The 114373-nt window shown below is 58.8% G+C and carries 109 protein-coding genes and 7 tRNA genes (2 of these 116 only partly in view); 69 read left to right on the top strand and 47 right to left on the bottom strand.

Annotated elements, in window-relative coordinates; genetic code table 11:
- On the top strand, nucleotides 1-141 hold the 3' portion of the coding sequence (locus NET03_RS08855; RefSeq protein ID WP_252128559.1) for a DNA polymerase III subunit alpha. 3360 nt of this gene lie to the left of the window's left edge; the window shows 141 of its 3501 coding nt (coding positions 3361-3501); its start codon lies beyond the left edge, outside the window; its stop codon occupies nucleotides 139-141.
- An 8-nt stretch (nucleotides 142-149) separates the two neighbouring features.
- Here NET03_RS08855 and NET03_RS08860 read toward each other — a convergent pair whose 3' ends face one another.
- Genes NET03_RS08860 through glmS form a run of 4 tightly spaced genes read right to left on the bottom strand, consistent with a single transcriptional unit; the run spans nucleotide 150 to nucleotide 4785 of the window.
- A complete protein-coding gene (locus NET03_RS08860; RefSeq protein WP_252128560.1) occupies nucleotides 150-1466 on the bottom strand; it encodes a Mur ligase family protein in 1317 nt (438 codons plus the stop codon).
- 18 nt (nucleotides 1467-1484) lie between these two features.
- Nucleotides 1485-2123, bottom strand: coding sequence for an RdgB/HAM1 family non-canonical purine NTP pyrophosphatase (rdgB, locus tag NET03_RS08865; RefSeq protein WP_252128561.1), 639 nt, complete (start codon nucleotides 2121-2123; stop codon nucleotides 1485-1487).
- The gene (locus NET03_RS08870) at nucleotides 2120-2962 is read right to left on the bottom strand and encodes a TatD family hydrolase (RefSeq protein ID WP_252128562.1); all 843 of its coding nucleotides are present in this window, start codon (nucleotides 2960-2962) and stop codon (nucleotides 2120-2122) included. Before NET03_RS08870 ends, rdgB begins: the two co-directional genes overlap by 4 nt.
- Nucleotides 2963-2970: 8 nt before the next feature.
- Nucleotides 2971-4785, bottom strand: a complete 1815-nt coding sequence (gene glmS, locus NET03_RS08875; protein ID WP_252128563.1) for a glutamine--fructose-6-phosphate transaminase (isomerizing) — start codon at nucleotides 4783-4785, stop codon at nucleotides 2971-2973.
- Between the two features lie 520 nt (nucleotides 4786-5305).
- Between glmS and purB the strand changes: the two genes are divergently transcribed.
- The 13 genes from purB (at nucleotide 5306) to NET03_RS13905 (ending at nucleotide 19717) form a co-directional block, all read left to right on the top strand.
- The gene (gene purB / locus NET03_RS08880) at nucleotides 5306-6631 is read left to right on the top strand and encodes an adenylosuccinate lyase (protein WP_252128564.1); all 1326 of its coding nucleotides are present in this window, start codon (nucleotides 5306-5308) and stop codon (nucleotides 6629-6631) included.
- Entirely contained in the window at nucleotides 6631-7536 is a 906-nt protein-coding gene (locus NET03_RS08885) for a phosphoribosylaminoimidazolesuccinocarboxamide synthase (RefSeq protein ID WP_252128706.1), read from the top strand. Before purB ends, NET03_RS08885 begins: the two co-directional genes overlap by 1 nt.
- A 10-nt stretch (nucleotides 7537-7546) precedes the next feature.
- Nucleotides 7547-7810 carry a phosphoribosylformylglycinamidine synthase subunit PurS gene (purS, locus tag NET03_RS08890; protein ID WP_252128565.1) on the top strand — a complete coding sequence of 88 codons (264 nt, stop codon included), beginning with the start codon at nucleotides 7547-7549 and terminating at the stop codon, nucleotides 7808-7810.
- A gap of 21 nt (nucleotides 7811-7831) precedes the next feature.
- A complete protein-coding gene (gene purQ / locus NET03_RS08895) occupies nucleotides 7832-8548 on the top strand; it encodes a phosphoribosylformylglycinamidine synthase subunit PurQ (RefSeq protein WP_252128566.1) in 717 nt (238 codons plus the stop codon).
- Nucleotides 8549-8568: 20 nt separating this feature from the next.
- A complete protein-coding gene (gene purL / locus NET03_RS08900) occupies nucleotides 8569-10767 on the top strand; it encodes a phosphoribosylformylglycinamidine synthase subunit PurL (RefSeq protein ID WP_252128567.1) in 2199 nt (732 codons plus the stop codon).
- 70 nt (nucleotides 10768-10837) lie between these two features.
- A complete protein-coding gene (purF, locus tag NET03_RS08905) occupies nucleotides 10838-12268 on the top strand; it encodes an amidophosphoribosyltransferase (protein WP_252128568.1) in 1431 nt (476 codons plus the stop codon).
- 100 nt (nucleotides 12269-12368) lie between these two features.
- Nucleotides 12369-13505, top strand: coding sequence for a glycine cleavage system aminomethyltransferase GcvT (gene gcvT / locus NET03_RS08910; RefSeq protein ID WP_252128569.1), 1137 nt, complete (start codon nucleotides 12369-12371; stop codon nucleotides 13503-13505).
- A gap of 15 nt (nucleotides 13506-13520) precedes the next feature.
- Nucleotides 13521-13919 carry a glycine cleavage system protein GcvH gene (gene gcvH, locus NET03_RS08915; protein ID WP_252128570.1) on the top strand — a complete coding sequence of 133 codons (399 nt, stop codon included), beginning with the start codon at nucleotides 13521-13523 and terminating at the stop codon, nucleotides 13917-13919.
- 30 nt (nucleotides 13920-13949) lie between these two features.
- On the top strand, nucleotides 13950-15296 hold the full coding sequence (gene gcvPA / locus NET03_RS08920) for an aminomethyl-transferring glycine dehydrogenase subunit GcvPA (RefSeq protein ID WP_252128571.1): 1347 nt from the start codon (nucleotides 13950-13952) through the stop codon (nucleotides 15294-15296).
- Nucleotides 15297-15383: 87 nt separating this feature from the next.
- Entirely contained in the window at nucleotides 15384-16760 is a 1377-nt protein-coding gene (gene der / locus NET03_RS08925; RefSeq protein ID WP_252128572.1) for a ribosome biogenesis GTPase Der, read from the top strand.
- Nucleotides 16761-16799: 39 nt separating this feature from the next.
- Nucleotides 16800-18080 carry a serine hydroxymethyltransferase gene (gene glyA, locus NET03_RS08930; RefSeq protein ID WP_252128573.1) on the top strand — a complete coding sequence of 427 codons (1281 nt, stop codon included), beginning with the start codon at nucleotides 16800-16802 and terminating at the stop codon, nucleotides 18078-18080.
- Nucleotides 18081-18106: 26 nt separating this feature from the next.
- On the top strand, nucleotides 18107-19210 hold the full coding sequence (locus NET03_RS08935; RefSeq protein ID WP_252128574.1) for an MraY family glycosyltransferase: 1104 nt from the start codon (nucleotides 18107-18109) through the stop codon (nucleotides 19208-19210).
- Nucleotides 19211-19237: 27 nt separating this feature from the next.
- On the top strand, nucleotides 19238-19717 hold the full coding sequence (locus tag NET03_RS13905; protein WP_503008128.1) for an FmdB family zinc ribbon protein: 480 nt from the start codon (nucleotides 19238-19240) through the stop codon (nucleotides 19715-19717).
- On the opposite strand, the gene NET03_RS08950 is transcribed toward NET03_RS13905, so the two are convergent.
- The gene (locus NET03_RS08950) at nucleotides 19714-21384 is read right to left on the bottom strand and encodes an ABC1 kinase family protein (RefSeq protein ID WP_252128575.1); all 1671 of its coding nucleotides are present in this window, start codon (nucleotides 21382-21384) and stop codon (nucleotides 19714-19716) included. The two genes, NET03_RS13905 and NET03_RS08950, sit on opposite strands and share 4 nt — an antisense overlap.
- A 104-nt stretch (nucleotides 21385-21488) precedes the next feature.
- Between NET03_RS08950 and htpX the strand changes: the two genes are divergently transcribed.
- Together htpX and pspAB are read left to right on the top strand one after the other, a co-directional pair.
- The gene (htpX, locus tag NET03_RS08955) at nucleotides 21489-22388 is read left to right on the top strand and encodes a zinc metalloprotease HtpX (protein ID WP_252128576.1); all 900 of its coding nucleotides are present in this window, start codon (nucleotides 21489-21491) and stop codon (nucleotides 22386-22388) included.
- Nucleotides 22385-22960, top strand: a complete 576-nt coding sequence (gene pspAB / locus NET03_RS08960) for a PspA-associated protein PspAB (RefSeq protein ID WP_252128577.1) — start codon at nucleotides 22385-22387, stop codon at nucleotides 22958-22960. Before htpX ends, pspAB begins: the two co-directional genes overlap by 4 nt.
- A 221-nt stretch (nucleotides 22961-23181) precedes the next feature.
- Here the strand turns inward: pspAB and pspAA are convergent, their stop codons facing one another.
- Both pspAA and NET03_RS08970 read right to left on the bottom strand, forming a co-directional pair.
- Complete coding sequence (pspAA, locus tag NET03_RS08965; protein ID WP_252128578.1) at nucleotides 23182-23460, bottom strand: PspA-associated protein PspAA; 279 nt, start codon at nucleotides 23458-23460, stop codon at nucleotides 23182-23184.
- A complete protein-coding gene (locus NET03_RS08970) occupies nucleotides 23457-24197 on the bottom strand; it encodes a PspA/IM30 family protein (protein WP_252128579.1) in 741 nt (246 codons plus the stop codon). Before NET03_RS08970 ends, pspAA begins: the two co-directional genes overlap by 4 nt.
- Before the next feature lie 96 nt (nucleotides 24198-24293).
- Here NET03_RS08970 and NET03_RS08975 point away from each other — a divergent pair, with 96 nt between their 5' ends.
- The 4 genes from NET03_RS08975 (at nucleotide 24294) to NET03_RS08990 (ending at nucleotide 27268) form a co-directional block, all read left to right on the top strand.
- Complete coding sequence (locus NET03_RS08975; RefSeq protein WP_252128580.1) at nucleotides 24294-25145, top strand: SDH family Clp fold serine proteinase; 852 nt, start codon at nucleotides 24294-24296, stop codon at nucleotides 25143-25145.
- Nucleotides 25146-25464: 319 nt separating this feature from the next.
- A tRNA-Pro gene (locus NET03_RS08980) sits at nucleotides 25465-25537 on the top strand.
- A gap of 4 nt (nucleotides 25538-25541) precedes the next feature.
- Nucleotides 25542-25614: transfer RNA gene (locus tag NET03_RS08985), tRNA-Gly, on the top strand.
- 550 nt (nucleotides 25615-26164) lie between these two features.
- On the top strand, nucleotides 26165-27268 hold the full coding sequence (locus NET03_RS08990; protein ID WP_252128581.1) for a Zn-dependent alcohol dehydrogenase: 1104 nt from the start codon (nucleotides 26165-26167) through the stop codon (nucleotides 27266-27268).
- Between the two features lie 13 nt (nucleotides 27269-27281).
- Here NET03_RS08990 and tyrS read toward each other — a convergent pair whose 3' ends face one another.
- The 8 genes from tyrS to nusA are packed head-to-tail and all read right to left on the bottom strand — an operon-like array spanning nucleotide 27282 to nucleotide 35423.
- Nucleotides 27282-28499 carry a tyrosine--tRNA ligase gene (tyrS, locus tag NET03_RS08995; protein WP_252128582.1) on the bottom strand — a complete coding sequence of 406 codons (1218 nt, stop codon included), beginning with the start codon at nucleotides 28497-28499 and terminating at the stop codon, nucleotides 27282-27284.
- Nucleotides 28477-29487 carry a bifunctional riboflavin kinase/FAD synthetase gene (locus NET03_RS09000; protein ID WP_252128583.1) on the bottom strand — a complete coding sequence of 337 codons (1011 nt, stop codon included), beginning with the start codon at nucleotides 29485-29487 and terminating at the stop codon, nucleotides 28477-28479. The genes tyrS and NET03_RS09000 overlap by 23 nt, the downstream gene beginning before the upstream one ends.
- Before the next feature lie 20 nt (nucleotides 29488-29507).
- A complete protein-coding gene (gene truB, locus NET03_RS09005; RefSeq protein WP_252128584.1) occupies nucleotides 29508-30401 on the bottom strand; it encodes a tRNA pseudouridine(55) synthase TruB in 894 nt (297 codons plus the stop codon).
- A gap of 6 nt (nucleotides 30402-30407) precedes the next feature.
- Entirely contained in the window at nucleotides 30408-31439 is a 1032-nt protein-coding gene (locus NET03_RS09010) for a DHH family phosphoesterase (RefSeq protein WP_252128585.1), read from the bottom strand.
- On the bottom strand, nucleotides 31426-31815 hold the full coding sequence (gene rbfA, locus NET03_RS09015) for a 30S ribosome-binding factor RbfA (RefSeq protein WP_252128586.1): 390 nt from the start codon (nucleotides 31813-31815) through the stop codon (nucleotides 31426-31428). The genes NET03_RS09010 and rbfA overlap by 14 nt, the downstream gene beginning before the upstream one ends.
- A 43-nt stretch (nucleotides 31816-31858) precedes the next feature.
- Nucleotides 31859-33721 (bottom strand): translation initiation factor IF-2, encoded by a 1863-nt coding sequence (infB, locus tag NET03_RS09020; RefSeq protein WP_252128587.1) that lies wholly within the window; start codon nucleotides 33719-33721, stop codon nucleotides 31859-31861.
- On the bottom strand, nucleotides 33718-34077 hold the full coding sequence (rnpM, locus tag NET03_RS09025; protein ID WP_252128588.1) for an RNase P modulator RnpM: 360 nt from the start codon (nucleotides 34075-34077) through the stop codon (nucleotides 33718-33720). Before rnpM ends, infB begins: the two co-directional genes overlap by 4 nt.
- A 26-nt stretch (nucleotides 34078-34103) precedes the next feature.
- A complete protein-coding gene (gene nusA / locus NET03_RS09030) occupies nucleotides 34104-35423 on the bottom strand; it encodes a transcription termination factor NusA (RefSeq protein WP_252128589.1) in 1320 nt (439 codons plus the stop codon).
- Between the two features lie 233 nt (nucleotides 35424-35656).
- On the opposite strand from nusA, the gene NET03_RS09035 reads away from it, so the two are divergent.
- The 7 genes from NET03_RS09035 (at nucleotide 35657) to tatA (NET03_RS09065) (ending at nucleotide 42334) form a co-directional block, all read left to right on the top strand.
- Nucleotides 35657-37039, top strand: coding sequence for a gluconeogenesis factor YvcK family protein (locus NET03_RS09035; protein WP_252128590.1), 1383 nt, complete (start codon nucleotides 35657-35659; stop codon nucleotides 37037-37039).
- A gap of 38 nt (nucleotides 37040-37077) precedes the next feature.
- On the top strand, nucleotides 37078-38100 hold the full coding sequence (gene gap, locus NET03_RS09040) for a type I glyceraldehyde-3-phosphate dehydrogenase (protein WP_252128591.1): 1023 nt from the start codon (nucleotides 37078-37080) through the stop codon (nucleotides 38098-38100).
- Nucleotides 38101-38137: 37 nt separating this feature from the next.
- Nucleotides 38138-39319, top strand: a complete 1182-nt coding sequence (locus tag NET03_RS09045) for a phosphoglycerate kinase (RefSeq protein WP_252128592.1) — start codon at nucleotides 38138-38140, stop codon at nucleotides 39317-39319.
- Nucleotides 39316-40098: a triose-phosphate isomerase gene (gene tpiA / locus NET03_RS09050; RefSeq protein ID WP_252128593.1), complete on the top strand. Its 783-nt coding sequence runs from the start codon at nucleotides 39316-39318 to the stop codon at nucleotides 40096-40098. The genes NET03_RS09045 and tpiA overlap by 4 nt, the downstream gene beginning before the upstream one ends.
- Nucleotides 40099-40112: 14 nt before the next feature.
- Nucleotides 40113-40334, top strand: a complete 222-nt coding sequence (gene secG, locus NET03_RS09055; RefSeq protein WP_252128594.1) for a preprotein translocase subunit SecG — start codon at nucleotides 40113-40115, stop codon at nucleotides 40332-40334.
- 26 nt (nucleotides 40335-40360) lie between these two features.
- Nucleotides 40361-42079, top strand: coding sequence for an ABC transporter substrate-binding protein (locus NET03_RS09060; protein ID WP_252128595.1), 1719 nt, complete (start codon nucleotides 40361-40363; stop codon nucleotides 42077-42079).
- Between the two features lie 66 nt (nucleotides 42080-42145).
- The gene (gene tatA / locus NET03_RS09065) at nucleotides 42146-42334 is read left to right on the top strand and encodes a twin-arginine translocase TatA/TatE family subunit (protein WP_252128596.1); all 189 of its coding nucleotides are present in this window, start codon (nucleotides 42146-42148) and stop codon (nucleotides 42332-42334) included.
- A 12-nt stretch (nucleotides 42335-42346) separates the two neighbouring features.
- Here the strand turns inward: tatA (NET03_RS09065) and NET03_RS09070 are convergent, their stop codons facing one another.
- Together NET03_RS09070 and NET03_RS09075 are read right to left on the bottom strand one after the other, a co-directional pair.
- The gene (locus NET03_RS09070; protein WP_252128597.1) at nucleotides 42347-42613 is read right to left on the bottom strand and encodes a hypothetical protein; all 267 of its coding nucleotides are present in this window, start codon (nucleotides 42611-42613) and stop codon (nucleotides 42347-42349) included.
- Nucleotides 42601-44490: a serine/threonine-protein kinase gene (locus tag NET03_RS09075; RefSeq protein WP_252128598.1), complete on the bottom strand. Its 1890-nt coding sequence runs from the start codon at nucleotides 44488-44490 to the stop codon at nucleotides 42601-42603. The genes NET03_RS09070 and NET03_RS09075 overlap by 13 nt, the downstream gene beginning before the upstream one ends.
- Nucleotides 44491-44615: 125 nt before the next feature.
- Here NET03_RS09075 and lepB point away from each other — a divergent pair, with 125 nt between their 5' ends.
- From lepB to NET03_RS09090, 3 genes are all read left to right on the top strand, one after another.
- Entirely contained in the window at nucleotides 44616-45242 is a 627-nt protein-coding gene (lepB, locus tag NET03_RS09080; RefSeq protein WP_252128599.1) for a signal peptidase I, read from the top strand.
- Nucleotides 45243-45349: 107 nt separating this feature from the next.
- Nucleotides 45350-45895, top strand: a complete 546-nt coding sequence (locus tag NET03_RS09085; RefSeq protein ID WP_252128600.1) for a bifunctional nuclease family protein — start codon at nucleotides 45350-45352, stop codon at nucleotides 45893-45895.
- A 6-nt stretch (nucleotides 45896-45901) separates the two neighbouring features.
- Nucleotides 45902-46240: a hypothetical protein gene (locus NET03_RS09090; RefSeq protein WP_252128601.1), complete on the top strand. Its 339-nt coding sequence runs from the start codon at nucleotides 45902-45904 to the stop codon at nucleotides 46238-46240.
- 8 nt (nucleotides 46241-46248) lie between these two features.
- On the opposite strand, the gene NET03_RS09095 is transcribed toward NET03_RS09090, so the two are convergent.
- Complete coding sequence (locus NET03_RS09095; RefSeq protein WP_252128602.1) at nucleotides 46249-46698, bottom strand: DnaJ family domain-containing protein; 450 nt, start codon at nucleotides 46696-46698, stop codon at nucleotides 46249-46251.
- A gap of 97 nt (nucleotides 46699-46795) precedes the next feature.
- Here NET03_RS09095 and NET03_RS09100 point away from each other — a divergent pair, with 97 nt between their 5' ends.
- Together NET03_RS09100 and NET03_RS09105 are read left to right on the top strand one after the other, a co-directional pair.
- Complete coding sequence (locus NET03_RS09100; RefSeq protein WP_252128603.1) at nucleotides 46796-47338, top strand: NADH-quinone oxidoreductase subunit NuoE family protein; 543 nt, start codon at nucleotides 46796-46798, stop codon at nucleotides 47336-47338.
- Nucleotides 47322-49040 (top strand): complex I 51 kDa subunit family protein, encoded by a 1719-nt coding sequence (locus NET03_RS09105; protein ID WP_252128604.1) that lies wholly within the window; start codon nucleotides 47322-47324, stop codon nucleotides 49038-49040. Before NET03_RS09100 ends, NET03_RS09105 begins: the two co-directional genes overlap by 17 nt.
- A 97-nt stretch (nucleotides 49041-49137) precedes the next feature.
- Here NET03_RS09105 and NET03_RS09110 read toward each other — a convergent pair whose 3' ends face one another.
- Complete coding sequence (locus NET03_RS09110) at nucleotides 49138-50127, bottom strand: ornithine cyclodeaminase family protein (protein WP_252128605.1); 990 nt, start codon at nucleotides 50125-50127, stop codon at nucleotides 49138-49140.
- 300 nt (nucleotides 50128-50427) lie between these two features.
- On the opposite strand from NET03_RS09110, the gene NET03_RS09115 reads away from it, so the two are divergent.
- Nucleotides 50428-50499, top strand: a tRNA-Asn gene (locus tag NET03_RS09115).
- Between the two features lie 474 nt (nucleotides 50500-50973).
- Here NET03_RS09115 and NET03_RS09120 read toward each other — a convergent pair.
- Nucleotides 50974-51156: a hypothetical protein gene (locus tag NET03_RS09120; protein ID WP_252128606.1), complete on the bottom strand. Its 183-nt coding sequence runs from the start codon at nucleotides 51154-51156 to the stop codon at nucleotides 50974-50976.
- Between NET03_RS09120 and NET03_RS09125 the strand changes: the two genes are divergently transcribed.
- Nucleotides 51140-52123, top strand: a complete 984-nt coding sequence (locus NET03_RS09125) for a 2-hydroxyacid dehydrogenase (protein WP_252128607.1) — start codon at nucleotides 51140-51142, stop codon at nucleotides 52121-52123. The genes NET03_RS09120 and NET03_RS09125 overlap by 17 nt on opposite strands.
- Before the next feature lie 4 nt (nucleotides 52124-52127).
- Nucleotides 52128-53369, top strand: coding sequence for a beta-ketoacyl-ACP synthase II (fabF, locus tag NET03_RS09130; protein ID WP_252128608.1), 1242 nt, complete (start codon nucleotides 52128-52130; stop codon nucleotides 53367-53369).
- Here fabF and NET03_RS09135 read toward each other — a convergent pair.
- Together NET03_RS09135 and rpoD are read right to left on the bottom strand one after the other, a co-directional pair.
- The gene (locus NET03_RS09135; RefSeq protein WP_252128609.1) at nucleotides 53357-54022 is read right to left on the bottom strand and encodes a DsbA family oxidoreductase; all 666 of its coding nucleotides are present in this window, start codon (nucleotides 54020-54022) and stop codon (nucleotides 53357-53359) included. The genes fabF and NET03_RS09135 overlap by 13 nt on opposite strands.
- A 90-nt stretch (nucleotides 54023-54112) precedes the next feature.
- Entirely contained in the window at nucleotides 54113-55228 is a 1116-nt protein-coding gene (gene rpoD, locus NET03_RS09140) for an RNA polymerase sigma factor RpoD (protein WP_353655809.1), read from the bottom strand.
- Nucleotides 55229-55512: 284 nt separating this feature from the next.
- Here rpoD and ruvC point away from each other — a divergent pair, with 284 nt between their 5' ends.
- Genes ruvC through larB form a run of 3 tightly spaced genes read left to right on the top strand, consistent with a single transcriptional unit; the run spans nucleotide 55513 to nucleotide 57591 of the window.
- On the top strand, nucleotides 55513-56025 hold the full coding sequence (gene ruvC / locus NET03_RS09145) for a crossover junction endodeoxyribonuclease RuvC (RefSeq protein WP_252128610.1): 513 nt from the start codon (nucleotides 55513-55515) through the stop codon (nucleotides 56023-56025).
- Nucleotides 56000-56797 (top strand): TlyA family RNA methyltransferase, encoded by a 798-nt coding sequence (locus NET03_RS09150; RefSeq protein WP_252128611.1) that lies wholly within the window; start codon nucleotides 56000-56002, stop codon nucleotides 56795-56797. The genes ruvC and NET03_RS09150 overlap by 26 nt, the downstream gene beginning before the upstream one ends.
- Nucleotides 56794-57591 (top strand): nickel pincer cofactor biosynthesis protein LarB, encoded by a 798-nt coding sequence (gene larB, locus NET03_RS09155; protein ID WP_252128612.1) that lies wholly within the window; start codon nucleotides 56794-56796, stop codon nucleotides 57589-57591. Before NET03_RS09150 ends, larB begins: the two co-directional genes overlap by 4 nt.
- On the opposite strand, the gene NET03_RS09160 is transcribed toward larB, so the two are convergent.
- The 5 genes from NET03_RS09160 to NET03_RS09180 all read right to left on the bottom strand — a co-directional run bounded on the left by NET03_RS09160 (nucleotide 57552) and on the right by NET03_RS09180 (nucleotide 61473).
- A complete protein-coding gene (locus tag NET03_RS09160) occupies nucleotides 57552-58517 on the bottom strand; it encodes an ArgK/MeaB family GTPase (RefSeq protein ID WP_252128613.1) in 966 nt (321 codons plus the stop codon). The genes larB and NET03_RS09160 overlap by 40 nt on opposite strands.
- Nucleotides 58518-58524: 7 nt before the next feature.
- Nucleotides 58525-58938: a cobalamin B12-binding domain-containing protein gene (locus NET03_RS09165; RefSeq protein WP_252128614.1), complete on the bottom strand. Its 414-nt coding sequence runs from the start codon at nucleotides 58936-58938 to the stop codon at nucleotides 58525-58527.
- A 17-nt stretch (nucleotides 58939-58955) separates the two neighbouring features.
- Nucleotides 58956-59501, bottom strand: a complete 546-nt coding sequence (locus NET03_RS09170) for a cob(I)yrinic acid a,c-diamide adenosyltransferase (RefSeq protein WP_252128615.1) — start codon at nucleotides 59499-59501, stop codon at nucleotides 58956-58958.
- A gap of 222 nt (nucleotides 59502-59723) precedes the next feature.
- A complete protein-coding gene (gene pth / locus NET03_RS09175; protein WP_252128616.1) occupies nucleotides 59724-60332 on the bottom strand; it encodes an aminoacyl-tRNA hydrolase in 609 nt (202 codons plus the stop codon).
- Complete coding sequence (locus tag NET03_RS09180) at nucleotides 60322-61473, bottom strand: glycosyltransferase family 4 protein (protein WP_252128617.1); 1152 nt, start codon at nucleotides 61471-61473, stop codon at nucleotides 60322-60324. Before NET03_RS09180 ends, pth begins: the two co-directional genes overlap by 11 nt.
- Nucleotides 61474-61591: 118 nt before the next feature.
- On the opposite strand from NET03_RS09180, the gene tatA (NET03_RS09185) reads away from it, so the two are divergent.
- Nucleotides 61592-62089 carry a Sec-independent protein translocase subunit TatA/TatB gene (gene tatA / locus NET03_RS09185; protein ID WP_252128618.1) on the top strand — a complete coding sequence of 166 codons (498 nt, stop codon included), beginning with the start codon at nucleotides 61592-61594 and terminating at the stop codon, nucleotides 62087-62089.
- Here tatA (NET03_RS09185) and NET03_RS09190 read toward each other — a convergent pair.
- Nucleotides 62064-62756 carry a class I SAM-dependent methyltransferase gene (locus NET03_RS09190; protein ID WP_252128619.1) on the bottom strand — a complete coding sequence of 231 codons (693 nt, stop codon included), beginning with the start codon at nucleotides 62754-62756 and terminating at the stop codon, nucleotides 62064-62066. The genes tatA (NET03_RS09185) and NET03_RS09190 overlap by 26 nt on opposite strands.
- 87 nt (nucleotides 62757-62843) lie before the next feature.
- Here NET03_RS09190 and tgt point away from each other — a divergent pair, with 87 nt between their 5' ends.
- From tgt to NET03_RS09220, 6 genes are read left to right on the top strand one after another with little or no spacing between them, the layout of a single operon-like run.
- Nucleotides 62844-64019 (top strand): tRNA guanosine(34) transglycosylase Tgt, encoded by a 1176-nt coding sequence (gene tgt, locus NET03_RS09195; protein ID WP_252128620.1) that lies wholly within the window; start codon nucleotides 62844-62846, stop codon nucleotides 64017-64019.
- Nucleotides 64016-64300 carry an acylphosphatase gene (locus NET03_RS09200; RefSeq protein ID WP_252128621.1) on the top strand — a complete coding sequence of 95 codons (285 nt, stop codon included), beginning with the start codon at nucleotides 64016-64018 and terminating at the stop codon, nucleotides 64298-64300. Before tgt ends, NET03_RS09200 begins: the two co-directional genes overlap by 4 nt.
- Nucleotides 64301-64321: 21 nt before the next feature.
- Nucleotides 64322-65620 carry a UDP-glucose dehydrogenase family protein gene (locus tag NET03_RS09205; RefSeq protein ID WP_252128622.1) on the top strand — a complete coding sequence of 433 codons (1299 nt, stop codon included), beginning with the start codon at nucleotides 64322-64324 and terminating at the stop codon, nucleotides 65618-65620.
- The gene (acpS, locus tag NET03_RS09210; RefSeq protein WP_252128623.1) at nucleotides 65610-66041 is read left to right on the top strand and encodes a holo-ACP synthase; all 432 of its coding nucleotides are present in this window, start codon (nucleotides 65610-65612) and stop codon (nucleotides 66039-66041) included. The genes NET03_RS09205 and acpS overlap by 11 nt, the downstream gene beginning before the upstream one ends.
- 18 nt (nucleotides 66042-66059) lie before the next feature.
- Nucleotides 66060-67724, top strand: a complete 1665-nt coding sequence (locus NET03_RS09215) for an NAD(P)H-hydrate dehydratase (RefSeq protein WP_252128624.1) — start codon at nucleotides 66060-66062, stop codon at nucleotides 67722-67724.
- Between the two features lie 40 nt (nucleotides 67725-67764).
- Nucleotides 67765-68265, top strand: coding sequence for a CBS domain-containing protein (locus NET03_RS09220; RefSeq protein ID WP_252128625.1), 501 nt, complete (start codon nucleotides 67765-67767; stop codon nucleotides 68263-68265).
- 13 nt (nucleotides 68266-68278) lie between these two features.
- Here NET03_RS09220 and NET03_RS09225 read toward each other — a convergent pair whose 3' ends face one another.
- The 7 genes from NET03_RS09225 to fmt form a co-directional block, all read right to left on the bottom strand.
- Nucleotides 68279-68818 (bottom strand): excisionase family DNA-binding protein, encoded by a 540-nt coding sequence (locus NET03_RS09225; protein WP_252128626.1) that lies wholly within the window; start codon nucleotides 68816-68818, stop codon nucleotides 68279-68281.
- 182 nt (nucleotides 68819-69000) lie between these two features.
- Nucleotides 69001-69774, bottom strand: coding sequence for an MBL fold metallo-hydrolase (locus NET03_RS09230; RefSeq protein WP_252128627.1), 774 nt, complete (start codon nucleotides 69772-69774; stop codon nucleotides 69001-69003).
- Between the two features lie 4 nt (nucleotides 69775-69778).
- Nucleotides 69779-70471, bottom strand: coding sequence for a YggS family pyridoxal phosphate-dependent enzyme (locus NET03_RS09235; protein ID WP_252128628.1), 693 nt, complete (start codon nucleotides 70469-70471; stop codon nucleotides 69779-69781).
- 2 nt (nucleotides 70472-70473) lie between these two features.
- Nucleotides 70474-71259: a peptidoglycan editing factor PgeF gene (gene pgeF / locus NET03_RS09240; RefSeq protein WP_252128629.1), complete on the bottom strand. Its 786-nt coding sequence runs from the start codon at nucleotides 71257-71259 to the stop codon at nucleotides 70474-70476.
- On the bottom strand, nucleotides 71256-72866 hold the full coding sequence (locus tag NET03_RS09245) for a thiamine pyrophosphate-binding protein (RefSeq protein ID WP_252128630.1): 1611 nt from the start codon (nucleotides 72864-72866) through the stop codon (nucleotides 71256-71258). Before NET03_RS09245 ends, pgeF begins: the two co-directional genes overlap by 4 nt.
- A 1045-nt stretch (nucleotides 72867-73911) precedes the next feature.
- A complete protein-coding gene (locus NET03_RS09250; protein ID WP_252128631.1) occupies nucleotides 73912-74676 on the bottom strand; it encodes an endonuclease V in 765 nt (254 codons plus the stop codon).
- Nucleotides 74669-75613 carry a methionyl-tRNA formyltransferase gene (gene fmt / locus NET03_RS09255; RefSeq protein ID WP_252128632.1) on the bottom strand — a complete coding sequence of 315 codons (945 nt, stop codon included), beginning with the start codon at nucleotides 75611-75613 and terminating at the stop codon, nucleotides 74669-74671. Before fmt ends, NET03_RS09250 begins: the two co-directional genes overlap by 8 nt.
- A gap of 100 nt (nucleotides 75614-75713) precedes the next feature.
- Here fmt and NET03_RS09260 point away from each other — a divergent pair, with 100 nt between their 5' ends.
- The 7 genes from NET03_RS09260 to NET03_RS09290 all read left to right on the top strand — a co-directional run bounded on the left by NET03_RS09260 (nucleotide 75714) and on the right by NET03_RS09290 (nucleotide 84938).
- Nucleotides 75714-80222 carry a DUF2298 domain-containing protein gene (locus NET03_RS09260; protein WP_252128633.1) on the top strand — a complete coding sequence of 1503 codons (4509 nt, stop codon included), beginning with the start codon at nucleotides 75714-75716 and terminating at the stop codon, nucleotides 80220-80222.
- Between the two features lie 9 nt (nucleotides 80223-80231).
- Nucleotides 80232-82511 (top strand): DUF2298 domain-containing protein, encoded by a 2280-nt coding sequence (locus tag NET03_RS09265; RefSeq protein ID WP_252128634.1) that lies wholly within the window; start codon nucleotides 80232-80234, stop codon nucleotides 82509-82511.
- Nucleotides 82512-82625: 114 nt separating this feature from the next.
- Nucleotides 82626-83165, top strand: coding sequence for a translation initiation factor IF-3 (infC, locus tag NET03_RS09270; RefSeq protein ID WP_252128635.1), 540 nt, complete (start codon nucleotides 82626-82628; stop codon nucleotides 83163-83165).
- A 2-nt stretch (nucleotides 83166-83167) separates the two neighbouring features.
- The gene (gene rpmI / locus NET03_RS09275) at nucleotides 83168-83368 is read left to right on the top strand and encodes a 50S ribosomal protein L35 (protein ID WP_353655808.1); all 201 of its coding nucleotides are present in this window, start codon (nucleotides 83168-83170) and stop codon (nucleotides 83366-83368) included.
- A 28-nt stretch (nucleotides 83369-83396) separates the two neighbouring features.
- Entirely contained in the window at nucleotides 83397-83750 is a 354-nt protein-coding gene (rplT, locus tag NET03_RS09280) for a 50S ribosomal protein L20 (RefSeq protein ID WP_252128636.1), read from the top strand.
- Nucleotides 83747-84562, top strand: a complete 816-nt coding sequence (locus tag NET03_RS09285) for a TrmH family RNA methyltransferase (RefSeq protein ID WP_252128637.1) — start codon at nucleotides 83747-83749, stop codon at nucleotides 84560-84562. The genes rplT and NET03_RS09285 overlap by 4 nt, the downstream gene beginning before the upstream one ends.
- A 97-nt stretch (nucleotides 84563-84659) precedes the next feature.
- Nucleotides 84660-84938 carry an HU family DNA-binding protein gene (locus tag NET03_RS09290; protein ID WP_252128638.1) on the top strand — a complete coding sequence of 93 codons (279 nt, stop codon included), beginning with the start codon at nucleotides 84660-84662 and terminating at the stop codon, nucleotides 84936-84938.
- Nucleotides 84939-84989: 51 nt separating this feature from the next.
- Here NET03_RS09290 and gyrB read toward each other — a convergent pair whose 3' ends face one another.
- The 6 genes from gyrB to mtnP are packed head-to-tail and all read right to left on the bottom strand — an operon-like array spanning nucleotide 84990 to nucleotide 92160.
- Nucleotides 84990-86900 (bottom strand): DNA topoisomerase (ATP-hydrolyzing) subunit B, encoded by a 1911-nt coding sequence (gene gyrB / locus NET03_RS09295; protein WP_252128639.1) that lies wholly within the window; start codon nucleotides 86898-86900, stop codon nucleotides 84990-84992.
- Nucleotides 86900-87886: a hypothetical protein gene (locus tag NET03_RS09300; RefSeq protein ID WP_252128640.1), complete on the bottom strand. Its 987-nt coding sequence runs from the start codon at nucleotides 87884-87886 to the stop codon at nucleotides 86900-86902. Before NET03_RS09300 ends, gyrB begins: the two co-directional genes overlap by 1 nt.
- A 12-nt stretch (nucleotides 87887-87898) precedes the next feature.
- On the bottom strand, nucleotides 87899-88276 hold the full coding sequence (locus tag NET03_RS09305; RefSeq protein WP_252128641.1) for a metallopeptidase family protein: 378 nt from the start codon (nucleotides 88274-88276) through the stop codon (nucleotides 87899-87901).
- A 57-nt stretch (nucleotides 88277-88333) separates the two neighbouring features.
- Nucleotides 88334-89962, bottom strand: a complete 1629-nt coding sequence (locus tag NET03_RS09310) for a penicillin-binding transpeptidase domain-containing protein (RefSeq protein ID WP_252128642.1) — start codon at nucleotides 89960-89962, stop codon at nucleotides 88334-88336.
- 19 nt (nucleotides 89963-89981) lie between these two features.
- Nucleotides 89982-91286, bottom strand: a complete 1305-nt coding sequence (locus tag NET03_RS09315) for an FtsW/RodA/SpoVE family cell cycle protein (RefSeq protein ID WP_252128643.1) — start codon at nucleotides 91284-91286, stop codon at nucleotides 89982-89984.
- Nucleotides 91287-91290: 4 nt separating this feature from the next.
- Entirely contained in the window at nucleotides 91291-92160 is an 870-nt protein-coding gene (gene mtnP / locus NET03_RS09320; RefSeq protein WP_252128644.1) for an S-methyl-5'-thioadenosine phosphorylase, read from the bottom strand.
- An 84-nt stretch (nucleotides 92161-92244) separates the two neighbouring features.
- Here mtnP and NET03_RS09325 point away from each other — a divergent pair, with 84 nt between their 5' ends.
- From NET03_RS09325 to NET03_RS09355, 7 genes are all read left to right on the top strand, one after another.
- Nucleotides 92245-92931, top strand: coding sequence for a hypothetical protein (locus NET03_RS09325; protein ID WP_252128645.1), 687 nt, complete (start codon nucleotides 92245-92247; stop codon nucleotides 92929-92931).
- A gap of 62 nt (nucleotides 92932-92993) precedes the next feature.
- Nucleotides 92994-94358, top strand: coding sequence for an O-antigen ligase family protein (locus NET03_RS13830; RefSeq protein ID WP_252128646.1), 1365 nt, complete (start codon nucleotides 92994-92996; stop codon nucleotides 94356-94358).
- Nucleotides 94343-95296, top strand: coding sequence for a UDP-glucuronic acid decarboxylase family protein (locus NET03_RS09335; RefSeq protein ID WP_252128647.1), 954 nt, complete (start codon nucleotides 94343-94345; stop codon nucleotides 95294-95296). Before NET03_RS13830 ends, NET03_RS09335 begins: the two co-directional genes overlap by 16 nt.
- The gene (locus NET03_RS09340; protein WP_252128648.1) at nucleotides 95289-96797 is read left to right on the top strand and encodes an O-antigen ligase family protein; all 1509 of its coding nucleotides are present in this window, start codon (nucleotides 95289-95291) and stop codon (nucleotides 96795-96797) included. The genes NET03_RS09335 and NET03_RS09340 overlap by 8 nt, the downstream gene beginning before the upstream one ends.
- Nucleotides 96794-97810, top strand: a complete 1017-nt coding sequence (locus NET03_RS09345; RefSeq protein ID WP_252128649.1) for a lysylphosphatidylglycerol synthase transmembrane domain-containing protein — start codon at nucleotides 96794-96796, stop codon at nucleotides 97808-97810. The genes NET03_RS09340 and NET03_RS09345 overlap by 4 nt, the downstream gene beginning before the upstream one ends.
- 1 nt (nucleotide 97811) lies before the next feature.
- Nucleotides 97812-98936: a glycosyltransferase family 4 protein gene (locus NET03_RS09350; protein WP_252128650.1), complete on the top strand. Its 1125-nt coding sequence runs from the start codon at nucleotides 97812-97814 to the stop codon at nucleotides 98934-98936.
- Nucleotides 98937-99027: 91 nt separating this feature from the next.
- A complete protein-coding gene (locus NET03_RS09355; RefSeq protein WP_252128651.1) occupies nucleotides 99028-100608 on the top strand; it encodes a flippase in 1581 nt (526 codons plus the stop codon).
- On the opposite strand, the gene NET03_RS09360 is transcribed toward NET03_RS09355, so the two are convergent.
- A complete protein-coding gene (locus NET03_RS09360) occupies nucleotides 100599-101810 on the bottom strand; it encodes a hypothetical protein (RefSeq protein ID WP_252128652.1) in 1212 nt (403 codons plus the stop codon). The genes NET03_RS09355 and NET03_RS09360 overlap by 10 nt on opposite strands.
- 265 nt (nucleotides 101811-102075) lie before the next feature.
- Nucleotides 102076-102474: a M23 family metallopeptidase gene (locus NET03_RS09365; protein WP_252128653.1), complete on the bottom strand. Its 399-nt coding sequence runs from the start codon at nucleotides 102472-102474 to the stop codon at nucleotides 102076-102078.
- Between the two features lie 71 nt (nucleotides 102475-102545).
- Between NET03_RS09365 and holA the strand changes: the two genes are divergently transcribed.
- Entirely contained in the window at nucleotides 102546-103580 is a 1035-nt protein-coding gene (holA, locus tag NET03_RS09370) for a DNA polymerase III subunit delta (RefSeq protein ID WP_252128654.1), read from the top strand.
- 9 nt (nucleotides 103581-103589) lie between these two features.
- Here holA and rpsT read toward each other — a convergent pair whose 3' ends face one another.
- A complete protein-coding gene (gene rpsT, locus NET03_RS09375; protein WP_252128655.1) occupies nucleotides 103590-103892 on the bottom strand; it encodes a 30S ribosomal protein S20 in 303 nt (100 codons plus the stop codon).
- 150 nt (nucleotides 103893-104042) lie between these two features.
- On the opposite strand from rpsT, the gene murJ reads away from it, so the two are divergent.
- Genes murJ through aspS form a run of 4 tightly spaced genes read left to right on the top strand, consistent with a single transcriptional unit; the run spans nucleotide 104043 to nucleotide 110783 of the window.
- Nucleotides 104043-105653, top strand: coding sequence for a murein biosynthesis integral membrane protein MurJ (gene murJ, locus NET03_RS09380; protein WP_252128656.1), 1611 nt, complete (start codon nucleotides 104043-104045; stop codon nucleotides 105651-105653).
- Nucleotides 105654-105683: 30 nt separating this feature from the next.
- Entirely contained in the window at nucleotides 105684-107507 is a 1824-nt protein-coding gene (lepA, locus tag NET03_RS09385) for a translation elongation factor 4 (RefSeq protein WP_252128657.1), read from the top strand.
- Between the two features lie 4 nt (nucleotides 107508-107511).
- Nucleotides 107512-108888, top strand: a complete 1377-nt coding sequence (locus NET03_RS09390; protein ID WP_252128658.1) for a MazG family protein — start codon at nucleotides 107512-107514, stop codon at nucleotides 108886-108888.
- Nucleotides 108889-108944: 56 nt separating this feature from the next.
- The gene (gene aspS / locus NET03_RS09395) at nucleotides 108945-110783 is read left to right on the top strand and encodes an aspartate--tRNA ligase (protein WP_252128659.1); all 1839 of its coding nucleotides are present in this window, start codon (nucleotides 108945-108947) and stop codon (nucleotides 110781-110783) included.
- A gap of 89 nt (nucleotides 110784-110872) precedes the next feature.
- Here aspS and NET03_RS09400 read toward each other — a convergent pair whose 3' ends face one another.
- Together NET03_RS09400 and NET03_RS09405 are read right to left on the bottom strand one after the other, a co-directional pair.
- Entirely contained in the window at nucleotides 110873-111760 is an 888-nt protein-coding gene (locus NET03_RS09400) for a manganese catalase family protein (RefSeq protein WP_252128660.1), read from the bottom strand.
- Nucleotides 111761-111778: 18 nt separating this feature from the next.
- Complete coding sequence (locus tag NET03_RS09405; protein WP_252128661.1) at nucleotides 111779-112324, bottom strand: Fur family transcriptional regulator; 546 nt, start codon at nucleotides 112322-112324, stop codon at nucleotides 111779-111781.
- 325 nt (nucleotides 112325-112649) lie between these two features.
- Between NET03_RS09405 and NET03_RS09410 the strand changes: the two genes are divergently transcribed.
- From NET03_RS09410 to NET03_RS09420, 3 genes are all read left to right on the top strand, one after another.
- Nucleotides 112650-112736 (top strand) — tRNA-Leu (locus NET03_RS09410).
- 6 nt (nucleotides 112737-112742) lie between these two features.
- Nucleotides 112743-112815 (top strand) — tRNA-Val (locus NET03_RS09415).
- Nucleotides 112816-112837: 22 nt separating this feature from the next.
- Nucleotides 112838-112913: transfer RNA gene (locus NET03_RS09420), tRNA-Phe, on the top strand.
- A gap of 119 nt (nucleotides 112914-113032) precedes the next feature.
- On the opposite strand, the gene NET03_RS09425 is transcribed toward NET03_RS09420, so the two are convergent.
- Complete coding sequence (locus tag NET03_RS09425; protein ID WP_252128662.1) at nucleotides 113033-113953, bottom strand: 2-deoxy-5-keto-D-gluconate 6-phosphate aldolase domain-containing protein; 921 nt, start codon at nucleotides 113951-113953, stop codon at nucleotides 113033-113035.
- 111 nt (nucleotides 113954-114064) lie between these two features.
- Here NET03_RS09425 and NET03_RS09430 point away from each other — a divergent pair.
- Nucleotides 114065-114138, top strand: a tRNA-Gln gene (locus tag NET03_RS09430).
- Nucleotides 114110-114373 carry the start of a GTPase HflX gene (gene hflX / locus NET03_RS09435; RefSeq protein WP_252128663.1) on the top strand. It continues 1188 nt past the right edge of the window, so 264 of the gene's 1452 nt are visible here — the first part of the coding sequence; the start codon lies at nucleotides 114110-114112; its stop codon lies beyond the right edge, outside the window. Before NET03_RS09430 ends, hflX begins: the two co-directional genes overlap by 29 nt.

The following is a 114373-nucleotide window of genomic DNA, read 5'->3' on the forward strand; positions in this document are numbered from 1 at the left end:
GGACATCGTGAGGTCGTCCTGGTGACGCGGCTCCGTGTCGATTGGTGCGAAGATTTTGTGCGGGTCCTCGAGTCTGCGTTAGGCCAGGGCGCGGTTTGGATCGAGGAGACGATTGGGAATCGATGGCGCGATGCGGCGTGATCTCTGTGTTAAGCGATCTCGAATTCGATCCGCTCAAGTGTCGTAATTGCGTCCAGGGCATTGTCTGCGAGGATCAGGCAGAGATCACCGCTGCGCGAGAGACTGAGCGCGTAGCGAAGCGCGTGGGACAGGCTTTGTTGCAGGGCAACGACAGGCGGCATCGGGTTCTGAACGATTCCCTCGCGAAGCGCATGCAGGCGGTCCTCAGATGCCGCGCCATAAACGATGATGAGGCCACGAATCTTCCCGAGGATTCGACCTACCTCGTGCAACTCCTGAGTGGTGAGCCAGGGAAAGTCATGGACGATCACGAACGTGTTCCGGGGATTCCTCTGGCGAATACCCCGAATGAGCGGACGCAGCATCCAAGGGTAGCGTGCGCTGTCGATGAGTACGTCTCGTCCCTGCAACGGAAAGAGGTTGCAGGCCCCTGGTAAGACAGCCGGGTTTGGGAGAAAGGTACGCGCGACCGCACGGATAGTCGTGAGGGGGACGCCGAGTGCGAGCGCCAGCGCAGCGGCGCACATGACGTTCTGAATCTGGAATGTCAGCGTACCACCCAAGGTGCAGGGTGCATCGCGAGCATCCAGAAGCTGAATTTCCGGACCGTTGTCCCATTCCTGGGAATCTACAGGCCGGGCTTCTCCATGGTTTTCAGCTGTGTTGGCTGCAACCAATACCGTGCTCTTTTCGCTCCGAAGCAAACTCTGAGAAGCTGTACGAGCACCGATCTCCCACAGCGCGCGATTCGCGACAATGGCCCCCTCTTGGCACCAGATGGCCGGGGCACCAGTCTCGCGACAACGGCGGATCGCCGGGTTTTCTGGATGAAGGCCAAAGAGGACGATTCGGGCATCGGAGCGCTCTGCGAGTTCGAGGACTGCAGGGTCGTCAGCATTCAGGACGAGGGTGCCCATGGGATGTACTGCTCGAGCCACAATCTCGTGTGCGCGCGCGGCATAGCGCGTCTCCAACGCAAAGAGACAACTGTCGTCGTTGCCACAGAGTGTAGTGATCGCCGCATATCCGTAGCTGGCCTCAGGCAGTCCGACCGAGGCGACGACCGGTGCCTCCAGTTCCTGAATCGCAAGATCGAGCTCACCCGCCACGAGGGCGCGCACGATTGCTGTCCATGGGTGGAGTTCTCCTTCGAGTAGGTGGCCGTTCATGAATACGCCACTCGTGCACCATAGACCAGTGGCGAGTTGGCGTGCCCGTGCCATTTGGTAGAGCAGCCAGGCGACCGTCGACTTGCCACGTGTCCCCGTAATGGCAACGAGGGGGAGCGGACTACGATTGTGATTTAGCTTCCCTGTGTCCTTCATCGTGGGCCCCGTAGATCGTCATGACCTACTTTCATCGCTTCTTGACGATTTCTCGATTGAGCAACTGAACCAGTCCTGTAGGACAAGAAGTGCTCGTTGCAGCGCTTGAGCTCGGTGGCTCCTTTGGTTTTTTTCTTCGGCAGACATTTCGGCGAAGGTGTGCTCGGAGCCGAGGGGCTGGAAGATCGGATCGTATCCGAAGCCGGATTCCCCCCTTGGCTCCTCAATGATGCGACCTTCGACGACCCCCTCAGCGAGTGCTTCCCGGCCGTCTGGTGCCACCAATGCAATGACAGCGCGAAAGCGGGCGGTACGTCGTTCCAGCGGGACTCCACGCAGCTCCTTCAAGAGCCGTTGGATGTTGTCCCGATCAGTAGCTCCTTCGCCGGCATAGTGCGCTGAATGGACTCCCGGCCGGCCGCCGAGTGCATCGACCTCCAGGCCGGAGTCGTCAGCCAGAGCAACGAGTCCACTGGATTGTGCAGCTGCCCGAGCTTTGATAAGCGCGTTTTCGGCGAATGTGTCAGCCGTCTCGGGTGGCAGTTTAATACCGAGTTCCCCAGCGGTGACGGCCTCGAAGCACGAGGGTAGCAGGGCCCGTAACTCACGAATTTTCCCAGGATTTGCAGTCGCGACCACGATGCGGTAAATCGTCATTTGTGGTTCTCCTCACTCCTGGCTTCGGACGCTTTTGCCGTCTTCCCGTCAGCGTCCTGAGGGTACCCTGGAAGCGTAAGTCGAAACAGGTCCTGCGCATTCTGAGTGGTTTGTGCGGCAACGTTTTCTTCGCTCTCGTCGCGTTCTGCGGCGACGGTTGATAAGACGTAACGCAGAAAGGCTGGTTCATTCCGCTGACCACGGTGCGGAACCGGCGCGAGGTAGGGCGAATCGGTTTCGAGTAAGAGTCGTTCGCTGGGTATGTCACGGACTGCTTGCCTGAGAGCGCGTGCGTTGCGAAAGGTCACGATACCACCGATACCAAGGTGGAATCCCAGAGCCACGAAGGCGTGCGCCAATTCTGGCCCACCGGTGAAACAATGCATGACGCCACTGTGCGGCGGTTCGGAGACTTCTAGCAGCATGAGAAGTTCTTGTTCTGCCTCACGTTGGTGCAGGATAACAGGAAGGTCCAGCTCTCGCGCCAGATCGAGTTGGCGACGGAAGACGCTCTGCTGTATCTGAGGATCAACGCTCTTCCAATAATAATCCAGACCGATTTCACCAATCGCACGGACGAGTGGGTGCCTCGCGAGTAGGCGTAGGCGCTGCTCCGTACGATTGTCGAACTGATCTGCTTCGTTCGGGTGAACGCCGAGTGCCACGACCATTCCAGGAGTCGCTTCGGCGAGGGCGAGTGCGCGTTCCCAATACGGGGGCGAAAAACCGATGAGGACGAAGCCTTGAATGCCAACGGCACGGGCGCGCTCGAGTACGGCTGCCCGGTCGTCGTCGAAAACGGGGAGGTCGAGGTGACAGTGCGTATCGACCAGGAGCACGCTGCACCTCACTTGACGGTGACGCTTTTCGCGAGATTGCGTGGCTTGTCCGGATCAAGGCCACGTCGCACAGCGAGTTCGTAGGCGAGGAGTTGTGCTGGGACAATTGCGACGAGGGGGGAGGCATCGCCGACATCGGCGATTGGGATGTGAACGTGAAATGCTTCGTCGGGTTCCGGCGAAATACCGACGACCCAGCCGCCGCGGCTACGGACTTCCATCGCGCCCGAAAGGATATCCGGTCTCGTCTCATCCAGTGGTGAGAAAACGAGGCAAGGGCTCCCGTCCTGGATCAGGGCGATGACACCGTGCTTCAGCTCACCACCAGCAAAGCCTTCGGCGTGAATATACGTCACTTCTTTAATTTTCAGTGCGGCCTCTAAGGCTGTTGGGTACGAGAGGCCGCGCCCGATCACATAACAGTGTTCGGCATTGACCAGCTGCTCAGCAACTGCCCGGATACGATCCAAGGTTGCCGGAGCAAATGCGAGCTCCATACCGTCGATGGCACGCCAGAGCACGTCGATACCAACATGGTCGCTTCCATTGAGGATATGGGCAACGAGAAGGAGGATCGCCAACTTCGCGGTATATGCCTTGGTAGAGAGCACGCTTTGTTCAGGGCCAGCCGAGAGTGGGACGGTGAAGTCAGCAATCCGGGCAACTGTGGAACCGGTGACGTTGACCAGCGCAGCTACTGTTGCGCCGCGCCGCTTGGCTGCTTGAACGGCCTCGATAACGTCAACGGTTTCTCCGCTTTGGGTAAGCGCAATGACGAGCGATCGGTCGGTGAGGAAATGCTCCTGGTACTTGAACTCGGAAGCAATCACTGCGTTGACGTGGCGGCGAGCGATGCGGGAGAAGAGATAACTTCCACACAGTGCTGCATACCCGGCCGTGCCGCAGCCGACGAGGAAGGTTCCATATGAGTGCCGGATCAATTCGGCGAGCTGACGGGCACCATCAAGTCGTTCGCGTAGGATCCGCTCGATGACATGCGGTTGCTCATGGATCTCCTTAATCAGGTAGTGTGGGAACCCACCCAATGACGTATCAGCGGATCGAAGCGTGAGCGGTTCCCACTGCGGTTGACGCAATTCCCCGGTGCACCGATCGAACAAGCGCGGTCCTTGTGGGGAAAGCAGTGCGACTTCGTCGTCGCGCAGGTAATAGATCTGTTCAGCGTGGCCGACGAGTGCCACGGCGTCCGACGAGACAAAGACCCCCTCCGTGCCAATGCCGAGGACAAGCGGCGAGGTGGATTTGACCGCGACAAGTTGGCGAGACGGAAGATGCAAGACGATAAAAGCATTTAATCCTCGAATTTGGGCGAAAGCCTGGCGAACAGCTTCTACCAAGAGACCTGGTGATCCGCTGAACGTACTCTCACTCACTCTGCGAGCACGCTGCAGTGAATCTTCTAAGAGGTGTGCGAAGATTTCACTGTCGGTGCTACTGCGAAAGTGATGACCGGCCTGTTCAAGCGCTTCGCGGAGCGGTCGGTAGTTCTCGATAATGCCGTTGTGAACGATCGCCAGCGTTGCCCTGCAATCAAGATGTGGATGTGCATTGTCGTCTGTGACCCCGCCATGGGTAGCCCAGCGTGTATGACCGAGTGCAATCGGTGAGGTCGGCAGTGGTGGTAGTGTTTGCGGGAGACGACCTGCCTGCTTCAAGACTGCGAGACGTTCGCCAACTGGTTCAGACGTCGCGTAGGCGATGCCCCAAGAGTCGTACCCGCGGTACTCCAGGGTGCGCAACGCGTCGACTACCAGCGCTACTGGTAGTTCGCGAGTCGAGACGAAGCCAAAGATCCCACACATGCGCAGCGAGACCTCCCTCGGACGTGCGCCGAGAAAAGCGCAGCCAATAGCAGGCGGGTGCGGGTTCGATCACCGCATCCGCTCGACCGTCTTGTCATTCGTGAGGCGGATATGCTGTCGATGAGTGGTGTCTATGAGCGGGTGCACCTCGGTGAGCCTTTGTCCCGGCAGTCGCCCGCCGGTTTTGCTCTCACCGTGACGACCGTGCCAGCCGGGAGGCCATCCGCCGAATCTTTCGATCGAGCCTCCACCTCGTCGACTCGCTCCCTCCACCAGCGAGTCCAGGCGCTACTCCTCCGTACCGACACCCCGCTCATTCCGCCTCCCGAACGCGCTGACTGTACCATAGTGGAGTGGCGCGCTGCAAGCCGCACGAATCAGGCCTTCTGCGTGCCGCGGTATACTTTCGATCGGGCGAGTGGAAGCCCGTTACGGACGATACGAAGACCGGACTGGGACCCTCATACTGTTTCACACCTCATGTTTGGGTGTTCCCGCGGTCGAACAGGGAAGCGAGAGGATGATTCCACGATACACGCGACCCGAGATGGGTCGCATTTGGAGTGAAGAACACAAGATCGAGCTGTGGCTGCGGGTCGAAATTGCGGTGGCAGAGGCGTGGGCCGAACAGGGTGTTGTTCCTCCAGAGATGCTGGAGCGCATCCGCGTCGCCCGCTGTGATTTGGCCCGCATGCGGGAGATTGAGGCGGAAGTTGATCACGACGTCATCGCCTTCATTCGGGCGACAGTTGAGTCGATTGGGGAAGAGGCAGGGCGCTACTTCCACCTCGGGTTGACCAGTTCCGACGTGATCGACACTGCACTGGCCCTGCAATTGGTCGAAGCGAGCGATCTGTTGTTAAGAGATTTAGACCAGCTTATCGCGGTCGTCGGTGAGCAGGCTGTTCGGCATCGCCGGACCGTGATGATCGGGCGGACGCACGGCGTCCATGCCGAGCCGATTACCTTCGGATTCAAGCTCGCCGGATGGTATGCCGAGCTGCAACGACAGCGCGAGCGGTTGCAGCGTGCGCGTGAGGAAGTGCGCGTTGGAAAGATTTCCGGTGCAGTGGGCACACATGCACACGTTCCACCCGAGGTCGAGGAGGCAGTACTCGCCCGACTCGGGCTTCGCGTCGATCCTGTATCGACGCAGGTTGTAGGGCGGGATCGGCACGCGGCATTCGTGGCAACGCTCGCGGGGATCGGGGCGACACTGGATCGGTTTGCAACGGAGATTCGTCACCTCCAGCGGACTGAAGTGCGGGAGCTCGAGGAGCCGTTTGATCCGAGCAACATGGGCTCTTCAGCCATGCCGCACAAGCGGAACCCGCACGAGAGCGAGCGGATGACTGGTCTGGCCCGGTTGTTGCGCAGTTACGTGCATGCGGCGTTCGAAAATGTTGTGCTGTGGCACGAGCGGGATATCAGTCATAGCTCGGTCGAGCGGGTAATTCTGCCGGACGCCTGTATCGTGCTCGATTTTCTGCTGGCCTCGATGACCCATCTCGTACGTGATTGGGTTGTGTATCCAGAGCGAATGCAGAGGAATGTGGATGCGACGCACGGTGCGATCTTCTCGCAGCGTGCGATGCTCGCACTTGTCCAGGCTGGGATGGATCGGCAGCGCGCATATCGCCTCGTGCAGCGGTTGGCACGCGAAGCATGGGAGCGCGAGATTTCTCTCCGGGAACTTCTTCTGGCTGATGCCGAGGTGCAAGCGCTCCTTTCCCCGGCGCGCGTCGAGGAAATCTTCAACTTGGAGCCATACCTCCGATATGTTGACGTGGCGTTCCAGCGAGTTGGGTTGCCAGTAGAGCACAAGGTGGGGGCAAAGACAGCGTGATGGAGATGCCGGTCGTTTTGAACGTCGAGCTCCCAGGCATCCCGCTTTTCCGCCGGGGTAAGGTGCGCGAACTGTTCGATCTGGGCGATACGTTGTTGCTGGTCGCAACTGATCGTCTTTCTGCGTTTGACGTTGTGCTCCCAAATGGAATTCCCGGAAAAGGGATCGTGCTGACACAGCTCTCGGCGTTCTGGTTCGAATGGTTCGCTGAACGTGTTCCCTCTCATTACCTGACGACCGAACTACCGGAACAGTTTTCGGCGTATCGTGGGATTCTCCAGGGCCGTTCGATGTTGGTCCGCAAGGCGGAGCGGATACCGGTTGAATGCGTGGCGCGCGGGTATCTTGCTGGCTCGGCGTGGGCGGAGTACCGAACCAGCGGGATGGTTGCTGGTGTTCGTTTGCCGTGTGGGCTGCGGGAAAGCGAGCGGTTGCCTGAGCCGCTGTTTACTCCGGCAGTCAAATCGGACACGGGTCACGATGAGAACATCACGTTCGATGAGCTAGTGAAGCGGGTTGGGGAGGAACTTGCAGAGCGACTGAGGGAGCGAACTCTGGAGATTTACGTTGCGGCCGAGCGGTATGCGCGAGAGCGCGGTGTGATCATTGCTGACACCAAGCTCGAATTCGGCTGGATCGGCGGTGAGCTTGCTGTCATTGACGAACTCTTGACCCCGGACAGCTCGCGCTTCTGGGATGTGGAACAGTACGAGCCGGGTCGCCCACAACCATCGTTCGATAAACAGTTTGTGCGTGACTGGCTCCTGGCGAGCGGCTGGAACAAGCAACCTCCTGCGCCAGCCTTGCCGCCCGACGTAGTGGAAAAGACAGCGGAAAAGTATCGTGAGGCATATCGACGACTTACAGGACGACCGGTACCCTATCTCGACGTACGGGAACGATGAGGGGGATGTGGTGAACGAGACGGCGCGCTGGCGAGCCGAGGTCTTTGTGTCGTTGCGACCAGGCGTCAATGACCCTCAGGGGCTGGCGGTTCGTGATGGATTGCGCAGACTTGGCTACGAGGAAGTCGAAGACGTTCGCGTGGGCCGGTACGTCCAAGTCTGGCTGCGAGCACCAGATGTTGAGACTGCGGAGCGGTGTGTGGCGGCGATGTGCGAGCAGCTCCTTGCGAACCCAGTCGTTGAACACTATCGCTTCAGTATTGAGCCGGCCTAGTCGCACGGAGGGGGCAGCGGGATGCGCTTTGGCATCGTAACATTTCCCGGAAGCAACGGTGACCATGATGCGCTTATGGCTGTGCGACTGGGGCTCGGGCAGCCGGCGGAGCTGGTGTGGCATACCGAGACTGATCTTTCAAACTATGATTGCATTGTTATTCCCGGAGGCTTCTCTTACGGTGACTACTTGCGGGCCGGAGCGATCGCACGCTTTGCGCCGGTCATGCAAGCGGTCGCGCGCGAAGCGGAAGCTGGTAAGCCGGTGCTTGGGATTTGCAACGGATTCCAGATTCTGACTGAGGCGCATCTCCTACCGGGAGCACTGTTGCGCAATGCCTCACTGGAATTCGTCTGCGACTGGGTATGGGTCCGCGTGGAGCAGACGCGCACCCCCTGGACGACTCAGCTTGCGCCAGGAACACTCCTGCGTCTCCCGATTGCACATGGGGAAGGACGGTACTACGTCGACGAGAAAACGCTCGCGGAACTTGAGCGGGCGGGACAGATCGTCTTTCGCTATGTCGATGCAAAGGGAAACGCTACGCCCGAGGCGAATCCGAACGGCTCAGTTGCCAATATCGCAGGAGTATGCAATGTTCGCGGGAACGTGGTAGGACTGATGCCACATCCGGAGCGAGCATTCGACCGCTTGATTGGTGGCGACGATGGCCTACAGATCCTCGCTTCGGTCTTGGCGGTAGGACTCGAGGTTGTGCGGGGGCGAGGAGGCCACTGACAGGAGGTCAGTAGGAAACGATGCCTGTTACACCGGAACTGTTGCGCGAAGTTGCCTTGACCGAGGACGAGTACCGACGAGCTGTCGAGTTACTCGGACGAGAGCCGAACCTCGTCGAGCTCGGTATGATCGGCGCACTCTGGAGCGAGCACTGTGGCTACAAGCACTCTCGCCCGCTTTTGCGGCGGCTCCCGACCAGTGGGCCGCAGGTTGTGCAAGGACCGGGGGAGAATGCAGGCGCGGTGGATCTTGGCGATGGTCTCGTGGTGGTTCTGAAGATTGAGTCCCATAACCATCCGAGCGCGGTAGAACCCTTCCAAGGGGCCGCTACGGGGGTTGGCGGCATTGTTCGGGACATTTTCGCGATGGGGGCCAGGCCGATCGCATTGGCTGATTCTCTCCGTTTCGGCCCACTCGAGGAATCACGACAGCAGTATCTGTACCACGGGGTCGTAGGGGGAATCGGCTGGTACGGGAACTGTTTGGGCATCCCAACCGTCGCCGGGGACGTCTTTTTTCTGCCGGAATACCGTCAGAATCCTCTTGTGAACGCGATGTGCGTGGGAATCGCTGAACGCAGTGCGCTTGTACGGGCACGGGCATCTGGTCCGGGGAATCTGGTTGTCTTGGTTGGGGCGGATACTGGACGAGACGGCATTCACGGCGCGACATTCGCCTCGGTTGAAGATCCCGAGCGTTCACACCGGGGCGTCGTGCAGGTAGGAAATCCGTTTCTGGAAAAGCTTCTGCTTGAGGCGTGCCTGGAAGTGTTGCAGACCGGGGCTGTCGTGGCGATGCAGGATCTGGGGGCCGCCGGTCTCACGAGCGCGAGTGCCGAGCTTGCAGCGCGTGGTGGTACTGGCATCGAGCTGGACGTCGCGGCAGTTCCGCGGCGTGAGACTGGGATGACGCCGTACGAGGTGATGCTCTCGGAAAGCCAAGAGCGGATGCTCCTGGTGGTCCGGCCTGAGGGGCTGGAGCGGGTGTTGGAGATCTTCCGACACTGGGAACTGCCTGCAGTGGTGATCGGGCGCGTGACCGACGGCGGCATGCTTCGTGTATTGGACGCAGGCAGCCTGGTGGCTGAACTTCCGGTGCGTCTGTTGACGGAGGCCTGTCCAACCTATATCCGCGAGGCGATTGAATCGGAGGCCATTCGCGCGCGTCGAGCGTTCGATCTAGAGACAGTACCGGATCTTTCTGCCAACGACGTGCTACGGGCACTGCTTACTTTGCTCCACTCACCCAATATCGCTTCCCGTCGCCCAATCTACCGAACGTACGACCATACGATCCTGACGAATACCGTGCTACTGCCCGGTCAGGGAGACGCGGCGGTGTTGCGCGTGAAAGGGCATCGTTTCGGGATTGCGCTCAAAACCGATTGCAACCCACGCTATTGCCTGCTCGAGCCGCGGCTTGGTGCACAGCATGCTGTCGCGGAAGCAACACGCAACGTCAGTTGCGTCGGTGCTGAACCGCTTGCCATCACGGATTGCCTAAATTTCGGCAATCCGGAACGCCCGGAGGTGTATTACGAGCTCGTGCAGGCGATTGAGGGTATGGCTGAGGCGTGTACTGTCCTCGGGGTACCGGTGGTGAGCGGGAACGTGAGCCTGTACAACGAGACGGAGGGCCGCTCTATCCCACCGACGCCGGTTGTTGGGGTTGTGGGGAAGCTGAACGATGTCCGTCGGCATGTCGGCCTGGGCTTCACTGGAGAGGGGAAGGTCTTCCTGTTGGGACCACAGAATGCGACACTGGGGGCGAGTGAGTATCTTGCTCAACTCCATGGAATCGTTGCCGGCGCGCCACCAGAGCTGGATTTGGAGCTCGAGCGGCGTGTTCAGGCGCTGGTTCGAGAGGCGATCCAACGCGGGATCGCGCTCGCGGCGCACGACTGCAGCGAGGGTGGTCTCGTAGTGGCACTGGCCGAAAGCTGCATCGTAGGCGGGATCGGAGGCAGATTCAGGGTGGACGAGCTCGTCGCGGTAAACGGACGGCTCGACCGGACGCTCTTTGGGGAGGCAGGGTCGCGGATCATTGTCCAAGTTGCTCCTAGTGCGGAAGGTGCGGTACTGACCTTGGCGCACGCCTATGGTGTGCCAATTTGTGAACTCGGGCATACCGGTGGTGACCGGTTCATCGTGGAAGGGATTGTGGACTGTCCCCTCGATGATTTGGCAGCGATCTGGAGAGACGGACTGCGTGCAGAATGAGGAGGAGCGTCCGTCCTCCTCCATGGTAGACTCCAGACGTGAAGGATGCTCGAGATCAGTGAGGTGCTGCGTGGGTGAGATCGGTGGTCCACGCGAAGCCTGTGGAGTGTTCGGTGTCTTCGCACTGGGCGAAGATGTGGCTCGGCTAACCTTTTTTGGTTTGTATGCGTTGCAGCATCGCGGGCAGGAAAGTGCTGGTATCGCGACGAGCGATGGGCGTTCACTCTCCATCCATCGCCGGATGGGTTTGGTCAGTAGCGCCTTTACCGAGGATGACCTGCGGCGCCTGCCTGGACACATCGCGATCGGGCACACCCGTTACTCGACGACGGGAAGTAGTGTCCCGGTGAACGCGGGTCCGTTCTTGGTGAAACAAGGGGATGAGGCAATTGCCGTCTCACACAACGGCAATCTTGTCAACGGCGATGAACTCCGGCAGGAGCTCTTGGCAGCCGGGGTGCAGCTGGAAAGCTCCACGGACACCGAAGCACTGGCATGGGTGATCTTGCGATCTCCTGGTCGTGATTGGGTGGAGCGAATCCGGAATGCGATGAGTCGGATGGTTGGGGCTTACAGCCTCGCTCTTTTGACCCGCGAATCTTTGATCGCGGTGCGTGATCCGCTGGGGATTCGGCCACTTTGTCTTGGACGACTCGATGGAGGGTGGGTGGTTGCCTCGGAGACCTGCGCACTCGCGACTATTGGGGCGGAGTTCGTGCGGGAGATCGAGCCGGGCGAGATAGTAGTCATTGACGAGCGAGGGGTCTCATCTCATCCCGACCCTGCAACACAAGCTGAGCAAGCGATGTGCGTTTTCGAATTCATCTACTTCGCACGGCCGGACAGCGCGATCATGGGTCAGCGTCTGCATGTCGTCCGCCAGCGCATGGGGGCGGAGCTGTGGCGGGAGCATCCTGCGGATGCGGACCTCGTTGTTCCGCTCCCCGATTCAGCGGTTCCGGCGGCGATTGGGTATTCGCTAGCTTCTGATATCCCCTATGCGGAGGCCCTCATCAAGAACCGGTATATTGGGCGTACGTTTATCCAGCCGGATCAGCGGCTCCGCGAACAGGGCGTAAAGCTCAAGTTCAACGCGTTACCGGAGGTCCTGGAAGGCAAGCGCGTCGTCTTGATCGACGATACGATTGTGCGAGGGACAACGAGCCGACCGATTGTGGAGCTGCTCCGGCAGAACGGTGCACGCGAGGTGCATATGCGTGTGCACTCTCCACCCATTCGCTGGCCATGCTACCTCGGAGTAGACATGGCGACACGGGACGAACTCATTGCCGCGCACCTCTCAGTAGAAGAGATCGGACGGGCGATCGGTGCCGACTCGATCGGCTACTTGTCCCTGGACGGGCTCTTCCGCGCAATTGGCCTCCCGCGCGAGCGATTCTGCGCTGCCTGCCTCACCGGGCACTACCCGGTACCTGTTCCTCCTGAACGCCTGTTGCGACGGCGAAACCGGACGCAAGAGCTCGCTGGAGCACGGTCGTAACAATTCGGGGCCTACACGCGCGTGGGAGAGGCTTGACCCGGCTCGCGTGAGACCCATACACTCGGCGCAGTGGTCGCGACGCGAAGGGAGTTGTGGGCCGGTGGCTCCGAAGGTTACCCCTCTGATCGAGCAGCACCGAGCGCTCGGTGCGCGATTTATCGAGTTCGCTGGTTGGCTGATGCCGGTGCAATACGAGGGGATCGTGGCGGAGCACCTCGCGGTACGGAGTCGAGCTGGTTTATTCGATCTGGGACACATGGGACAGCTGGCGGTGCGCGGTCGTGATGCACTCCCGTTTCTCCAGTTTGTTACCCCGAACGACGTCGGCTCCTTAAAACCGGGACGTGCTCAATACTCGATGCTCCTCTACCCGAATGGCGGCGTGGTCGACGACATCATGATCTATTTGCGCCCAGATCGCGAGGAGTATCTGGTAGTTGTCAACGCCGCGAATACCGACAAGGACTTTCAGTGGCTGCTCGAGCGGCGTGCCGATCATCCTGAGTGGGTTGTCGAACTCGAGGATATTTCGGCCACAACGGGTATGTTAGCGATCCAAGGCCCGCGTGCTGAACGGATTTTGCAGCGTGTCACGGAGGGTGACCTGTCGACTATCCGTCCGTTCGACACTGTTCAAACGACGGTCACTGGTGTACCGACGCTGGTTGCGCGAACTGGGTACACCGGTGAGGACGGCTTTGAGCTGTATTTCCCGATCGAAGCGACCGTGAGATTGTGGGATCGTCTACTTGAGATTGGCCGAGCAGATGGCCTGGTTCCGGTCGGCTTAGGAGCTCGTGACACGCTTCGGTTGGAGGCGTGCCTGCCGCTGTACGGAAACGAACTCTCACCCGAGATTACACCACTTGAGGCACAACTCGGCTGGGTCGTTAAGTTCCACAAGGGGTCCTTTATCGGACGCGAGGCGCTGGAGAGGCAGCTGCAAGAAGGCGTTCCGCGAAAGCTGGTCGGGTTCGAGCTTGTCGAACGCAGCGGTATTCCGCGGCACGGGTATGAGGTTCAGCTCGCGGGCAGACGAATTGGGACGGTTACGAGTGGCACAAGTTCGCCCTCACTTGGAAAGGCGATCGGTTTAGCACTGATTGAAAGTTCTGCTGCAGGGATCGGCCGCGAGTTTGATGTGGTCATCCGGGGTAAGCCGGTGCGTGCGCGTCAGGTAAAGACTCCGTTCTATCGCCGTCCACGGCAGAGGATAGGCGAAGGCATTGAGTCCTAAGGAAAGGGGTAATCAATGGCGGACGTACGTGATGGTCTCTGTTACACGCGAACACACGAGTGGGTGCGTGTCGAAGGGGATATTGCGGTAGTCGGGGTTACCGACTTTGCGCAAGCGGAACTGGGAGACATCACCTATCTTGAGTTGCCGGAGCCAGGAACGACAGTCAAGCAGGGCGATTCGATGGGAGTGATCGAATCGGTGAAAGCGGCGTCCGATATCTATGCACCGGTCTCCGGCGAGGTGGTCGAAGCGAACAACGCAGTGGTCAACACACCAGAACTCGTCAACAAAAGCCCGTATGATGATGCATGGCTGGTCAAGATCAGGATGAGCACGCCAGATGAGCTCAAGCAACTGATGGACGCCGAGGAGTACCGGAAGTATCTCGCGGAGACCGCGGCGACGGCATGATCAGTGCTGATCGGTGAGGAGGGCCGGGGGATGGTTTTCTCGCCGCACACTCCCGAAGACCGGGCAATGATGCTGCAGGCAATCGGGGTGGACCGGATCGAGCAACTGTTCGAGGGTATTCCTGCCTCTTACCGTTTCCCAGAGCTCCGATTGCCGCCGCCGGTGGCAGAGGCGGACATCTTTCGGGAACTCCTGGAGCTCTCTCTTCGGAATTGGTCGACCGTGGCAACACCAACATTCCTCGGTGCGGGTTCCTATAACCACTACGTTCCGGCGGTCGTCCACCAGATTTTGTGGCGAGGGGAGTTTTATACCGCCTATACGCCGTATCAACCCGAAGTCTCACAAGGGACGCTGCAGTCGATCTATGAGTTCCAGTCACTGGTGTGCCTTCTCACCGGAATGGATGTCGCCAACGCGTCCATGTACGACGGGGCCACTGCACTTGCCGAGGGGGCCCTACTCTGTGTTTCTCCGTCTCGGGGACGAACGGCAATTGTGGTGGCGGGGACGGTGCACCCGTATTATCGAGGTGTTCTCAGGACGTACACCCGAGGGTTACCGGTCGAAGTTCGGGAGGTTCCTATCCCGGATTCGCTTCGGACAGCGCCACAGGACCTGGAACGTTTCGTAGACGAATCGACTGCCTGTGTCGTCGTACAATATCCGAATTTTTATGGCCGGATTGAGGATCTCGCGGCACTTGCCGAGACAGCCCATGCAGTCGGGGCACGGTTCGTCGTGTCAACCTATCCGATCGCGTTGGGGTTGTTGCGGCCTCCTGGCGAACTCGGTGCCGATGTCGTGACTGGTGAGGGGCAATGCCTGGGGATTCCGCAATCGTTCGGCGGGCCAGGACTTGGACTGCTCGCGGCGCGCATGGAGCTCGTGCGACATCTTCCCGGTCGGCTCATTGGAGCCACTGTCGATCGTGAAGGCAAACGCGGCTTTGTGATGGTGTTGCAGACCCGGGAGCAGCACATTCGCCGCGAGAAGGCGACTTCGAATATCTGCACGAACCAGGGACTGATGGCACTTGCTGCCACGGTTTATCTTTCGGCGCTCGGAAGGCGGGGACTACAGAAAATTGCTGAGCTGTGCTACCACAAGGCGCATTATCTCGCGCAGCGGATCGCCGAGTTGCCCGGTTGGTCGCTAGTCGGTGAAGGGGCCTTCTTCAACGAATTTGTCGTGCGTTGTCCCCAAGATCCGCGTGCGATTAACGAATTTCTGTTGCAGCGAGGTATCATTGGTGGGCTCGCGGTCGGTGAGTTGGTTCCGCAACAAGATGATCTCATGCTCTTGTGTGCGACGGAACTCACGACCAAGGAACACATCGATCGTCTCGTGGAAGCCCTGCGAGACTTGACCCTGTGAGTCGGCACGGAACCCACTGCTGGGGCACAATGGAACCCGGATGCAGGTGAGGTGCATCCGGGTTTTGCGTGCAGGAGAAAGTTTCCAATGGCACTTCCCCAGGTCGCAATTGTCGGTCGTCCAAATGTCGGCAAATCAACGCTGTTCAACCGGCTGCTGCGGCAGCGGCGAGCCGTCGTTGAAGAGGTGCCCGGCACGACGCGTGATCGCATCTACGGTGTTGTTGATTGGAACGGACTCCGTTTCGGGCTCTTCGATACCGGCGGCTTGTTGACCGATGAAGAGATCGCTCGTTCGAGCGAGCGTGAGCTCCTTGAGGCGACCAAGGCCCAGGCAGAGATGGCGGTCAGGGAGGCAGACGTCATCGTTTTCGTCGTTGATGCTGCTGCTGGCCCAACAGCAGGCGATTGGGAAGTGGCTGAGTTCCTTCGCCGTACAGACAAACCGATCGTCCTGGCCGCGAACAAAGCCGAATCACGCGAGCGTGAGCTCAACGCTTTACAGTTCTATGAATTCGGCCTTGGGGAGCCCATCCCAATTTCGGCGCTGCATGGGAAGGGGATTCCTGATCTCCTTGAGGCCATTGCCGAGCGATTGCCCCGTAGAGAAGCGGTGGAGACACTCGAGCCCGAAGCGCCGAAAATCGCTCTTGTTGGACGACCGAACGTTGGGAAATCGGCGCTCCTGAATGCGATCCTCGGTCAGCCGCGACAGATCGTGTCGCCTATCCCAGGAACCACGCGGGATACGGTTGACACGGAGCTCGTGTGGAAAGGTCAACCAATTGTCTTGATCGACACTGCTGGTATTCGGAGACCAGGTCGCATTGAACGTGGTATCGAGCGCTACAGCGTCTTACGTGCGGAGCGAGCGATCGAGCGAGCTGACGTCGCGGTTCTCGTGCTTGACGCAACAGAACCTTTTACGCACCAGGATCAAGCGATCGCGGGACGGGTGATCGACGCGAAAAAGGGGATCGTCGTTGCGGTCAATAAGTGGGATCTGTTCGAGCAGATGGAGGGTGCGCGGGAAGCGTTCGAGGAGGATGCGCATGCGGTCTTCCACTTTATGCCCTGGGCACCGCTAGTCTTTGTTTCTGCACTTACCGGGAAGAATGTGGAGCAGGTCGTCGATTTAGCACTTGTTGTTGTGGCAGAGCGATCGCGGCGGATTCCCACTGCCGAACTGAATCAACTCCTCCGTGAAGCCATAGCGCATCATCCGCCACCGACGAAGCCTGGTAAGTGGGTCAAGTTCTACTATGTGACACAGGCGGCAGTGAATCCACCAACGTTTGTGTTCTTCTGCAATCGCCCGCAGCTGGTGCATTTCTCCTACAAGCGGTATCTAGAGAACCGCATTCGGGAGCGGTATGGCTTCCTTGGGACGCCGATTGAGTTGGTGTTTCGCGCGCGCGAGCGGTCAGCGCCAGCATGGAAACGGGGCGAATCGAGTCGCCAGTAGATGGTTTGGTCGAAGGATCGGGAAGGGGAAGCAACCGGAATGGACAGGCATCTCTGGGATTGGGACCCGGATGTCGCAGAAGCAATCGCCTGTGAGGAGCGTCGGCAGAGTCGAACCATTGAGCTGATTGCGTCCGAAAACTTTGCGAGCCCAGCTGTACTGGCTGCTGTTGGATCGGTTCTCACGAACAAATATGCCGAGGGGTATCCCGGGCGGCGGTACTACGGTGGTTGCGAATGCGTCGATCGGGTTGAGGAGCTGGCGATCGCGCGGGCGAAGCAGCTCTTCGGGGCCGAGCACGTGAACGTCCAACCACACTCAGGGGCGCAGGCCAATATGGCCGCGATGTTCGCAGTGCTTCGTCCCGGTGATCGGATACTTGGGATGAGTCTGCAGCATGGGGGACACCTTTCGCACGGGGCGAAGGTGAACGTTTCTGGGCAGTGGTTTGATGCGTACTTTTACGGGGTGAATCCCGAGACCGAGCGGATCGACTACGATGCCGTGTGGCGGATTGCCCAGGAAGTGAAGCCACGACTGATTATAGCTGGGGCGAGTGCGTACCCACGGATTATCGATTTTGCACGTTTCCGCGAGATTGCGGACGACGTCGGCGCGGTCTTGGTGGCGGATATCGCCCATATCGCCGGGATGGTGGCGGTTGGAATGCATCCGACCCCAGTGGGGGCTGCCCAGGTGGTGACAACGACGACGCACAAGACGCTACGCGGACCCCGCGGAGGCATGATTCTGTGTGATGCAGATTGGGCAGAGGCGATCGACAAGGCGGTTTTCCCCGGAACGCAGGGTGGGCCATTGATGCATGTGATCGCAGGAAAGGCTGTCGCGTTCGGAGAAGCGCTGAAACCGTCTTTTCGGGTCTACATCACGCGCGTCCTCGAGAACGCTCAGGTCCTGGCAGAGACGCTCCAGAAGGAGGGGTTGCGACTCGTTTCTGGAGGGACGGACAATCATCTGCTACTCGTTGATTTGCGGCCTTTGGGGATCAGCGGCCGTAAGGCGGAACGAGCTCTGGACGAGGTGGGGATCACCGTGAATAAGAACGCGATTCCCAACGACCCGAAGCCGCCGACGCAAACGAGTGGTATCCGCATTGGGACGCCGGCAATGACCACGCGTGGCTTTGGTCCGGAGGAGATGCGCTTGACCGGTCAGCTGATCGCGCAGGTGCTTCGAGCTCCAGACGATGTTGAGGTGAAGGAGCGTGTTCGAGCACAGGTCGCGGAGCTCGTGGCGCATTTTCCGGTCCCAGGCGTTACGATAGAGGTGATATCAGCAATTGATGAAGCCGGCCGTTGAGGAACCGGCCGTGACTGAGAGTGACGATGACCTTTGAGCGAGCACTCATCGCGGTCATGACGGCGGGCGTTGCGGCGGTCGTGAGTGCCGCGCTGATACCGCGTGTCATTCACGTCGCTCAGCGCTTTGATCTCCTGGCCTATCCAACCGAAGCGCGGTGGGTGCATACGAAGCCGATACCCCGAATCGGGGGGGTGGCGATTTTTATCGGATTTCTGAGCGGACTTGCCTTAACGTTCGTGCTCCCGGTAGAACGCTTCCCGATCGAGATCGAACGAATTCTCCTCCTGGTGTTCGGTGCAACGCTGATTCTCGCTGCACACCTCTACGACGATCTCCTTGGGCTTTCCCCACTTGCCAAGCTTGCTTGGCAACTCGCAGGTGCTGCCGTCGCAATCCTTCCGCGCTTGCGCGGACCAGAGCATGGTTTGGTGATCGAACAGTTCAATAGTCCCTTTGGCGGTGTCGTCGTGCTACCGCTTGCCATTGCGATTCCATTCACGGTTTTTTGGATTGTGGGCATGATGAACACTGTCAACTTTCTGGATGGGCTGGACGGTTTGGCAGGGTCTGTGACAGTTATCGCTGCACTCGTCATGTTCGTGCATACCTTTTTCCGTCCCGCTGGGAACCCACAGTTCACGATCTCGCTTCTCGCGGCGTCATTAGCCGGTAGTGTTTTGGGATTCCTTCTCTTCAACTGGCATCCGGCACGGATTATGATGGGTGACTCTGGTGCCATGCTCCTCGGCTATACCCTCGCTATCTTGAGCATCATTGGGGGGGCGAAGATCGCTACGGCACTCCTTGTCCTGTGGGTTCCGATTCTCGACGTGGCATGGCTGATCGTCTACCGATTGTGGAATGGGCGCTCACCTCTTGAGGCAGATCGTGGTCATTTGCACCACCGGTTGCTCGACCTTGGTTGGTCTCAGCAGCGGATCGCAGTGGCGTTCGTTGTTATTTCCTTGGTGTTCGGGGGAATGGCGCTATTGATGCCGGCCCCGGTTTACAAGTTCGTGACATTAGTAATCGCGGGGGTCACCGGACTGGTTGTTCTTTCCTGGCTTGCACGGTTGAAACCACTTTCGAGCATGCAACAGGGGAACGAGAAGGTGAAACCATTTTAGCAATTGTAGAGCAAGTGGGGTGAGGGGATGCCACTCTACGAGTACCGATGTCGATCCTGCCGTCGGCGTTTCACCAAGCTCTTCCGGTCTCTCTCCGCCGTAGGGGATCCAGGACCGTGCCCGCACTGCGGAGCACGCGATGCGGAACGGCTGCTTTCGCGCGTTTTCGTGCACCGAACCGTCACGGAACCATCACGGTCCGGGATCGCTGATGGGGATAACGGCATGGAGGACACGTTTGACCGCGCAGAAGAGGCGTGGGAGGACGAAGACGAATCTATTGTCCCTGACTTTCCTGATACAGAAGACCCACGGGAACTTGCGCGTTGGATGCGTGAGATGAGTGCTCAGACAGGCGAGCCACTCGATCCTTCATTGGAGCGCGTAGTCCAGGACCTTGAGCGTGGCGAAGATCCTGAACGTGTTTTGGAGCGGCTCGAGCAAGAAACGCTCCAGACAGACTCGCAAGAGTATCCTGCTGAGTCAACAGACTCGGGGCAGAGCTAACCTCCACGCCAGAACTGCCAGGCAAGGATAACAGTTGCAAGAACGATGCCGACCAGACTGAACGCGAGGAGCGGTCCCGCCCAGCGAACGAACCAGTCAGGGTGCCAGACGTTGAGAAGGAGGCTGAAACTCGTCGCTGCGGCTGCGAGGAGGATGGCGACGATAAGTCGATTCACGAGCGCGCTCAAGCGATGCGTGACATCAGGAAGTTCTGCTAAATGCATCGTGACCTCGAGCTCAGCCTGTTCAATCCGGCGCAAGAGTCGGTCGACGCGACGGGGAAATTCAATCGCTCGGCGTGCGCCATCTTCAAGCATGCGGGCGACTTGCGGGAGCCATGAAGCGGGTAGATAGCGCTCGATGATAAGCCTGCGTACGTACGGTTCGGCAATTTCAAAGGGGCGGAAGCTTGGATCGAGGCGTTGGCCGACGCCCTCATGCATTGAGAGTGTCTTGGCAAGGAGGCTGAGTTCTGGCGGAAGTGTGAGACGCCAGCGACGCATGAAACGGTAGAAGTCGTCGACGATTTCCCCGAACCGATATTCCCCGAGCGAGAGGCCAAAGTAGCGGTCAACGAGGTGCTGAAGTTCCCGGCGCAGAGCTGGGCGGTCGGTCTCGTGGCGCACAATTCCCAATCGACCAAGAGCATCGATGACCGCATCAAGGTCACCACGCAGGACCGCGAGAAGAAGATCGAGCAGCTCTGTGCGATAGGCTGGATCGAGGCGACCGACCATGCCGAAATCGTACACGACGAGACGACCATCAGTGAGAATAGCGAAATTTCCCGGATGTGGATCAGCGTGAAAGAACCCGTGAACGAGCACGCACTCGAGGATGAAGCGTGCTGCGCGAACCGCGAGGGCGGATCGGTCGATTCCAGCACGATCCAGTTCCTCGATCTGGTCTATCGGAATGCCGTCGATGCGGCGCATTGTTAGCACCGTCTCGGTCGTGCGGTGCCAGTAGACACGCGGGATCACGATATCCGGTTGATCCCGCAGCAGCATCCGAAAACGATCGGCGTTCCGTCCCTCACGGCGATAATCGAGTTCGCTGCGAATTGTCCACGCGAACTCATCGACGAGGCCGACGAGGTCGTACTGGCGGGCCAACTGGCTGCGTCGGCTTGCGACCTCAGCAATATCTCGGAGAATGGCGAGATCTTCTTCAATGAGTTCGGCGATACCAGGTTTACGTACCTTGACGATCACTGAGGTGCCGGTCGGGAGCGTTGCAGCATGTACTTGACCGATCGAAGCCGAGGCCAGCGGCACCGGGTCGAAATGTGCATAGAGTTCATTGAGTGGCCGCCCGAAACTGCGCTCAATTTCCGCGATGATCTGTTCGACCGGAACCGGAGGAACGCGATCGCGGAGCAACGCCAGTTGCTCGATGTAAGCGGGAGGCAGGAGATCATCGCGTGTCGAAAGAATTTGTCCGATCTTGATGAAGGTCGGCCCGAGCTCCTCGAGCGCGCGTCTCAGTCGCACCGCTGGCGGAACAGGATGAGCGAGAGTAGCGCGACGTACGCGTGTCTGGAATGGAACTCCGAGCTGGTCAAGGATCCAACCCAACCCATGTTTCGACAGAACACTGGCGATTTCAGTGAGTCGCCGGCGATGGGCGAGCACGCGTCGTGGAATAGAGAGCCGTGATGTGACCAACGTCTCATTCCTCCGTTACGAAGAAACTCAGCCGATGTGCGGCTTCTCAGCAGTATAATCTGCGAGGCTGGCTAGTCGGCAGGAGGCGAGTCGCGGTGTATTCCATGCGTCGAATCGAGCGTTGGGCTCGTGATCCGGGGCTGACTGCGCGAATGGGGCTTGTTCTTTTCGGGCTGGGACTTCTCTACGTTCTGTTTTTGACGGCACTCATTGCGAGCGGTGTTGATGTGGTGACAGTGCTCGTTTTGGCCGTTGTGCTCGCCTTTTTCCAGGTTGTACTGTCCGAACCGTTAGCACTAGCGAGTGTGGGAGCGCGGATTCTGAAGCCTGGGGAGCAACCGCGTTTACAGGAGATGGTGGAACGAGTTGCGGCCTTGGCTGGTATCCCGCGCATTCGCGTCGGCATCATCGAGACGCCGATGCCGAATGCATTCGCGATTGGAAAAGGACTTCGCTCGTCCACCGTGGTGGTCACGCGAGGCTTGTTGGATCTCCTCAATGATGAGGAGCTTGAGGCAGTGATTGCCCATGAAATCGCACATGTACGCAATCGTGATGTCCTTGTGATGACAATCGCGGGCTTTTTCGTCGTCGTAGCCCAGCTTGTTTTCCGCCTCCTCCTCTGGGGCAGTGGAGGGAGCTCTGATCGGAACCGTCGGGGGAGTGGGCTAGCAATCGCGTTCATTGTGTCTCTGCTGGTATGGATCCTTGGGCAGCTGTTGTTGCTGGCGCTCTCCCGATACCGGGAATTCGTGGCAGATCGCATGGCCGGCATCCTCACTGGTCGACCACTGACGCTCGCTTCGGCACTGTTGAAGATCAGTGGTCAGATCAGCCGGATCCCAAGTCGTGATCTCCGAGAAGTCCAGGAGATGGCGGCGTTTTTCATTATTCCCCCGCTCCGGGGCGAGAATCTTCTCGCGCTCTTTTCGACGCATCCTCCCGTGAGTGAGCGTGTACGTCGGCTGGAACAACTGCAACGGCAACTCGAGGGACTTGCGTGAAGCGCCTGTTTGACATTCTGTTCGGGCGGGCAGCTCGGCCGGTACCGCCGCGGGTTGAGGGGCTCATCGCCATCAGTACTGCTGCGATTACGATGGAAGCGCAAGTGGGACTTGTCCCGCGACCGATTGCTGGCCTCGTCTTCAAGCCGATGGAGTCGGTCTATTTCCAACGGGCACAGGAAGAACTGGACGGGGTGCTTCAGATCGCTGTGAAGGAAACGAACAGTAGGTATCGCATTTGGACCGACTCCTATCGGTATCGCTGGGTCATCCTTGAAGATCCTGACTTCGAGGATCTTGTGACAACAATCCAAGGGGCGAGCCAGATCCTGACAGAGCACGGTTTCGGCGAGCAGTTGCTGGCGGCAGTGTTCCGCTTTGATGACCGCGAGGGACGGCCATTCTACTGGATCTACCAGTTCAAGCTCGGGAAGTTTACGCCCTTTGCTCCTCGAGACGGTCGTCGGCGTGACGAGACGCAGGAACTCCGTCTCGTCGCGCTGCTTGAACGTGAGCTCCCGGTGGAACGCCGTCCAGACCATTGGTACGCGCTCTGGGATATTCCCGTGTAAATGGTCACTGCACGAGGGAGGAAGGATCCCAGAGCGGCGATGCCTGTTCATCCACCAATCTCGCCAACTGCGATTGCCGACGAAATGGTCGCGGTCGACTCTGGTAAAAGAACCCGAGCTCAGTGACCAATGCGAACGTCGAGCCACGACACGACACGACAGACCGAGAAAAGTCAGGCGCTACAACCTGCCTTCACTAACACTGTGCAAATAAGCCTCGGTCACCCTGGTAGCAGACCGTCCCCAGCGAAGAGATGGCGAGCCTCTTCCAGTGTGGTGTCCGGGGGTGGTAAGATCACGTCGGACTCAACAAATTCATCGGGTGACACTGGAATGCCGTGACGGCGCACCGTATCGAGCAGTTCTGTCAGTAACGACTGGAAACGGGCTTCGTCACCGGCGGCGACGGCCTCGACGATTGCGTTATCGAGTGCATTCAACTGGTCGTAGAGGCTGCTCTCAACCCGATATTGTCCTTCGGTGAGAATGCGCACGATCACTGCTGTCCTCCCTCGGGCAGCTGCTTGGGTGACGCACCCTGTCCCAACTGTGCGCGCAATGTAGCAAGTTCGGCTTCAACTGACTCAGTCACACTCATTCGGGCCAGCTCGCGTTCGACGACGTCCTGACGAGTTCCGGTAAGATCCTCGAGGGCGCCTGAAGCGAGAAGCTCGTCGATTGCTGATGCCCGTGCCTGCATCTGCTCGGCCTTCTGCTCAGCTCGTTCGATTGCCAGGCCAACATCGGTCATCTCCTCTGAGACACCAGTGATGGCTTCATTAATACGGACTTGAGCTTCAGCAGCGGAGTACTGTGCTTTGATAACTTCCTTCCGTGTTCGGAAAGCCTCTACCTTAGCACGGAGACGCATCTCTGCCTGTTCAAGTTTGGCCTGTTCTTGCTCAAGCGTTTGGATCTGTCGGTCCAGATCGGTAACCTGCTGTTGAGCGATCGCCTTGCGCTCCAACGCGAGACGTGCCAGGTCTTCGCGACCCATACTTAGGGCCTGCCGTGCCTGGTCAGTAAGGCGGTCAAGCGACTCCTGAAGCTTGGCACGTTGGAGTTCTAATCGCCGCTTGGAAGTCGTGACATCGACGATACCTCGGCGAACCTCTTGGAGAAGCTGAAGCTGCCTTTCGTAGGCATAATCGAGCGTCTCGCGAGGGTCCTCAGCACGGTCAAGGAGGCGACTGAGCTTCACTTTGACGAATGTCGTCATACGGGAGATCAGGCCCATCACGTGCTCCTTTCCGAGGTGCGTACCTGCCGCTAGTATAGGTGCGCGACGGTAGCTGGGCAATCGAGGAAGGGTGCCAGGAAACAGGGGATAAGGATGGACGTCACAGGGTTGTTGTTTTGGCTCTTGCTCCTGTTTTCCGTGTTGTCGCCAGCTCTACAACGTCGGCTGCTCGAGACGAACCGCTTGCGGCTAATCAATCGGCTTGAGCAGCGTCGTGGGACGCGAGTGATCACGCTTATTCACCGGCAAGAAGCGGTGTCGTTTCTGGGGATTCCGCTGGCTCGCTACATTGACATTGATGACGCAGAGGCAGTCCTGCGTGCTATTCGGTTGACACCGGATGAGATGCCGATCGACTTCATTATTCATACCCCTGGCGGCCTAGTGCTGGCCGCGGAGCAGATTGCGTCGGCACTCGTGCGCCATCGCGGGAAAGTGACGGTGTTCATCCCGCACTATGCGATGTCGGGTGGAACGCTCATTGCTCTCGCGGCTGACGAGATTGTAATGGACGAGAATGCAGTGCTGGGTCCGGTGGATCCACAGATAGGCCAGTTTCCAGCGGCATCGGTGCTGCGGGTGATCCGCGAGAAGCCGATTGCAGAAATCGAGGATGAAACGCTCATCCTTGCTGATATCAGCGAGAAGGCCATGCGTCAGGTGAACGCAACGGTACGGAACATTCTGAAGGCAAACGGAATGCCAGAAATGGAGGCGCAACGAATCGCAGATTCGCTGACGTGCGGGCAATGGACGCACGATTATCCGATCGATGTGGAGGAAGCCCAGCAGTTGGGCCTTCCGGTAAGAGTCGGTATTCCGGAAGAGGTCTATCAGCTGATGGAGCTGTATCCGCAGGCGATGCAGCGGCGACCGTCCGTGCAATACATTCCCGTGCCGTACGAGACACCACGACAGCGGAATGGCGGTCAGCGGCGCGGGTAGCGCTTGTTCTGTGCAAATCGAGTCTGGTCAATGTCTCGGCATTTCGGTGGCTGCGGTAGCGATGGAGGATTAAGCGACACCAGTGGAAGAGCGCCCCTTCAGAGGATTCGTAATAGAAGATGAAACGCAAGAAAGGGTCAGGGAGCGGTGAGGGTACCATGGGGACCGCTCTGGATGTAAGCGAAGGGGATGTCCGTTTGCGCTTGCTAAGCTGCGAGAGACTGATCGAGGGGAGCGGGTGAGTCTGGGGCGAGGCACGAGAAACAAAGGTGGACAGCAGGGTAAGTGATCGTGCTATACTATGGCACTGGAAACGGATCGGGGTGTGGCGCAGTTGGTAGCGCGCGGCGTTTGGGACGCTGAGGCCGGAGGTTCGAGTCCTCTCACCCCGACCGTGCGGGAGTAACTCAGTTGGTAGAGTGCCGGCCTTCCAAGCCGGTTGTCGCGGGTTCGAGTCCCGTCTCCCGCTCTTTTTTATTGCAGTGTGGATCTTCCCCAGGAATCCGGCTCTTCGCTTGCTCCCTGACTTCTCCACGGTGGTCAGGGAGCTTGTTTTTGCGCGGGAATCGTCGGGAGTTGGCAGTGACCGCGTCTGGGATTCGTTCAACCGCTTCCGAATCAAGAGACTTTTCGATCGCCGGACGAAGACGCAAGAGCTCCAAGCTACTGCACTTTGGAATCTGTCAGTGTTGTCTTTGTCGAACCGGATTTGTCTATTGGAAGGCACCGGGGCGCAGCGGGTCGTCTGAAGGAAATTAACCCCCGAAGGGTTGTGGTGCCCAGTTGGCATCAGCGAGGTGCTGTTTAGGCTGGTAAACTCGTGTATCGAATGCGAAACGAGGCTTTGAATCTCGCGTCACGTAGTCCAGGCGGGTCCGACTGGGCCCAGCGCGCGGCGCCATCCTGGCTTCACCACGGTTTGCGCCATGATTGGTACTCCTTCACGTGACACTGTTGACTCCTCAACACTGTGTGGGGGATACTGCGAGACCAGGATCATACACGGAGGGAGTACCGTGATGCGCGCTCGTGCTGCCGTGCTGACAGAAGTCAAGAAGCCGTTGGAGATCTGGGAGGTGGACATTGATCCACCCCGAGAAGGCGAAGTCTTGGTTCGCGTGGTCGCGGCGGGAGTCTGCCACAGTGACTTGCACTACATTCAAGGTGATCTCGAAGCCGTTCTTCCAGCGGTGCCAGGGCATGAGGGGGCTGGGGTGGTTGAGGCAGTTGGGTCAGGGGTGACGCGCTTCCAGCCCGGCGATCCGGTTCTCTTTGTCTTTCGCGCTTTCTGCGGGCAGTGTTTCTACTGTCTCAACGGTCGTCCGGCCCTCTGCGACTTCAGTAATCCGATCCGGCGAACTGGTCGCATGTTCGATGGGACAACACGCTTCCATCGCGATGGGCAGGATGTTCATCACATTCTCGGAGTATCGTGCTTCGCCGAGTATACGGTCGTACCGGAGCAAGGTCTTCTGAAGTTGCCGGCCGATGTTCCGCTTGATCGGGCCGCGTTGGTGGGGTGTGGTGTAACCACTGGGGTCGGAGCAGTGCTGTTTGCAGCTGGAGTGCGACCCGGAGAAAGTGTCCTGGTCATCGGTTGTGGAGGAGTTGGGCTCAACGTCGTCCAAGGGGCCGCACTCGTCGGTGCTGGACCAATCATCGCCGCCGATATCGTGCCACAGAAACTCGAATGGGCTCGCCAACTCGGGGCGACACACACGGTGAATCCGAAGGAACAAGACCTCCTCGAGGCTGTGCGGTCGTTGACCGAGGGACGCGGCGCGGATTACGCTTTTGAGGTCATCGGTCGAGCAGAGACGATTCAGCAGGCATATGCCGCGACGCGCAAGGGCGGAACGATGGTCGTTGTTGGGTTGACCCCTATGGGGACCGCAATTCCACTTGATCCGCTCGATCTGCTGCGCTCCGAAAAGACGATTAAAGGTACCGTTTACGGTTCTGCGAATTTGCCGCGCGATATCCCGCGGCTAATAGAGCTGTATCGACTCGGGCAACTCAAGCTGGATGAATTGATCTCACGCCGCCTACGTCTCGAGGAGATCAATCAGGGATTCGAAGCGATGCTTGCTGGAAGTGTCGCCCGGAGCATCATCGTGTTGTGAGTCGCAGGGTTGTTCAACCTTTCGGCAACTTGGGTACAAGACGGGCAAAACGTCGCTTGCCCACCTGGAGTACGATCGGTTCACGCAGTTCGAGCACTGCTTCGGGATCGTCGACCCGTTGTCCATCCAGGCGCACGCCGCCTTGGAGGACGAGGCGGCGTGCTTCGTTATTCGTTCGCGCGAAGCCAGCGCGGACGATGTAGTCGATGACGCGAGCTCTCGTTGGGACCGCAATCTCTGGGAGTTCCTCGGGAAGTTCGCGGAGTCGGTGTACTCGATGGAAATAGTCGCGCGCACGAGCAGCGGCTTCGGGTGAGTGCAGATCGCTGACAATGATTGTCGCGAGGCGTTCTTTGACGTCACGTGGATTCAGCGAGCCGGTAGCCATCCGTGCGACCATGTCGTCAATTTCCTCATCCGGGAGATCAGTAAGGAGACGGAGGTAGTCGCCGAGCACATGATCGGGGATTGACATAATTTTGCCGAACATCTCCTCAGGAAGTTCATTGACCGCGATATAATTCCCATAACTCTTACTCATCTTGAGGGTGCCGTCGGTGCCAACGAGCAGGGGAACCGTGAGCACATCTTGCGGCTCAAGCCCGTATTCGCGCATAATGTCACGCCCGACCAAGAGGTTGAATAACTGGTCGGTTCCACCGATCTCGACGTCGGCTTGGATCGCAACAGAGTCGTAGGCCTGCAGAAGCGGGTAAAGGAGCTCGGTGATGCTAATTGCCGATCCCTGCTCGTAGCGTCGCGCGAAGTCCTCTCGGGTCAGGAGCTTGGCGACCGTGTATTTGCTCGCCAATCGGATAACGTCCTCCAGCGTGAATGTCCCAAACCAGGTACTTTGCCAAACGATCTCGGCTCGGCTCACGTCGACGACCTTGAAGAATTGGTCAAGGTACGTCTGTGCGTTGGCAGCAACCTCTTCCGCTGTGAGCATCGGGCGCTGCGCCGAGCGGCCGGAAGGATCCCCAATGCGAGCAGTCCAGTCACCAATGATGACGACGACCTGGTGGCCGAGTGACTGGAATTCTCGGAGCTTGCGGAAACAGACATAATGACCGAGGTGGATGTCGGGGCGTGTGGGGTCGACGCCCAACTTGACGCGAAGCGGCCGATCACCAAGCAGACGGGCACGGAGCCGTTCGCGAACGACGACATCGACAGTACCACGTGTGAGGAGCCGATCGACCAGAACTTCACGTTCGGTCCGATAAACCATAGGTCAAATGAACTCCTTCCAAAGGTGTGTGAAGAGCAGCGACGAGTGGCGGGGGCCAGCTCGACATGATCGATTCTAGTCGTTGGCGAGCTTGCTGCTCATCCTGTTGCATTTGATCGATCAGTTCCTGGACATTGGAGAAGGCACGATCCGGGCGCAGCCGATCGATAAAGTAGATCGTCAAAGTCTCACCCCGGAGATTCGGGACCGACTCCGCAAGCAAGTACGCTTCTACGGCGTAGCCCGCGCCAGGAAAGGTCGGGCGATCTCCAATATACGCCAGTCCTGGATACCAGGTCTGACGTGTCCAAGCCATAGCGGCGTAGATGCCGTGCGCTGGGGGGAGGAGACGATCGAACACCGCGAGATTCGCTGTTGGGAACCCAAGCTGTGACCCCCGTCCAGAACCAGCAACGATCTCGCCAACGAGAGCATGTGGTCGTCCCAGAAGTTCTGCGGCCAGCCGTACATTGCCTTCGGTGATTGCTTGACGGATTCGCGTGGAAGAGATTGGCGTCGACCCATCTTCAACTCTGGTCACGACGGACACGGAGAAACCGAACTCGGAAGCGAGTTCGCGGAGGACGCGCGGATTTCCGCTCCGGCCACGGCCGAAGTGGAAGTCGTCACCGACGATGATTTCGGTGGGATGGGTCGCTGCGACAAGCAAATCGATAAACTCTCGAGGCGTGAGAGAAGCGAACTGGCGATCAAATCGAATCAGCAGGATCCGATCGATCCCGCAGGCCAGAAGGAGTCGCAAACGATGTTCAGTAAGCGTCAGTCGCAGCGGGGCGTGATCGGGAGCAAGCACTTCGGCTGGCAACGGGTCGAAGGTGATGACCAGACTCGCGACACCATGATGGATAGCATGGTTGCGAACCGTCTCGAGGAGATGACGGTGTCCATAGTGAACCCCATCGAAATTTCCAATTGTCACCACGTGTGGTTCAGCCGGGAGGTCGTCCCAATCAGTCACGATGCGCATTGCGCGATTCGTCTCCTCAGTCAGTGTCGTTCGTGATGAACGAGTACGGGACGCCAGCAGGCCTGAACGGCATCGTATCGAGCGACTCCGACCCATGTACCGTCGGGCGCATATGCCCGTGCGAGGGTCTCAGGGAGTGCGGTCTCTGAAGACCGCACCGGTGCGCCATGATACCACGCCGTCATTTGCTGCTCCGGTATGAGCAGAACCGGAAGTGTTGAGACGAGCATGTCAGGATGTTGTGCGAGGAGAGACCAGGTTTCAGGACTAAGGCAGCGCTCCAGCTCCGGGATCGACCAGGCCTCACTCAGTGTGAGCGTGCCGATGCGCGTTCGAACGAGCCCGTGCAGGTATCCTCCCGTGCCGAGGAGTGCTCCCAGGTCGCGTGCCAAGGAACGGACGTAAAAACCCTTGCTGCAATCAATGGAGACAATAACGTCTGGATAGTCGTAGTGGAGGCATTGCAAGTCATGGACAAAGACCGTCCGGGGACGGAGTTCCGTGGGTATCTGTTCCCGAGCTCGACGATATGCCGGGGTGCCTCCGATCTTGACCGCAGAATAGGAAGGGGGACGTTGCTCGAACGAGCCGCGGAACCGCTCTAGAGCAGTATGGAGCTGAGCCAGACTTGGCGGTTGGCTCGCCGGTGAGACCTGAGATGGCTCACCCTCCAGGTCGTCGGTCGTGGTCGAAGCCCCGAGCACAATATGGGCAACGTATGACTTGTCTGCGTCGATCGCATACTGGATGAGCCGCGTCGCGATCCCAACCGCGATAAGGAGGAGTCCCTCGGCAGCGGGATCGAGCGTTCCGCCATGACCGACCCAGCGGGTACGGAGTCGCTTACGAACCCAGTTTACGACGTCGTGTGAAGTCCAACCTCGTGGCTTGTCGACGAGCAAAATACCGTGCACTGCTCCTTACCTCGAGTGTGGCCGGGTTGCCAGGAGTTCCGTGACTATTGCACGAAGGTCGTTGAGGAACACCCGGCGAGCGGCTTCTCCAGGCGGCAAACGACAACCAGCAGCACGGGGATGTCCACCGCCACCGTACCGCTGGCAGAGTTGGGCAACGTCAACTAAGGAGTCAGCGGAGCGCAGACTCACACGCCAACCTTCGGGCTGTTCGTAAAAGAGCAGCGACACCACTGTGCCCTCAGCTCCGCTGAGAAAATTTACGATTCCTTCTCCCTCAAGGGGCCTCGCGCCAGTCTCGCGGAGCATGTCCCGCGTAATTTCGGTCCAAATCAACGGCGGTTCAACACGGATTCGACTCAATGCAGCGCCCCACAAACGAATCGTGGAAACGGGTTTCCGCCGAAAGAGGTTATTGACAATCTCTTCATGACGGGCACCAAGGCGCAGAAGGAGAGCAGCGAGTTCGAGTGCGCGGACGCTGGTGCTTGTTGTCTGAAAACTCAACGTGTCCCCATAGAGCCCCGTAAGCAAACAGGTCGCAATATCGGGCGTGATGGTGACACCAACTGTCAGGAACCATTGCGCTAATATCTCGGTCGTTGAAGCCGCGTTCGGATCGATGAGGTCGACGTGTCCGAAACGAGTATTCGTAATGTGATGGTCGATGTTCACCATTGGTATTTGGCCGTCGAACCAGTTGGAATGCAAGTGAAAGAACGGTCCGAGCCGACTTGGATCGGCGCAATCGAGGAGCGCGATACAGTCGGGTGTCTCGTGCACCGTTGCAGGCTCACGGATCAGTAGGTCGGCCGCTGGGAGAAAAGACAGACTTGAGGGGACTAGGCCATCTCCCGTCAAACAGATCAAGTTAGAGACCACTTCGGCGAGGGCTAAACGGAGAGCCAAGATCGATGCGACCGCGTCGGCATCGGGATTTGCGTGCGTGGCGATCAACACCGTGCGCGCGCTGGCAAGCAGTTGCCAGGCGGCGCGACCCTCGAAACCCGTACTGTGGTTCGGTTCACGAGTGGTCATCGTCTTTACTCGTTCCTGCCATGTCAGTTTGTCGTTCTCGCTCAATCTGATACAGCAGGCGCGCGACCTGCTCCGCGTGTTCGAGCGAACGATCAAGCTTAAAATGCAGTTCAGGAATGTGTCTTGTGTGCAGATGAGGAGCGATCAACCGACGGATGAAGCCGGCGGCACCTTGGAGTGCCTGCAATGCTGCCTCTTGTTCTTCGTGACTGCCGTACACGGAGACAAAAACACGCGCATGACGGAGGTCAGGGCTGAGTTCGACGCGTGTGACGCTGACGAAACCGAGGCGGGGATCGCGGAGTTCACGTTGGATGATGGCACTGATCTCGTCACGCAGGAACTCTGCTAGTCGCGCTTGTCGATAACCGGGCATCGCTTGCCCTCCCTTCCGCGCGGCCGGTTGCGCGGGCGCGTCATCAACGCCCGCGCGGTACCTGTTCGATGTGATAGAACTCGATCTGATCGCCGACGCGGATATCGTTGAAGCCGTCGATGGTCACGCCACACTCGTAGCCCGCGGCGATTTCCCGGACATCTTCTTTGAATCGACGCAACGAGGCGACCGTGCCCTCGTGGATCACCTTGCCGTCCCGGATGACGCGGACGCGAGCATTGCGTAGAGCCTTACCACTCACAACGTAGAGACCGGCTGCGACCGCTCGGTTCGGGAGGCGGAACGTTTCTCGTACTTCGGCGACACCGTCAACGACTTCTCGCGTTTCAGGTGCGAGCAATCCGGTGACGGCACCACGAACTTCCTCCAGCAGGTGGTAGATGACATCGTAGTACCGAATGTCTACACCGGTCGCTTCCGCAGCACGTCGGGCGGCAACGTCAGGACGGACGTTGAAGCCAATGACGATCGCGCCGGTCGTCGCGGCAAGCATGACGTCCGACTCCGAGATGGCACCAGTGGCCGCATGGAGAACAGTGATACCAACACCTTCGAGCTCATCATTGAGCTTTGCCAGAGCGTTTTGGATCGCCTCCAGGCTTCCCTGAACGTCCGCTTTCAGGATGAGGCGCAGTTCGCGCGTCTCGCTAACCTGGAGCCCCTTGTGGAACTCGTCGAGCTTGATGACGCGCGTCTCAGCAAACGCCTCAGCGCGGCGCTTGAGTGCGCGCTGCGCGGCGATTTCCTTGGCGGTACGCTCATCCTCGACGACCTGGAGGTAGTCGCCTGCCTCCGGCACTTCCTCGAGACCGAGAATCTCAACTGGCATGGAGGGTTCGGCGCGACGTACCTTTCGGCCGCGGTCGTCGAACATGGCGCGGACACGTCCCCACGTTGCACCAGCGACCACGATATCGTTGAGTTTGAGGGTGCCCGTCTGGACCAAGACCGTCGCGATGGGGCCCCGCTTCTGATCGATCTTGGCCTCGATGATCACACCGATGGCTGGCCGGTTCGGGTTAGCCTTGAGTTCGTGCAAATCAGCGACTAGCAAAATCATTTCCAACAGATCCTCGATGCCAAGTCGCTGTTTCGCCGACACCTCGACGACAGGCACGTCACCGCCGTACTCCTCCGGGATGACGCCGATTTCTGCCAGCTGCTGCTTGACGCGGGCTGGGTTGGCCGTGGGTAGATCAATCTTGTTGATCGCGACAATGATCGGCACATTCGCCGCACGGGCGTGAGCGACTGCTTCCCGTGTCTGCGGCATCACCCCGTCGTCAGCTGCAACCACCAAGACCGCGATGTCCGTGACCTGGGCACCGCGGGCGCGCATGGCGGTGAAGGCCTCGTGTCCAGGGGTGTCGAGGAAAGTAATCTTGCGGCCCTGGACCTCGACTTGGTACGCACCGATGTGCTGCGTAATCCCGCCAGCCTCACCCTCGGCGACATTTGTGTGCCGAATGGCGTCGAGCAGCTTCGTCTTCCCGTGGTCGACGTGCCCCATGATTGTGACAACAGGAGGACGCGGCACGGCCCCGGGCTCCTGTGCGCTCAGCCGGACGATCTCGGCCAAGCTCTTCTCCTGTTGGACGGCTTCGGGAGTCCGTTCAACGAGCTCGACGCCGAAGTCGGCGGCGACGGCTGCGGCGGTTTCAAAGTCGATCTGCTGGTTAATGCTCGCCATGACGCGTCGCTGCATGAGTGCCTTGATCAATTCGACTGCGCTGACACCAATCGCCTCAGCGAGCTCGCCGACCGTGATGACACTACCGATCTCGATCGGCCCCTTGACTGTGGCGATGCCGCTACCGCTGCGCTGCGTTGCTGGTGTCGGGCGCTCAGGCCTCGTGGGAGCTTGCTTCTTCGCTTTCGTACTCATGGTTGTTCCTCCTGTTCGAGTACTGTCTCGTTGGCGGGCGGCTCCTCGCGGCGAATGTGGAGATCGGCCCAGCGCAAGAGTTCTGCCCGAAATTCCGGTGGTACCGGCACGCGGAGCGCGCGTTCCAGCACGTCCGTCGTGGCAGCGCGCTCCCAACAGCTGAACCGTCGGCAGAGATAGGCACCGCGGCCGCTCCGCTTGCCAGTCGGATCGATGGCGAGCGTCCCGTCCGGTGTCCGGACGATACGAACGAATGTACGCTTCAAGTCACGGGCGCGGCACGCGACACAGGTGCGTACCGGCAGATGCTTGAGGCGCGGTCCACGCCCTTTCGTTCGGTCGGGACGCTCGCTCATCGTCACGATCCCCTGCGAAACGGGTGTCAACGGACATTGGCCGTTTCGTCATCAGTCAATGGTAGCTCACGGCCACTCTCGAAATCGTAGCGGGCGCGGAGTTCACGGTCGTAATAAACGTTCACGACACCGTTGACGATTTCGACATCGACACTCTTCATGATGAGATCGCTGGGCAACGGACCGAACTCCCGCTCGCGGATGCTGAAGGTACCATCGGCTCGGACGAGGCGCGGCTGGCGACCGAGTGCCATGAGGTCAGGAGGGAGCTCGGGCAAGCTCGTCGCAGCGCGGACGAGCAAGGCTTCCTCGCCCTTCAACGAGTCTGGATCCTTAATGTCGATCCGCCAACCAGTCAACTTGTAGGCGAGCCGTGCGTTCTGCCCATCCTTACCAATGGCCTGCGACATCTGCTCGGGCGGGACAACGACCCGTGCGACCTTCTCATCCTCATTCAGGATCACTGTGATCGGCTTCGCGGGGCTGAGTGCGTTCGCGATGAATGTGCGGATGTCCGAGGACCACTCGATCACGTCGATCTTCTCGCCCGAAAGCTCGGTGACGATGCTCTGGATTCGCACGCCACGAACGCCGACACAGGCCCCGACGGGGTCGACCTTGTCCTGCCGAGCAGCCACAGCGACCTTGGAGCGCTGACCCGGCTCGCGGGCGATTGCCATCACCTCAACCGCGCCGCTTGCCACCTCTGGCACCTCCAGCTCGAGCAGGCGCTTAATCAGGTTTGGATGCGTGCGCGAGACCAAGAGCTGTGGTCCCTTGGCGTCCTTGGTAACCTCGACGAGGTACACCTTGAGGCGCTGGCCAGGACGATAGCGTTCACCTGGAATCTGCTCGCGAGCGGGCATGATCGCCTCTGCCTTGCCGAAGCTCAAGATCACGGCGCGCGGATCGACTCGCTGGACAGTACCAGTCAGGACTTCCCCGACTCGGTCGATGAACTCGTTGTAAATCGTTTCGCGCTCAAAGTCGCGGATCCGCTGCAAGATTACCTGCTTCGCCGTTTGTGCTGCGATCCGGCCAAAGTTGGTGGGCTGGCGCTCCACGCGGACAATATCTCCCACAATTGCGCGCGGATCGATCTTGCGTGCCTCCTCGATTGAAATCTCGGTCAGCGGATCGCGTACGGTTTCGACGACACGCTTCGGCGCGAAGATGCGAATCCGACCCGTGTTCACATCAAGTTCGATCTCAACTTCCTCGTCCGAGCCAGTAGCCTTCTTATACACTGTCCGCAGGGCCTGCTGGACGGACTCCATGACCGCTTCGCGCGGAATGCCGCGCTCTGCTGCGATCTGTGCAATAGCAGTGTAGAGATCGCTCTTCATTGTTGATCGCCCCCCTCATTTCGCGCTCCGGGGTCCCGGGCGGTAGGCTGCCGACCGGGGCAAAAATTAAAGTGGGCATTGCCCACTTGTCCGGGGCGCTCCGTTTACCATAGACAGTATAGCAGTCGACTCGCGTTGTTGCAAGACAGAGCCAGGACTTGACGGCCTTCCCGATGAGAGTGACCGCCACTGTTATACTGGGGCGGGGCTGCGGGACGGGAAACGGGGGACCGATGAAGCTCCGGACCTGGTTGCGCCCAGGGATGTTTGTGAAACGGTGGATCGTACTGCTTGCGCTCGGGGTGGTGACGACAAGCCTCGGGCTCGCCATGGGTTTAGCCTGGATCTACCGCAATTATGATTTTCCGCAGCGGGTATCCGGCCTTGTTCAGGCAGTCACGCTCCAATTTATTCCCCACCCCTATCGGGAACTTCTCATGATCACGCTCGGTGGCCTGATGACCGTAGTTGGGTTCTGGCAATTGTCTCGCTCGCTCCTCGCGCCGTTTCTTGATCAGCGTGCCGATCGACGTGGACTCGCTGAGATTATTCACGCGCATCGTTTTGGGCCGGAGGCACCCGAGTTCCGTGTGGTCGCGATTGGTGGTGGCACCGGTCTCTCTACGCTTTTGCGTGGACTGAAAGCGCACAATGTTGCTATCACAGCAATCGTCACCACAGGTGACGACGGCGGAAGTTCTGGCCGACTGCGACAGGACTTCAACATCCCACCACCGGGCGATATTCGGAACTGTCTCGTCGCATTGGCTGACGCGGAACCTCTGATGAGCAACCTGTTTCAGTATCGGTTCCCGGAGGTTGGCTCGTCGTTAGATGGGCACAGCTTCGGCAACTTGTTCATCGCTGCAATGACGCAGGTCACTGGGAGTTTTGAACGAGCAGTTGCCGAATCCTCACGGGTGCTTGCTGTTCGTGGCCAGGTGATGCCGTCCACGCTCGAAAACATCACGGTTTGTGCGGAGTTTAGCGACGGCCGAATCGTCCGAGGCGAATCGGCGATCGCCCAAGCGCGAGGTCGAATCCAGCGGGTCTTCTTGGATCCCGAGCGTCCCGCCGCCTATGAACCAGCGTTGCTGGCCATCCTCTCGGCGGATCTGATTGTTCTGGGGCCTGGAAGCTTGTTCACGTCGGTGATTCCAAATCTCCTGGTTGAAGGGGTTGTCCAGGCAATCCGCTTGTCGTCGGCTCTCAAGGTTTTTGTCTGCAACGTTACGACGCAGCGAGGCGAGACGGATGGTTTTCGGGCGATTGACCACTTGGAGGCATTGCACCGGCATGCTGGTGGGTGTCTGGTGGACTGCCTCCTTGTAAATCAGAACCTCGAGCCGACTCATCGATTAGCGCCGAGTGGGGTTACCGGTGTGAGTTTGGACGGACTCGATCGTGTCAAGGACTCTGTGATGGTCATCTTGCGGGATGTCATCAATCCTGAACAACCTTGGCGTCACGATCCGAGGAAGCTGGCCGATGCACTGCTTGAGTTGGCACGAGCGGCGAAGCGGGGCGAGCTTCCCCTTGGACGAGAGCGTACCGTACAACCAGCCCGAGGAGATTACTCGACGGGATTTCCGGTCGGGATTGCACAGAGGGAGTAAGTGTCGGAGCCGCAGCAGCGGAGAGGGAGGGTAGTCCTGTGGCAGTCCGTGTGGGTATCAACGGTTTCGGTCGTATCGGAAGACAGGTCCTAAAGGCAATTCTCGAAGGTTATGACGATGAGCTCGAGGTGGTTGCGGTCAATGATCTCACGACTCCTGCTACCCTAGCTCATCTTTTCAAGTGGGACTCGACCTATGGCTCGTGGGACGGTGAGGTCATGGCGACCGAGAATTCGATCATCATTGATGGCCATGAGATCCGTGTCTTCGCTGAGCGTGAGCCCCGGAAGATTCCCTGGCGAGAGTTTGAGGTTGAGCTCGTCATCGAATCGACTGGGCTCTTCACAGATGCAGCCAAGGCGCGGGCACACCTTGAGGCTGGTGCCAAGAAAGTGATTATCACCGCCCCGGCGAAGGGAGAGGATATTACGATCGTGCTCGGCGTAAACGAGGATCAGTATGACCCCGCTCAGCATCACATCGTCTCGAATGCATCCTGTACAACGAACTGCCTCGCACCGGTCGCTAAAGTGCTGCACGAGCGCTTCGGCATTGTGCGCGGCCTGATGACGACCGTGCACGCGTATACGAATGATCAGCAGCTGCTTGATGCGCCACATCGCGATCTTCGCCGGGCACGTGCTGCGGCGACCAATATTGTCCCGACGACGACTGGAGCGGCGCGCGCGGTAGCGCTGGTGCTCCCTGAGCTGAAAGGGAAGTTCGATGGTTTTGCTATGCGCGTACCGGTCGCCACGGTGTCAGTGATCGACTTTGTGGTGGAACTGGCCCGTTCGACAACTGCAGAAGAAATCAATGCAGCGTTTCGAGAGGCTGCGGAGAACGAGCTCAGTGGAATTCTGGGCTACACGGAGGAGCCACTCGTCTCAAGTGATTTCCGCGGGGACTCGCGTTCAGCCATCGTGGATGGCTTAAGTACGATGGTGCTGGACGGAAATCTCGCGAAAGTGGTGGCGTGGTACGACAACGAGTGGGGCTACTCGTGCCGCGTGGCCGATCTCGCTTACTACATGATGGTCGGTTGTCTTCTGGAAGAGTAAGTCTGTGGAGGGCTGGTCGACCACAATGGCGAGACGAATGCGGACACTACGCGATCTCGACGTGACTGAACGTCGAGTGCTGGTGCGGGTCGATTACAACGTCCCTCTCGAGAATGGACGGGTTACCGACGATACGCGGATTCGCGCGACCGTCGAGACTATCCGATGGCTCCTCGATCAGCGAGCGCGCATCATTCTCTGCACCCATCTCGGGCGACCAAAGGGGCAAGTGCGGGAAGAACTCCGACTTGCTCCAGTCGCTGCGGCCCTGAGCACGGTATTGGGGCAATCGGTTCGCTATGTCCGCGACATCGTTGGACCAGAGGCGCGGGAAATGGCGCGGCGACTCCAGCCTGGTGAGGTCGGCCTGCTAGAAAATCTGCGGTTCGATCGGCGAGAGGAACAGAACGACCCCGAGTTTGCGGCTGCACTTGCCAGCTTGGCGGAGCGCTACGTGAATGACGCGTTTGGGGCTGCGCATCGTGCCCATGCGTCCGTCGTGGGTGTAGCGAAGCTGTTACCGAGAGCTGCTGGATTTCTCATGGAGCGCGAGGTAGCAGCGCTCGAGCGCGTCCTGCACAGCACCGAGCGGCCCTTTGTGCTCGTACTCGGCGGAGCGAAGGTCTCAGACAAGATCGGTGTGATCGAGAACTTGCTTCCCCGAGCCGATGCATTGTTGCTCGGGGGTGGTATGGCGAATACATTCCTGCGCGCACAGGGGTTCGAGGTCGGCCGATCACTTGTCGAAGAAGACAAGGTCGAAGAGGCGAGGCGATTGTTCGCTCTTGCAGCGCAGCACGGCGTTCGCGTGGAACTCCCGGTGGATGTCGTCGTTGCGCCTTCCCTCAGTGCAGTCGATGCGCGCCAGATTCTTCGCGTAGCGGAGATGTCTGCCGATCAGGCGATCTACGACATCGGACCAGAGACTGTCCGTCACTTTGCAGCGGTCATCGCTACCGCGCAGCTCCTCGTCTGGAATGGTCCAATGGGTGTCTATGAGGTACCCGAGTTCCGGGAGGGAACGCGCGGGGTGGCCGAAGCGGTGGCAGCATGCCCCGGTTTTACGTTGGTCGGAGGTGGCGATTCGGTAGCAGCGCTCAAGGAACTCGGGTTGGCTGACCGGGTCGATCATCTTTCGACCGGTGGTGGGGCCACGCTTGAGTACCTGGAAGGGCGGGAACTTCCAGGCGTTGCGGTGCTCATGGAGGGCGGCGAGTGACGGCAGGGGAGCGACGGTGGCTCATCGCTGGTAACTGGAAGATGCATACAACATATGAGGAGGCGCTGGAGCTTGCAGAGGCGATCCAGCGACGCTGTCCCTCTCTCCCGAATGTCGAGGTTATCCTGATCCCACCGTTTCCGTGGATCGTTCCGCTGGTGGAACGGTTACGCGGGAGTTCGATTGCTCTCGGTGGTCAGACGTGCAGCGCATATGACCAAGGGGCCTATACCGGAGAGGTTTCTGCTCGTATGATTGCCCCGTTCTGCCGGTATGTTATCGTCGGGCACAGCGAGCGTCGTCGCCTCTTCGGTGAAACGGACGAGGTCGTCGCAGCAAAATTGCGTGTCGCACTTCGTTATGGGCTTCGACCGATTCTTTGTGTCGGTGAGAGCCTGGAGGAACGCGAGGCCGGAGCGACGCTCCACGTGGTTGAGCGGCAGCTCCGATCGGCCTGTGAGTCTTTGTCTCTGGCAGAGTGTGAGCGCGTTGTTATCGCGTACGAACCTGTGTGGGCGATCGGAACTGGGAAACCGGCGACTCCCTCGGATGCCCAGTCAGTGGCAGAGTGGATCCGTCGCTGGTTTGTCTTGCGCTTTGGGGATGTTGGCAAGGAGCTCCGGATTCTTTATGGGGGAAGCGTCACGGCGGAGAATGCGCCTGGATTCTTCAAGGCGCCGGATATCGATGGAGCTCTTGTTGGCGGGGCGAGTTTGGATGCGACGCAGTTTTGTGGCATCGTCGAAGCAACGCAGAGTGTGGAAGCACGCTCGGAATAGGAGGCGGTCACTCAATGGAAGCGGCTTTCTATATCGCAATAATCCTCGTTTCGCTTCTCCTTATGATGGTCATCCTCCTGCAGACCAAGGCGTCAGGCTTTAGCGGTGCGTTCGGTGGTGATACCTCAGCCATCTATCGAACCAGGCGAGGGCTCGAAAGAACGCTTTTCCAGCTCACCATCGGCGTGGCAATCGTCTTCGTGGTGCTGTCGATCATTGGGCAGTGGCTCCTGTAAAGACTGGAAAGCGGAGGGCCAGAGCGTTGCTCGGATCACCGCCACGACATCCAACGGTGCGACGCTCGTGGGGACGTCGGTGGCCGGTGTGGCTGGTAACCTCGATTCTTCTCATCGCGTTCAGTGCCGGTCTGACGGTTTTCCGTTTCCAGCCGACCGGGGAGGCAAGTTCAGGATCGCCAGTTCCGACACCGGGAGAAGGCACCAGGCAACCGACAGTTTCGGTCGCCGCTGTAAGCGGTGGCACGTTCCGCCAAGGATTCATTGGGCGGATCGAGACACTGAATCCGCTCCTGGTGCGGTCGACCGCAGAGAGAGCCGTGTCTGTTTTGTTGTTTGAGGGACTAGTGTGGGTTGATGGTAGCGGTATCCCCCAGCCAGCCTTGGCTGATCGGTGGGAAACGAGCGGGGATGGGCTTGAGTACACAGTTCACTTGCGTGACGACGCTCTTTGGCATGACGGACAGCCGGTAACGGCGCGGGATGTGCTCTTTACGGTGCGGCTGATACAGGCACCGGATTTCCCCGGCGATCCAACACTGGCTGACTTTTGGCGCAGTGTTCAGGTCGCAGTCATCGACGCGCATACGGTGCGGTTCCGTTTGGCGGAACCTTATGCCCCTTTCCCAACATACTTAGCTCTACCAATCGTTCCAGAGCATTTGCTGGAGGGGACGTTGCCTACAGACCTTTCGGAGAGCTCGTTCTCTGTGCATCCGATCGGCTCGGGGCCATATCGGCTGGAACGGGCCGATCTCCGAACGGGAATGATCCAGTTGGTACGGTTTGACGGATACCAGCGGCCCCAGCTGATATTCGAGCGTGTTACGATTCGTTTGTTTGAGTCCGCTGAAGAGGCACTTGCTGCGTTCAGGGAGGGAGAGCTGGACGCACTTGAGCCTGTTCCGTGGAAGGCTATCCAGGATGGTCAACTTTTGGGGAAGCATGCTCGCATTTATGCTCCGTCGCTTGCTGGATTCACCGCGTTGTTCTTGAACGGCCAGGCACAATTCTTCACTGATGTACGAGTGCGTCAGGCACTCTCGCTTGCGATTGATCGAGAGCGGCTGATTCGTGACGTTTTGGGGGGGCAGGCAGAACCAGGGAATGGGCCGATTCCACCGGCGTCGTGGGCGTATCAAGAACAGGACTACCGGTATGATCCGGCTGTAGCAGTCAGGCTCCTGCGCGATGCCGGATGGGAAGATCGGGATGGCGATGGGGTCCTGGACAAGGAAGGATTAAACTTCCGCTTCACACTTCTCGTGAATGTGGACGATCCACAGCGGGTCGCAGTCGCACAGGCTGTGGCGCAACAGCTCGCTGAAGTCGGTTTGAGTGTCACAGTCCAACCGATCGCTGCACCATCGCTTGAGCGGCAACTCCTCGATCGGGAGTTTACCGCAGCAGTTTTTGGTTGGATGTCGACATCAGGCGATCCGGACATGTTCGAAATGTGGCACTCAACTCAAGCCGAAGGAGGAGCGAATATCACCAGTTTTCGTAGTAGGACCGTAGACATCTTACTCGAGCAGGCTCGTCACTCGCTGGATCGTTCAGAACGTCGTTCACTCTATGTCGAGTTCCAGCGACTTTTTGCAGAGTACGTTCCCGCTATCGTTCTCTACTATCCTCGGTACTGCTTCGTCGTGAGCGATCGTATTGGTGGGGTAGATGCGTCACCGCTGGTCGCTCCGGAGGACCACTTCCGACAACTCCCACGCTGGTATCGCGTCGAGCGCTAGTCCGGAGCAGGGTGTCCCGGGTATACTGCATTCCAATGTGCGGATGTCCTTGACGGGAGGTTCTCGATGTTCCCTCTGTTATTGCCATCGCTCGGTTGGCAAGAACTGCTGCTTGTGCTTCTGATTGTCGTGATCGTCTTCGGTGCAGGACGGCTGCCAGAGATTGGAGGCGCGATTGGACGAACGATCCGGGAATTTCGTGCGGCAACGAAGGAGGTTTCGGCTGACATCCCTGCAGAAGAGCAGCGAAGTTAAGAACTCCGTCTGTCAGCGGGAAGTAGCCGGGTCGTCACGGAAAATCGTGAGAAGCTCTTCCCCAGCGGGGGAGCGTTCTGTATCAAGGAGTTCGATGAAGGTAATTCGGTGCCAGGGATAGAGAATCGTCGTGACCCCATCGGCGATAGTTGGGAGGCGCTTGCCATCGCGTCGCCGTGGATTACGGAGCACGAGATAGCTGTCCCGTGGATCAGGAAGATCATCAATTTCGGCAACAAATGGATCATCGTTCATGACGTGAACGATCACGCGCAGCATGCCGATGTCTCCTCTCTCTCCGTCAAGTCCAGGGCATAGAGTCGACCGTCAAGCGCGCCGATATACACGAGTGACCCATCAATAGCGGGAGTTGCGACGATAGGGGTGCCAAGGTCGTCGGTCCGGATAATCTCGCCGTTCCGAGTGATGGAGAGCAGCTTTCCGGTTCCAGTGGCAACCAGCAGTGTAGCGCGGTACGGGACTGGTGTGCTGGCGATACGCCCCTCGACATCGAGTTCCCAGACTTTTTCACCTGACTGCGGATAACAGGCGAAGATATGGCCTGCATTTCCGGCTAGGATAAGCAGTTTCCCCCAAAGTACAGCGCTCGCGACGAACGCATCGTCGAAATGCTTTACCCAGAGGGGATCACCCCCCTCGAGAGGAAGACGCATGACCGTTCCGTCGAGAGAGGCAACGATAATGCTCGTTCCGTCGAGAACAGGACGACTCCAGATGGGAGCCACGAGGCGAGAACGCCAGAGGAGTTGACCGTCGCTGAGGGCGCGGAGGGTGATAGTTCCGTCGTCGGCAGCGATCACGACGCGGTCACTGACAACGAGCGGCGTCGCACGCACCGGGCTACCAGCTTGCCAACGCCAGATCAATCCCCCCGAGTGCGAAGCGAGAACGTAAAGGAAGCCGTCATCACTGCCGATTGCAACGAGTTTACCAGCCGCCGTTGGCGACGCGCGGACTGGGCCAGCCGTACGGTATCGCCAGAGGAAGACCCCCTCGTTACGCTCGAGGCAGTAGATGGCCCCGTCATCGGAACCAAAAACGATCGCGCCGCCAAGGTCGCAAGGTGTCGTTGCAATGCCTCTCCCGGTCGGGAAGCGCCAACGGAGGTAACCGGTTCGAGCCTCGAGAGCATAAAGTGTTCCGTCGTAGGAGCCGAATACCACAAGATCGTCAGTGAGCAGTGGGGATCCGCGAACCTCATCACTGGTGCGAAAGCTCCAGCGAATACGGAATGATCCCTCAGCACCAAAATCCGGTCGGGTTAGTGACGGTGGACGGGGATGAGGTGAAACGGCGAGCGGTTCACGGAGTGCGCGTACTGCCTGTGCCATCGCAGAGGCGCTGGGAAACCGCTCAGCTGGATCGTAGGCGAGTGCTCGCAAGATGATGGCCTCGAACGAGGAGGAGAGCGCAGGATTGACGGATCGAGGAAGACGTTTGGTCAGTGAGAAGGGCGGCTGGTCGCGGGGGTCAATACCAGTTGCGAGATGATAAAGTGTTGCGCCGAGCGCGTAGAGATCACTGCGCGGATCGGCGACGCCGCGATATTGCTCGGGGGAAGCGTAGCCCTCGGTACCGATCATGGTGCCGCGGGTTTGGGGCTGAAAGAGGCGAGCGATCCCGAAATCGATGAGGCAAAGCGAACCATCTTGCCGTCGCATGATGTTGGAAGGCTTGAGATCACGAAAGACGATCGGTTGAGGATGCTGAGAGTGCAAGTACTCGAGCACATCAAGGAGTTCGAGTGTCCACTCGATGAGAAGCGGCTCGGGAATGGGACTGCCAAGACGCGCAAGATAGCATTCCAGATCTTCACCATCGATGTATTCGAGGACGAGGCAGCAGCGGTCATCTTCGGAAAAGAAGTCGTAGACTTGCGGAATCGCAGGGTGGCGGAGCGTAGCCAAAAGGCTGGCTTCTCGTTCAAAGGCGATGCGCTGAAGCTCAGCAAGCGTGGGATCCTCACTGGCGCGTATGATCTTAAGGGCACAGAGACGCTGGACATGCGGGAAATGTTCATCACGAGCCAAAAACACCGTGCTCATGCCACCACGGCCGAGTTCACGGAGGATCCGGTACCGTCTCGCAAGAATCATGCCGCTCTGCAGGTTCATACTTGTGAGTTCGCCCTCCATGGCAGTGATTCCAACTCACCCACAGGATATAATCGGCGCCCGGGCGAGCGCTGGAGAGAGTGGGGATAGGACCAGAATCGATGAACCATATCGCCGGTAAATCTGATCAGTTCCAGGAAAATGAGATGGCTCATCCAGCGCGACAGCGATCACTGATTTGGGATCTTGCTGAGACGCTGCTGATCGCCCTGGTTCTCTTCGTCGCGATTCGTGGTGTCATCCTGAATTACCGTGTCGACGGGTCGAGTATGGAGCCGACCCTGCACAATGGCGAAATGTTGATTGTGAATCGCCGCGCGTATGTGGCGATTCCGCTAGGACGATGGCTGAATGCCATTCCGGGAGTGGACGTGGACGAAGGGTGGGTGTGGTACCCATTCGGGCAACCACAGCGCGGTGATATCGTTGTGTTTCGTCCGCCCAATGGCGGGAGTGAGCCGTATGTGAAGCGGATCATCGCCTTACCTGGGGAGCACGTGGAGATTCGGGAAGGGGCGGTGTTCATCAACGGGAAACGGCTGATTGAGCCATACCTCGTCGAACCAACAGTTTGGCGTGGGATGACATTGAACCACGAGTATGTCGTGAAGCCTGGTCATGTGTTTGTGATGGGGGACAATCGGAATAACTCGAGTGACTCCCGAATTTTCGGGGCTATACCGATGTCGAGCATCATTGGAAAGGCGTGGCTGACCTACTGGCCGCCGGACGAAGCAAAACTCCTCGGTACCCCGGCCTACGCCTTGGAGTGAGAAGAGGATGGGTGTAGAATCGAGTTGACGCGAGCGGGACAATGGGCGGGTGTGGCCGGAGGACGCCCTGTACGAAAATCTGAGCGTGCCAGAGGAAGGTGCAGGGTATGATCGAGACGGTAGTCGATAGCATTCGAGTCAGTTTGGTGACGCAGCATCGAGTCGTCCTGCTGAAGGAAGTCCATGGAGACCGGCACCTGCCGATCTGGATCGGCCCGTTCGAAGCCGAGGCGATCGCGATGGCGATACAGGGGATGACCCCGGCTCGCCCGCTACCGTACGACCTCCTGCGGACAGTCATTAGCGAACTGGGTGCGGAGATCCGCGAGGTTGCGGTTACCGATCTCTCTCAGGAGATCTTCTATGCGCGGATCGTGCTCGCGGTGAATGGGCGTAGGATCGAGATCGACAGTCGACCCAGTGATGCCATCGCGCTGGCGGTGCGGGCCAAAGTGCCGATCTACGTTGACGAGTCGGTGATGGAGCGAGCAGGGGTCCGCCTCGAAAGTGAAGAAGAGACGGAGAGCGAAGGCGAGCTGGAGCCTCCGGAGATCGAACGGGTCGAATCCGAGGAGTCGATTTCTGAGGCTGATCTCTCGGTATTTCGTGAAGTGATCGAGTCGCTTGACTTAGATGATTTGGACAAGAAGTAGGACGGCATGGATCCGCGTTGGGAACGTGTGCGCGCAATTGTGCTGAATCTAGTCGAACGGTGTGCCGTTTGTGGAGAGCGCTTCAGCGCCGAGGATCTGCAGGCGCTGGGGCGTTCACGATCGACGTGGGCATTTCGCTTAACCTGTCAGTATTGTGGGGCATCAAGCTTAATTGCTGCGGTGATCGGTGAGGAACAGTTCGCTGACCTTGCACCTGTGCGGCGAGACGAGCCGGTCACCGAACGGGACGTTGAGGAAATCCGCGAGTTTCTCGAGCGCTTCGACGGAGATTTCCAGCGCCTCTTTGGGTATGAGCGCTGGGGACGTGGAGCGCGCGAGGAGTGATGTGTTTCTCACTCCGGGGGAGTACCACCGCGTCGGCGCCATTCGCGTTCGATCATGTCCTCAGGAAACCGCACGAGTTCGTGAGCCATCGACGGACAGCGGAGATTGTGCTGATCGATCTTGCGATTCAAGGCGCGGGCGAGTTCACGGTAGCGCCAGGCAAGACGACGAAGAAGTGCGGCATGTGCCGGATCAGCGAGATCGAGTTCGTCGACGGCGCGCCAGTACTCGTCCCAAGCCTGGCGAACGATTTGACGTTCACTGTAGATCTCTTTGCGAAGTTGAAGCCAATCAGGAAGTAGGCCATGCCTTTTCAGTAAACGATGAGCCGCCCACGCTTCGGTAGACGGTTCATGGTCATCAGGTAACGGTCGCCCTTCGCCCGGGAGATTTTGGAAGGCTCCCTGCTCCTGCGCGGTGCGGATTCGTTCCTCGACCAGCCGATCAAGCCAAAACACATGATTACTCCTTGTGCCACAGTATAGCTGCAGCAGAGTGCGTGTGTCAGCGCGGTATACTGGCGGCCAGGGCGTGGTCGCTGGGAGGGAAATGCCGATGAAGCCGACGAAGGCAGGGCAGACGGTAGACCTGGAACCATTGCGGCGGGTACTGGAAGAACGGTTTCGGCCGCGGGACTACCGCGAAGCGCAAGAACTTGTAGTGGGGGCTTGCCAGGAAGCCCAGCGACTCTTCGGTTGGGTTCCGCCGGAGGCCGCGCAATTGATTGCAGAGCATCTCGGAGTGACGACCAACCGGATCTATGGACTCTTGACATTCTATGCTGACTTTCGGACAGAACCGCCAGGGAGGCATTTTCTGTGGATTTGCCATGGAGCGGCATGCTATGTTGCAGGGGCAGGTAGATTGGTCGAGTTTCTGCACGAGCGCTATGGGATCACTGGACAGGGGACAACTCCCGATGGCGCACTCACAGTTCACGTCTTCAACGGGTGTCTTGGGGTCTGTGACTTGGCTCCGGTCGCCCAACTGGATCATCACGAGTATGTGGGCCTTCTGAGCCTCGAGCGACTACAAGCCCTCATCGCGGAATTACAGGGCGAAGCGCAGACGGAGGCAGCCGATGGGTCGACTGAGTGACCGAAGGGCGTTTGAGCAATATGCAGCGCAGGCGGAGCAGCGGTGGGAGACGCTCTGGTCTGGTGATCGATGGGTGATCTCGGTCGGCATCAGCGAGTGCAGTATTGCCAAGGGGGCGTTAGAAACGTACCGTCACCTCGAGTTGCTGCTCTCCGACGGACATATCCCTGGTGTGCTCCGACGAGTCGGTTGCGCCGGATGGTGCTTTGCCGAACCATTTGTTGAAATCAAACTGCCAGGTCAGCCACCGATCGTCTATGGCTGGATGACTACCGACCGAGTTCCCGACCTCCTCGACGCGCTCCGGCGAGGTGAGCTGCGTCCCGAGTGGGCCCTTGGTGTCCGTGCAGGAGAAAGCTGGCGAGGCATTCCTGCTCTACGAGAACACCCGTTCCTCCGTTCTCAGCGGCGCCTACTGCTTGAACAGGCCGGCATCATCGACCCAGAATCGATCGATGACTACATTGCGACAGGGGGATACCGGGCTTTTCTGAAGGCATTGTTGGAGATGACGCCGGAAGAGGTCGTCAACGAGGTGAAGACGTCCAACCTCCGGGGTCGCGGTGGGGCAGGTTTCCCGACGGGTATCAAGTGGGAAAGCGGTCGCCGTACACCAGCATGGCCGAAATACGTGGTGGTCAACAGCCACGAGGGAGAACCGAACGTCTTTAAAGATCGTCGACTGCTCGAGACAAATCCGCATCTTGTCCTTGAAGGCCTCCTGATTGGTTGCTACGCTCTGGAGACGCAGCATGGATACAACTACATCGGTGGTGAGCACGCACTCGCCTTGCGGCGATTTCAGAAGGCGGTTGAGCAAGCGTACGAGCTGGGACTTCTTGGGGATAACATCCTCGGGAGCGGCTTCTCGTGCCACGTCCGTGTCCGAACGGGAGGTGGAGCGTACATCTGTGGCGAAGGATCTGCGCTCATGTATGCCATCATGGGCCAACGAGGTCAACCGCGTACCAAGCCGCCCCGCTCCGTAGAGGAAGGACTTTGGAAGCGACCAACGGTGCTGAATAATACCGAGACGTTTGCATCGATCCCGGCAATCATCCGCAACGGTGGTTCCTGGTATGCTGCGCTCGGGACCAAGGAGAGTACGGGAACGAAACTTGTCACGATGCAAGGACCGGTGAGGTATCTCGGGGTCGCTGAGATCGAGCTGGGGATGCCCATGCGCCAGCTGATATTTGAGGTATTCGGCGGTCTGCGCGACGGCTATCGGTTCAAAGGTGTCCAAACTGGGGGTGTCTCAGCCGGACCACTACGGGAGGAAGAACTTGATGTTCCAGTGGACTTCGATGCGTTGACCCCCCGTGGTGCAATGTTGGGATCGGGTGGGTTTGTAGTCTTCGACGACACGGTCTGCGCAGTTGACTTCGCACGGTACCTGGTGGCATTCAGCCGATTTGAATCTTGCGGAAAATGCACTCCGTGTCGCTTAGGAACTCCTGCCCTGGTGGAGATCCTCGATCGGATTCGGCATGGATTCGGTAGACCCGAGGATCTCGATGTGATCCGGTACGCGAGTAAGCACATTATCGATCTCTCGCTGTGTGGCCTTGGGCAGGTCGCACCAATGCCGCTCCTGGGAATGTTGGAGCGCTTTCGCGAGGAATTCATTGAGCACATTACCGAGCGACGCTGCCGCGCTGGAGTGTGTCCAATGACAGCCGTAGCGCCGATAGCGCTCTAAGAGCGACAATCCTGAGAAGACCATGGGTGAGAAGCCTGAGGATCGCACAGATCCTCAGGCATTGGTCTGGCTCCGTGTTGGATGAGTGAAGCGTGAATCAAAGCTCGATCTCTTGTCCGTATCCTTCAGCCTGAGCACGCCGGACTGCCTCAGCTGCGACAGCGAGGTCTTGTACAGCATTGCCGACCGACTTGAACAAGGTGATTTGCTCAGGGGACGTTCTGGCCGGCTTGAAACCGGCCACAATTTCACCAAGTTCTGTCTGGATATGGGATTCATCGATTGACCCAGCGCGCAATGGTTTAATGAGATCTCCAGCTTCGGCCAACGCGGCAGCGACGGAGTCGACCACCACGTAGGCCCGAGCAACCGTTTCCGGTGGAATCTCCTGCATCTCGGGCGTGAACGCACCGATCGCATTGATGTGAACGCCAGCGGGAACATGGGCATCGTGAAACAAGGGCTCGCGTGCAGTTGTGGCGGTACAAATGATGTCAACCGTCGGAAGAACTGATGTCATGTCGTCGATCGGAATCACCTCGGCCTGATGATCTGGTGCTAATTCACGCAGGCGCTGCGCGAAGGTCGCACTTGCTTCTGGAACTCGGTCATAGACATAAATTGTTTCAATTGGGCGAACGGTGAGAACTGCCCACGCTTGTGTCGGTCCTTGGGCGCCTGCACCGATGACGAGGAGTCGGTGTGAGTCAGGACGCGCCAAAAGCTTCGTTGCTGCACCGGACGCTGCTCCAGTGCGAAGCGCAGTGAGGTAGGTGCCGTCTAAGAGCGCAGTAGGTTCACCCGTTTCTGGGGAGACAGTGAGAACCGCCGCATGGATGGTAGGTTTCTGATAGCGCGAGGGATTCTCAGGGAAGACGGAAACCACCTTCAGGCCGAGTCCACCGGAGGAAGGAACATAAGCCGGCATAAAAAGTGTTGTCCCGAGATGATCGGGGATTTCGATTGGCGTGCGGAGCGGCGCATGTGCTTGGCCGAGAGAGAGATCGCGGAATGCCCGTGTGACAAGCTCGATGGCAACTGACATTGGGACGAGACGATAGACGTCATGCCGCGTCAGGATGCGCATGTCTAGGAGTCCTTTCACAACGTCACCGGCTCGATCCTTGTCAGCCGCAGTGTAACACGGCGACGTGAGTATGGGGGACGATAGGGGGGCGTGACGGGAAGGCAAAGGTTGAGTAGGGGAGGCGGGGAGAAAGGGGGATGGAGAAAGGAAGTCGGCGGAGGCGAAGTGAAGGGGAGACGCGGACAATGGCCTTGGACGACATATCCCTGCAACGCTAACGACGCCGTTCCCCCCACACAGAAACCCTTGACGAACTGCCAAGACCTGTGGCAGAATCCGAGTGCGACAATCGAGGAGCGGTCCCCGATAGCTCAACGGTAGAGCAGGCGGCTGTTAACCGCAAGGTTGCAGGTTCGAATCCTGCTCGGGGAGCCGGTATTCCAGGTCAGGCCTCGACAGCAAAGCGCTCACCTCGCTGACATCCTGCGAGGTGTTTTCTTTTCTTCCAGAAGCGACGGAACAGATTTGACCGACCTTCCGGAGACGACGTGCGGACGATCCCGTGCTCACGTTGGAGGTGAGGAAGAGATGCTCTGTTCCCCACCAACTTCGGAGCCGCTCGGCCTCCTTACTGGAGGTAAGTCCCGGTCCACTTCCGGTCCTTGGTACGAGTGAAGTTGGTCTCTTGCACCAGGGAAGGCATCCGCTATCGAAGTCACTTGGCCACGCCGCTCCGCGAGCCTCGGCAATATCGCTATCTCTTCACAAGCGCACTCTTAATCTGCCGACGGAACGACCACATCAGGAGACAGAGTACCGGCAAAGTGGCTGCTCATCCTTCCCTTTCGCGCTGCTGGTGTCACACCGCTGTTCAGTACCCACTCGGCAGAACCACCAGAGCCGTCCCTACTCGTAAAGGTTCGCCACCACCGGCATCAGTGGCACTTCTGAGCTCAAATTGTGACCGTCTCTTACCATCAAGAGCCGCAGAGGGCGATAGAATCCGATCAGTCCGATCGCGTGTCGGACGACAGAGAGGCCGAAAGTGGCAATTGGGAAGAAGGAGACGAGCGTGCGAGTAGTCGTCACCAGACGAATCCCCGAAACGGGAATCGAGGTACTCCGGCGCGCAGGATACGAGGTCAGGATCTGGCCTGGACCATTACCGCCGACGCGTGAAGAACTCCTCCAATTCGCCAAAGATGCTGATGGTCTCCTCACCCTCCTCACCGAACGAATCGACGCCAAACTCCTTGATGCCTTACCATCAATCAAAGCCGTCAGTAACATGGCCGTCGGCTTTGACAACATCGATGTCGAGGCGTGCACCGCTCGGGGTGTCGTCGTCTGTATCACGCCAGATGTTCTGACGGAGACGACCGCAGACTTCACCTGGGCTCTCATCCTTGCCGTCGCACGGCATGTCTGTGAAGCTGCAGACGCTGTCCATCGCGGCCAGTGGCGAACTTGGGAGCCGCTCGGCTTCCTCGGGCAAGATGTGGCAGGAGCGACGCTGGGCATTGTTGGTTTCGGTCGCATCGGCCAGGCTGTCGCACGACGTGCGAGCGGTTTCCGGATGCGCGTGGTCTATACCGACCGGGAGCAACGACCGCCCGAGATTGAACAGCAACTACGAGCAACCTTTCTGCCACTCGATCAGCTGCTAGCTGAGAGTGATATCGTTACACTACACGTGCCGCTAACGCCTGAGACCAGGAAACTCATTGGGGCTCGTGAATTGGCTCTCATGAAACCGAACGCCATGCTGATCAACACAGCGCGAGGAGCAGTCGTGGATACAGACGCCCTCGTGGCAGCACTTCGTGACCGACGCTTGTGGGGTGCCGGACTTGACGTCACGGATCCGGAGCCGCTGCCGGCCGACCATCCACTCTTGCAGTGCCCCAACGTCATCGTCACCCCGCACATCGCGAGCGCTAGTGAGGTCACACGAGCACGGATGGCTCAGCTCGCTGCTGAAAACCTGGTCGCCGCACTGCGAGGTGAACGCCCACCCCGTTCGCTCAATTGGGACGAACTGCATCGGAAAGGATAACAAGGTGCGCCGACGCGTCGTGGTGACCGGTCTTGGCTTCGTCACCCCTATCGGGAACGACGCAGTCAGTGTTTGGACGTCCCTTATGGAGGGTCGATCAGGAACGAGAATACTCACGAGAATCGATCCCGCAGATCTGCCGAGTCGCGTCGCAGGAGAGGTGAAGGAATTTGAGGCCGAGCGCTTTCTTCCCCCAAAAGAAGCGCGACGGACCGACCGCTTCATCCAGTTCGCAGTCGTAGCGGCCATGCAGGCACTCCAAGCAGCCCGGCTTGAATTGACTCCGGCAGTCGCCGAACGCACTGCCGTCGTGATTGGGTCAGCACTGGGTGGCGTCGAGACGTTCGAGGCAGGCGTTGAAACACTCCAGGCGCGTGGGCCCGCACGGGTGAGTCCATTCCTGATTCCGATGTTTCTTGCCGACATGGCCGCAGGATACGTCGCGATTCTCACCGGAGCCCGGGGACCGAACTTCGCTACGTTGTCAGCCTGCGCCAGTGGTGCGAATGCGATCGGCGAGGCTGCGCGGATGATCCGAGAGGAACGCGCCGACATTGCGCTTGCAGGCGGTAGCGAGGCCCCTCTCACACGCACGGTCATCGCCGGGTTTGCCGCACTGCAAGCACTTTCACGACGGAACGACGAGCCAGAGACAGCAAGCCGCCCGTTCGATCGCACACGCGATGGCTTCGTCATCGCTGAAGGTGCGGCGGTGCTCGTCTTGGAGTCGGAGGACCATGCTCGGCGGCGCGGAGCACCGATCCTCGCGGAGGTCCTCGGCTACGGTACGACTGCCGACGCCTACCACATCGTCCAACCTTGCGTGGATGGATCCGGTGCAGTCGCTGCCATGAAGTCTGCATTGGACGATGCAGGACTTCTGACGCGAGACATCGACTATATTAACGCTCACGGCACAAGTACACCCCTCAACGACACGGTGGAGACCGCCGCAATAAAACAGCTGTTCGGCTCTGGCCAGGCGGTGCCGCCCGTTAGTTCGACAAAGGCACTTACTGGTCACCTGCTCGGTGCAGCAGGTGCACTGGAAGCGGCCATCTGCATCTTAGCACTTCAGCACCAAATGATTCCGCCAACATGGCATCTGCGCGAACCTGATCCGGAGTGTGACCTCGACTATGTTCCGAACCAACCGCGCGCAGCATCCCTTCACTACGTCATGACGAACGCCTTCGGGTTCGGTGGGCATAATGCTGTGTTGATTCTCAGCCGCTATTCCTCTTGATGTCCGCCCGTAACTTCTCTCCACGCAAGATGAAGCCACTTCAACAGATAGTCGGGATCATCCTGAACGATAATGGGATATCCATGAGACGATTGTCGAATTTCAATTCCCGGGTTATGGACGTCACGTTGTCCACTAACGACGAAGAGGTGAGGACTTCCCTGAATCGGCCGCTGCTGACTTGCCTGCCAATCATCCCACAAACGACGCCAGCCATGACCCAACCAGAAGTCGTGTTCCAGGCGAGCCAGATCGACGGATGTTTGGCTTACAATTTCAAAGAGCTCCGGGATAAGCGCAACATTGCGCTGATAAAGAAAGAATCCCTCACGTATCGCGAAGTCGACCTCACCCGCAACTTCCTCTCCCTGGAAACTTGCCGCCTTCGCGATGGCCATTGCAGGCAAAAACGTGACGGGATAATCATCACGCTGCCACAAGGCAAAAGCGTCCGGTTCGACCTGGGAAAGAATAGCGCGCTCTGCTTCAACTGCAGCACGCGGTGTGCCAACACGGTCCACTAACTCCAGAGGCCAATAGCGCCAGTACACCCGTACCGGGTGCGGAAACCGCTGTAGCGCACGGCGCAGCCGCCTTGCGGTTACATAGGCCCAAGGACAGTGGAGATCGGACCAAAACTCGATCTCGAGCACCGCCGCACCGCCTTGCTCACGTCGTGAACTGACACAGGCCTAAGGTTAGCAAGACGGTAGACTCGAGAACATGCGCGAAGCATACACGAATCAGTCGAGGTAGCCACGGAGCATGCGGCTGCAGCTTGGGTGGCGGAGCTTCCGGAGAGCCTTGGCCTCGATTTGCCGGATGCGCTCGCGTGTGATACCGAACTCTCGACCGACCTCTTCGAGTGTCCGGAACTGACCGTCCTCCAAGCCGTAGCGGAGCACGATAATACGACGCTCGCGCTCCGTAAGGCGGCTCAGCGCCTCTTCCAGCTGCTGCCGGAGTAACTGCTGGGATGCGACCTCGATTGGCGGTGGCTGCGTCTCGTCTTCAATGAAATCACCCAAGAACGCATCACCGTCCTGTCCGATCGGAGCTTCGAGGGAAACCGGGAGACGTGCTGCTTCCAGGATCTGACGAATCTTTTCTTCTGGCATGTCGAGCGCTCGGGCGACCTCGAGCTGAGTTGGCTCACGCTCCAAGATTTGCTGAAGCCGATGGCTCATTTTCTTGATCCGATTAATCGTTTCGCCAACGTGCACTGGGAGACGGATTGTCCGGCTCTGATCGGAGATGGCTCGGGTGATCGCTTGTCGAATCCACCAAGTTGCATACGTGGAAAACTTGTACCCGCGCTTGTAATCAAACTTTTCGGTGGCCTTCATGAGGCCGATGTTGCCTTCCTGGATCAGATCCAGAAAGGACAAACCACGGCCGATGTATTTCTTCGCAACGCTGACAACTAGACGCAAGTTCGCTTGGATAAGGTGAGCACGTGCACGCTCGCCGTCCTCTTTGTCATGGAGGAGCGCCTGCCGCTCCTCCTCGGACGCATAGTCCCCTCGCTCGAGGCGAGCCTGAGCGATCTTGCCGCGTTCGATCCGTTGTGCGAGCCAAACCTCTTCCTGTGGTGTGAGCAGAGCCGTCTCACCGATCTCCTGCAAATACAGTCGCACCGTGTCGCTGATTCCGATACCGTCCTCGAGGTCAAGACGCTCATGTTGATCACGCAGTCGGCGATGGAGAAGCGAGGTGCGTGGGGGTGCAAGACTGGTTTCACTCTCGAGGACGCTCAAGCTGTCATCGAGTGAGGAATCGTCAAGATCAGCCAAGGAAGGAAGGGTCTCATCGGGACCGAAGTACGATTCGGTCAACCCATCCAGCGCATGCAGGTCCATCGAATCCATGATCAGACCCCCACTCACCGGTCGGCACCTGCTCAACACGCCCTGCAGAGCGAAGAAGATAACGAGGGCCGGTCACTGGCGAGTGGTTCTGGCGAGTCTCGTTCGCCTTTCACCCGCTGTCCTTTCCGCTTGTTGACGCGGCGATCCAGCGTACACTCCGCCCGAAAGTATACTGCGTTTTTGCTATCATTTCAAGCGATTGTCGACGAAGCACATCCATATCCGTGTTCGAAATGTCGGAAACGGCAGCTCTACAAAGAGAGGTTCGTGATCCGTTGCGTGTACTCGGTATCGATCCGGGAATGGCTCTCCTGGGATACGGGATCGTTGCCGACCCCGAGACTCCCCGAGCTCTAACCTATGGGGTGGTGAGCACAGCGGCACAGCTCAGACCAGAACGACGATTGGTGTTCTTATACGAGGAGCTTCGTCGAGTACTTCAACAGTGGCAACCTGATGTTGTCGCCCTGGAACAGCTCTTCTTCGCACGGAATGTGACGACTGCGCTTGCAGTCGGCCAAGCTCGCGGAGTCGTCTTGCTGCTCTGTGGCCAATTCAGCATCCCTGTCGTCGAGTACACCCCAGCGCAAGTAAAACAGGCCATCGGTGGCTACGGACGCGCAGGAAAGCGCCAAATGCAAGAAATGGTTCGTTTACTCTTGCAACTACCCACGATTCCCCAGCCGGACGATGCAGCTGACGCCCTCGCAATTGCTCTCTGCCACCTGCATCATCTCCGCTCTCCGTGGATCAAAGAGAGCCATGAGCAAGCGCCGGGTCCGGGCTGACGAACTCCTTCTGACGCGAGGGTTGGCGACGACACGAAGCCAGGCACGTGCACTCATCATGGCTGGCCGTGTCTGGCACGGTGATCGCCGTGTCGAGAAGCCAGGAGAGCTCTTGCCGCCCGATACCGAACTCCGGCTGACCCAAGAGCCGCGCTACGTGAGTCGTGGCGGCGAAAAGCTCGAATACGCCTTGCGCATGTTTGCCATCGACGTGAATGGCCTTGTCTGCGCCGATTTTGGAGCATCCACAGGCGGGTTCACTGACGCACTCCTTCAGCATGGGGCACGCCGTGTCTACGCCATTGATGTCGGGTACGGCCAGTTACACTACCGACTTCGGCAGGATCCACGTGTCCTCGTCATGGAACGCACCAATGTGCGTTATCTTGAATCCCTCCCTGAACCGATCGATCTAGTGACAATCGATGTTTCGTTCATTTCTCTGCGACTTGTACTTCCCGCTGCCCGTCGTGTCCTGCGGCCGGGCGGTCGAGTCATCGCGCTCGTCAAGCCGCAGTTCGAGGCAGGGAAGGGGAAAGTAGGGAAGGGAGGTATCGTCCGTGACCCCGCGGTCCACCGCGAAGTGCTGGAACGTATCATTGCGACAGCGCTGGAACTCGGCTTCAGCGTGGAAGGTCTCGTACGGTCACCGATCAGGGGGGCGGAAGGAAACATCGAATTCCTGCTACTCTTGCGGCGTGATGGAGTGACTTCGCTTGACCCGGAGTCACTCATTTCGAGTGTGTTAGGCGAGATGGAATCGGATCGATGAACGAACGTTCACGATGCGACCCCTTCCGTACACTGCGGGCAGCACTCTCTGGCGAAATGCTGAGCGCTCGCTCGAATCCTGGAGTGTGGGTGGATCCGGAGCGAGAGATCCGTACGGGTATTCCCGAGATCGTCCTTGCCGAAGGGAAAACGCACGAGCAACTCGTCGCAAGTGTCACGCTCTTACTCGAACGGCGAGGCCGCGTCTTGATTAGCCGATTGGCAGCACATCAGCGCGATCATTTGCTCGCCGCCTTTCCAGATGTCCAGGCACGGTACACCGAGTCAGGTCGTACCGTCGTGCTGTGGCACGAGGGCGCTGTTCCGACACCCAGCGGGGGACGAGTTGGAATTCTGACGGCTGGTGCTTCGGACCTCCCCGCTGCAGAAGAGGCTCAATTCGTCGCGGAGGAACTTGGTTGTACCGTGCGTGTCGTGCATGACGTCGGTGTCGCCGGTCTGCATCGACTAGTGCCGGCGCTTGAGGAGCTGATCGTCGCGTGGGATGCCGACGTACTCATTGTCGCCGCAGGAATGGATGGAGTTTTGCCGAGCGTCGTGGCAGGACTCGTGGACGTTCCCGTGATCGGCTTGCCAACGCCCACCGGCTACGGTTTTGGCGGTGGTGGAGTAGCAGCGCTGCAGAGTATGCTGCAGACCTGCGCTCCCGGCCTCGTCGTCGTCAATATTGACAACGGAGTCGGCGCTGCCGCAGCTGCCGCCAAGATCGCCAACCGCTGCGCTGCACTACGGCGTCAGTCTGAATCTGCTCTGATTGACTCGGCCAACACCTGAAGGCGCTGCGCAAGCTCGCGATAGAATCGCGCCTCCAGCGCTCGCCAGCGTCCCGTCCCGCGGTCCTCCGCCAAGAACTCGTTGAGGAGCTCCGTAATCAAGAGATGACAGCGGTGTCGGACACGCACCTCCCACGACCGCGCTGCCTGCTCCTCACGGTGCTGCTCCGGTATCCCTGCAGCGGCGCGTCGGTCACGGAGCTCAATTAGAGCCTCTGCAATCTCAGTCACCCCTTCGCCTGCAGAAGCGATTGCTCGGAGAATTGGAGGAGCAGACTCTGGGGACTCGGCGATGAGTCGGTAATACGCCGAGAGATCACGGACCACATCCTCGGCTCCTGGTCGGTCGGCCTTGTTGACGACCACGATGTCAGCCAACTCCAGGACGCCGGCCTTCAGTGTCTGGATGCTGTCCCCCAACCCAGGGACGAGGACAAGGAGAACGACATCCGCGACCTGAACAAGCGGAGAAGCTTCCTGACCAGCGCCGACCGATTCCAGGAAAATGAAATCGAAACCGTATGCATCGAGCAGCGCGAGTAAGGTCGGCAGTTGTGGAGTACCCGCTCCATAGGGATCACGCGCCGCCAGAGAACGAACGAAGACCTGGGGGTGATGCGCCGACTCTAACATCCGGATACGATCGCCCAGGATCGCGCCACCAGACCGCGGACTGATCGGATCAAAAGCCAGGATCGCGACAGTCGCATCGCGGCGCGTCATTTCACTCGCGAGCGCTCCCAGAAGGGTACTCTTCCCAGCCCCTGGCGGACCGGCAACAGCCACAACCAGCGCTTGCCGTGATCGCTCGATATCGAGGTCATGCCCGAGTTCGGGATTCCGCTCCAGCAACGAGATCGCACGAGCAAGTGCTAACCGATCTCGCAAACGTACACGCTCGAGCAGCGAGTCCCACTGCGCAATCATCGCCGATTTACCCGTTGGGCACGACGTCCGGAACACGCGATTCGATGTACCGCACAATCTCAGCCAGCGAGGTTCCCGGGCCAAAGACTTCCGCCACTCCTTGAACCTTCAAAAAGGGGATGTCGTCCTGAGGGATAATGCCACCGACAAGTATCAGTGCGTCACCCTTTCCGTGTTCGCGCAGAGCGCGGATCACTTCTGGCACAAGCTGGTTGTGGGCACCAGACAAGATGCTCAACCCCACCACGTCGACATCTTCATCGACAGCGGTCTGCGCGATCGACTCAGGGGTCTGGAATAAACCTGTGTAAATGACTTCCATTCCGGCATCCCGAAGTGCACGAGCGAGCACTTTTGCCCCACGATCATGTCCGTCCAAACCAGGCTTGGCGATGAGAACACGAATCGGTCTGCGACGCATCGTCCAAAGCCTCCTTATCAGTAGTGCAGGCCTCGACGTAGTGGTTCGTGTTCCCGAACTTTGATTGTTTGCATTAGCGTGACGCTATCCGCTGCATCGTGCAGGGCTGGACTCGCTGCACGTCCGGTCAACACGATATCGGTCCAGGGAGCAGCCCGTTCGACGAGCTCCAGAATCGCCTTATCCTCTACCATACCTTCGTCGACCAGTGTTAGCAGACCATCCAGAATGAGGATATTGGTGACCCGGCGCAGCACGTGGTCACGGGCCTCACGGAGTGCCGCCTGCAACCGTTCCGGCGAGATAGCCGGACCGCGGAATTCTTCCGGACGCGTGCGCACGTCGATCATCCCATATTGGGAGAGTGTGACACCTGTGAGGAAGGAGACAGCGGCAACCTCACCGCGCTCACGTCCGGTTTTGAGAAACTCGATGATGTGCACGCGCAAACCATGTCCGGCACCGCGCAACGCGATGCCGAGCGCAGCATCCGAAGTGCGACGCTCGTCCCCGACTAACAGCATCATGTATCCGCGCCCATTCTGTCCTGGTTCCGCACCCATTGCGTTCCCCCGTTTCGCGCTTCCGCTTCCTCGTATCCGACCGGAAGGCAGCACCCATCCATGGGTCGGGTGAATACGAGGTCTTGGCAACCGACTGTTTTGCTACCACCTCATTGCAGCAGCGACGCTAGCTCTCTGTCGTTGCGTCCGCGTCTCCCTGCTTTACTAGCCGCAGGCTGCCGAGTGCGAGACGCCCTGCGGCAATTGTCGCTTTGACGGCGTTCAGTCAGCAAGCGAGGACTCGTCGAGACGAATACGGAGCCCGTTGAACCGATTCATCGCGGCGGTTAAACCTTCACGATGCCAAACGAGCACAGCCTGTGCTGCAACGAACGCAACACGCTCAGCGAGCGGCCGTTCTGCTGCAGGAAATGGACTCAAGACATAGGAGCGGCCCTCGTTTTTAACCGCTGGACGCCCAATACCGACACGAAGCCGTGCAAACCGGTCGCTCCCAAGCTCACTGATCACCGACTCGACGCCATGATGACCTGCCGCGCTACCGCCTTGTCGTAGTCTGATCACGCCGAGCGGAAGATCCATATCATCATGAATGATGAGTACGCGTTCCAAAGGAAGCTTGTACCACTGGACCGCTTTTCGCACCGCTCGACCGCTCAAGTTCATAAACGTCAGTGGCTTCAGCAGGAGCAATTGACCTCGATCGGTATGAATGGAGGCAAACTCTCCGTCAAAACGACGCTCGTAGCTGGGAATCCTGAATTCTCTTGCTAACGCGTCGATTACGCAGAATCCGACGTTGTGCCTCGTGTCGGCATACCTCGGCCCCGGATTCCCGAGGCCGACAGCAAGCCATTGGTCATCTCCCATCCTCAAGTGCCTCCCGATACACCGTAAGGGTTTGTTCCGCTGCACGAGCCCAGGAGAACTGCCTTGCGCGTGCGCGACCTCGCCTGGCGTAGGTTTGCCGTAAGCTCTCGTTCTGGAGGAGAACCCTGCATGCTTCAGCCAACGCCTCAATGGTCTGATCGTGGACCAGCAGCGCAGCATCGCCGACCACCTCCGGCAGGGCCCCAACTGCGAAGGCTACCACGGGTACGCCAGCAGCAAGCGCCTCCAGTGCCGGAAGACAGAAACCCTCATCGCGACTCGGTACAACAAGTACTGCTGCAATGGAATAAAGGGCATGCAAAAGGCCATCGTCCGCGTCAGGAAACCAGCGCAAGATGCCTCGTTCTTGGTAGCTTCGTATTCGCAATACAGTTTCGGTAGCATTCCAACCTTCTTGGCCGACGATCACAAGGAATGGAGCGCTTTCAAGCGAGCGATGAAGCGCAAGAAAAGCATCCAGAAGAAGGTCATACCGTTTGCGAGGTTCGATGGTACCCACAGCCAGAACGATTGGACGTGCACTGAGGAACAAGCTGGGTTCCCGCCCAAACACCGAAGTAAGTTGACCGATCGGATCAGGGTGAGGATGAAACCACCGCTCATCAACCCCGTGATGGATGACGCGGATACGAGGAGCCACATCTGGAACGAATTCGGCGATTCGCCGGGCAGTTGCATGCGAAACGGCTATGATCCGGTCTGCGCGCCGTAAAGTGGGTAGAGTGCGTGCATAGTACCGAGCTGCGTCGGGAGCGAGTTCACCAGGAGCGTCAAGGAAAGCGAGATCGTGGATGGTCACGACGCCACGAATTCGCTTCGGTAGGCGGGGAAGAACAAAATCGGTCGCATGGACAAGAGAGACCGGTTGTCGCGCGAGTTCCCACCCGAGCGTCCACTCCTCAAGTGCATGGTGAGGTGGAGTCCAGACGCGGACAAGTGGAAGCGGGGAATCGACGATCGGGCGGTTAGCAATGAGGAAGAATGTCAAGCCACTTGTGGCGTACACGTTTGCTTCACTCGTGGCGATCGCCGCCGCCAGGCAGCGGATGTAGCGGCTGATCCCCCCGCGGCGGTAGGCGAGCAGACGCCCGTCAATCGCGATGTTTTCCTGATGACTCATGCATCCCCCGAGCCACTGTTCCCAGGGCTGTTATACTCTCCACCGTAGCTCGATGCCTCAGCATCTGGGACGTCGATGCTTGGTCCGGAGCGCACGCGCCAACGAATGAGGAAGAGCCATGGACTTCTTTGGAATGGGAATTGGGGAAATCCTCGTGATTATGATGCTCGCGCTCATTCTGTTCGGGCCTGGCAAGTTGCCCGAGATTGCTGCAGGAATCGGGCGAGCTGTGCGCGAGTTCCGCAACGCAACACGCGAACTGACAAGTGAGTTCGAACAAGCGTTCCGCGAGGTTCAGACGAGTACTGCTGAAGTGACGACCTCCGTGCTCTCCGTGCAGCAAGAGACGCGTGCCGCATTGAGTGAAGTCGCGACAACGACACAGCAAGCCGCGCAGGCGATCACCGCTGACCAGGCACCAGCGCCAGTCACGACCCCTGCGGAAGCATCGGTTCCACCCCCGTCGCCCGTTCTCTCAACTGCAACACACGTCACAGTTGCGAACGGCCGGCGTGAGCCGACAAAGGAAGATCCCCTAGCCGATCTCGTTGATTTAGACGATCTCCTGAACGATACATCGTCGTTCAAGGCTACTGAGAGTCATTGGGAGCACTGAGCGGATCAATCGGCTCTTCCTCGTGCACTTTCCGCGCAACCCAGAGGCAAAGCACACCGTTCGGAAGCTCCACGCGCACCCAGTCTCCCTTGAGTCTGGTATTGTTCCGTGGTTGTGGCATCGTTTCACAATTGTTTGCCGGCAACGGGCCAAGGAGACGCTGGAGGATTGGAGACCAAGGGCGCATCCAGAGCGGCCACCATGTCGGACGAACGGCGACGAGCGCGATGTAGCGGCCACCGGGGCGTAGGACGCGCGCGACCTCTTCGTTCGTTGTCTCCTCGAGGAAGAACGTGGTCGGAAATGTCGTGATCACAGCATCGACAGTCGAATCGCGCACAGGAAGAGCCCTAGCATCCGCCCGGACAATACAGACTTCTCGCAAGCCGGCTGTTCGGCGGTGGGCGATTCGCGTCATCCGTCGTGAAAGGTCCACCGCAACCACCGCTCGCCCCGGTCTGGCCAACCATGCGGCAAGATCGCCCGGGCCGCTACCGAGCTCAACGATGCACGCTGCGGAAACGAGCCACATCGCAACCGTTCGTTGCCAATCGGCCCATGCTCCACCAAAGAGCACATGCGTGAGCAGCGGATACAGTGGAGAGAGAGGGCCATCATAGAAAAGTTCGAGCAACCGAGCCAGGAACCTTCTCAAACCCTGATGCATACGCCTTTCCGCCTCACTCAGTTGTCATGGTATACCCGTTCAGGAACAGCCTCGCGGCGGTCAGCACCGAGGCGAGGAGGACGAACGATGCAATCGTTTAGGATCGTGAGACGTGAGAGCACAACTTCTGCCCGCCTTGGGCTGCTCAGGACGCGTCGCGGTATCGTACACACTCCGGCGTTCATGCCGGTCGGAACGCAAGCGACCGTCAAATCGCTGACTCCGGAGGAGATCCGGGCGACCGGCAGCGAGATTATCCTTGCAAACACCTATCACCTTTCCCTGCGTCCTGGTCCCCAGGTGCTCGAGGCGGTCGGTGGGCTGCACATTTTCATGAGGTGGGATGGACCAATCCTGACGGACTCGGGAGGTTTCCAAGTCTACAGTCTGGCGAAGTTGCGGCAGGTGACGGAACGCGGGGTCATCTTTCGCTCTCACATCGACGGATCACTCTGCGAACTGACGCCGGAATCTGTGATCGATCTTCAGTTCATCTTCGGCTCCGACATTGTGATGCCGCTGGATGACGTCGTAGGATACGGGGAACCTGAGCAGCGGCAACGCGACGCGATGGAGCGGACGCACCGGTGGTTACGTCGGAGCATCGAGCGATTCCAGGAGCGGACAGCGAAGATGTCCGCGGAAGAGCACCCTTTACTCTTCGGCATCGCCCAAGGAGGTTTCGACGCGACACGCCGCCAGCAGAGCGCGGCGATCGTCGCCGCGCTTCCAGTAGACGGGTTCGCAATTGGTGGCTTGAGCGTCGGTGAGCCGAAACCGCTGTTGGAAGCGATGCTTGCAGCGAGCCTGCAGGCCCTCCCGGAAGATCGTCCGCGGTACTTGATGGGGGTTGGCGCGCCGGAAGATCTGTGGCGAGCGGTCGCACTTGGCGTCGATCTCTTCGATTGTGTATTGCCAACACGGCTCGCCCGTCATGGCGCACTCTTTACGCCGAGCGGCCGCATTGACATTACCTCAGCACGTTTCAAGTTTCTGACCGCCCCCGTGGACGAGACGTGTGACTGCTATACCTGTCGTCATTTCAGTGCTGCGTATCTCCACCATCTTTTCCGGGCGAAAGAACTCCTTGCCTATCGACTGGCGACCATTCACAATTTACGGTTTATCCAAAATCTTATGCAGAAAATGCGAGCAGCAATCGCTGAGGGCACCTTCGCCGCGGCGTGGGAGCAATTCCTTGCTGCATACCGGTCGACAGAAAATGCACGGGAAGAAGCCGTGCTGCTTGAGGGGGAAGGATGAGCGAACGCGCTGCTCTGCATTGTGTCGTGTATGGTCGTGTGCAGGGCGTCGGATTCCGCTTCTTCGTGGTGGACGAAGCAGAACGACTGGGACTGGTCGGTTGGGTTCGTAACCGCCCCGATGGGAGATCGGTGGAATTGTGGGCCGAGGGCCCGCGTTCTACCTTGGAGCACCTACAAGATCGTGTCCGCGTCGGGCCTCCGGGCGCGTGGGTAGAGCGGGTGGAGTGTACCTGGGTCGAGCCGACTGGTGGTTACACGGACTTCACTATCCGACGCTAAGGTGAGGGAAGAGGAGCAACCGTGGCGACAATCGCAATTGTGGGACTTGGATACGTGGGGCTTGTGTATGGAGGAGCGTTCGCCGATCTCGGGAATTTTGTCCGAGGCGTCGATATCGACGCGGAGAAGATCGCGAAGCTGCGCGAGGGGATCATTCCTATCTACGAACCTGGTCTCAACGAATTGATACGGCGCAACCTTGAAGCAGGACGGTTGCACTTTACGACGGACTACGCAGAGGCAATACCGGACGCGGAATTCGTCTTTATCTGCGTGGGGACCCCTTCAACAGTCGACGGCGATGCGGACATGCGTGCAGTGCGCGCAGCGGCTGAGGCGATCGGGCGTCACTTACGGGGACACACGATCATCGTCAACAAGAGTACTATGCCGATCGGCTCAGGTGATTTCGTCTCGACGCTCATTGAGCAGGTGAAACCGCCTGATGCGACGTTCGCGGTTGTGAGCAACCCGGAGTTCTTGCGAGAAGGCTCAGCCGTCCATGATGTATTCCATCCGAGCCGAATTGTCCTAGGAGCAGAGGATCGTGAGGCAGCGGAGCGAGTCGCGGAACTCTATCGAGTCCTCAATACCCCGATCTTGATAACCGATCGGCGAACCGCTGAGATGATCAAGTACGCATCAAATGCTATTCTCGCCACCCGGATCAGTTTCATCAACGAGATCGCGCAGATCTGCGAGCAGCTAGGCGCCGACGTGAAGGTTGTCGCGCAAGGGATGGGGTACGACCCACGAATCGGCCCCTTGTTTCTGGAGGCTGGGCTCGGATTCGGTGGAAGCTGTTTTCCAAAAGATGTCCGGGCATTAGCCTACATGGCTGAGGAAGTCGGCTGCCATCCACAGCTGCTCCATGCTGTCCTCGAGATCAATCAGGATCAGCGACGGCGTTTCGTCAGGAAGTTACAGGAACTCCTCGGTGACTTGCACGGACGTCCCATTGCACTTTGGGGTCTCGCATTTAAACAAGATACCGACGATGTGCGCGAGTCACCGGCGCTCGACGTCCTGCGAATGCTCCTCCAGCGAGGAGCAGTGGTCACTGCCTATGACCCAGCAGCGATGCCGAATGCGGCCCGTGAGGTTCCAGAAGCACGCTATGTTCCCGATCCGTATACAGCAGTCACAGGGGCTGATGCGTTACTCATTGCCACGCCGTGGAACGAGTTCAAGCAAGCCGACCTCCGCCGAGTACGTGAGCTGATGCGCACACCGATCATTCTCGACGGCCGCAACATCTATGAGCCTGCTGAAGTGCGGAGTCTCGGTTTCATTTACATGGGAGTCGGACGTGGTCATTGAGCCGATCTGGGACCCTGATGCAGCTGGCCCCGTCGAGGTGGGCGTCGATGCCATCGAGATTTGGCGTATCGAGAGGGCGCTGTCTCGTTTCGGGGAACGTTTCCTCTTGCGTATTTATACCGAGGCTGAGCGAATCCGTTATGCAGGGCGAGTGAGCGAACTGGCTGCACGTTTTGCCGCAAAAGAAGCGGTCATGAAGGCCCTCGGGACGGGTGTACGCGGTGTGCGGTGGCGAGACATCGAGGTGCTCCCAAACCGGCGTGGGAAGCCAGTTGTTCGCCTGTACGCGACGGCTGCCGAGCGGGCACAGCTTCTCGGACTCCAGCATATTGCGGTGTCGCTCACTCACGCGCGAGATCTTGCTATCGCGGTCGTTGTCGCCGTGTTCACACCTTCGCATTCTAGAGATCCAAGACATTGATCGGGAGGAGCACCAGCGATGGAAAAGCTTTGCCGCGTAGCAGAGGTTCGGCGAGCAGAGGAAGAAGCGGTCACCCAGGGCACATCGCTCGCTGAACTGATGGCACGCGCTGGCCGAGCGGTCGCCGAGGTGATCGACGAACTTGTTGGTACCAGCGACAGAAAATCTCGGCGCGCACTCTTCTTCGTTGGCCCGGGCAACAACGGCAGCGATGGTCTCGTTGCCGCTGGGCACCTGGCGGCTCGCGGGTGGGACTGCAAGATCTGGGCCTGGAATCGCTCTGAACCAGGTGATGTTCCCGTGGAAACTGAGTGGCTCGCTCGCTGTGAATGGCTTACGAACGAACAACTGGAGGAAGCACTCTCGCGAGCTGACGTCATCGTCGACGCTGTGTTTGGGATCGGCAGTCGGCCCGAGCTCCCCGATCCAGTAGCGAGTGTCTTTGAAGTGGCGAGTGAGGCACGGCGCCAACGGGGCACCCTGCTAGTCGCAGTCGACGTACCGTCAGGTATTGACAGTGACACGGGCGCAGCCGATCGGCGCGCATTCCGAGCTGACCTGACTGTCATGCTGGGACTCCCCAAGCTTGGCGCCTATCTGGCACCAGCGTTACGGTATACAGGTCTCATCCGTTTGGTCGATATTGGGTTACCACGACCGCCGATCACCCGTGGGAGCGTTGCCGTACTCACTGAGGCGGACGTCCGCAAGTGGCTCCCTCGGCGTGAGGCGGATACGCACAAATGGGCCGTCGGTGCTCTCATGGTCGTCGGCGGCGCTCCGGGCTACTACGGGGCACCCCGTCTCGCCGCTACTGCTGCCCTCCGTGTTGGAGCCGGTCTCGTGACGCTTGCGGTGCCACGCTCTCTGATACCCGCGATTGCCGCCGCCCAAGCCGAGGTAACATTTCTTCCAGCCCCAGATGGCGATGTTGGTGCTGGTCGGCGCTGGGCGGAACTCGTCCGAGAAGCCCTGCCGCGGTATCGCGTGCTACTTCTCGGTCCAGGATTGGGTCAAGACCGTCCGGCAGAGGAACTCGTCCGGTTTCTCCTTGGGATCGGGAAGCAACGGCGTGGTTCGCTCGGTTTCGCTCACGCGAGCGAGGAAGCGCCGCTGCAGCCGTTCACCGGCTATGCAGTCATCGATGCGGATGGCCTCAACTGGCTGGCCAAGTCCGGTGCGTGGTGGGAAGAACTCCGAGAAGCTCGACTAATCCTGACGCCACACCCCGGAGAACTTGCTCGCTTACTTGACATAGAGGTCTCGACGATTCTTGAAGATCCGTGGGGAGTCGCGGCCGAAGCGGCACTGAGGTTCGGCCAATATCTTGTTCTAAAGTACGGGCATACGTCGGTCGCCTGCCCAGACGGTACGCTCCTCCTTGCACCGCAGGTTCACCCAGGACTCGCCTCAGCCGGGACTGGCGATGTGCTTGCTGGAGTGATCGCTGGCTTGGCTGCCCAGGGTTTGGAGCCGAGAGACGCCGCGGCGGCAGGAGTCTTCATTGCGGGGCAAGCCGCGCTGGCTGCGATCGCGACGAAGGGGACGCTTTCGCTGGTGGCCTCCGATATTATCGCTGTGCTGCCTCGCATACTCCGAACCCTGTACGATCCACGATGGTCTCCAGAGGAATGCGTTCTCTCAGGAATGCAACCTTTCCTTGAAGGAGCAGACGAGCGTTGAGTACGCCTTCGTGTGGTCCGTTGAAGAGAGGAGTATGAGAATGGCACAAGAGCTTCGTGTCCGGGCGTTGATGACACGAGACGTCATTGCGATCGGTCCGAATACCCCTGTTGGAGAAATTGCCAGACTCCTGTGGGAACACGCGATTTCGGGGTTGCCGGTCATTGACGCAGAGCGGCGCGTGGTGGGAATTGTGACAGAATTTGACCTGATCGCGCGCGAGGCAAGTTTTAATGCTCCGCTCTATGTTCCATTTTTAGATGCCTTTTTCAAGCTTCCCGGCACCGGTGATGAAACGCAGCTGCGCAAGATCCTGGCCACCCGAGCTGCCGAGATCATGTCGTCGCCGGCGGTCACGATCGGTCCTGAGGAGACCATCGAAGCGTTGGCCACGCTCATGTACCGCCGGCGTGTGAACCCTGTTCCGGTCGTCGACGACGAAGGGAAACTTCTCGGTATCGTCTCTCGCTCTGACCTCGTCTGGCTCATGACGCTTGAAGAGCGGGGTGAGCTGCCGACACTCTTGGCGAGTCGCTCATAACCAGGTGGGCACATCAGGCCGACTCTTGCAACTGCTGCCGCAGGTGTTCTACGTCGCGACGAATAATGAACGTGCGTCCCGAATGCTCGTCGCGGACGTACTCGAGCTTGCGCTCGTCCATCCAGCGGTAAATCGTCGGCCGAGTCACGCCGAGGTCTTGGGCCGCCTTCCCAATGCTGACGAGTTCACTCGGCTCGTAGGCCCGGAACTTGGCCTGTGAGAGCAGCCGGCCGAGGTCGCTCTCCCAGAAGCTCCGCGGTACAGAGTAGTCCTCGGCTCCAGGGGCCCAAAAGAGCAACTGCAACACCAGCTCAATGTTCTCCAAAATCCGCTCACGCTGCTCGACGAGCTTCCCCTGCGCAACCGCAGCCAACCGCTGGAGCACTTGGCCCAGTGGGCTCTCACGGAGATCTGCCATGAGCGCCTCTTCACTCAGATTCAACTGCTCCAGGGCTCGGGGGAGCAGACGAGATAAGAGCCGGTAGTGATGCGTGTAGAGGAGCCGTAGTGCCTCGTCGATCACCCTCTGGTAGACCAGTGTCTGGGAGTCCACGGGGCCTCCTCTCGCCCAACAAACCAACTACCGGTGTACGTACCCATTGTACGGAAACCGTTGGTGGACGTCAACTGACAGTCGGATACAAGGTGTCCGCACGATGTTCAGAATCCGCTCTGTGCCAACTAGACACTACCTCGTCCCTGTTCAATTCATCTCAGCAGAGATCACACGGAAACTCATCCGCCGAAGTCTGTAGCATCAGAGCACCACCGATGGAAGCCCCGCTGGGTCAAGAGAACGATGGGAAGCACATGACGAGAGACGAGTCGTTCTCGGACTGCTGCTTCCGCAAGCTCCGGCCGGTTCGTCTCTTCCGAGAGGTGCGCCAACCAGACGGCTTGGGTAGACGGCCCGCACTCCTGAGCGACTCGTGCCGCCTCATCGTTACTTAAATGCCCGTAAGGCGAGGCAATCCGCCGTTTCAGCCAGTCGGGATACGATCCTCCTTTGAGGAGAGTTCGATCATGGTTCGCCTCGATGACAGCTAAGGTAGCATTTCGCACACTCTCGATGACTTCGTGTGTGGGCGAACCGAGATCGGTAAAAAGCGCAATTTCTGCTTCCCGCGAGGCAATACGGAGACCGACAGGCTCGTTAGCATCGTGCCAAACAGCGATGGGGCAAATCGCAAGATCGCCAACCTCGACCCACCGATCAGCGGTAATCTGTACGCGGCGGGCTCCGTTCAGTTTGAGAGCCGCAAACGTCCCACCTGTTGCAAAGACCGGGCAGGAGTGCCAACGGAGGAGTCCGGCAAGTCCTCGTACGTGATCGTGGTGTTCGTGAGTGATCACAATAGCTGAGAGCTCATGATCACGAATACCACACCTCGCTAGCTGGCTCCGGAGTACACTTGGAGGAAAACCTGCATCGATCAACAGCACTGTCCGGCGCGTCCGGACGGCAAATGCGTTCCCTCGGCTCCCACTCCCGAAACAGAACACTTCCATAGCCCTATGCTCCGAACAACGCTCGTCCGATACGAACCATCGTTGCCCCTTCCTCAACGGCGATCTCGAAGTCGTTGGTCATGCCCATCGAGAGCTCCGGAAGCGAGTAAGAGAAGTAATCCTCAAGTTGATCGCGCAGGGTGCGCAAAGCTGCAAATACTCGCCGGATTTCGGACTCGCACGATGTTAGCGGAGCTACTGTAATAAGGCCGCGGAGTTCCAAGTGAGGAGCCTCGAGGAGGGCGCGCACGACCTCGGCCGCTTCAAGAGGATCGCAACCATGTTTCTGCGGCTCACGCGCCAGGTTGACTTGAACGAGTACCGGGATTCGCCGTCCTTGGCCTTCCGCCCGTCGCTCGAGTTCCTCAACCAGTGAGAGGCGATCAACAGACTGAATCATGGAGAAGAGCTTCACCACGTGCCGAACCTTGTTCGTCTGCAGATAGCCAATGAGGTGGAGCTCAGTATCTGAGGGAAGCGGATCTGTCCCGAACTTCTGCAGCGCCTCTTGCACACGGTTCTCACCAAAGGCACGCAGACCGAGATCGTACGCAAGTTGTACTGTCGCGCGAGGCACACCTTTCGTCACAGCCACAATTTTCACGGTGGCCGGATCACGCCCAGCTCGCTCAGCAGCCTGTGCGATTCTGCGTCGTACTCGTTCCAGATTCGCAGCCAGACGATCTCGCTCGATCATCCTTACCCCACTTGCTTTGCAGGAAGTGCGATGACGGCAGCTTGCGCACCAGAACGAGGGCCAGCAGCGCGATAGGAAAACCAGTCGCTTGCATGACACCGTGTACAGATGCCAGCTATTTCAATGTGCTGTGGGAGGACACCTGCCTCAAGCAAGAGAAGGCGGTTCGATTCCCAGAGATCGAAAAGGTACCGACTTTCGCGGTGGGAAAAAGCCCGTTCCCCATCTGCCGGAGCCATCGTGAGCCACTGCTCGACAACCTCATCACCAACCTCGTAGCAACAAGGACCGATCGACGGTCCAAGCGCTGCTCTGAGCTTTCTGGGCTCTGCGCCCAAATGCTCCACCAGCACCTCGATTGCACGGAGGGCAATCAATTGCGTTGTTCCACGCCAGCCAGCATGGACCGCGGCGACAGCCGGTACATCCGGCGCGTAGAGCAGGATCGGCACGCAGTCAGCGCATTGGACGACCAGTGGCAGGCCGCGCTCCGCAGTGACGAGGGCATCAGTGTCTGGAATGGCTGTGCTTGACTCTAGAGCTCCTCGGCCAGCGTCCTTTCTCATGACGATGGCGACCCGAGCTCCGTGGACTTGCCGACCGAACACTGTCGACTCCAGCGGGAGTCCCAGTTTCTTCCACCAGTGACGACGATTCTGCAGGGCCACGTCACAGCCTGCGTTCCAGCTCACCGTCCCTTGTCCTGGCAGGGAAGGGTCACGTCGCGTCATTCCGTGTGGAATACCCAGTTGTGTCAGTGTCACGAAACGGTAGGGTTCAATCATCATGGCTCATCACGCAAAAGAACATGCACGAGCGTTGGAGTTGATCGCTCGATGGCATGCGACAACGCTTGGGTGAGTTCTTCCGGCACTGTGACTCGCACCGATTCGATTTCATAGGCACGTGCCAGTGCGACAAAATCGGGATTGATCAGATCAACATCGCGCGGTTGCATCTCCCGTCCATGCATTGCCCGCTTCACAGCAGTGTGGGTGTGATCATCAAAGACGACAACGATTACTGGGAGACGGTACTGTGCCAACGTTCCCAGCTCTTGGATTGTGAATTGGATCCCACCATCACCGCAAATCGCGACCGCTGGTCGCTCGGGGCGCGCAAACTTTGCCCCGATTGCCATCGGCAGCGCTGACCCGAGCGTGCCGAAGCCGCGTGGAAAGGTGTAGGTTCTCGGGAGAAAGACCGGAAAGAACCGAACACCGGCGTAGCAGACCATCGTCATGTCGTGGGCGGTGAAGGCTTCACGAGGAAGGGCACTGCGCAGTGCCTGAACCCAAGATTTGTACCGATCGTAGGTATCCTGCGAGTAATTACGCAAGGATTCGCGCGTCTTTGCTATGGTTTCTTGATCCCAACCTTCACGGGGGCGGAAATTCCCTCGCATCCGCTCGAGTAAGGCAGCAACAAACTTACGGACATCAGCTAAAACAGCGAGTGTCGGACAATAAGGGCTACTGAACTCCATTGGATCGATATCGACGTGAATCAGAGTCCGTGGAAGAGGCAGTGTGCCTCCGGCAGTCGTCCGCGTACCGAGTCCCGTGCCAAGGGCAAGAACCACGTCAGAATCGCGAAACAGGTCGGCAGCTGGATTGTCGCTTGTCCATCGGTATCCCCACGAGCCGACCGCAAAGGGATGGTCCTCAGGAATGGCCCCCTTGCCCGTAACGGTCATGAACACCGGCGCCCGGATCTCGCTCGCAAGTTCCGCCAGAAGTGGACTCACCTCCTCGGCGACCGCCCCGCCACCGGCCAAGATCACCGCCCGTCTTGCTGCCGCAAGCAGTTCGGCGGCACGATCAACATCGGCTTGGTTCGGCGCACGTGGCTGACGGCGTGCAGTGTATTGGTCACACGAAGGCGCTTGTTCGCGCAACACATCGAGTGGAACTTCCAGATAAACGGGACGTGGCCGGCCATTCCACAGCTGGTCAAAGGCAGCAGCGACCGCCGGTTCGATCTCGCTTGCACTCATCACGCGGTAAGCCCACTTGACCACGGGGCGGATTACAGCCAGCTGATCGGGCATCGCATGGAGTTCTCCATGCATCCGACCGAGTTGGTGTCGCTCAAGAGAAGTGCTGATCACGAAGAGGGAAACACTATCGGCAAACGCTTGCGCGACCGGCGTTAGGATATTTGTGAGACCTGGGCCAGAGATGGTGAGAGCGACTCCAACGCGGCCGCTGGCTCGAGCGTATCCATCAGCCATGTACCCTGCACCTTGCTCGTGCCGGGGAAGGATCGTGCGGAGAGAACTCCTTTCTAACGCGGCGTAAATATCCAACGTGTGTACCCCAGGGATACTGAAGACAAGGTCGACATGGTGTCGTTCCAAGGCTTTGACAAGCAGCTCGGCACCTGTAAGCAGCATCTCTGGCTCACCCCAGTTTCCGTACCCACCGTCGTCATGCCTGAAAGAGGACGCAGTCCGTCCCCCGCGCAGTGTAGGCGATGCCGCAGAGACGAGCAACGCGATCACCGCTACGTGGAGCGGAGCCACCTGCAGACACCGATACTGCGCTCAGCGATAACAGAGAGAACTTAATCCCTCGGGACACGGTCAGCCGTGAGAAGTCGACTGCAGTTACGGCCGAATGAATGTCTGACATGCCTCTGAGCTTTCCCTGGGGAGGTAGCCGTACCACAATCGTTGATGGCCGTCAGCGAACGTTGCTCAACGCAGACGGAAGCAGTGCATCTTCGCATCCGAAATACGATGTTGCAGAGCCAACCTGAGGAACCGCGTTCGATGCCAGAAACGAGTGATAAGCGTCCTCATTTGCCAACAACCAACGGCGTCTTGCGAACGTACGACTCAGCACAGTCACACAGACAGCGTGAGTGAGGACGAGGTGGCGGACCGCTGCAGCGGCGTCACCAGTAACGCCGCTCCGGGGGGTAAGTAACTGGCGTCGAAGGCGTGGTCTGAATATACGCATAAGGATTCTTATGCGCATATCTAGAGAGCCGGCTCCACCGCCTGGAATTTCGCGACCACGCCCGTACAGACTGCCACCCCGTTACGCAGTACGCGCAGTTCGGCACGTACACGGTAGTTCTGCACTGTGGCACACTGATACACTGGCGTTATTACGTTCATTGTCTATCGGCCTGGGATGGTCCGAGGCAGACCCCTGCCCATGGCTGTGATAGAACTGCGTGAGACTTTCCGAGACAGCGTGGTTGCGCGGTTGCGAGAAGACCATCCGCTACCAACTGGTTACACGATCCACTCTCGTGTGTGCGAGTCGCGAAAACCAAGGCGCGGCGACGAAACGGAGAGTCCGTTCTGTCCCCGGCGCGAACGTTTCTGTCAGGTGTTTGCTTGCTGGTGCACCTCCCGCTAGGGGCAAGTCGCGGGAATCACCGAAACCTGAAAAGAGATATGGTGTTGTACTCCGCACGACACTTCCCACTCACATCCCCGGTGCACTGCTCTCGTCCAGGTGTGCGGCGGCGTCCCTTGCATAGCGATGAGCCCAACGAGTTGGCTCCGGGAGACGATAGCGACTGAGCCGAAGCACCCACGTGATCGCTTCCTGCAACGTGATGCGATGCCCAACGGAGACGATAATCGGCTTGGTGTCCACGCGTGTCCGCACCGCGGCACCGATCACTTGGTGATCGCCGATGACAGGTGTCCACGCGCCGCGCACATTGGACGGCTCCTGATATCGGCCGTACAGACGCGACTTCGCGGCACCGATTGTCGGCAAATCAAGCAGGACCCCAACATGACTGGCGAGGCCGCAGCCACGCGGATGCGCCCGTCCTTGTCCATCGATAAGGAGTAGATCTGGTGTTCGCCGCAACGCCCGTATCGCTTCGACAATTGCCGGCGCTTCTCGAAAACTTAGGTAGCCAGGAATGTAAGGGAAAGCGACGACCGTCTGCACTTCGGCTCGTTCGACCTCCTGGAGCGGCAACGGTCGAATATCCTCATCGTCCTCAGGAAGCGTAAGAAGTTCGAAATTCACCGCGATAGCCACTGCATGCTCGCCACGAACATGCAGGTCTGCGCCCGCGATCAGTCGAGGTGGACCGGGTAAAGGGCACTCGAGAATCCGTTGCGCGAGCTGCTGTTGAAGCTGTACCAGACGCTCCAGCTCTTCCTGCCAACTCGTCGCGGTGAAAGCCCACTGACGTGGCCGCCGCGTCTGCGTTGAGCTGTCATCACACATCGAAGCAACTCCCTGGCGCGAGCCGAGCTCCGCGCCACCAGTCGAGGCCCATCATGGGCTTTTTCCCCTCTGGCTGCACAATGTCCAAGGCAAGGGAGCAGCTTCCGGTCCCAACAAGTAACTCGGTACTTCTCGGGGCAAGGCAGCCAGGTGCGAGCCGCTGTTCGTTCTGGGTGAGATGTGCGCGAAGCAGAATCAAGCGACGCCCACGGATCACTGTCCAGGCACAGGGCCATGGTTGCAGTGCACGGATCGCCCGCTCGATCTGCTCCGCCGGCAGGGACCAGTCGACTCTCCCGTCCTCTTTACTCAAGGGCCGAGTATAGGTCGCTTGTTGTTCGTCTTGAGGGACAGCAGCGCTTTTCCCCTTGACCCAATCGCGAACCGTCTCAGGGAGAATCTCGGCAGCAAGCGCGGCGAGCCGACTGCTGAGGGTCTGACCGGTGTCCTCCGGCAAAATTGGCACCGCAACTTGTCGAACAATCGGACCTGCGTCCAGCTCAGGCGTAAGAAGGATGACCGTCACACCGGTCATCTCGTCCCCGTTGAGTAGCGCGGTCTGAATCGGACTTGCTCCGCGATAGCGGGGTAGCAACGATGGGTGCACGTTCAGAAAGCCATGCGGTACGAGCTCCAAGAGCCGACGGGGAATCAATTCCCCATAGGCGACCACAACGCCGACTGCCGGAGAGACCACGCGAAAGCGCTCTTCCACTTCAGCCCCACGCAAAGACGTTGGTTGCCATAGAGGCAAGCCCAACTCGAGCGCGGCCATCTTTACCGGCGGTGGCTGCAACGCACGGCCCCGGCCAGCGGGGCGGTCCGGCTGTGTCACCACTAGAACAATCTCCATATCGGGTTGAGCAACGAGTGCGCGGAGCGATGGGACAGCAAAATCAGGTGTACCAAGAAATAGAATGCGAATCGACTCCGCCATGTCGTGTAGCGCTCCGATTGATCGGTCGACACTCTTCTACATCGAACCCTACCATGACCGGCCGTGCTCAGGCATCATTGCCCGGTCAGGAGCGGGAGCGATGGCTCAACAGCTGACGGTCACCACTCCTCAAACGGTAGGACAGAAGAGGCGCAGACTGGCGGCGCTCCAAGCCACGGGGTTCATCGCGGTCATCGTCCTCGCTCTCACCCTTCGCCTCTATGGCATTAGTTGGGATCAATGGCATCTCTTGCATCCCGATGAGCGTTTCCAGCTGATGGTCGCAGTCGACCGCATCCACACCCCGAGGGAGTTCTCCGAGCTTCTTGATCCCACGGGGAGCCCATGGAACCCACGATCGGCGGGGGCCGATGGTCGTCCACAAGCGTTTGCGTATGGGGCGCTGCCGCTTTATACGCTGGAGGCGACAAGTTGGCTAGTGGATCGCGTTCGTTCGTTGCTTGGTCTGTTATCCCTCGGAAGTCTCGATCCGTATCGCACGCTTGCCTTTCGGGGACGCGTATTAAGCGCCTTGGTCGATCTCATCGGCATTCTCTTCGCCATGGCAGTCGCACGGCGTGCATTCGGAACGGCCGCCGCTCTGACAACTGGTGCCCTCATCGCGATGAGCGTGATCGCTATCCAACAGGCCCATTTCTTCGTCGTCGACCCATGGGCATCGACGTTTAGCATGATCACGCTCTGGAGTGCTCTCCAACTCGCACGGAGAGGAACGCGCGGTTGGGGTATCGCCACCGGAGTTGCGTATGGAGCTGCACTCGCCTGCAAAGCGAGCATGTGGCCACTGGTAGTTCCCATTGTTGTCGCCCTTGGATGGAACGCAACGAAGGGTGTTCCAAAGCCGTGGCGCATGGGCACACTTTTGAGTTCCCTCGTTACCGGCGCTCCGTGGGGCGCCGTTGCAGTGGCAGCGATCATTGCCTTTGCGGTGTTCGAACCATATACGGTTCTTGACCCCAGATCAACACTTCGGGACATCCTACGTGAATGGCAGATTGCGCGTGGAGAGCTGGATGTTCCGTACACCCGGCAATACGTTGACACGGTGCCGGTCATCTATCACATTGTGCAGCTCTGGCGCTGGGGCGTTGGACCAGCATTTGCTACGGTCGCCCTTTTCATTGTCGGAAGGGAAGCTATCAGCCTCGGTAAGGCTCTCCGAGCGCGGAACGTTGTACGAGACGTAGAGGCTGCAGGTAGTTCCGATGCTAGGCTCGCGAGAGTACTCATGCTTGCCTGGATCGGCGCCTACGTGCTTACCACTTGGACTGCAGAGACAAAGTACTTGCGCTACTCCTTACCCCTCGTGCCGCCGCTTGCAATTCTCGTGAGTGGTAGGCTGATCGAGCAGGTGCGGTGGGCGCAGCAGCCGATTCGCCGAATCTTTGCTGCTGTACTTATCGTGATCCTCTTCGCTGGTACTGGAATCTGGGCATTTGCGTTTAGCAGCATCTACGCGCAACCGCACACCCGAGTCCGTGCCTCGGAGTGGATGTATGCTTACGTTCCAAGCGGTGCCACACTTGGCATCGAACACTGGGATGATCGCCTGCCATTGGCATTCCCAGACCAGCATCCAGATCAGCAGTACCGGTTCGTCACATTAAACTGGTATGACGACCGTGCGCCAGACGATGCACTCCAATATCTTGCAGAATCCCTCGCTCAAGTCGACTACCTCGTGCTGTCGTCAGATCGCCTGGCAGGATCCATTCCACGACTCCCGTGGCGCTATCCGGTCGTCAGCGAGTATTACCGGCTGCTCGCCTCGGGTGAACTGGGTTTCGAGCTGGTCTATGAGGGAAAACAGGAATCACGCCTCGGACCACTCAGCCTGGATGACTACGCAGCGGACGAAAGCTTCACTGTCTACGATCATCCACGCGTGCGAATCTACCGCAAGACGCGGACGCTGACCATCGAAGAGCTCCGCACCCTCTTCTCCTGGGCACTCCAACAGCCGTATGTACCACAGCGCGAACGACCGGAGGCATACAAGCAGCTGCTGGGTCTACCCGCGAGCGCCGTCGAAGTGACCCATGACGTCGGCTGGAGTGAGCGCTGGCTACAGCACGACGCCTTGGCACTTCTTTGGTGGGTGGTCATCCTGGTCGTAATCGGTCTCGCCGGCTTACCGCTTGCGGTACGTGTCGCGGGGCAGCTATCCGACCGGGGTTGGGGACTTGCCCGACCGCTAGGTCTGGCACTGCTGGCCTATCCGGTGTGGTTAGCGGCGAGCTGGCACCTCCTCCCGTTCGAGCTTCCATGGCTATTACTGGTTATTGCTCTGGCCGTTATCGTGTCGTGGATCCTCGGCTGGCCACAGCTCCGCCAAATCGACTGGCGAGCAAGCGCACGACCTGTCATCACCAACGAATTCGTATTTTGGTTCACGTTCGGTATTTTCCTCTCGTTGCGTTGGCGATACCCAGATCTTTGGCACCCCTTCTTCGGCGGTGAAAAACCGATGGAGCTTGCCTACACGAATGCGGTAGCCCGGAGTCGCTGGTTACCACCGTACGACCCCTGGTTCGCCGATGGCATTCAGAACTATTACTACTACGGTTTTTTCCTCACAGCGTTGCTGTGGAAGCTGAGCGGACTTCTTCCTGAACGTGCTTTTCAGCTGACGCTGGCCACCTTCGCGGCGCTGGTGGCCGGTGTTGTCGCATCGCTCGGCATGGACCTTGCTCGGCGGATCGTAGCTCGTGTCTCATGGGGTAACGAACAAAAACGGTTAGTGCCAAGTGGCTGGATTCTGGCTGGCGGCTTCGGAGCAGTTGGTTGGGTACTCTTTGCGGGAAATATCGATCCAGCCTTCCAGATCCTCGGTCGCCGCTCGGTAGCCATCGATTTTTGGCAAAGCTCGCGCACCATCACCAACACCATCACCGAGTTTCCCTACTTTTCGTTCCTCTATGCCGATCTCCATCCGCACATGCTTGCGCTCCCCTTCTGGCTGGCGGTGATTGCCCTTGTTTTGGCTGCGCATGGAGAGGGAGACGAGGAAAGAACACGTTGGCTCCGAATTGGGTGCGCAGTCCTGCTCGGTGGAACTGCAGCCGTGACCAACAGCTGGGATTTTCCACTTGTTGCACTTCTGCTCGCCGTGCTCTCCTTGGCAAGCTTCTGGTCAATACGTCGGAACATTCTTTTTCCGCTGACGGTGGGATTTGCGTCAATTGTCCTTGCGCGACTCGCCTTCCAGCCATTCTATGATCGCTTTGTAAGTCCTGTGACCACCATACGCCCGACTTCGGCGGGAAGTCCGATCACGGAATTCTTTGTCCACTTCGGCTTGCTCTTGATTCTGCCCGCGGTTGCCATTCTGACGCATCGTCGGCGGCTCCAGCTCCAGCATTGGTTCTTGGGCATTGCAGCCATGGGAGCTTCGGCCGCAGGATATGGCATCGGAGCGCTGATAAGAGGCGGGAACTTCTTCTCAACAACTCTACTTGCTCAGGATCGTTGGCTCTTGGTCCTTCTCATCCTCGTTTTTGTGGTCGTCGCCCTCGGCACAGCCGTATTGCAGTTCGATGCCTCAAACAATGAATCACTTGCTTTCGCGCTGATGACTGGAACAGCGGTCGGACTCTTGGCAGCAACCCACTGGACTGCAGCGCTGATGCTCGCCCCTGCCATACCGGCTGCTGCGTGGGTTCTCCTGCACCAGCGGCGTCCAGAAGTAGCGATTCCAACTCTTTGGCTTATGGCTCTTGGAGTGATCGCTTTGGCGGAACTCTTCATTGTTGTCGACGACCTCTATGGATCGCCATGGGAACGCATGAACACAGTATTTAAGTTCTACTTCGAGGCCTGGCCACTGCTCGCATTGAGCGGCTGGGCAGCGTTTCTCTGGGCTCTGGCACGACCGACGAATGCTTTTCAACCATCAGCTCGGCCCATCATGGTTGGAGCGCTCGTGGTGCTTGCTTCTCTTGCCGCCCTCTACCCGCTTCTCGGAACTCCTGCACGATTAGCATTGCGCCTTCCGTCGACCCCAACTCCTGGCAGCCTCGACGGGTATGCCTGGATGATTGGAGGAACTTATACAAACAGTCGTGGTGAAGTAATCGACACCACCGAGGACTGGCAGGTCGTTCACTGGCTCCGCACGCATGCTCGGGGCAACCAGGTGATCTTGGAGGCGTCGATCGGGCCCTATCGAGGCAACGGGTCGCGGATCTCAAGTGCAACCGGTCTTCCTACTATTCTGGGCTGGGACCGCCACGAGCGGCAGCAGCGGACTGCGATTGCACCGATTGATCACAGTGTCATCGGGCTCTCTCCGCTTGGGGATGCCGTCGATCGAAGACTGCGCGAGGTTCGCGAACTCTATACGACCACAGACCTTGAAAGGAAGCAGCAGCTGTTGTACGCGTACGGCGTGCACTATGTCATCGTCGGTCAAGTCGAGAAGCGTTGGCGCGTCCAACCAGGATTTGCCGGCGCGACGCAGCCAGATGAGCTATACGCTTCGCCAGAAGGTATCGCAGCCTTCCAAGCTCTCGAAGGGTCGACTCTCAGGCGTGTGGCTGTTTTCGGCGAGACAGTTATCTACGAGGTGCTCCCATCGGTGAAGGGATGAAGGGGGCGGATGAACGAGATCGCCGTGGCAGTGCTCTGGCAGGCTGCTTGGCTGTCATGTGCTCTTGCTGTCTTCCCTGCTATACGGAGTGCTTGCGGTGACGAGAAGCTTGCCATTGGCATTTCATTGGCAGTCGGCCCAGCGCTGATCGCCCTACCCGTGTGGTGGCTTAGTACCCTCCTCCGTCTTCCCTTCACTCCGACCACACTTCTTGTCAGCTTCAGTCTGCTAGCGGTTGGCAGCTGGAGTACCGCACTCCTGACTCGTGATTTGGCTGCACTAGGCCGTGACACTGGGCAGGGGTGGCCGTTCCTCCTTCTGCATACCGGAGCCTTTGCAGGGTATGCCGTGTTCCGCAGCTTTAATCCAGCTATTCGCTACACCGAAAAACCGATGGAACTCGCTATTCTGTCAAGCACAATCGTTGCCTCACACCTTCCCTCTCCGGATCCCTGGTTTGCGAGCAAACCGGTCAATTACTACATCTTTGGTTATGTCGAAATGGCAGGGCTGGCGAAGATCCTGGGCACCGCGCCGGAAGTGGCGTTTAATCTGGCGCTTGCCTCCTTGTTCGCGAGCGCGATCGTGAGTATTGGCGCGGCAGCTGGTCATCTCGCAGCTTCCACATCGGATGGCTCTTTCCGCTGGTCGGCAGCGATCCTTGCAGTCTTTCTCCTTGTTGGCGTCGGTAATTGGCAGACGGCCTGGGCCCTGCTTCGCAATCCTCACGACGCTCTTACTACCTCGTGGTGGACCGGTCCGGGCTGGAACGCCTCTCGCGTAATCATCGATACAGGCTTTCCCTGGTCGGGGCCTCCGCGCTCGACAATCAACGAGTTCCCAGCCTTTTCATTTGTGTTGGGCGATCTTCATCCCCATCTGCTTGCATTGCCGATGCTTGGCGCCTTCCTCGGCTGCCTCTCCGCTGTGACAACCGGTACGCGATCCGTACCAGCAGTAGTTCTGGCCGGTGTATTGCTGGGCTGTCTCTGGATCACGAATACCTGGGCGCTCCCTTTGGCGGCACTGACGGCGGTTTTCGTCGCAGCGATCCGCTGGTGGCCAATGGTTTCCCGCACAGCACTCCATATCGGTCTGCTCGGTTGCGTCGCTGTGATCGTTGCGCTCCCGTTCCAGGTTGCGTACATCCCCTCCTATGGCCTCCTGCCTGAAGAAGTGCCGCCAGCCCTCAGGCAGATACCACCTTTACGCTGGCTCGTGCGGACCGTCGGTGTCGTCGTGTGGGAGAGGAGCTCCTTTGGCGAGCTGCTTCGTGCGCACGGCACGTTGCTGCTGCCAGGAGCACTGGCAGTCGGTGTGCTGCTGTTGGAGCTACCAGCGACACACCGTCCGCGTGCTGGGATGACCGTTGCCATCGTCGGTTTTGTCGCAATCTTGGCGCTGGCGAGCAAGACTCCTGCCCTTATTCTCATCGGAGTTCCGCTCGTCGGGGCCTGGTGGTTACTTTGGCAGCGTGAGAGGTCCTTGGAGAACTGGTCACGAGCTCTGCCTTTTCTGGTTGCAGCGTGGAGTGGCATTCTCGCGGTTGAATTTTTCTATCTTCGCGATGTTTTCGGCGATCGCATGAACACCGTGTTCAAAGTCTACTTTGATGCGTGGGCACTCCAGGCCGCAGCACTGCCTGCTCTTTTCTTGCACATCCTGCGCTCCCGGGGATTTCTCAGACCGGTGTCGCTTGGCCTCGTCGTCCTTGCACTCATGGCTGGTGCGCTGTATCCTCCGCTCTCGACCTGGAAATGGACAGATGGTTTTGCTCAACAGCAGGGGCTTGATGGGCTCGAGTATCTTCGTCAGGCGCATCCTGACGAAGCTGCAGGAATTCAATGGATTCGTCGGAACACCGCACCAGACGCTGTCGTGCTCGAGGCTCCTGGCTGCTCCTACGGGATGATGATGGAGATCCCCCATAGTCGTGTGTCAATGGCAACTGGTCGACCAACGGTTCTCGGATGGGACGGGCACGAGTACCAGTGGAGACGAGGCAGCTTGGAGCAACTTGCATCGCTTGAGGAGCGGAAGGCAGCGCTTCGGGAAATTTTCGAATCCCCCTCGGTCGAACGAGTTCAGGAGCTACTTCATCACTACGATGTCACGCACGTGTACATCGGGACGCTCGAACGGTCCGGCTTGGGAGCACATTGTGCGCTGTTGGGAGCACCACAAGCTGACCGACTTTCGGAAACTCTCAAACAGCTCGGTTGGCAACCCGCCTTTGTGCAGGGTGACGTTGTGATTTACGCCCGGCCTTCGTTTTCGCTACCTCATTGACCGAATCGGTGAGGCGTGTTACCATCGGGTATGCCACGCAGCGCGTGGTTCTGCGGAGAACGGCCGAACCTCTGGGTGAGGAGGGGCACGATCAGTACGACACGACCTCTACGAGTGAACGAGCGGATCCGCGTTCCGGAAGTCCGCTTGATCGACGAAACCGGACAGCATCTCGGAATTTTCCGCACAGAAGAAGCACTCCGGCTCGCGCGGGAACGAGGGTTGGATCTGGTCGAGGTTCAACCGAACGCGACTCCGCCGGTGTGCCGCATAATGGATTACGGCAAGTACCGGTATGAGGAGAGTCGCCGCGAGCGGGAGTCGCGGAAGCGGCAGAAGACGATTGAGGTCAAGGAGATCCGGCTACGGCCCCGCATCGACATGCACGATCTGGAGACGAAAGTCCGCCAAATTCAGCAATTCCTGGCGGACGGCGCAAAAGTCAAAGTGACCGTACTGTTCCGTGGTCGGGAAATCGTCTACCAGGAACTCGGCGAACGGGTACTCCAGAAAGTGCTCGAGCTCCTGGGCGCAAGAGCAATGGTCGAACAGTCCCCACACCTTGAGGGAAGGACCCTGGTTATGTTCCTGGCCCCGGGTCGTGGTGAGACGGCGCGGACAGGAAGTGCTGACGAACGAGAGCAGGAGAGCTGACCATGCCAAAGATGAAAACCAAAAAGGCTGCAGCGAAACGCTTTAAAATTACTGGTTCCGGCAAGGTCCTCCGGCTACGTAGCGCTCGGAATCATAATCGGCTTAAGAAGGCTCCGCGCGTGCGGCGCTCCTTCGACAAGATGGTTCCGGTGCATGCCTCGGATGTGCACCGGGTAAAACCGCTCCTGCCGTACGCATGGTAACGATGGCTGAGTCCTGAGAGGGAGAGCGATGGTTCGCGTCAAACGCGGAGTGACCAAACACCGACGACACAAGAAGATTTTAGAGCCGGCGAAAGGATATCAGCTCGGGCGAAGCAAGCTGTACCGACACGCGAACGAAGCGGTCCTGAAAGCGCTACGATACCAATATCGCGACCGCCGTGCCCGCAAGCGGGATTTTCGCCGCCTTTGGATCGTCCGTATCAATGCCGCTGCTCGTCAGCATGGGCTTCCTTACAGGGACTTCATGCATGGCCTGAAGCAGGCTGGGGTCGAGATCGATCGCAAGATGCTGGCTGATCTTGCTGTCCACGATCCCGGCGCATTCAGCCGCTTGGTTGAGGTGGCACGTCAAGCCCTGTGACGCGATTGGTAACAAGTCGTCGACATCCGCTCGTGGCTTATGCCCGTTCTCTCCGCGAGCGTCGCGTGCGAGAGAGAGAACGGGCTTTTCTTGTAGAAGGGCCGCGCTCAATTGCCGATGCGATCGCGGCTGGTTTTTGGCCAAAGCTCCTCTACTTTTCTCCACACCGTGCTGATGCCGAGGAGCAGCAGATTGTTGAGGAGGCCAGGAAGCACGGGATTTCGATCGTAGCGGTGAGTGACGAGATTCTGCACTATGTCGCGGATACCGTTACGCCGCAGGCGGTGATTGCAGTTTTTCCATTCCCCTCCCTAGAGATCTGTGTCCCAGAGCGCGAAGCGTTACTTCTCCTTGTCGTCGATCGACTGCAAGATCCAGGAAACCTGGGTACTCTCTTGCGCTCCGCGCTCGGCGCCGGTGCACATGCCGCTTTCCTGACGCCGGGAACGGTGGATCCATTCAATGCCAAGGTGGTCCGGGCAGCCGCAGGGTCACACTTTCGTCTGCCAATTCAGGAATTCGCCGGTGATAAGGAGGTTTGGATTCATCGCGTGGAGCAGCTTGTCATTGGTGACCCGCGCGCTGGCCTGGCCTACGATGAAGTCGATTGGACCCGTGCCTCTGCTCTCGTTGTTGGCAGCGAAGCACACGGAGTAAGCCCACAGCTGAGACAGCTCGCCACACACCACGTCGCCATTCCGTTGCGCGGTGGCTTAGAGTCTCTGAATGCAGCAGTTGCTGGATCGGTTATCCTCTTCGAGGCTGCTCGACAGCGGCGAATGACAACGCGCAAAGCCACTACCCGTGAGTAGCCGCAACCTCTTGCAAAATTCGCGATTCATGCTATAGTGACGGTGATCTCGAGAAGAGATCTAGGGATTGGGAAGGCCGACAAAGGGGGTTCGAGCCATGCGTAAGAGCGATCTCATTCGAGCTGTTGCAGAGCGAACCAACGCTCGACAGAGCCAGGTTGCTCCAATCGTGAACGCTGTCTTCCAGACGATCCAAGACACACTTGCAAAGGGGGAAGAGGTAAGCATTGCCGGCTTTGGAACTTTCCGCGTCAGTGAGCGCGCACGCCGGCGGGGTCGCAACCCGCGGACAAGCGAGCCGATCGAGATTCCGGCCAGGCGAAGCCCAAGCTTTCGTCCAGGAACACAGCTTAAGCGTGCAGTCGCTGGACGCTAACCGTTCTTGGAATCCATTGGTCAGCCGAGGCGGGTTGTCCGCCTCGGCATTTTAGATGTCCAGGTTCCGTACCTCGCGGGCATGGGCTTGGATAAACCGCTTGCGCGGCGGTACCGCTGAGCCCATCAGCATATTGAACGTCTCGTCAGCCTTCACTGCGTCCTCAATTGTCACCCGAAGCAGCGTCCGTCGCGCCGGATCCATTGTCGTCTCCCAGAGCTGCTCGGGGTTCATCTCACCCAAACCCTTGTAGCGCTGGATGTCCCAACTCTTGCCGTCACCACGATTCAAAATAGCGTCGCGCTCCTCGTCGGAATACACGTAATAGACCTCTTTGCCGCTCTGCAACCGATAGAGCGGTGGTTGAGCAATGTACAGGTGTCCGTCCACAATCAGCCCTTCGAGGTATCGGAAGAAGAAGGTCAAAAGCAGTGTACGGATGTGCGCACCATCGACATCAGCATCCGTCATCAAGATAATCCGGTGGTACCGGAGCTTGGATCGATCGTACTGATCACCGATCCCTGTGCCGAGCGCCGTGATCAACGCCCGAATCTCTTCGTTGTGGAGCATGCGATCCAGTCGCGCTTTCTCAACGTTCAAGATCTTGCCCCGCAAGGGAAGAACAGCCTGGAACCGGCGATCGCGTCCCTGCTTTGCAGAACCGCCGGCGGAATCACCCTCAACAATGTACAGTTCCGCCTTCGCTGGGTCACGTTCGGTGCAGTCCGCGAGCTTCCCCGGTAGGCTGAACGTGTCTAGCGCACCCTTTCGTTGTACGAGCTCCCGCGCCTTGCGGGCTGCTTCACGTGCCCGCGCCGCCGTCAAACACTTCTCGATAACTCGGCGTGCAATCTGGGGGTTTTCTTCAAGATAGCTCGTAAACGACTCGTACACTACGGATTGGACGATACCCGCGACCTCAGCATTCCCAAGCTTCGTCTTCGTCTGTCCTTCGAATTGCGGTTCTGCAAGCATGACCGAGACGATCGCAGTCAGTCCTTCCCGCACGTCCTCGCCACTAAGGTTCGGATCACCCTCCTTGAGGAGACCGTGACGGCGCGCATATTCGTTGATCGCGCGCGTGAGCGCGGCCTTGAAGCCCGTTACATGAGTTCCACCATCGATCGTGTTGATGTTGTTGGCGAAGGCATGCGTCGACTCAGCAAACCCGTCGGTGTACTGAATGGCAACCTCAACCAGACAACCGTTCTGCTCCCGCTTTACGTAGAACGGCTGCTGGTGCAATACCTCTTTCGTCCTGTTGAGATGGCGCACGAAGGAGACAATTCCACCCTCGAAGGAGAACGTCATCTCCGTGTCCGTGCGTTCGTCTTCGAAGTGGATCGTCAGCCCGCTGGTCAGGTATGCAATCTCCCGGAAGCGCTGGAGCAGTACCTCGTTTTGATAGTCGAGGGTGCGGAAGATCTGCCGGTCCGGCAGGAAAACGGTTTCTGTACCGTGATCCTCCACATCCGTCTCACCGACCAGCTCCACTGGAGTCACCGGTACACCGCGTTCGTATCGCTGACGATAAATCTTGCCGTCCCGACGGACCGTCACTTCGAGCCATTCCGACAGCGCGTTGACCACCGATGCGCCGACACCGTGCAGCCCGCCGGAGACCTTGTAGCCCCCACCCCCGAACTTCCCGCCTGCGTGCAGAGTGGTCATGATGACTTCGAGGGCAGACTTTCCAACCTTCGGGTGGATATCGACCGGGATCCCTCTTCCATTGTCTCGCACCCGTACAGCGCCGTCACGATGAAGAGTGATATCGATCCGGTCACAGAAGCCCGCCAATGCCTCGTCAACACTGTTGTCGACGATCTCGTACACCAGATGATGGAGGCCTCGGACGTCCGTGCTGCCAATATACATGCCCGGACGCCGACGGACTGCCTCAAGGCCCTCGAGGACCTGAATCGCGCTCGCGTCGTACCGAACGTTCGTCTTTGTCATCATCGTTCCTCAATCTCTGTTCGACTCGCGCGGACAGCTTGACCCCGCAGAACGAGAATGACTCGTGCTCGATAGAAGAGGAGGCTCGCCAGGATTAAGGCCGTCGCGACGTATGCGTAACTGACCAATGCGAAGGGGATTGCGAGGACGTTCCCCGTGAACACACGCAGTGCTAAAGGGAGACCGAGCTGGATCATCGAGATAGCACCGATGAAACGGAGCGTCGGCCAGAAAGCAACGCGTAAAATACCAATACTGTACTGCGCTGCTCGGAAGGGTCCGGCACCACTCAGCACAATAGCATCTTCAACAAAGAAGGTACCAACATAGAACACGAGACCTGCGATCAGGAACAGGGGCGTCGCGAGGCTCAGAACCGCAATGCCGAGCCCCACAATAGTGGCCACCGCCAGTGCAAGAGTGGCAACCACGGTAATGCCCAGAAGCCCAAGAATGAGGATCCCGAAATAGGTCAGCATCATGACTGAATTCCGCAGTCCCGTTCGTAGCAGCGGGGCCAGCCGAAGGCGCTCACCCCGCACTACGGCACCCAAGATCGTCCAGTAACACATCCCAAGTACGACGCCGAAAACGAAAAGGCCGACCAACACGACACTCGCGACCAGTGGTACCGGTTCGACCACTGGCGGACGAAACGGTACGGCGAATGTCTGCGGCCCCAAAACCGCGACGAGACTCGGGAGCAGCGTCGTCAACAACAAGAGCAGATCGAAATCTGCCCCAAGTCCTTGAAGACTAGTCCGTTGGTCAGTCGGCAGAGTTCCCGCGGTAGTCAAGTAATTGCCTACCCACCGGAAGAGTTCCCCTCCGGAAATTCTGGGGCTCAACCACTGCAGACAGTCGAGCGCAACCAGGCCAAGCATGAGATAGGGCCGGCGATTAAGCAGAGTGAACGCCAGACCTACCGTCTCAATGACACCTGCCGGTACCGGCTCGCGAAGCGGTCGCGAGGGAGCAGAGCCCACAGTGCCTCCAGCTCAGTATCGACCAAGTTCTTGCAATCGTTGATCGTCGATCCCAAAGTGGTGAGCGAGTTCATGCAGCACAGTCTCACGAACAAGTTGCACGAGTTCAGTTCGATCACGCGCAGCACGGCATACTGGTCCTTGAAAGAGCGTAATGATGTCCGGAGCCACCATGCCGTAGCCACTCGTCCGAGCGGGTAATGGAACGCCTTCATAGAGCCCGAATAAAGTTCCGCCGCGAACACCGGCCACCCGTCGGTGTCGCACTCGTGGTTCACGTTCAATAACAATTGCGACGTTGTCGAGCGCTTCCCGGATCGGTTCAGGCAACAAGTCGAGAACTTCCCGCACGAGCTCCTCAAATGCTCGACGGCTCAAGAAGACCGGCATCGTGCCCCCTGTCGCCCAACCCGAACAAGTATACCTGATTGTCCGGCGTCTGTAGGTTCACGAGCCTTGCACAGCTGCCTCGAGTAGCGCTCTCCCAATGGGGAGGGCAACTTGCACGCCGGAGCCACCGTGTTCGACCACAACTGCCACTACGACTCGTTTACCTGCTCGTTCCGCGAAGCCAATGAACCAGGCATGCGGAGCACGATCACCAACTTCCGCCGTGCCTGTTTTACCCCCCACCGTTACCCCATCGATGCGAGCCGGCCGTGCATACCCATACTCCACCGACCACACCATCAAGTCCCGGAGCGCTGCTGCCGTCTCGCGAGTGAAGGCGCGACGCCATTCCTTTGTTTGCCGACTCCAGATGAGGCCACCATTTGGACTACGTACTTCACGAACCAGGTATGGCTCTGGCATGGAACCATCGCGCACAACGGCAGCGGCTAGCAGAGCCATTTGGAGCGGCGTAACGAGGAGCTGCCCTTGCCCAAACGCTGTTTCTGCGATGCCGGCGCGACTTGTGAGAAAATCAGGAGTTTGAGCAATCTGGCTTGGTGCGACCCGCAGATCGAAAGGGATACTCTCTTCAAAACCAACCGCCCGCGCCATCTCCTCGAGTCGTTGAGCACCTAGCTCCAGACCAACTTGCGCAAAGACAACGTTCAACGAGTACCCGTACGCCTCTTGGAGTGTAAAGCTCACGCGCGTGGGATCCGGCCGGTTCTGCTCAATGATGACCCGTGAGTCAACGACCAGCGCGCCATCGTCCCGGTAGACGGAAGTCAGTGTGGCAAGACCAGACTGTAAGGCAGCCGCAGCGGTCACTGTCTTGAAAATCGAACCGGGCACGTAGAGCCCTTGAATTGGCCGCAGCAGTAATGGTCCACGACCATCACGTTCCAGCATCGCGAGATAGGCACGAGCGCGTTCGACATCCTCTGCAGGTGCCCCCAAAGGCACACTCAACTGATTCGGATCAAAAGTCGGGCTGGACACAAATGCGAGGACAGCACCACTATCAGCGTCGAGGAGCACCGCGGCTCCTGCACGTTCACCAAGCATGGTTTGGCCAAGTTCCTGCAATTGGGGATCGACCGAAAGGACTACATCATTGCCTCGGCGAGCACGGTGCAAGACGCCATCGAGCCAGGAATTCCATCCGCTCGTGCTGCTGCCTGAGAGCTCGTGGTCAAATACACGCTCGATTCCTGCAGCGCCATATAACCCTGGCGAGTAGTATCCAGCCAAATAGGCTATGGGACCTTCATAGACTCGGTGACGAATGCCATACCTGTCCGTATCGTCGCGCGCAATGACTGTTCCATCCGAGAGAAGGATACGTCCCCGCTCGACCTGGCGCTCGGCCACATAGCGGCGCACATCGACGACGCCGACTGCGGGATCCGACGCTCTTGCAAAAATCCGGTCACGGTCGAGCAGTTGGGCACGCAGCACTTGAATTGTCACGAGCGCAAACCCAACTGCAAAAACCAGAGCGAGATGAACAAGGGGACGAGCACTTCGGACGAGCTCTGCTGCTCCGCTTGGCCACAATGCGATGCCCCAGAGTCCACCAATGACGACGAGCAAGCCAAGCCAACGCGGATCGGCTCGGTCATCGGTAATCAGCACACCGTAGGCGATGAGAAAGATGGATGCAATGATCGCGGCAGCTTGCAATACTCCGCGCACCTTCGAGTTAGCCTCTCGAGAACTCGCTCGCACGTATCAGTAACCCGACTAGGAGAAAGTTGGTGATCAGAGAGCTTCCTCCGGCACTAATAAAGGGCAGCGTGATACCAGTAAGGGGTAAGAGTCGCACAGTACCGGCAAGAATGATCAACGTTTGGAGGCCGAAGACGCTCACCAAGCCGACGCTCAGAAGTCGGACGTAACTATTTCGGATTCGGCTCGCAACCAGTAGACCACGCATCACCAGAGCGAGATACAGGCCGATCACCGCCACTGTACCGAGACTACCGAGCTCCTCACCGAGTGCCGCGAATGCATAGTCCGTCGCGACGACTGGAATCGCTTGCGGAAAACCAAATCCCCAACCGGTACCAAGGATATGGCCGTGTGCGAATGCAAGATCCGCTTGTACCGGCTGCATGCCGATGCCAGTTGGATCGCTCCACGGATCGAGCCAGATTTCAACCCGTTGCGCGACGCGCGGGACGAGACGCAATGCGACGACAAACGCTGCCGCGAAGGCAGCAAGACCTCCCATGACGTAGAGCAGTCGCCCCGAAGCAACATAGAGCATCACCAGGAAGATACCGAAGAGAAGCAGTGCGTTACCCAGGTCGTTTTGGAGGACGACAGCAAGTACGGCGATGCCCCACATCCCAACGAGCGGAATAAGATACGGAAGCGGGGGAAGTGAGAACGGGCCGACACGGTAGCTACTAGTGATCAGCTCTCGATAGTCGTCGAGGTAACCGGCAAGGAAGAAGACAAGGAGCACCTTGACCACTTCGCCTGGTTGAACCGTGATAGGTCCGAGCTCCAGCCAAAGTCGTGCTCCCGATCCGAGATCCGTGCCGAAGGCCATTGTGAAGAAGGTCAAAAAGGACGCCAGAACAGCCCACGTGTACTTCAACCGCTTCAGCCAGACGAAGTGCCGTACGAGTCCGACAGTGAGCCACAGAAGCACAAGTCCAACGATCAAGTACACAAGCTGACGCTGACTAAGTGACGCCCATACTCCGCCTTCTCGTAGAGTCGGTCCGAGACGTTGGCTTAAGAGTAGCCCTAGGCAAGCCAGCATGACCACGATCGGCAAGAGGATCTGATCCCCTTGAACCTTGAGCAGGGTCAGCCAGAAACTTGTCGCGAACATCGCGACAATGAAGACAAGGCTTACAGTTAAATCCCCCCACGACCAGCGGGTGCTTCCAAGGCGGGCTAGCGAGATCGTTAACAGCCCAATCAATGACACTGCAGCAGGAATGATCAGCAGCTGCAATTCGAGCCAGCGTAGAGAAAACCCGCGTCTCGTCATCCGACTACGCCGGAAGGTATTTCCCGAGCAGCAGTGCGAAACGCTCTCGGATCTCTGGGGGCACTGCTTCCGGGCGCGTCACAATGGCATGCTCCAGCGCAGACCTGCAGGAACACTCGCCGGGGAGTTCTTGCAGACGGTCCACCAATGCACGTAATGTGCGTTGTGCTGCTTCGACATTCTGCTGCAGACGCTGAATCACGACAGCAACGTTCACTGGCTCCTCTTCACTGTGCCACACATCGTAGTCTGTCACGAGCGCAAGAACTGCAAAGCAGAGTTCCGCTTCCCGTGCCAACCGAGCCTCCGGCATGGCAGTCATGCCGATGACATCAAGCCCCCATGAGCGATACAATTTCGACTCTGCCTTGGTAGAGAACTGCGGTCCCTCGATACATATGTAGGTCCCTCGATCATGGACTTTTGGTCCTGCCTCAAGAGCAGCTTGAATCAATGCTCCGCGGAGCTCGGGGCAGAAGGGTTCGTCCAGTGACACGTGCACGACGGGGCCAACTTCGTCAAAGAAGGATCGCGCTCGACGTACCGTCCGATCGACCACCTGGTCGGGAACAACGAAGTCGAGCGGCCGGATCGTTTCACGCAGACTTCCGACAGCACTCACCGAGACAACCCAACGAACACCAAGCTGCTTGAACGCCCAGAAGTTCGCACGAGCTGGCACCCGACTGGGACTATGTTGATGGTTCCGACCATGCCGTGGCAGGAAGGCAACACGCATACCGCGCAGCGTACCGAGCGTGATGACGTCGCTTGGTTGCCCGAAGGGCGTGTCCAGTTCGACCTCTTCCACGTCCTCCAAATCGTCCATCCGGTATAAACCACTTCCGCCGAGAACACCCAGTTCTGCCCTCATGACGCCCCTCTTATTCCTTTCGCCTCAGCCCAGCGCCTTGCGACTGATCGCGCGTTACACTACCGCGCGGAGGTGACGCGTCTCGTGCAGCTGCAGGATAGCACTTCGCTCCCGGAACGTGATGATACCCACTCGCGGAGCTGGCCATTTTGGAGTGCGACGCTCCGTGTTCTTCTCTTGCTTGGAATGCTCACCTGGTGGTTGAGTGTCCTTGCGCGAGTCACGACGAACGTCCCCTCCTCGGTGGATGCACCATCGCTCCTTCGCCCAGGAGTGACACAACTGCCGGACTCACGCGTCGAATTCCTCGGAGACTGGGTCATGCAGACTATCGGAACCGAGTCATTCGTGGCGACCCGCGTTGCTGGCGACAGGCTTCGCTTCGGGTTTGTGGGGACCGAACTGGGTATCGTCGTGCGCGCGGGACCAGATGCTGGAAGCATCTCGGTACGGATACGCGAAGGCACCAGGAATGACTCGGCATCTCGCGAGGTGTCCACGATCCTCAACCTTGAGAGGTCTTCCGCCCGAGTTGAGACCCTCACGCTCGGAAAGAGCCTTGCCCCTGGCGTTTACGTGGCCGAAATTCGCAACGAGGACTCAGCCGAACTGGCCCTCGCCGCGATTATTGTTCACAGCCGTCCGGGTGTTTGGTGGGCTTGGTTACCGCCCCTCGGTCTGGGACTTTTGGGGCTGGGGGCATCTCTCCATGCCTGGTGGAACGCGCTGGTAACGGCCCTGGGCTGGTGGAAACTTGGAACTGAGTCATGATCGAACGCTCATCGCCTGTTCAGCGTGCATTCTCTCGGGCGAGGCAAATTGGGCCCAGATGGGTGGACTCCACCGACCTTCTGACTTGCCTCCTTCTTTTCTTGCTTGCTGTCCTCGCCACCGGACTGCCGTTTGGTATTGCCGTTGGCCTGCTGGGCGTAATGGTGATCGCAGCCGTGTGGCGCCCACAAGCAGCGCTTCTCGCTGTTCCGGCAACCATACCGTTCGCGCCGCTTCATGCTGTGATAGGTGGCGCTTCTTTCTCTGTGCTAGAACTGGCACTGGTCAGTGCCGTCGGTAGCGTCGCGCTACGAGAGGTGTGGAGTTGTCTCAGAGTTCGCTCGTTGCGACATTCTCTCTCGAGGGCTGGAGAGCTCGTCTCGCGCGTTGCATTCGCCCCACTTGCACTAGCCTTGGTCGTAGTGGGAACCGCCTCACTCGGTGTTGTTGCTGATCCGTCACATGTGCGCGAGAGCCTTCGCGAGTGGCGTTGGGTCGTCGTAGAGCCCATCGCGTACTACGTGGCGGCGCTCTGGCTTTTACAGCGCCCTGACGGATGGCGCAAACTGCTTGGAGCATGGATCGGTGCATCGGTGCTTGCAGCGATGGTCTGCGTCACGCAATGGTTTTCTGGTGGAGGGCTGATGGTCGAGGGTGTTCGTCGCTTGACGGGGTTCTATCCGCATCCGAACGCTGCTGCATTGGCGCTTGAACGGCCAGCGCTGCTAGCGCTCGCAATCGGCTTAGCAAGCACGGGTCGTGCCCGCTATGTCTGGGGATGCTCGAGTGCTGTCATCGGCTTGGCGACGGCACTCACGTTCTCGCGTGGAGCCCTCCTCGCCCTTCTTCTGGGCACGGCGGCTGTGCTTTGGACGCTGCACCATCGCCGATGGTTGTACGGGCTTTTCCTTGCTGGCTTCTTGGTTGCGTTCTTTGCAGTCGTTGCTTTCCCTGAACGGCTCCGCGCCGGGGTGTGGGCTGATGGAGAGGCACTGCGGCTAGCGATTTGGAAAAGCACCTTAGCGATGATTGGTGATCGCCCATTGACAGGAGTTGGACTCGATCAGTTCCTCTATCAATATGCACCGCGCTACATCGATCCCGCGGCGTGGCCCGAGCGCTTTACCAGTCATCCGCACAATCTCTTTCTGGATGCTTGGGTGACGTTCGGGACGAACGGGATCTTTCTTTTGACGAGTGCCGTCTGGTTGGTCGTCAAAACAACTCGCCAGCGTCTGGTGTGGCCACTGGACTTCGCGGTCGGTATAAGCCTGCTGGGGGGATTCGTGCACGGTCTCGTTGATCGGGGCTTTTTCACTCCTGAGCTGTCGCTCTCGTTTTGGCTCGCGGCTGTCATACTAGATGCGCCGCGCACCGCACGCAGCGCGGCAATGGAGACTGGAGGGAAGCCGTGCGAGTGCTGGTGACAGGCGGCGCAGGTTTCATTGGCTCGCATCTCTGCGAGGCATTACTGGAAGACGGGTTCGAAGTCATCGCTGTCGACAACCTCTTGACCGGACGGGTCGAGAACATCCAACACCTACTGGCCCACCCCCGTTTCCAGTTCGTCCAACAGGATGTCACGGAGGGAGCGGAGTTCGAGGTCGATGCCATATATCACTTGGCGAGCCCGGCGAGCCCAGTCGGCTACCGGCGTTATCCGATTCAAACCTTGTTAGTGAATTCGCTCGGCACGTTACGACTTCTCGAACTGGCACGCCGAACTGGCGCACGCTTCCTCTTTGCGTCGACTTCTGAGGTCTATGGGGATCCTCTTGTTCATCCGCAGCCCGAAGATTACTTCGGAAACGTCAATCCTGTTGGGCCGCGGAGTTGTTATGACGAGGGGAAACGCTTTGGCGAGGCCTTGACGATGGAATTCGTCCGGGAGTACGGGGTCGATGCCCGGATCGCACGAATCTTCAACACTTATGGGCCGCGAATGGATCCTGACGATGGTCGCGTGGTTCCCAACTTCATTGTTCGTGCCCTGACTGGTCAGCCACTCGAAATCTTTGGCGATGGCTTGCAAACCCGTTCGCTGTGCTACGTATCGGACATGGTTCGTGGACTTCGCCTCGTCATGGAACGCGATCAGCTCGCCGGCACAGTCTTCAATTTAGGGAACCCTGATGAGCGAACAGTGTTGGAACTGGCTGAGCTTGTCCAACGCCTGATTGGCAGATCGGTTCCTCTTGTGTTCCGGCCACCTCGCCCAGATGACCCGGTACGGCGTTGCCCAGACATCACACGCGCCCAGACGATCTTGGGCTGGGAGCCACGCGTGTCACTCGAAGAGGGCATGGGCGAGACGATCCGGTATTTCCGTAACGTGCTCGCAGCAACGGCCTCGGCTGATGAATGAAGCGATTCGCTCCTATCGACTCCGCATGCTGGACTTCGGGCTTGCGCTGGCAGGGATCCTCGCAGCGCTTGTTCTGGTGGTGGTTCCAGCGCCGCTCGGCATCGCTATGGTTATTGGCTCGCTTGTCGGTCTAATCCTGCTCATCTGGCCAGCTGCGATCCCAATCACGCTTGTCCTCTCAGTTCCGGTACAGGATGTCGTCCAGCTGCCGTTAGCCGGCATCGGGATCACGGCCACACAGCTCATGCTTGCCACAGCCATGTTCTTGTTGCCGATCGTCCTCCTCGTGCGGCGTCGACTTGTGCACTATCCAGCAATTGCCATTGCCTTGACAATCTTTCTTCTTGTCCAGGTTGCCTCACTTGCTGTTGCCCAGAACTTGCTCTTCGGCGTGGCGACGATTTACCGGTGGACGGCAGCACTCCTTGCTTTCCTCGTCACTATTCACCTCGTTACAACGAGAAGAGCGGTTATTGTCCTCGGTTTCGGGATCAGCGCTGCGGCGGTCGCTGAAGTGGGCTTTGGAACGTTACAGAGCGCGCTCGGTCTGGCACCACCCAGCTTCGCAGTGGCAAGTGGCATTTATCGGGCTTATGGAACATTTGGCCAACCGAATCCCTTTGCTGGATATCTTGAGATGACCGGTCTGTGGTTGGCTGCACTGAGCTTGTGGGCCGTACGGCATGCCGGAGAACTACTACGGCGCTATCGACGGGAACGTCTTCGCGATCTTGTTTCCAGTGCGGCGACGCGAAAGCGAATGCTCTTGACCGCTGTTACGGCGGCGTGGTTCGGCGTCGGAGCCTTTGTGAGCTTTGTTGGAATTATTCTAAGTTTTTCACGTGGCGCCTGGGTTGGAACCTTCGCAGGCATCGGCGTCTTCGTTTTGTTTGCCCCACGAACGGTACGCCGATTGAGTCTGGTTGCAGCTCTCCTGGTGGCCACGGTGGCGTTGGCTGGTGGATGGCAAGAGCTCCCTTCTGCGGTTCGTGAGCGAGCACAGCAGCTCCTTACGCAAAGTCGACCGTTTGATGTACGGGACGTGCAGCTCACGCGCGAAAATTGGGCTGTCGTCGAACGGATGGTGCATTGGCAAGCCGCATGGGGCATGGTCTTGGATCATCCCTGGACAGGCGTTGGGGCAGGGAACTTCGGAGTCGCCTTTCCGGAGTATTCTCCTCACCCACTCTTCAGGATCGCTCGTGGCCATGCGCACAATTACTATCTTCACGTTCTTGCAGAGTTAGGAATACCCGGGCTCCTAACGTACACTGCGGTGCTGATCACGGGGCTGACGTTGCTCGTCCGGACACTTCGTCACGCGCACTCTTCCTTTGATCGCCTTCTCGCGCTTGGAACGCTCGCAGCGACGGCAGCTGTTATGGTCCATAACCTCGTCGAGAACTTGCATGAATTACATCTCAGCGTTCACCTGTTCGCGCTGTGGGGACTGGTATGGCGAGCAGGAGCCGGGTGGACTCAATTTGGAGGCAATCGGTGAGTACCGAGCAGTCAGAGGCCCACCTCTTCAAACGTGAAGCTGCCGACCCAGCATGGAATAGCGCACGTTCCTGGCCTACGATTCTGCGAGTCTTAGCTGGCCTCCTGGCTTTCATTGGGCTTGCTGGTGTGGCATGGTGGCGCAGTGGTGCTGACCTCCGTCGGGTTCTGGAGCTGCTCGGGGAGGCTCAGTGGGGATATGTCGCGATCGCTTTCGCGGCTTACTACGGCTCTTTCCCGCTTCGTGCCTGGCGTTGGCATCGCCTCCTTTCCCAACTTCCAACGAGCGTTCATCCATTCCGCCCCTATCACCTCCTCCGCCCTTACCTTTATGGCTGGCTCCTCAACTGCGCTCTCCCAGGCAAGGTCGGCGAACTCTACCGTAGCTACCTCGCTCACCGGCGACTGCAGATTGCGCTCGGAACAGTGATTGGGACAGTCCTGATCGAACGGAGCGCCGATTTCCTCTTCCTTGCGCTTCTTTTTCCCCTCGTCGTGGTACTCGTCCTCGGCACGGATCCCGGCAAACCCATACTGACGCTGCAATTTGTGGCGATGCTCTTGAGCGCCGCATTCGTTGTTGGTCTCGTGACACTTCGCCACCTCGGTCGGTTTCTACACAAGCTTCCAACATTCCTGCAACACCCAGCGCAGAGACTCATCCTGGGTCTTCAACTCAATCGACACACTGGCATTGCCGTGGGTATCTCCACCTTCCCCCTGTGGCTCTTGGAGGGGCTCCGCGTCTACGCCGAGTCCCGCGCCCTCGGTCTCTCCTTAGGCCCTCCTCTCACACTCCTCGTTGCACTCGTCGCTGCCCTCTTGACCACGATTCCACTCACACCAGCTGGAGTGGGAGCCGTTGAGCTTGGGATTGCGAGCACCCTGGTCCTCTTGGGCATCCCTGTTGAGCAGGCCATCGCACTGGCTTTGCTCGACCGATTCGTCGCTTACTGGAGCGTCTTTCTACTGGCTGGCATTCCTTGGTTGATTGACCATTTTCGAAGGACCTGACATGATGAGGGTGGGCCTCGATTTCTCAGCCGGTGTCGCACAACCAGCGGGTATTGGACGATATGTCCGCGAATTAGCGCGAGAACTTGCAGATCTCCTTGGCCGCGACCTTGTGCTCTGGTATGGTCGGACTCCTAGTCATCCCGCCGGCACGCCGCCTCCAACAGCCACCCCCCGCGCCCTTCCACTGTCAGAAACCGATCTCATGCGTCTCTGGTATCGCTTTCGTTTTCCACTGCCCGTTGACCTCGTGACGGGTGCGGTTGACCTTGTGCATGGTCCCAACTTCCTTGTGCCCCCAGCTCGCGTGCCGCGCCTCGTGACGATCCACGACTTGAGCTTTCTCCTCGTCCCGGAACTCGGGCATCCTCGCTTAGTCCGTTTTCTGTCCAACACCGTGCCGCGGATGCTCCGAGAGGTCGGCGCCGTTATCACTGTGAGTGAGGCCGTTCGCGACGATCTCTTGCGCTTGTATCGCATAGCCCCCAACCGCGTCTTCGCTATCCCACATGGCGTCTCATCTCGCTTCTCACCAGTTCCAGAGGACGAGCGCCGCGCGGTTCTTGCCAGTTTTGGTCTGCGCGATCCCTATGTCATTGCAGTCGGCACGATCGAACCACGGAAGGGCTACCCAGTTCTCATTCGAGCAATCGAACTTGCAGCAATCCAGCTGCCTGACCTTCAACTCGTCGTCGTAGGATCAACTGGTTGGCTAGCAGAACCGATCGAAGCGGCTCTGTTGGAAGCTGAACGGCGTGGGCGGCTGGTACGGTTCCGTAGCATTGGAGATCGAACCTTGGCAACGCTCTACAGCGGCGCAGCAGCCTTTGTCACTGCGTCGTACCATGAAGGTTTCAACCTTCCCTTACTTGAGGCAATGGCCTGCGCTGCTCCAGTGATCGCGACCGATCTTCCTGCACATCGCGAGGTAGCCGGAGATGCTGCCCTCTTCGTCCCAGTCGATGCACCACACGAACTCGCAGAGGCAATTCTGAGTGTGCTCATGAATGGTTCACTGCGCGAACGTCTCAGTCGCACTGCAAGGGAGCGTGCTCAACTCTTCACCTGGCGAAGATCGGCCGAGAGACATGTCGAGGTGTATCGTCAATTTGCACGATCCAGCTAGAGCATTGAGCGAGATTCGTCCTGTCGCTGTTAGAGTGCACAGAAAACACGGCTGGAGCTGACGCGGTCCATCATTCGCTCGACGGTGCAAAATGCTTACTACAGAGTGGATACTCGGATCGGCTTTCGTCCAATGGGGATTAATCGGCGCTACGGCGGTTAGCTTCCTCTCGCTCTTCGGCATCGCGTCTCTTGGATCGACAACCATCGATCGATTTGCCGATAATCAGGCTCGACGAATTCTGGCGAACTCGGCCACTCCGCTTGCCGCACAACTTCTTAACCGCTTTGTCGACCTCATCTTCGCAGCCATTGCCCTTCGGATTCTTGGCGTCGAAGGGAATGGCCAGTACGCGATTGCGACCGTCACCTGGCTCTATCTGAAAACGATGTCAGACTTTGGACTCTCAATACTTGTTGCACGGGAAGTTGCCAAGCATCCGGAGTCAGCCGGACGACTTGTTGGCACCACAACCCTTTTTCGTCTTTTTGTCCTCACTCTTCTTCTCCCCATCCTGATCTCATTCCTCGTACTCGGAAGTTATTGGCTCAATCTGTCTCACCCTAGTGTTTTGGCAATCCTACTCTTGACCTTTTCTATTATCCCTGCAAGTTATGCTGAAGCAATTAACTCAGTTTTTACTGGTGCTGAACGCCTCCACCTGCCAGCGATCCTCACCGTCTTCACCAACCTGATTCGTTTTTCCCTCGGATTGCTTGCTCTCGGCCAAGGGTTCGGCGTGCCAGGTATCGCAGGCGCGGCTGTGCTCGCCACCTTGTGTAATGCTGCGGCCCTCCACATTGCCGTCCAGCGCCAGAATGTGCGGATCCTGTGGGAATTCTCAGCAACCGAAGCGAAGGCTCTTACTCAAACCGCCTGGCCGCTCTTGCTCAACGGGCTGCTCATCACGGTTTTCTTTCGGATTGACACGTTCGTGATCCAAGGCTTTGCAGGCACACGTGCACTCGGTATCTACGATGCAGCCTACAAGCTTCCCAATCTTCTTCCCTTGCTTCCGTCTTACTTTGTGCTCGCCATCTTCCCACTACTGTCCCGTCAATCTGGATCTGACTTGCGTCGAACCTTCGAACTCGGAGCAAAATTCCTTGTCGTTATTGCCTGGCTGATCGTCTTGGTGACACTCTTCGCCGCACCCCTCTTCATCAGAATTCTCGGCGGTAGAGCCTTTCTACCAGACGCCGCAGACACGTTGCGCATTCTCATTTGGTTCGCGCCACTGCACTACCTGAACGGTATCGCCCAGTACGCGGTGATCGCAGCGAATCGCCAACGCGAAATTGCTCCGGCATATGCGGTGGCGACAACCTTCAATGTCGTCGCGAATCTGATCGGTGTACCGCTCTTTGGCTATCGTGCCGCTGCAGTCGTCACCGTTCTGACCGAAATCGTGCTGTTCTCGTTCCTCCGCAGGTCACTCCAGCGGGGGTTGGGTGCGATCGACTGGAAAAGTCTCCTCCTGCGGCCATTCGTCGCCTTTACGGTTGCATACCTTGGGAGTCTTGTTGTACCAGGGCTGCTTTGGCTTTCGATACCCTTTGCCGTCCTCCTTTACATCATCGCGCTTCGCCTCACCGGAACCATTCGTAACGAAGAACTGGCCCTGCTCCGCCCTCTCCTCCCGCGTTCCAGTTCTTCGCGCCTTCAGCCTTGACTGCTAGCACGACAATCGGATAGCGGCTCGACCACCACACGTTGGTCACGCATCCGCCAGTACGCAATCCAGCGACCGTCGGGGGCAATCTCCCACATGTCCGACAGAACCTGATCGCCAAGCTCCGCTGATGCACACACCTCCAGGTCGGGAAGAGAATAACCGATGAGTCGATCGTGTTCCTTCCCCCACTGAAGCACCCATACCGACTTCTGTGCCACCCGGTAATTCGTCTCGATCGGCAAATGCTTCGAGGTTCCTGTCTCAAGGTCAATCAGCCACACGCCATCGTCCTTCGGTTCGCCAGACAATACTTGAGTCACAAGCACACTGCGAGTTCCCGGGACTGGTCGCAGATTGACAAAAAATCGACCATTCTTCACAAGATGCAGACCACTGCTCGGTGGTGTTGACACCCAGAGCCCGGCCTGTGAGTCCTCTGGAGTTTCGCCCACCACGAGGAGCTCCGAACCGGCACCCGACCATGCGAGCGCACTCACCCGCAAACGTCCGACGAAATACGTCTCACCACTTGCACGATCCAACACCATTACCCGTGCGATACGACTGACCGCCGAACTCGGAACCGATGATTCTTCAGGCACAGACCAAGCGAGCCAACGGCCGGTCGCATCCGGGTAGACGATGGCGCCTCCGTTCTCAATGCTCCCACTGCTTGAACCATCCCATTTGAACAGCGTGGTTCGCCCTGATATCGGATCAGGGACGGCAATGACGTTCGGACCGGGAACACCAAATCGTGGAGCAACCCAACGGCGCTCCCCTGATACCACGTTCACAAGCCACCCACCAGGTCGCGGCTCGACATCGTAGACCAGTAGCCAATCGACACCAGCCCAGGCAAAGACACCGCAGCACTCTGCAGCAACGATCTCACTGCGATCCTCAGCAGTGGGCTGTACTGTAGGAGAAGCTGTCCAATCCCCCAACGCCTCTTTCGGCACCGTGCGCGTCAGTAGCTCTCTCCGGCTAGTTGGTGTCGGTGTCGACACCATCCCGTCCAACGAAGCGGGAGTACTGGAAGGGAGAGCAGTTGCGGAGTATAGCGCCGTCGGATACGCGGCAGGTCCTATGCCTTGGAAACGACAGCTCACTAGTATCCCAAACAATGTGGCGGCAAGAATCGGTAGGTAGTACCGCCAGAGCACGCGCTCACCGTGGCCAGGTGTCCTGCCACTCATTCAGGAGTATCCCTCCAAAGGTCACGTCCGGCTGATCCCAAGGCGTTCGCCATTGCATTGGGCTTTCGTAGGGCAACACGAACCGTTGCCCTGGAAGCGTCAGCCCGAGTGTCAGCCGACGCCAGTCTGCCTCGATCAGGGACACAGGGTTGAATGCCCGTCTCATACTGGCGTCGCGAATTTCCAGATGGAGATGGGGCGCTCGATCACAGTTCGGGCTCGCGGGATCCCCAACTTTGCCAACCGGATCGCCTTGCTGGACACGCTATCCCACCTGAAGCGGAGAGCGCTCCAGAAGGTGTCCGTAAAGCGATCGATACCCGTTCGGATGCGCGATAACGACGTTGTGAGGCGCCGCACCATATGGCCCATCGACTGCGACGACGATACCGTCTCCGATGGCTCGCACGATCGTGCCACATCGGGCAGCAAAATCCACACCGAAATGCAGGCCTTGACCAGCCCGGTAAAGGACGGCCCGATTGCGGTAGGCGGTCACCGTGTTGCCGTACCACTGACTCACAAACCAGGTTGAGACTCCCGGAGGCTCCGCGAAAGGCAAAGCGAACGGCGCACTTCCGTGGACTTCCCCTTCCGCGAGGGGAAGGACACTGGCAAACACGAGGATTACCAATCCTAACGCGGTGTTCCGGGCGCGTACCAAGAGACCGACTCCGTGCTGGTGTCCCGTGCGAAACGATACACTGATGACGGGGTGGGACGCCGGAGGCGAATATGCTCACTGTCCTCCACGGCAACAGCGAACTTCTCCGGCGAGAGACACTAGCGTCTCTCACGAATCGCGAAGACCCGAGCGGATTCGCGACGACACGTTTTCCTCCTGGCACCCCGCTTGCTTCAATCGCCGCAGCAGCACGCACTCCTGCATTCTTTGCGGAGCGTCGACTCATCGTGGCTGAAGGACTGCTATTAGACACTCTGCGTGTTAATACTCTGGACCAAGAGCTCCTGGACTTACTCCGGACTCTCCCAGAATCCTGCCACCTCATAACCATTGAGCCACTCCTTCCCCAAGAAGTGATCCAACGGCTCACGACACACCTCGGAGCCTCCGTTCAATTTATTCGCTGCATTGTCCCATCCGGGAAGGAGATGGTTCGTTGGGTTCGCGAGCGAGCGCGCTCGTACGGTGTAGAGATTGAACCTGACGCAGCGGAAGAGTTTGTCCTTGCCCTTGCGCCAACGGCACTGCAGGATCGTCACGCCGAGATTAATTCTGATCGAAGCGAGACAAACTCAGTGGATCTCACCCGGATCAATACAGAACTGGCGAAGCTCGCTGTTGCGGTGTATCCGGCTACCGTCATTCGCGTGGCCGACGTGCGCACGTTCGTGAGTCCGGATGAACCGCCGCTCGAATGGGCACTGATCGACGCTGTGCAACGAGGACAGTCCGACGTCATCGTTCGTGAGCTGGAGCGCGCCCTCGACACAGGAAACCCGCCGGAATTGTTGCTCGGCCAACTCGCTGGCTACTTCGAAGGTCTGGTTGCGGCGCTGACGCAACCAGACCTCTCGCCCGACGTAGTTGCAGCAGTGACAGGCGTAGCGGCGAGGAGGATTGCGCAGCTACGGCGGCAGCGAAGCCAGCGAACTATCGAACAGGCCCGCGAGGCGCTCGCGATGCTGCGCACGATCGACGCGGGTTTTAAGCGTGGTCTTGTGCCCGACATGGAGGCCGCGCTCGTTGCCGCTCTTCTGTCCTTTGGGCAACAAGCGCGGCCGTCGCCCGGATCGCCGAAACGTTGACTTTGCTGCTCAGGATGCCTGTTGCTGCTGTTGTTGCTGCAGGCGCGCCTTCACCAGAGCGTTGAAGCGCTTCATCAGACGCGACTTCCGGCGAGCAGCATTGTTCTTGTGGATAACCCCTTTCGCTGCTGCGCGATCGAGCGTCGAGATCGCATCGCCAATTGCTCGCGCTGCAGCTTCGAGGTCGCCGGCTTCCATGAGTTTTCGCGCCTTCTTGATGAATGTGCGTGCCGCAGAGCGCCACATCCGGTTACGGATACGTCGCCGCTCCGATCGACGGAGAGCTTTCGCAGCAGATTTCGTGTTCGGCAAGGCTCCTTACCCCCTTGGTTTCTCGAACCTGCACGCGTTGTCCTGGCTCCAAAGTCTAGCATGAAAAGGATTTCGCTGCCGCTCCAGCATTCCCGATCACCGGTACGACGGAGCTCCCAGTAAGATACCGCGGGAGTCACAGGAGGCTCCATGACGGTCGAGCAGCAGAAAAGGCAGCATCTCGCTCGCGCGACGCTCGTTGTCGCCGCGCTGTTTGTCGCAAGCCGCCTCCTCGGTCTACTACGCGACATCCTCATCGCGGCAAGATTCGGGACCTCACCGGACTACGATGCCTATGTTGCAGCCTTCCGGATCCCTGATCTCATCTTCCTTGTGGTGATGAGCGGTGCTTTCGGTTCGGCATTCATTCCGGTCTATGCTGAACTTCTGACGAAGGGGCAGCGTCACTCGGCTTGGCGACTAGCCAACACGCTCCTGAGCATGACGGTCGCCATGTTTCTGCTCGCCTCTCTAACTGTGCTGATCACCGCAGATAGCTTGATCGGTACTCTCGTTGCACCAGGGCTCAGCCCCGAAAGCCGTGCGCTGGCAGCGGATCTCACCCGCCTGCTTATGCTCTCACCGTTGTGCCTCGGAATCGGAGCCGCTGCCAAGGCTATGCTCGAGTCGAAATCCCGCTTTACGGAACCAGCAGTTGCACCGCTCCTCTATAACCTAGGCATCATCGCCGGAACGGTCGCCCTCGCCCCTTTCGCCGGTGTCTACGGCCTGGCTATCGGCGTCATCGTGGGTGCCGCGGGTTATGCGGCTCTGCAACTTTGGGCGCTCTACCGGACTGGGTGGCAGTTTCGCCTATCCTTTGACCGCTCTGTCACCGGCCTCCGCGATGTCCTATCTCTCCTTGGACCACGCCTGCTTGCTCAAGCTGCCATGCAGGCAAATCTCCTGATTACCACCAACCTTGCCTCGCGAATCGGCCACCAGTACATTGCCTCATTGCAGTATGCCTATCAAATATTTCTCCTCCCACACGGTATTTTCGCGCTTAGCGTAGCCACAGTTCTCTTTCCTACCCTGACACGCTATCGGTCAGCGGGAGACTACCACCAGCTCCAACGGACAGTTGGCCAGACGTTGCGTGTGCTGGTTCTCATTACGATCCCAATGACAGTACTCTTTGGCGGATTCTCGCGCAGCATCGTGCAAACACTTTTCCAGTTCGGTGCCTTCACCGCCACCTCGACATACCTGGTCTCGGAGGCCCTCCGCTGGTTCGCACCCGGGCTCCTCGCTTATGCAATCGTGGAACTCCTCACACGCCTGTCCTACGCTTTTAAGGACAGCCGCTCGCCCGTCATCGCCGCGCTCGTCGCAGTTGGGACAAATCTTGTGCTCAGTCTCACACTCATCGGAGTCCTCGGTCATCGTGGCTTGGCCCTCAGTCTCGCACTGGCAACGACAGTCGAAATGGTTGTCCTCGGTCTCCTTGTGCACCGACGGGTACGCCTGAACCTAAGCGAGACACTCAGAGGATTAGCGCGAGCACTTCCAGCCCTCGCAACGCTCACCATAGCCACTCTGTGGTTTGCAACTCCCCTAGCGCTGGCAACGGATCCCACGCGCGGACGCTCGTTCGCACAATTCTTCGCCTTTGGATACACAGTGGCAGCCGTCCTCGCGGCCTATGTGCTCATTGCTCTTGTCTTTGGTCAACCTGACATCACACGCCTCGCCGCCACCTTCAAGCGAATGCTTCGCCGGCCGATGAGGCAAATCGTGGCAGCTATACTTGGACGGTGATGCTGCGGTAGATGGGACGACGAGCGGGCGATGACGGAACAGGAACGAATTCGCAACTTCAGTATCATCGCGCACGTCGACCACGGGAAGTCGACGCTCGCTGACCGTCTCCTTGAGTTCACACAGACGATCAGCGATCGGGAGATGGTCGAGCAAGTGCTCGACTCGATGGACCTCGAACGCGAGAAAGGTATCACCATCAAGGCACGCGCGGTTCGGATGCAGTATCGAGCGCGTGACGGGGAGACTTACGTCTTGAACCTGATCGACACCCCGGGACATGTGGATTTTTCAGCGGAAGTTTCTCGCAGTCTGGCTGCCTGCGAGGGTGCGCTTTTGGTCGTCGATGCAACACAGGGGATCGAGGCCCAGACACTCGCCCACGGTATGCTGGCCATCGATCTCGGGCTTACGATTATCGGCGTAGTCAACAAAATCGATCTTCCGAACGCAATGCCAGAACGCGTTGCACAAGACTTGATGGATCAATTCGGTTTATTACCGGACGAGATCATCTTCGCCTCCGCAAAGGAGGGGATTGGCGTCGAAGAAATCCTCGAAGCGATCGTGCGTCGTGTACCACCGCCGCGCGGCAATCGCGAAGCACCTCTCCGTGCACTGATCTTTGACTCCCACTATGATCCGTATAAGGGAGTCGTTGCCTACATTCGTGTAGTCGACGGAACTTTGCATACCGGTGAGCCGATTCTCATGATGGCGAGCGGCGCGAATGGGGAAGCCTTAGAACTCGGTCAGTTCCGGCCGCTTATGACACCAGTTGCAGCTTTGGCTGCTGGGGAAGTTGGCTATGTGGCGACTGGGCTCAAGGTTGTGCGTGACTGCCAGGTCGGAGACACCGTCACGCACGCTCAACGCCCAGCTCGCGAACCACTGCCTGGTTACCGCCCAGTCAAGCCGATGGTCTTCGCCAGCTTCTATCCCGTGAACAGTGACGACTACGAGGCGCTGCGCGACGCTCTGGAGAAGCTTCGGCTCAACGATGCGGCTTTGGTTTTCGAACCGGAATCATCCGAAGCACTCGGCTTCGGTTTCCGCTGCGGCTTCCTGGGACTTCTTCACATGGAGATCATTCAAGAACGACTCGAGCGCGAGTACGAGCTGGAGCTGCTGGCGACGGCACCTAGCGTGCAATACGAGATTGTGAAACGAGATGGCACGACCGTACTCATTGATTCCCCGGCCGAGATGCCGCCAGCGGGCGAGATCGAAGAGATCCGTGAGCCTTGGGCACGAGCCACGATCTTGACACCCAGCCGGTATATCGGCGGACTCATGGATCTCGTCACCAGCCGGCGCGGTCAGCTCGTCGAAATGGAGTACTTTGGTGAAGACCGGGTCCGTTTGACCGTCGACGTGCCACTGGCCGAACTCATTGTCGACTTCTACGATCAGCTTAAGTCGCGCTCTCAGGGCTATGCATCGATGGATTACCAACCGATCGGTTACCGGGCCGGCGATCTGGTCAAGTTGGACATCCTCGTCCATGGGCGGCGTGTCGACGCCCTGTCGCTCATTTGCCACCGTGATCAGGCCTACGCCCGTGGGCGAGAGCTGGTCGAGAAGCTTCGCTCTTTAATTCCGCGACAGCTGTTCGACGTACCGATCCAGGCTGCGATCGGCAGTCGAGTCATCGCGCGCGAAACGATCCGGGCCATTCGGAAGAATGTGCTCGCCAAGTGCTACGGAGGCGATGTCACCCGGAAGCGCAAGCTACTGGAAAAGCAAAAGGAAGGAAAGGCCCGCATGAAGCGGATCGGCAGTGTCGAGATCCCACAGGAAGCCTTCCTCGCTGTTCTCAGCCTCGGCGATTCATCAAGTCACTCCTCGCGGTGACGATATGCCTGCACGCGCACGCCTCACGATTGTCGGCCTCGGGCCAGGCGCACCTGAGCATCTTACAACTGCTGCTGCCGCTGCTCTTTCTGAGGCGCGCGTCTTGGTCCGTACCCGTCTCCACCCAGTTGCCCAGTCCTTCCCTCATGCAGACCGCTGGATGACGTGCGACGATCTCTACGAAGCAGCAATCTCCTTTGAGGAAGTCTATGACCGGATTGTAGGTCGTGTGATCGAGGAGGCTCGCCGAGCCCCGCTCGTCTACGCTGTACCCGGTCACCCCCTTGTCGGCGAAGCGACGGTGCGCCGTCTCCTGGTTGATGCCCCACAGCACGGGATTGAGTTCTCCATCGTGCCCGGTTTGAGCTTTGTCGACGCAGTCTTGCCGATTTTGGGCATCGACGCCTTGGCAACAAATCTGCAAATCGTCGATGCGCTTGAACTGGTGAGCTGTCTGGAAGCAGCGCCCTTCGCAGCCGGCCGGTCTCCTCTCTCTCCACTGCGACCAGCCTTGTTGGGTCAGCTCTATGATCGGCCGCTTGCCTCCCAGGTCAAGCTGGCACTGGAGCGCCTCTATCCTCCAACCATCACTGTCAGCATCGTGCGCCAGGCAGGTACAAGCTCACCGCTGGTACTGCACGTTCCGTTGCACGAACTCGACCACTACCACTACGATGCCTCGACCGCTGTCTATCTCCCTCCGGTCGATCCACTCGACGCGCGTGTAACCGATGCACTGCAACAGGTCGTGGCGCGACTCCGGGCCCCAGGGGGATGCCCCTGGGACCGTGAACAGACACATCAGAGCCTCCGACGGCACCTCCTGGAAGAGACGTACGAGGTATTGGAAGCGATTGATCGTGAGGATGACGAGGCGCTGTGCGAGGAACTTGGAGATGTCCTCTTGCAGGTCATCATGCATGCACAGCTGGCCGAGGAGCGAGGCACCTTTGTCTACGAGGACATCGTCGCTGCAGTGATCGAGAAGCTCGTGCGTCGTCATCCGCATGTCTTCGGAGAAACAAAAGCCGAATCGGTGGGCGTCGTTTTGACACGATGGGAACAGATTAAGGCAGCTGAACGGGAGGAAGAGGAGCCACCACGTCACGTTGTCCCGCTCACACTACCGGCGCTTGCACGAGCGCAAGAACTGGTCGAACGGCTCCGACGACTTTATCCGGAACGCTATGAAGCCCTGCGACAACACGTGGCAGGTATGACACCGGAGACAACGGCCGACACGATCCGGCAGCAACTCGTGAGTAGCGTGCTAGCTGCCTCTGAGCAGGCGCTCGACGCAGAGGCAGTGCTTCGCCTGTGGACGCTGGAACTCGAACGAACACATTTTAGTGACGCATCCGCATATCAATCCGATGCCTGACGGATCTGGAAGGGCTTGAGGGGCACGATTCATCGCGCCCAGAAGGGAGCAAGAGCATGACCGATGGGCTGACTTCGACGCAGCGGGCCGGAACTCGCCGTTACACTACCTGCGGGGAACTCCGCCGCGAACACGTTGGTCGCACAGTTACGCTCAAAGGCTGGGTCCATCGCCGGCGCGATCATGGTGGGTTGATCTTCCTTGATCTCCGTGATCGGTACGGGATCACCCAGGTGGTGGCTAACCCGGCGCACTCAAGTGAAGCGCACGGGATGGCCGAGCGCGTCAGGGCCGAGTATGTCCTGTCCGTGACCGGCCAGGTTGTCGCTCGACCGGAGGGAACCGTCAACCCGGCTCTCGCTACGGGGGAAATTGAAGTCCTCGCAGACCAGATTGAGATTCTTAACCCGGCGAAGACTCCACCTTTCCCAATCGCGGAAGAGACGGATGTTGACGAGTCGTTACGTCTCGAGTTCCGCTACCTCGATCTGCGACGAGCGCGCCTCCAGCGGAACCTCTTGCTTCGCCACCAAGTGGTGCGCTTCATTCGCCAGTACCTCGAGGAGCGCGAATTCGTCGAGATTGAGACACCAATGCTCATTAAGAGCACGCCGGAGGGTGCTCGAGACTACGTTGTTCCCAGTCGTATCTTCCCAGGGCATTTCTATGCCTTACCTCAGTCCCCACAACAGCTCAAGCAACTATTAATGGTGGCAGGTTTCGATCGTTATTACCAGATCGCCCGCTGTATGCGCGACGAGGATCTGCGCGCCGACCGGCAACCCGAGTTCACTCAAATTGACCTCGAGATGTCCTTCGTGGATGTGGAAGATGTCATCGAACTCGTTGAGGGTCTCTACACGGAACTCTTCGAGCGTTTTGCTTCAAAGCCACTCCTCTCAAAGCCGTTCCCCCGGCTCACCTATTCGGAAGCGATGCTCCGCTATGGAAGCGACAAGCCAGACCTGCGGTTTGGCCTGGAAATTGAAGACGTCTCAGATGTGTTCCGAGGAACCTCATTTGGCGTGTTCCGCACAGCCCTAGAACACGGGGGGGTAGTCCGTGGCTTCGCCGTGCCCGGCTTCGCTGATGCCTCGCGCTCTCAGCTTGATCAGTTGACCGAGGTGGCACGAACCTTCGGGGCGAAGGGACTCGTCTGGCTGGCACTGCATCAGGAAGAGAGCCGTGTAAGCGCCCGCTCCCCTGTCGCCAAGTTCCTGCAGCCAGAGGAAATCGCGGCGACTGCCCAGCGCCTGGGAGCCGGCCCCGGCGACCTTCTCTTGCTTGTGGCAGACGTCGAGAGTGTCGCAGCCAATGTGCTCGGCCGACTGCGCAACCATGTGGCGCGGGAACGAAAGTTGATCAACGAGAGTGTTCACGCCTTCTGCTGGGTTGTCGATCCGCCACTTTTCGAGTGGAACGAGGAAGAACAGCGCTGGGAAGCTATGCATCACCCGTTTACAAGTCCTTTGGACCAGGACGTTCCGCTTCTCGACACTGATCCCGGCCGAGTGCGCGCCAAGGCCTATGATCTGGTCGCGGATGGCTACGAACTTGGAACCGGGAGTATTCGAATCCACCGCCGGGAAGTACAGAACAAGATTTTCGCCATTATGGGATACGACGATGCAGAGATTGAGCGACGGTTCGGACATCTCTTGCGAGCTTTTGAGTATGGGGCACCACCGCACGGTGGAATGGCACCGGGCTTGGATCGAACCGTCATGATCCTCGCTGGAGAGTCTTCGCTCCGCGAGGTGATTGCGTTCCCGAAGAACCAACGGGCGCAAGATCTCATGCTCGGAGCCCCCTCACCCCTCGACGAGAAACAACTCCGAGAATTGCATCTCCTCGTGATTTACCCTGAGGAGCAAAACGATGCGACCGCGTCGTGAGCCGACCTCTAAAACAGGCTTCCGCGGTAAAGAGGGGACCGGCACCGGCCGGTCCCCAACTTGTGGTGAGCAGCGAGGAGTATGCGCTGTTAGCTTGCGGCCAGCTTCTTCGCGAGCTCAGCGATCTCCTCTGGGGCAAGGCCTGGTGCAAACTCTTCCGGAACCTCGGGCAAGTCGGGCACCGGTCCTCCTGCGGGCGGCCCATCGACCACCTCGAGCTCGCCATCTCCAGTTGGCGAGGGTCCTCGCCAGATCCGGGCGATCTCCTTGTAATCCTCAGGACTGAACCGGTAGAGGCGTCGGTGCACTCCCATGTTCTCGTACTTCCGGGCTTCCGGGAACTTACTATTCTCGATGTTCGGGATCGGCAGCAATTTCGTCACCTGCACGCCCGTCAGTGTCTCAAGCGCCTTAGCGTAGGCGGTGGCATGTACGCCACCGCGGACCAGCAGATAACCAATCATTTCACGCGCGACCGGGTTCGTTGTCATCTCATAAACACGGATCTTGTGCAAGCGAGCTCCACACTCAAGGAAAAAGTTATGCAACAGATCGAGCACCAGATTACCGCTGGAGAAAACGTAGTCGCCGTGCCAGAACGCCCCCATCGAGTTCCCAACGAAAGCTGTCTGCGCAGTGGCAATAAAGTGGTGCGTGTTGCGCAGATTCACTGCAGGTGCCAGCGGTGCAGTGTCCGGAGCACCCGGCTTGGTCGTACCAGTGAGCATGAGATTGACCGTCGCTGCGACCAGCTCAATGTGCCCAAGCTCCTCCGTCGCGATGTTCGCGATGAGATCGTAATACGGACGCAGCTTGTCGCGCCCCCGAAAGTTGAAAGATTGATAGGTATAGTTCATGAGCGTCGACATCTCGCCGAACCGCCCGCCGAGGAGCTCCTGAACCGCCGCCGCGGCATTCGGATCCGGCTCCTTTGGTTGCGGCAACTCGATCTGCAGCCGATCGATGCGCAGGTACATGGTACTCCCTCCCTTGTTTTAGTGCCTCTCCGCCATCGGACCAGGTCGCCCAAACGCTCGTCGGTCAATCACGGTGGTGCTCGCCCCGGAGGAAATCGTCTCCGCATGGCTACCACCTCCCGTTGCTGAGCGCATGACACAGCGTGGACATCGGCCGCGCCAAATCACCTGGGCTTCATCGACCTCAGCACCAGGGAGATCGGGCTGCAGACAAGGCTTCGCTCCGACGACGCACGGGACGTCGATAACACTACCGCATTCTCGACAGACAAAGTGATGGTGCCACACCCTCGCTGGCTCCAGGAGCATTCGTCCCGGCCCTGTGTCCGCAATCATCACGAGTCCGGACGACACCAAAGAGTGAATGACGTTATAGACGGTCGCACGGGAGAGTCGGAAACCGCGGGCACGCAGGCGAGCCAACACTTCATCCGCGGCCAGATGCCCGCCAGCACGATCCAACACATCGAGCACAAGGATCCGCGGTCGAGTGGCACGCAGTCCTGCTCTCCGCAGTCGCGCCACGAGCTGGCTCATCCGCTCCTCAGGGAGATTGTGACTCACCGAAGGACGATCCTTTCTTGACACTGTCCAACATAGCAGACTCGTTTGGACAGTGTCAAGACTGTTCGGTGCGGATCATCGGCGTGGTTGGACTCGGCTCTCGCCAGACCGCACGTGATGGCGTGCGATCGCGCCTCGCCGACGGCCTTGTCCCACGAAGCCCGTAGCTCATTGGGGCAAGACAAGGGCACAGAGTTGGTGACGCCGGACTCGTTGGAACCAGCGTCCAGTTTGGTTTAAAGGTTCCGAGCCCTGCACGCCGCCCCTTGACAGCGCACCCAGCTGCTGCCTATACTCTATGGTGCTGCCGAGGCGGCAGGGACGTGCCGAGGTGGCGGAATAGGCAGACGCGCTACCTTGAGGGGGTAGTGCCCGAAAGGGCGTGGGGGTTCAAATCCCTTCCTCGGCACCACTTCGCGGGCGATTAGCTCAGCTGGTAGAGCGCCACGTTTACACCGTGGAAGTCAGAGGTTCGAGTCCTCTATCGCCCACGAGTGCCCCCAGGCAGCATGAGCCGAGGTAGCTCAGTTGGTAGAGCACGTGACTGAAAATCACGGTGTCGGCGGTTCGATCCCGCCCCTCGGCACCAAAACAGAATGAGAAGCCGGCTCAATTGAGCCGGTTTTTTGTTGCTTTTCTCCTGTTAGAGCGGCACGAGCATCGAGTGGCTCGATGCTCGTGCCGCTCGCGATTCAACCTTGCTCTATCTCATCGGACGACGGCCTGGGAAGCCTCCACAAAGAGATCAATTGCGCGGCGATAATTCGCCGCGATCTTCTCCGCAGCAGCTTCGCGCGTCAGCGTTCCGTTCAAAAAGCCCTGCACACCTTCCCACCACAGCGTGCGGCCGATCGCAAATCCTATGTACCCCGGCACGCCCGCTCCCATGCGCAGCCAATGATCCACCCGCGCCGGATCGGCACCGCGACCAAGCACAACGCAACTCACTGCGTCGCGGCCACCGCTCCGCACCTTGGCCGCCATACGCTCGCAGTCTTCCCGACGATCGAGTCCCTCGATCTTCCAGATGTCCGGTACAACACCTGCCGCATAAAACTCGTCGATGGCCTGCAGGGTGAGGTCTGGACGGACTTCTCGGTCATAACGCTCGGCATCTCCGCCCACCTGCTCAAGCTGGCCCTTCGTCGCCGGCACAAGCAGCTCAAGCAAGAAAAGCCGCTCCCGCTCCCGGAGCCAATCGTGGAGCCGCTTGAGGCGCTCAAGTTGTATCTTCTTGGTATCGGAGGGATCATCCGGGTTGTACCGGACAAGCGCCTTGGTAAACGTCGGGTCGAAGGCCAGGATGTGCTCGCCAAACCGCTCTCCATACTCGAAGTCGAAAACCTTTTGCCCACTCTTCTCGACCGGCATAGCGAAAAGGTAACCACGCTCCCGCGCTCGGCGAGCCACCTCAGCTCCGTATTGCTCGTCAACGAGGATCCCCGCTGACTCACGTGGAGCCCCCTGCGTGATCGCCACTTCGAACCCTTCGAAGATCACCTGCTTCGCCTGACGGATCTTCTCCACTCGCTCTTCTTGGCCTATTCCGGCCTTGGCTGCCATCTCCTCAAAAGAACTCCGATGGTCGAAGGCCAGGATATACAGCGGTCGAGCGTATCCCACTTGCATCACGGCACCTCCCATCCTGCGCCGTCTCCTGCCCCAACCCTAGCGCACACTGGGTGCGACTGCAAGCCTTGACATGCGTTGTGCAGATCGATTACACTTCATCGCGGTCGTTGGGGAGTCGTCTAACGGTAGGACGGCTGACTCTGGATCAGCTAGTTGGGGTTCGAATCCCTACTCCCCAGCCACGAGCCACCGTCGCCTTGGACGGTGGCCTTTCTAGTCAAGACTATGCGCACGATTGCTCGACCAGCCACCTCGGACCGAAGCAGAGTACGCGGCCTGCACGGGAGGAGCACCACGCACGAGACAAATCGCTCCACGGCTGTTGAGCGCGCACTCCTCGTCTGCGTCCATTGGCGACGAGACGGTTGGGATCCTGTATCCTCTCTCGCGGAACTCGCTCAGCTGGCTGAAACTGCC

The organism is Thermomicrobium sp. CFH 73360, from assembly GCF_023806465.1.
Taxonomy (GTDB): Bacteria; Chloroflexota; Chloroflexia; order Thermomicrobiales; family Thermomicrobiaceae; genus Thermomicrobium.

What these genes read in the sequence shown, in the direction of transcription:
- murJ (WP_252128656.1), top strand. Translation starts at nt 104,043, where the DNA reads ATGACGGTCGAGCAGCAGAAAAGGCAGCATCTCGCTCGCGCGACGCTC.
- gcvH (WP_252128570.1), top strand. Translation starts at nt 13,521, where the DNA reads ATGGCGGACGTACGTGATGGTCTCTGTTACACGCGAACACACGAGTGG.
- NET03_RS09035 (WP_252128590.1), top strand. Translation starts at nt 35,657, where the DNA reads ATGAAGCTCCGGACCTGGTTGCGCCCAGGGATGTTTGTGAAACGGTGG.
- pth (WP_252128616.1), bottom strand. Translation starts at nt 60,332, where the DNA reads ATGGGAGATGACCAATGGCTTGCTGTCGGCCTCGGGAATCCGGGGCCG.
- larB (WP_252128612.1), top strand. Translation starts at nt 56,794, where the DNA reads ATGAACGAACGTTCACGATGCGACCCCTTCCGTACACTGCGGGCAGCA.
- pgeF (WP_252128629.1), bottom strand. Translation starts at nt 71,259, where the DNA reads ATGATGATTGAACCCTACCGTTTCGTGACACTGACACAACTGGGTATT.
- NET03_RS08990 (WP_252128581.1), top strand. Translation starts at nt 26,165, where the DNA reads ATGCGCGCTCGTGCTGCCGTGCTGACAGAAGTCAAGAAGCCGTTGGAG.
- NET03_RS09180 (WP_252128617.1), bottom strand. Translation starts at nt 61,473, where the DNA reads ATGAGTCATCAGGAAAACATCGCGATTGACGGGCGTCTGCTCGCCTAC.
- NET03_RS09010 (WP_252128585.1), bottom strand. Translation starts at nt 31,439, where the DNA reads ATGACCACTCGTGAACCGAACCACAGTACGGGTTTCGAGGGTCGCGCC.
- NET03_RS09215 (WP_252128624.1), top strand. Translation starts at nt 66,060, where the DNA reads ATGGAAAAGCTTTGCCGCGTAGCAGAGGTTCGGCGAGCAGAGGAAGAA.
- rplT (WP_252128636.1), top strand. Translation starts at nt 83,397, where the DNA reads ATGGTTCGCGTCAAACGCGGAGTGACCAAACACCGACGACACAAGAAG.
- NET03_RS09220 (WP_252128625.1), top strand. Translation starts at nt 67,765, where the DNA reads ATGGCACAAGAGCTTCGTGTCCGGGCGTTGATGACACGAGACGTCATT.
- NET03_RS09340 (WP_252128648.1), top strand. Translation starts at nt 95,289, where the DNA reads ATGAATGAAGCGATTCGCTCCTATCGACTCCGCATGCTGGACTTCGGG.
- NET03_RS09235 (WP_252128628.1), bottom strand. Translation starts at nt 70,471, where the DNA reads ATGATCGAGCGAGATCGTCTGGCTGCGAATCTGGAACGAGTACGACGC.
- NET03_RS08970 (WP_252128579.1), bottom strand. Translation starts at nt 24,197, where the DNA reads ATGGGCCTGATCTCCCGTATGACGACATTCGTCAAAGTGAAGCTCAGT.
- NET03_RS08885 (WP_252128706.1), top strand. Translation starts at nt 6,631, where the DNA reads ATGGAGATGCCGGTCGTTTTGAACGTCGAGCTCCCAGGCATCCCGCTT.
- purL (WP_252128567.1), top strand. Translation starts at nt 8,569, where the DNA reads ATGCCTGTTACACCGGAACTGTTGCGCGAAGTTGCCTTGACCGAGGAC.
- fmt (WP_252128632.1), bottom strand. Translation starts at nt 75,613, where the DNA reads ATGGCGGAGTCGATTCGCATTCTATTTCTTGGTACACCTGATTTTGCT.
- rpmI (WP_353655808.1), top strand. Translation starts at nt 83,168, where the DNA reads ATGCCAAAGATGAAAACCAAAAAGGCTGCAGCGAAACGCTTTAAAATT.
- secG (WP_252128594.1), top strand. Translation starts at nt 40,113, where the DNA reads ATGGAAGCGGCTTTCTATATCGCAATAATCCTCGTTTCGCTTCTCCTT.
- NET03_RS09100 (WP_252128603.1), top strand. Translation starts at nt 46,796, where the DNA reads ATGAAGCCGACGAAGGCAGGGCAGACGGTAGACCTGGAACCATTGCGG.
- NET03_RS09230 (WP_252128627.1), bottom strand. Translation starts at nt 69,774, where the DNA reads ATGGAAGTGTTCTGTTTCGGGAGTGGGAGCCGAGGGAACGCATTTGCC.
- NET03_RS09070 (WP_252128597.1), bottom strand. Translation starts at nt 42,613, where the DNA reads ATGCTGCGCGTGATCGTTCACGTCATGAACGATGATCCATTTGTTGCC.
- NET03_RS09425 (WP_252128662.1), bottom strand. Translation starts at nt 113,953, where the DNA reads ATGCAAGTGGGATACGCTCGACCGCTGTATATCCTGGCCTTCGACCAT.
- nusA (WP_252128589.1), bottom strand. Translation starts at nt 35,423, where the DNA reads ATGAAGAGCGATCTCTACACTGCTATTGCACAGATCGCAGCAGAGCGC.
- glmS (WP_252128563.1), bottom strand. Translation starts at nt 4,785, where the DNA reads ATGTGTGGGATCTTTGGCTTCGTCTCGACTCGCGAACTACCAGTAGCG.
- NET03_RS09045 (WP_252128592.1), top strand. Translation starts at nt 38,138, where the DNA reads ATGCGGACACTACGCGATCTCGACGTGACTGAACGTCGAGTGCTGGTG.
- tgt (WP_252128620.1), top strand. Translation starts at nt 62,844, where the DNA reads ATGCAATCGTTTAGGATCGTGAGACGTGAGAGCACAACTTCTGCCCGC.
- NET03_RS09400 (WP_252128660.1), bottom strand. Translation starts at nt 111,760, where the DNA reads ATGTACCTGCGCATCGATCGGCTGCAGATCGAGTTGCCGCAACCAAAG.
- gyrB (WP_252128639.1), bottom strand. Translation starts at nt 86,900, where the DNA reads ATGACAAAGACGAACGTTCGGTACGACGCGAGCGCGATTCAGGTCCTC.
- rnpM (WP_252128588.1), bottom strand. Translation starts at nt 34,077, where the DNA reads ATGAGCGAGCGTCCCGACCGAACGAAAGGGCGTGGACCGCGCCTCAAG.
- NET03_RS09315 (WP_252128643.1), bottom strand. Translation starts at nt 91,286, where the DNA reads ATGACGAGACGCGGGTTTTCTCTACGCTGGCTCGAATTGCAGCTGCTG.
- aspS (WP_252128659.1), top strand. Translation starts at nt 108,945, where the DNA reads ATGACCGATGGGCTGACTTCGACGCAGCGGGCCGGAACTCGCCGTTAC.
- infB (WP_252128587.1), bottom strand. Translation starts at nt 33,721, where the DNA reads ATGAGTACGAAAGCGAAGAAGCAAGCTCCCACGAGGCCTGAGCGCCCG.
- glyA (WP_252128573.1), top strand. Translation starts at nt 16,800, where the DNA reads ATGGACAGGCATCTCTGGGATTGGGACCCGGATGTCGCAGAAGCAATC.
- NET03_RS09110 (WP_252128605.1), bottom strand. Translation starts at nt 50,127, where the DNA reads ATGCGCATCCTGACGCGGCATGACGTCTATCGTCTCGTCCCAATGTCA.
- tyrS (WP_252128582.1), bottom strand. Translation starts at nt 28,499, where the DNA reads ATGGTTTATCGGACCGAACGTGAAGTTCTGGTCGATCGGCTCCTCACA.
- htpX (WP_252128576.1), top strand. Translation starts at nt 21,489, where the DNA reads ATGCGTCGAATCGAGCGTTGGGCTCGTGATCCGGGGCTGACTGCGCGA.
- NET03_RS09305 (WP_252128641.1), bottom strand. Translation starts at nt 88,276, where the DNA reads ATGCCGGTCTTCTTGAGCCGTCGAGCATTTGAGGAGCTCGTGCGGGAA.
- NET03_RS09165 (WP_252128614.1), bottom strand. Translation starts at nt 58,938, where the DNA reads ATGCGTCGCAGACCGATTCGTGTTCTCATCGCCAAGCCTGGTTTGGAC.
- NET03_RS09390 (WP_252128658.1), top strand. Translation starts at nt 107,512, where the DNA reads ATGCCTGCACGCGCACGCCTCACGATTGTCGGCCTCGGGCCAGGCGCA.
- NET03_RS09085 (WP_252128600.1), top strand. Translation starts at nt 45,350, where the DNA reads ATGATCGAGACGGTAGTCGATAGCATTCGAGTCAGTTTGGTGACGCAG.
- holA (WP_252128654.1), top strand. Translation starts at nt 102,546, where the DNA reads ATGCTCACTGTCCTCCACGGCAACAGCGAACTTCTCCGGCGAGAGACA.
- tatA (WP_252128618.1), top strand. Translation starts at nt 61,592, where the DNA reads ATGGACTTCTTTGGAATGGGAATTGGGGAAATCCTCGTGATTATGATG.
- NET03_RS09170 (WP_252128615.1), bottom strand. Translation starts at nt 59,501, where the DNA reads ATGGGTGCGGAACCAGGACAGAATGGGCGCGGATACATGATGCTGTTA.
- NET03_RS09260 (WP_252128633.1), top strand. Translation starts at nt 75,714, where the DNA reads ATGGCTCAACAGCTGACGGTCACCACTCCTCAAACGGTAGGACAGAAG.
- NET03_RS09150 (WP_252128611.1), top strand. Translation starts at nt 56,000, where the DNA reads ATGAGCAAGCGCCGGGTCCGGGCTGACGAACTCCTTCTGACGCGAGGG.
- rdgB (WP_252128561.1), bottom strand. Translation starts at nt 2,123, where the DNA reads ATGACGATTTACCGCATCGTGGTCGCGACTGCAAATCCTGGGAAAATT.
- NET03_RS09105 (WP_252128604.1), top strand. Translation starts at nt 47,322, where the DNA reads ATGGGTCGACTGAGTGACCGAAGGGCGTTTGAGCAATATGCAGCGCAG.
- lepA (WP_252128657.1), top strand. Translation starts at nt 105,684, where the DNA reads ATGACGGAACAGGAACGAATTCGCAACTTCAGTATCATCGCGCACGTC.
- NET03_RS08975 (WP_252128580.1), top strand. Translation starts at nt 24,294, where the DNA reads ATGGACGTCACAGGGTTGTTGTTTTGGCTCTTGCTCCTGTTTTCCGTG.
- der (WP_252128572.1), top strand. Translation starts at nt 15,384, where the DNA reads ATGGCACTTCCCCAGGTCGCAATTGTCGGTCGTCCAAATGTCGGCAAA.
- rbfA (WP_252128586.1), bottom strand. Translation starts at nt 31,815, where the DNA reads ATGCCCGGTTATCGACAAGCGCGACTAGCAGAGTTCCTGCGTGACGAG.
- gcvPA (WP_252128571.1), top strand. Translation starts at nt 13,950, where the DNA reads ATGGTTTTCTCGCCGCACACTCCCGAAGACCGGGCAATGATGCTGCAG.
- NET03_RS09160 (WP_252128613.1), bottom strand. Translation starts at nt 58,517, where the DNA reads ATGATTGCGCAGTGGGACTCGCTGCTCGAGCGTGTACGTTTGCGAGAT.
- NET03_RS08860 (WP_252128560.1), bottom strand. Translation starts at nt 1,466, where the DNA reads ATGAAGGACACAGGGAAGCTAAATCACAATCGTAGTCCGCTCCCCCTC.
- lepB (WP_252128599.1), top strand. Translation starts at nt 44,616, where the DNA reads ATGGCTCATCCAGCGCGACAGCGATCACTGATTTGGGATCTTGCTGAG.
- tatA (WP_252128596.1), top strand. Translation starts at nt 42,146, where the DNA reads ATGTTCCCTCTGTTATTGCCATCGCTCGGTTGGCAAGAACTGCTGCTT.
- NET03_RS09350 (WP_252128650.1), top strand. Translation starts at nt 97,812, where the DNA reads ATGATGAGGGTGGGCCTCGATTTCTCAGCCGGTGTCGCACAACCAGCG.
- NET03_RS09075 (WP_252128598.1), bottom strand. Translation starts at nt 44,490, where the DNA reads ATGGAGGGCGAACTCACAAGTATGAACCTGCAGAGCGGCATGATTCTT.
- NET03_RS09190 (WP_252128619.1), bottom strand. Translation starts at nt 62,756, where the DNA reads ATGCATCAGGGTTTGAGAAGGTTCCTGGCTCGGTTGCTCGAACTTTTC.
- NET03_RS09265 (WP_252128634.1), top strand. Translation starts at nt 80,232, where the DNA reads ATGAACGAGATCGCCGTGGCAGTGCTCTGGCAGGCTGCTTGGCTGTCA.
- NET03_RS09355 (WP_252128651.1), top strand. Translation starts at nt 99,028, where the DNA reads ATGCTTACTACAGAGTGGATACTCGGATCGGCTTTCGTCCAATGGGGA.
- NET03_RS09200 (WP_252128621.1), top strand. Translation starts at nt 64,016, where the DNA reads ATGAGCGAACGCGCTGCTCTGCATTGTGTCGTGTATGGTCGTGTGCAG.
- NET03_RS08935 (WP_252128574.1), top strand. Translation starts at nt 18,107, where the DNA reads ATGACCTTTGAGCGAGCACTCATCGCGGTCATGACGGCGGGCGTTGCG.
- NET03_RS09250 (WP_252128631.1), bottom strand. Translation starts at nt 74,676, where the DNA reads ATGTGTGATGACAGCTCAACGCAGACGCGGCGGCCACGTCAGTGGGCT.
- NET03_RS09000 (WP_252128583.1), bottom strand. Translation starts at nt 29,487, where the DNA reads ATGCGCATCGTGACTGATTGGGACGACCTCCCGGCTGAACCACACGTG.
- NET03_RS09360 (WP_252128652.1), bottom strand. Translation starts at nt 101,810, where the DNA reads ATGAGTGGCAGGACACCTGGCCACGGTGAGCGCGTGCTCTGGCGGTAC.
- mtnP (WP_252128644.1), bottom strand. Translation starts at nt 92,160, where the DNA reads ATGAGGGCAGAACTGGGTGTTCTCGGCGGAAGTGGTTTATACCGGATG.
- NET03_RS13905 (WP_503008128.1), top strand. Translation starts at nt 19,238, where the DNA reads ATGCCACTCTACGAGTACCGATGTCGATCCTGCCGTCGGCGTTTCACC.
- purQ (WP_252128566.1), top strand. Translation starts at nt 7,832, where the DNA reads ATGCGCTTTGGCATCGTAACATTTCCCGGAAGCAACGGTGACCATGAT.
- purB (WP_252128564.1), top strand. Translation starts at nt 5,306, where the DNA reads ATGATTCCACGATACACGCGACCCGAGATGGGTCGCATTTGGAGTGAA.
- NET03_RS09245 (WP_252128630.1), bottom strand. Translation starts at nt 72,866, where the DNA reads ATGCTGCTTACAGGTGCCGAGCTGCTTGTCAAAGCCTTGGAACGACAC.
- NET03_RS09290 (WP_252128638.1), top strand. Translation starts at nt 84,660, where the DNA reads ATGCGTAAGAGCGATCTCATTCGAGCTGTTGCAGAGCGAACCAACGCT.
- NET03_RS09090 (WP_252128601.1), top strand. Translation starts at nt 45,902, where the DNA reads ATGGATCCGCGTTGGGAACGTGTGCGCGCAATTGTGCTGAATCTAGTC.
- rpoD (WP_353655809.1), bottom strand. Translation starts at nt 55,228, where the DNA reads ATGGACCTGCATGCGCTGGATGGGTTGACCGAATCGTACTTCGGTCCC.